Genomic DNA, 106,097 nt, shown 5'->3' with positions numbered 1-106,097 from the left:
GGTGCCGGGTAGCCGATGATGGTGCGCAGCGAGATGATGGACGGCTTGGACGTCTCGGCCTTTGCGTCCAGCAGTGCAGAGTACAGCTCCTGGACGTCTTCGACGTACTCGCCCGTCTCGGTCCAGTCCACGCGCTGGGTGTGCCAGCCGTACGCCTCGTAGCGCTTGAGGACATCCTCGGTAAAGGAGATGTCAGTGTCGTCCTCGATGGAGATATGGTTCTCGTCGTAGATCACCACGAGGTTGCCCAGTTCCTGGTGCCCGGCCAGCGAGGAAGCCTCGGACGTGACGCCTTCCTGCAGGTCCCCGTCGGAGGCGATGACCCAGATGGTGTGGTCAAACGGGGACGTGCCCTCGGCGGCGTCGGCGTCGAACAGGCCGCGCATCCGCCGCTGTGAGTAGGCGAAGCCCACCGAGGAGGCCAGGCCCTGGCCCAGCGGGCCCGTGGTGATTTCGACACCGGCGGTGTGCTTGTACTCCGGGTGGCCCGGAGTCAGCGAATCCCAGGTGCGAAGCGCCTCAAGGTCCTTCAGTTCCAGGCCGTAGCCGGACAGGAACAGCTGGATGTAAAGGGTGAGCGACGTGTGGCCGGGTGAGAGGATGAAACGGTCGCGTCCCAGCCAGTCCGGGTTGCGGGGGTCGTGGCGCATGAGCTTCTGGAAGAGAAGGTATGCGGCGGGCGCCAGGCTCATGGCCGTGCCGGGGTGGCCGTTGCCGACCTTCTCCACGGCATCCGCAGCCAGAACGCGGATGGTGTCCACCGCGCGCTGGTCCAAGCTGGTCCATGACAGTTCTTGCTCTTCCAAATGTGGCACGAAAACCGGGCCCCTCTCTGTGCTGATGGTGGGCGGTACACGGGATCCGTTCCGGGGCACGCTACGGTGCCCGCTGCGGTGTGTACCAGCCGTTCACCATCGAAACGTTGATCTATCATTCAGCAGGGCTATGGGAACGCGTTTTCCAACGCTTTTCTGCCGCGTGCTGATCTGGTGACAGCTTAGCTCCATTCCACTCTCCGGTCAGCGCAAATCTCACCTTTTGGACGCAATTTCCCCTTATGTGAATCGTCATTTCGTGAGGTTGAGTTAATCTGCTCGAATCACCCTGCGCGCAATCATCAGGGCCTAATCACGGGGCATCTGTTGCAAATGCGCGCGGTATGATATTTGGAGGCCGACGCCGGTAGCCGAGCCCTTCGAAGGGCGGCGGCAGACTCCGGGCGTTGCCGGGACCTTCTCGTGATGACCATTGGCGGGCTGCCCGGCGAACGGCCGTAAGACACAGCTGCACCGCCAGACAGAACTGCCAACCAGAACGGGTGACTGCCACCGTGAGCACAACAGATACGCCGCTTAATGCTTCCCGCGCCAGAGCGGGAGCCGGGTTCGCCCGTAAGGCCAAGGCGTATTTCGCCCTCACCAAGCCGCGTGTCATTGAGTTGCTGCTGGTCAGCACCCTCCCCACCATGATCTACGCCGAGCGCGGCTTCCCGCCGATCGGGCTGATCCTGGCCACCTTGGTAGGCGGCGCGTTTGCTGCCGGCAGCGCCGGTGCCTTCAACTGCTACCTGGACCGCGACATCGACAAACTGATGCACCGGACCGAGAACCGTCCCCTCGTCACCGGCGAGGTGACGCCCCGCGAGGCACTCGTTTTCTCCTGGCTGCTCGGCGCGGCGGCAATTGGAATTCTCTGGTTCGGGGCCAACCCGCTGGCCGCGTGGCTTGGGTTGGGCGCTATTTTCTTCTATGTGGTCATCTACACCATCATCCTCAAGCGCCGCACCGCACAGAATATTGTGTGGGGTGGGGCAGCTGGCTGCTTCCCGGTGCTGATTGCCTGGGCCGCCGTGACCAACACCGTCGAGTGGCCGGCTGTCATCCTGTTTATGGTCATCTTCCTCTGGACGCCGCCGCACTACTGGCCGCTTTCCATGCGCTACGGCGAGGACTACCGCAACGCCAACGTGCCCATGCTGGGGGCGATCGCCGGCGCCAAGGTGGTTTCCGTCCAGGTAGTCCTCTATGCCTGGGCCATGGTGGCCTGCTCGCTGCTGTTGGTCCCCGCCGGTGGCGCGGGCTGGGTCTATACGGCCACCGCAGTCCTGGCAGGTGCCTGGTTCCTGAACGAGTCGCACTCCCTGTACAACCGGGCGCAGCGCGAGGACATCTCGGACAAGCGGGCCATGAAGGTCTTCCACGGCTCCATCAGCTACCTGACACTGCTGTTCATCGCCCTGGCCGTGGATCCGTTTGTCGGATCAGCGATTATCGGCTAACAGCCCGCACCACCGGACGCTCTCTCACTTAAAGTGGATTTTTTACCGACCCTCTATCAGGTAATGCGGCTTTCTAAGCGACCCTCTCTCACCACCGTGAAGGAGGGTCGCTTCTTTATCTCCAGTTGGTCCGGGAGGATACGAAATACGGCAAGCAGTGGGAGAGGGCCTGCCCACTCCGCGCATTAAGTGAGAGAGGGTCCTTGAACGCGGAATGCCACGATTCCGTTGGTCACCGTGGTATTCCGTTGGGGTAAACAGCGGCGGCTACGAGAGCGGGCTTGAGCGGGCGAGGTCGGCGGTGTTTGTTGCCGCGCTTATCAGCAGTGCCGCGCCAAGCATGTGGGCGCCCACCAGCAACGCGGGGATGCCGTTGTAGTACTGGGTGAAGCCGATGACTGCCTGCAGCAGGGTCACAGCCAGGAGCAGCAGGACGGACGTGCGGAACGGTCCTTGGATCCGGCGGACGATCACCAGCACCACTGCGAACAGTGTTCCGGCCGTGATCACGTACGCCGGAACGGCATGGATGTGGGAAAAGAGGTCCCAGTCAAGGCCGTTGCGGGGCGCGTCGGCGTCACCGGCGTGGGGGCCGGAGCCGGTCACTACTACGCCGAGCATTACGGCAAGAGCGGAGAAAAGCGCGACGGCGGCCGCCACCGGACGCAGGACGCCCGGCAATGTTGGGAGCTGGATGGCCGCGTGGTGGCCCGTCCTTCCGTACGCCCGGTTGACGAGCAGTGTGGCGACCACCACGAGGGCCATGGAAACGAGGAAGTGCAGGCCCACCACCCACGGATTGAGGTTGGTCAGCACGGTGATGCCACCGATCACCGCCTGTGCCGGGATGCTGGCCAGCAGGCCAAGCGCCAGCAGGAAGAGGTCCCGGCGCTCCTTGCGAAGGTTCCACAAGTACACAAGCATGGCCACCGCAACCGCTGCCAGCGCAAACGTCAGGAGCCGGTTGCCGAACTCAATGAAGCCGTGAATCCCCATTTCGGCAGTGTTCACCAAAGAGGTGGCCGTGCAGCGTGGCCACGTGGGGCAGCCGAGGCCGGACGCGGTCAGCCGCACCGCGCCGCCGGTCACCACCAGCAGCGTCTGGCCAACCAGGGACGCCACCGCGAGGCGGCGGACGCTGGCGTCCACGGTACGGGGAAGCCTCGCGATGAGGCGGCCGGCGATCTGGGGGAGGCGTGAAGCCGTGCTCACGGATATCTCAATTCCACTTGAACCAACGGATGGCTGCTGCCCCGGCAAGAACTGTCCAGAGCAGCAGGATAAGCGCGGCGCCGCTGTTCAGCGAGCCGTGCAGGAAAGCTTCGCGCATGGCCTCGCCGAGTGCGCCGGAGGGCAGATAGTGGACCACTTGCTGAGCCAGCGCGGGCAGCCGTTCCGCGGGAATAACTATCCCGCCGAGGGCGCCCAGCAGGATCCATAGCAGGTTGGTGATGGCAAGGGTGGCCTCGGGCCGCACGGTGCCGGCCACCAGGAGTCCCAACGCGGTGAACGCCACGGCGCCCAGGACCAGCAGCGACAGGCCAGGGAGCCAGCCGGAGGCGGGCGGCTGCCAGCCCAGAGGAAGCGCCACCAGCGTCACAACTGCAACTTGGAGGCAGAGAACCGCCAGGACCGCGAGCACCTTACCCGCGATGAGGCCTTCGCGGCCCAGGGGTGTGGTGGATAGGAACCGGAGAACTCCGTACCGCCGATCGAAGCCGGTGGCGATGCCCTGACCGGTAAATGCCGTGGACATCGCGCACAAAGCCAGGATGCCGGGGACTGCCACATTGATGCGGCTGGCTCCGAAGCCGTCAAGGAATGGGGTGACAGTGAGCCCCACCAGCACAAGAAGCGGCAGGACCACGGCGAGGATCAGCTGCTCGCCGTTCCTGAGCATGGTCAGGGATTCATACCTGCCCTGCAGCAGGACGCGGCGCAGCAGCGTGGCCGGCGCTCCCTGGGCGGCGGTGGCTGCGGGAGCCGTCATCGGAGGTCCTTTCCCGAGATGTCGAGGAAGACATCTTCCAGGCTTCGAGCCGCCAGGCTCATTGAACCGGGCATAACATTGTGGGCAGCCCACCAGGCGGTCAGCGACGCGAGATCGTGGGGTGTCAGTGCACCCATGGCAACGTAGCTTCCGGCCCGCGTTTCAGAGACGGCGATGGCTTCGGGCAGCACGCCGGTGAAATCCAGCCCGGGGGGCGCCTCGAACACCAGGGTGCGGACATGGTCCGTGCCGGCCTCCACAGCCGGATCCCGCTGCAGCAGCTGGGGAACTGTTCCTTCGGCGACGTTCCTGCCGGCGTCAATGATGTACACGTAGTCGGCCAACCGTTGGGCGTCGTCCATCAGGTGCGTTGTGAGGATGATGCCCATCCCGGTTGCCCGCAGTTCCGAGATCAGCTCGAACACCAGCTGCCGGGACTGGGGATCCAGGCCGGCGCTGGGCTCGTCCAGGAATAGGACTTCCGGATTTCCGATCAGGGCTGCGGCGAGTGCCAGCCGTTGTTTCTGCCCACCGGAGAGCCGGCGGACGGTGGTCCTGGCGAAGGTGTCAATACCAAGCCGTTCCACCAGTTCGTCAACGGAGCGGGGCCTCGCGTACATTCCGGCGATGTGCCGCAGGAGCGGGATGGGACGGGCCGACGGCGGGAGGCCGCCGTCCTGAAGCATCACGCCTACGCGGGACCGCAGGTCAGCGCCCGCTCGGCCCGGATCCTGGCCGAGCAGCGAGATGCTGCCGCCGCTGCGCTTCTGCAGGCCTTGGGCGCATTCGATGGTGGTGGTTTTTCCAGCTCCATTGGCGCCCAGGAGGGCCGTGACCTGGCCGCGTTCGGCCATAAAAGATACGCCGTTGACTACCCGGAGCATTTTTCCGTCCAGACTGGCCAGCGGACCAACATCCTTAATTAACCCGCTGATGGACAGAACCGGGGATTCGGGGGATCGCACCCCAGCATTCTACGCGATGTAGTACTGGCGGGGCCGCAGGGCCCCAGCCGCAGGTCAGCCTGACCTTACTAGTACGGGGGAGTAAATTACGACATGATTGTGTTGTGTATTCCATGACCAATGCTGCTGCTGTGCCGTTTGCCGGGCACAGAGCGCCGCGTACCGCCGCTGACCGCGGCCACGTGGCCGCTGTGCCGGTAGCTGACTCCGACGAGCGTACCCGGGACCGGGTTCTTGGTGCCGTGCTTGAGCATGGCCCCATCAGCGCGGCGGAACTTGGTGACATGCTCGGTTTCACGCCAGCCGCTGTCCGTAGGCATCTTGATCATCTGGCCCGCAGCGGGGTTATTGAGGTCAAGCGTGCTGCCAAGGCCGGTGCAGGCGCGGGGCGACCCGCCCGCCGCTATGTCCTGAGCTCGCAGGGCCAGTCCACGCTTGGCAACGATTACCTCGACATCGCCGCCCTCGCGCTCAAGCAGCTCCAGGCAGTGGCGGGCGAACAGGCAGTCCGCGCGTTCGCCGTCGAACGTTTTGCCGACATGGAACGCCGTTACGCACCCGAGATCGAACTGGCCGGACCGGACATTACCGCCAGGGCCCAAGCATTGTCCACGGCGCTGAGCCGGGATGGTTTCGTGGCGTCGGCCGCCTCGATCGAAGCCAGGGCCCCGCTGCCGGCAGCACTGTCCAGCGTCCAGCTGTGCCAGGGGCATTGCCCCATCCAGCAGCTCGCCGCCCAGTTCCCCGTCTTCTGCGATGTGGAGACCGAAGTGTTCTCCCGTCTCGTCGGCGTTGACGTGCGCCGCCTGTCCACGCTGGCGCGCGGCGGACACGTCTGCACTACCCACATACCCACAGGCCGGCTGGCTGCCGGGGGACCACAGGTCCCGCAGGCAGCCCCCGCCAGCCTGGATGAAGTAACCAACCATCAGCAAGAAAGGCCGTGATGACGGACCAACTATCAGAGAAAGCGGTAGCCGAAGACACTGTGATCTCGGAGATTCTGGAAAAGAATCCCGAGCTCCACGGCATCGGCACGTACGAGTACGGCTGGTCTGACAAGAACGATGTCGGTGCCAACGCCCGCCGCGGTATCAATGAAGACGTCGTCCGCGACATCTCGGCCAAGAAGAGCGAGCCGAAATGGATGCTCGATCTTCGCCTCAAGGGCCTGAAGTACTTCGACCGCAAGCCCATGCCCACCTGGGGGGCAGACCTCTCGGGCATCGACTTCGACAACATCAAGTACTTTGTGCGTTCCACCGAGAAGCAGGCCACCAGCTGGGAGGACCTGCCCGAGGACATTAAGAACACGTACGACAAGCTCGGCATCCCCGAGGCCGAAAAGCAACGCCTGGTTTCCGGCGTCGCTGCCCAGTACGAGTCCGAGGTTGTCTACCACCAACTGCGTGAAGACCTCGAAAAGCAGGGCGTCATCTTCCTGGACACCGACACCGCGCTGCGCGAACACCCGGAGATCTTCCAGGAGTACTTCGGCACCATCATTCCCGTGGGCGACAACAAGTTCGCGTCGCTGAACACGGCCGTCTGGTCCGGCGGCTCCTTTGTGTACGTCCCCAAGGGCGTCCACGTGGACATTCCGTTGCAGGCATACTTCCGCATCAACACGGAAAACATGGGCCAGTTCGAGCGCACCCTGATCATTGCCGACGAGGACTCCTACGTCCACTACATCGAAGGCTGCACCGCGCCGATCTACACCTCGGACTCGCTGCACTCCGCCGTGGTGGAAATCATCGTGAAGAAGGGCGCCCGCGTCCGTTACACCACCATCCAGAACTGGTCCACCAACGTGTACAACCTGGTGACCAAGCGTGCCATCTGCGAAGAGGGCGCCACCATGGAATGGGTTGACGGCAACATCGGCTCCAAGGTCACCATGAAATACCCGGCCGTTTACCTCGTAGGCGAGCACGCCAAGGGCGAGACCCTGTCCATCGCCTTCGCCGGCGCCGGACAGCACCAGGACACCGGCTCGAAGATGGTGCACATTGCGCCGAACACCAAGAGCTCCATCATTTCCAAGTCCGTGGCCCGCGGCGGCGGGCGTGCTGCCTACCGTGGCCTGGTCCAGGTCCGTGAAGGTGCCAAGCACTCGGCGAACACCGTCCGTTGCGACGCGCTGCTGGTGGATACCATCAGCCGTTCGGACACCTACCCGTACATCGACATCCGCGAGGATGACGTGGTGATGGGCCATGAAGCAACTGTTTCCCGGGTCAGCGAAGAGCAGCTCTTCTACCTGATGTCCCGCGGCATGCGCGAAGACGAGGCCATGGCGATGATCGTCCGTGGCTTCATCGAGCCCATCGCCCGCGAACTCCCGATGGAGTACGCACTTGAGCTGAACCGCCTGATTGAACTGCAGATGGAAGGGTCCGTCGGATAACGATGACTGAAATCACTACTGAAAAGGCGCGCATCGGCGCGCCCTCGGCCCAGCCGTTTATCAACGGTTTCACGGAAGAGGGCGAAAGCCTGTCTCCGATCAACTCGAACGCTTCCAAGGCCCCGCTGGCCGGGGAAGCCGTCAAGCGCCACTCGCACGGCGGCGGCGTCGGCATTCCGGACAGCTCACGCGCTGGCCGTCTGACCTCGTACAACCTGGCGGACTTCAAGCCGCTCACCGGGCTTGAGGAAGACTGGCGCTTCACCCCGCTCAAGCGCCTGCGCGGCCTGCACAGTGAGGTCCTGGCGGGAGCGGCTCCGACCGTAACGGTCAGCGGCCCGGAGCAGATCACGGTTGAGACGGTGGCACGTGGCGACAAGCGCATCGGTTCCGCCGGCATCCCGGAGGACCGCGTGTCCGCGAACGCCTGGGAAAACTTCAGCGAAGCCACCGTCCTGACCATCCCGGCCGAGTTTGAAGCCGACACCGAGGTCACCGTCGCGATCGAGGGTACCTCGACGGCGGCAGCCGCCCAGCACCTGGTGATAGTAGCGGGGAAGTTCTCCAAGGCCATTGTGGTCCTGAACCACCAGGGTTCGGCCGTTGTGTCCGAAAACATCGAAATCGTTGTTGAAGACGGCGCCAACCTCACTGTTGTCTCGCTCCAGGAATGGAACGACGACGCCGTTCACGCCTCCTCCCAGCAGGCAAAGATCGGCCGCGACGCCAAGTTCAAGCACGTCGTGGTCAGCCTTGGCGGGGACCTGGTCCGCGTCACGCCCTCGGCCCGTTTCACCGCCCCCGGCGGCGAAGCGGAAATGTTCGGCCTGTACTTTGCCGACGCCGGCCAGCACCTGGAGCAGCGGCTCTTTGTTGACCACGCGGTGGCGAACTGCACCTCCAATGTGCTCTACAAGGGCGCGTTGCAGGGCCGCAACGCCCACGCTGTGTGGGTAGGTGACGTCCTGATCCGCAAGGAAGCCGAAGGCACGGACAGCTACGAGGCCAACCGCAACTTGCTGCTCACAGACGGCGCCCGCGCCGACTCCGTGCCGAACCTCGAGATCGAAACCGGCCTGATCAAGGGAGCCGGCCACGCCAGCGCCACCGGCCGGCTGGACGACGAGCACCTGTTCTACCTCATGGCCCGCGGCATCCCCGAAGATGTTGCCCGCCGCCTGGTGGTGCGTGGCTTCCTGCACGAGATCATCCAGCAGATCAAGGTACCGGCCCTAGAAGAGCGGCTTACCGAGGCTGTTGAGCGCGAACTCGCCGTGACGAACAACTAGACGGCGCGGAAAACAGATGACTGACCAGCCAAAGGGCGAATTTGTCTGCAAGACGGATGAAATCCAGCTCAAGCAGGCTCTTCGGATCCTGATCGATGACTACCCCGTAGCCATCGTGAAGGACTCCATGGGAGACATCCACGCCATCGGGGACACCTGCTCGCACGCGGACATCTCACTGTCCGAGGGCGAAGTGGAAGGGTGCATGATCGAATGCTGGGGCCACGGCTCCCAGTTCGACCTGCGCAGCGGTGAGCCGCTCCAACTGCCCGCCTACGATCCCGTCCCGGTGTTCGCCGTCGAGATCGTCGGCGACGAGGTCTACGTGGACTTTACGAACGTGCTCAACGGAGCGGAAGCCCCGAACTTCAGCTAGCAGCATCAGCCGCCCGCGGCAACACCAAGCAACAGAACCAAACTTCCAGATACAGACCGCACCACCGCCGGAGGGCGCGGTGCAGAGGAGAACAAGACCTATGTCTACTCTTGAGATCAAGGACCTGCACGTCAGCATTGACACGGAGCAGGGCACCAAGGAGATCCTGAAGGGCGTCAGCCTGACCATCAAGACCGGTCAGACCCACGCCATCATGGGCCCCAACGGTTCAGGCAAGTCCACCCTGGCCTCCACCATCGCCGGGCACCCGCGCTACAAGGTCACCAACGGAACCATCACGCTCGACGGCGAAGACGTCCTCGCCATGAGCGTTGACCAGCGTGCCCGCGCCGGCATCTTCCTGGCCATGCAGTACCCCGTGGAGGTCCCCGGTGTGAGCATGACCAACTTCCTGCGCACCGCTAAGACCGCCATCGACGGAGAAGCACCCAAGCTGCGCACCTGGACCAAGGACGTCAAGGCGGCCATGGCGCAGCTGCGCATCGACGCTGACTTCGCCGAGCGCAACGTCAACGAGGGCTTCTCCGGCGGCGAGAAGAAGCGCGTGGAGATCCTCCAGCTGGAACTCTTCAAGCCTAAGTTCGCCATCCTGGACGAGACTGACTCGGGCCTGGACGTTGACGCCCTGAAGGTTGTGTCCGAAGGCGTCAACCGTGCGCACGAGGCGGGCAACATGGGCACGCTGCTCATCACGCACTACACCCGCATCCTGCGTTACATCAAGCCTGACTTTGTCCACGTATTCGTGGACGGCCAGGTTGTCGAAGAGGGCGGCCCGGAGCTGGCAGACCGCCTGGAAGACGAAGGCTACGACCGTTACGCCACGGGCGCCGGCGCAGCCACCATCGCTGCTGCTCAGGCCTAGATAGGACTTGCCATGACCGAAATCAATGTGGCCCGCACGGGCCTCGAGGATGTCGAAGAGGCACTCAAGGACGTCATCGACCCTGAACTCGGTGTGAACATCGTGGACCTCGGGCTGCTGTACGGCCTGAAGTACTCCGACGAGGACGGCGCGCTGCTGATCGACATGACGCTCACCACGGCAGCTTGCCCGCTCACCGATGTCATCGAGGAGCAGGTAGGCAAGTCCCTGGACGGCGTGGTCGACGACTGGCGCCTGAACTGGGTGTGGATGCCGCCGTGGGGTCCGGAGCGGATCACCGATGACGGCAAGGACCAGATGCGGGCCCTCGGCTTCAACATCTGATCCGTCCCCACCGCCTCCCTTGTCTCGCTTCGCTCGGCCAGGGAACCCTCGGCGGCGGAGGTCCCTGAAAAGTACGACGACGGCCGGTCACCTTCCTTTCGAAGGTGTCCGGCCGTCGTCGTTCCTCTTCGTTAGAGCGTTGGCGCCGAGAACGTGTTGCACTGGTTGATGTCGCCGGTGGTGTAGCCCGTGTAGAACCATTTTTGACGCTGTTCGCTGGAGCCGTGCGTCCAAGCCTCGGGCGAGACCCGACCGGTGGCGGCTTCCTGGATCCGGTCATCGCCCACTGCCGAAGCAGCGGACAAGGCGTCGTTCAAATCCTGCTGGGTGATCGGTTCAAGGAACGGCTGCCCGTCGGGTCCAGGCTGGGTTGAGGCGTGCTTCACCCAGAGCCCGGCATAGCAGTCGGCCTGAAGCTCCGTTCTGACAGCACCGGACGCCGGCCCCTGCGGATCCTGCTGCGCACGGTCGAGGTACCCCAGCACGTTCTGGATATGGTGGCCGAATTCGTGAGCCACCACGTACTCCTGCGCCAAAGGACCTCCCGAGGATCCGAAGCGGCTCACCAACTCCTTGAAGAACCCGGGATCGAAGTACGCAGTTGTGTCGGCCGGGCAGTAGAACGGACCCACCGCGCTGGAAGCGGTCCCGCAACCGGTGCTGACACCAGCATCGAAGATCACTGTCTTAGGCTGGGGATACTGGACGTTGTAGTCCCGGAGATAGGCCGGCCAGAACGCGTTCAGGCTGTTGACCGTGCCGGTGATCCGGCAGTCCAGCCGGGCGTCAGCGTCGGCCCCCGTGGCGCAGGCCGGTGCCGTCCCTTGATTTTGGTCAGCCGTGCCAGTGCCGCCCGTCAGGCCTTCCAGCATGGCTGGATTGACGCCAAGGAGGACTGCAATGAGCAGGATGATCCCGCCCCCGATCCCGCCCCCGACTTTGGCACCGCGGCCCATGCCGCGCCGGTCCTGGACCTGGGAGGGGTCCAGCTGCACGTTGTCATTGAAGCTCATGAAGTCACAATAGCCTTTACCGGCAGCACCGAAGCCGAGTCGGCCCGGTAAAGTTGGTTCGATGCCTTTTCTCGACAAAATCCAGCGCTGGGCCGAAGAACGCCCCCATGACACCGCCGTTGTAGTGGCCGGCCAGCGCCTGCGCTGGGCTGAGCTGCGGGACGCCGCCGCAGCCGCTCTTCCAGGCTCGGCAGCCGTCACAGTCCTGGCGGAGGCGAACTCCGTGGACTTCGCTGTGAAGTTCACCGCAGCCGTTGCCGGCGAGCGCCAATGCGCAGTCCTGGATCCGGCCTGGCCGGCGTCCCTGCGCCTGGAAATCGTTCAACGGCTGGCGGAATCAGCCGAGCCGGGCGCAGTTTCCGCAGCGGATGCGTTGGCCGACGGGCCGCCGGACTCGACCTTCCTGATCGGACTCACCTCCGGCACCACCTCCGTGCCCAAGGCGTTCACCCGGTCGAGGCAGTCCTGGCGGCAGTCCTTCGACGCATCCATTGAGTTCTTCGGCCTCGCCCAGACCGACGTCACGCTCGCGCCCGGACCCCTGGCTGCCAGCCTTAACCTCTACGCCCTCGCCGAGTGCCTCTACGCGGGTTCGGAATTCCAGACGATGGACGGTTTCGACGTCGGTGATGTCCACTCCGCCATCACGCACGACGGCGTGACCCGGCTGATCCTCGTGCCCACGATGCTGCGGCTGCTGAGTGAGCGCGGTTTGACCGGCTGCGTCGATGCCGCCGGCATCCGGACCATCATTTGTGCTGGCTCGAAGCTGGACGCCCGCACCCTTGAAGCGGCACGGCGCTGGGCGCCGAACGCCACCATCTATGAGTACTACGGCGCCTCGGAACTGAGCTTTGTCTCCGGTGTGGGGCTGGCGGCCGGTACGCAGCTGGACGCCGGGGGAACAGGTATAGGGCTCCCGTTCCCGGGCGTGGACGTCAGGATCCTGGACGATGACGGTTCCGAACTTCAGGACGGCGCAGCTGGCAATATCTGTGTGCGAAGCGGCATGGTCAGCAACGGCTACCTGTGGGGTGACGACGGCCGGGCGCTGCGCTCCTTCGACGGCTGGTTCACGGTGGGGGACCAGGGCTACCTCGCTGGCGGCGAGCTGCACATCCTGGGCCGGCGTGCCGACATGATCCTGACATCCGGAAAGAACGTGTATCCGCACGAAGTGGAACTTGCCCTGGCGGCCGTGCCGGGCGTGGCTGCTGCGGTAGCCGCCGGAATACCCGATGACCTCCGCGGTCAACGGGTGATTGCAGGCGTCATTCCGTCCCACGGAGGAATCACGGCCTTGCAGCTCAAGGCAGGACTCGAAAACATCCTGCCGCGGGACAAACGGCCACACCAGTACTTCGCACTGTCCGAACTTCCCACCACCGACCGAGGCAAGATCAGTCGAAATATGCTGCTGGAATGGATCGGCTCCCACGACCCGAGGGCGCGGCATCTTGACCGCTGACCTGCAGCCCCATGGCTTGCCGCCTGGTGACTTTGTGCCCGCGGACCGGCAGCCCGTGATCATCGCGGCGCGGCGTACAGCGATCCGCCGCGCCAACGGTGCGCTGAAGGAATTGCGTGCCCACCAGCTTCTGGCGCCGGTCCTGGTCAACCTCCTGGCCGATGCCCAGGTGCCGGCCGAAACCGTCACGGATGTGATGATCGGCAACGCCGTGGGCGGCGGCGGCAACGTGGCCCGGCTGGCCCTTCTTCAGGCAGGGCTCCCTGTCAGCGTGCCAGGACTGACCGTCGACCGCCAGTGCGGGTCAGGCCTCGATGCGATCGTCCTGGCCGCCCGGCTGGTTGCCGCCGGCGGCAACCCCGTGTATCTCGCCGGGGGAGTGGAAAGCATCAGCACGGCTCCGCTGCGGGCCCACCGTAATGACGGCGGGGAGCCTGACTTTTTTGCCCGGGCCCAGTTCGTGCCGCACAGCTTCGGAGACCCGGATATGGGGGTCGCTGCCGAGAACGTAGCGGCCCGGTTCGCGGTCAGCCGGGAGCGGCAGGATGCCTCGGCGCTGCGCAGCCATCAGCGGGCGCTGGTGGCCGCTGGAGCAGGATATTTCGCCGCCGAAATCACCACGCTGGAAACGCAGGCCGGACCCATCTGTGCCGACGACGGCCCCCGGGCCGGACTGACTGCTGCCGTGCTGAAGCGCTTTCCGCCCGCTTTTGTGTCAGGGGGGACTGTCACCGCCGGGAACTCATGCTTCGACGCGGACGCCGCGTCCGCCGTCGTGGTTACTTCATTGCAGCGGGCCCGGGAACTCGGTGCCGTTGACGGGCTCCTGGTGCTGGGCTCGGACACTGCCGGCGTGGACCCCGACGTGCTGGGGATCGGCGCAGCGGTTGCCGCGGAGCGGCTCCTGAAGGCGAGGGGACTGTCCGCGGACGGTGTTGACCTGGTGGAGTTCAACGAAGCCTTCGCGTCCCAGACCCTGGCGTGCCTGGACCAGTTGGGCATCGATCCGGAGCGGGCCAACCTTGACGGCGGGGCGCTGGCATTGGGCCACGCCTATGGTGCGTCCGGGGCGGTACTGGTGGCCCGGCTTCTCGCCCAGGCCCGGCGCACCGGAAACCATGGCTCCCTGGCCCTGGCTCTGATCAGTATTGCCGGCGGCATGGGAACGGCGGCGCTGCTGCGCTACGAGTTGCTGGCCGGCGGGCGACAGGACCCCTGAGCCGAACAAAGCACGTCCAACGGCCCCTCAGTCTTCCGCGTCGCCCAGACCGCGTGCAGCCAGTGCTTCGCCGGTCTGGCGGGCGAAGGCCACGGTGGTTATGAAAACGGGCAGCACGAGGGCGCGCGGGTTGCGCTCAAGCCCTCGGGCCCGGGCGGAATCCCTGACGTCTGCGAAGGCGCCGGCGATATACGGGATGCTGCGGAGCATGATGGCGATGGTCAGCGCAAAACGCTCGGGGTCGGCGCCGAAGCGGCGGAACGGTGTGGCCAGCGATACAACGCCGTCCAGGATCCGCTGCATAGGGGTCGTGGCTGTCAGCAGGGACGCCGCCACCACGCAGACCAGGATGTTAAGGACAATCCGGGCGGCCGTGGGGCCACCCAGCTGCCACCACTGGAACAGGCCGATGACCACCAGCACAAGGCCAACCGGACGGACAGCACCGACCAACCGGCGGGCTCCGGCACCCGTCAGGAGAAACAGGACGCCGAGCGCCGCCAGCACCGCGGCAGATACCAACCAGTCGACCACCAGGAAAGACAACAGGCCGCAGCCCACCACCAGCAGAAATTTCAGTGCAAGCGGCGTCCGGTGGATGATCGAATTCCCCGGGACGTAGTTGGCCAGCAGAAAGCCGTGCCCTCTCATGGCGCGGCCAGGCCGTTGGTGACCAGGGCCCGGTACGCGTCTAGGGCCGCGGCAGGGCCGCCGTCGAACATCACGCGTCCCGCCTCAACCACCAGCACGCGGTCCATCTCCAGGGCGAGGTCGAGGTCGTGTGTGGACATCACAATCTGCTGGTCGAGGCCGGAAAGTGTGCGACGCAGGAGTTCGCGATTCCGGAGGTCCAGGAGGGTGGATGGTTCATCCAGCACCAGGACAGTGGGACTCACGGCCAATACAGCGGCCAGGGCCATCAGCTGGCGTTCACCGCCAGATAATTCATAGATGCTCTGGTCCGCGAGCGGCAGCAGGCCGAGGCGCTCAAGGGCCGCTTCGGCCAGCCTGCGCCGCTCCGCACCATGGCGGACCGGGCGGCGCAGCGAAAGTTCCACGTCCTCGCGCCCCGTGGGCATCACCAGCTGCGACAAGGGATCCGTAAAGACGAACCCCACCTGCCGGCGTACGGCCCGCACGGCCCGGACAGTATCGGCGCCGTCCACGGACACGCTGCCGGAACTTGGCTGCACCAGGCCGTTAATCAGCCGCAGCAGTGTGGACTTGCCGGACCCGTTGGCCCCGATCACACCGATGCGCTGTTCCGTCAGTTCAAGCGTGACGTCCTGGAGCAGGGACTTCGGTTCCGGGCGGTTGTCTACAGCAACGGCAACTGAGGCCTGCCGGAAAGAAATGGTTGCCATGTCGGGACTAGTTGTTGATCCGCTTCACCCGGCGGACCAGGACGTCGGGAAATGCCCGGTGCAGTGACACTGCGATCACCGCGGCGAGGATGTTCTTAATCACGTCGCCGGGGTAGAAGACCAGGTCTGCGAGGAAGGCGTCACCCAGTGAAGCTTTGGTGTTCAGGGCGATCCCGGCGACTCCGAGCATGTGCACGATCGCGATGCTGGTGACCATCGCCGACGCGAAGAACCACAGCGCCCGGGCACGTGTCGTCCGCCGGATCACCACGGTGGCCAGCCAGCCGACAACGGCTGCAGCGATGGGGAAAGCAATGATGTAACCGGCCGAGGGGCCGGCCAGAATGGCCAGTCCGCTGCGGCCCTGGCTGAAGATCGGGAGGCCGGCCAGGCCCAGGAGTGTGTACAGGCCGACGGCGGCGAAGCCTCGGCCGGGGCCCAACATCAGTCCGGTGAGCATCACCGCAAGGGTCTGGAAAGTGATGGGGATGCCGAACACGTTCGCCGCGATGCCAGGCACCATAGCGGAGCCGGCAACGAGCGCTGCGAAGACGGCGATCAGGCCCAGGTCGGTGGCATTCCACCGGCTCCGGAGGCGGGAAGCGGTGCCGGTGGCGGCGGTGTCTGTCTGGCTCATGGGGTTGTTCCTGTCGTGGTTGTACAAGCGAAGCATGGGGGTCATCCTGACGTTACCGGCCGCCGTCGGGCGCCATTTTGTAGGGGACCTACTAAACGGGATGCCCGGGGTTGACGGCCGGGCACAACCGTTGAGCCAACGCACGACGGCGGTGCAGCGGTTATGGGGCCAAGCTGAGGCCGGTAGACTTGGAAAGGCCGTTCTGTCGGCCATTCTGCCCGGCTGCTTCCAGACGTCATCCGATGAGCTGCGGCGTTTCCCTGTTGTGAAAGGCCTTACCTGCTGTGATTACTGTCCAGGATCTTGAACTGCGCGCCGGCGCCCGGCTCCTCATGGACCAGGTGAGCTTCCGCATCGACAAGGGCGACAAGATCGGCCTTGTAGGCCGCAACGGCGCAGGCAAGACTACCCTGACCCGGGTACTCGCGGGCGAAGGCCAGCCCGCCGGCGGCAAGGTTACCCGCAGCGGCGAGATCGGCTACCTGCCGCAGGATCCCCGCACTCCGGACATGGAACAGCTGGCCCGTGACCGCATCCTCTCCGCCCGAGGTCTGGACATAGCCGTCAACAAGCTCAAGCAGACGCATGAGGACATGGCCAGCGAGGACACCGAGGTCCAGCGCAAGGCGATGAACCGCTATGACCGGCTGGAATCCGAGTTCCTGGCCGCCGGCGGCTACGCGGCCGAGGCCGAGGCCGCCGCGATCTGCTCCAACCTGGCCCTCCCGGACCGGCTGCTGAACCAGCCGCTCAAGACCCTGTCCGGCGGCCAGCGCCGTCGTGTGGAACTCGCCCGGATCCTGTATTCGGACGCCGAAACGATGCTCCTCGATGAGCCCACCAACCACCTCGACGCTGACTCCATCACCTGGCTGCGCGAGTTTCTGAAGAACCACCAGGGCGGCCTGATCGTGATCAGCCACGATACCGAACTGCTCGAAGCCACCGTCAACAAAGTGTTCCTGTTGGATCCCAACCGTGCCAAGGTCGACTTCTACAATATGAACTGGAAGCGCTACCTGCTCCAGCGCGAAACGGATGAGCGCGCCCGCAAGCGTGAGCGCGCCAACGCGGAGAAGAAAGCCCAGGTCCTCATCGACCAGGCCAACAAAATGCGCGCCAAGGCCACCAAGGCCGTTGCAGCGCAGAACATGGCCAAGCGTGCCGAACGTCTGCTGGGCGGCCTCGAAGCCGTCCGCGCGACCGACCGCGTGGCAGCCCTGCGCTTCCCGGATCCGTCGCCCTGCGGCAAGACTCCGCTGACAGCGGACGGACTCAGCAAGTCCTACGGTTCGCTGGAGATCTTCACCGACGTGGACCTGGCCATCGACCGCGGTTCCAAGGTGGTCATCCTGGGCCTCAACGGAGCCGGCAAGACCACCCTCCTGCGGATGCTCGCCGGCGTCGACAAGCCGGACACCGGCGAGGTCGTGGCGGGCCACGGCCTGAAGGTGGGCTACTACGCCCAGGAGCATGAGACGCTCGACGTGGACCGCACCGTCCTGCAGAACATGCGCTCGTCCGCACCGGACATGAACGACGCGGAAGTCCGCAACATCCTGGGCTCGTTCCTTTTCTCCGGAGACGACGTCGATAAGCCCGCCGGTGTGCTCTCCGGCGGCGAGAAGACCCGGCTGGCCCTGGCCACCATCGTGGCCTCAAGCGCGAACGTGCTTCTCCTTGACGAGCCCACCAACAACCTCGACCCGGCCAGCCGCGCCGAAATCCTCGGGGCACTGAGCAACTACACCGGCGCCGTCGTCCTCGTGAGCCACGATGAGGGTGCCGTCGAAGCACTGAACCCCGAGCGCGTCGTACTGCTGCCTGACGGTATCGAGGACCACTGGAACGAAGACTACCTGGACCTGATTACGCTCGCTTAGTCTTCTCGGCGTCGCGAAGCGAACGCAACTGACGAAAGCGAACGCAACCACAGGGCACTTTTCACATTCGCCACCAGAGCGGCAACCTCCACACCATGCATGCGTCAGTAGCCCTGCGCGTCCAGCAGGGCGTCTTCCTCTTCTTCGGCGGTCGCCTTCTTGCGTTTGCGGGCAACAGGCGGACGACGGCGGGCTGCCGCAGCGGCGGAATGCACGGGGCTGCCGGAATCCCGCGACCTGTCTTCACCCTCAAGCTCATCCTCGGCGTCGATCGCAGCATTCCTGGCCTGCTGCCGTGCGGCGTACCCGAAGCCCACGAACATCAGTACGCCAAACGCAAACCACTGCAGGGAATAGGACAGGTGCGTGCCTTCTTTGGTGGCCGGCTTCGGGAACGGGACGGGCGTGTCAGCGGGGGCGGGAGATTCAGACGCGAGCTGTCCGTAGGCGCCAGTCAGGACCGGGTATCCCAGTTGGTCCGCATAGGTGGGGAGATCGATGGAAGCTAGCTGGCCCTCGGGGGCACCACGGTCCAGTTGGGGCTCCCCGTGCTTGAGGCGGACGACAGCGGTCACTGGGCCGGCGGGAGGCGCCGGAATGGAATCGGGACTGCCCGGGTTCCTGTTGCCGATGGGCAGCCAGCCGCGGTCAATCACCACAGTTTCGCCGGTCTCGAGCTTGAAGGGGACAACCACCTCATACCCGGGCTGCCCGTTCAGCGGACGGTTGCGGACAATGCGCTGACCGTCGGGAGCGTAGGTGCCTTGGAGTTCCACCTGGGTCCATTCCTTCGAGGGGTCCAGTGCGGCGAACTCGTCCCGTGCTGCGTCGAAGGAGATGGGTGTGGCGGAATAGTTGGTGACAACGCGGTCGATCTCTGCGAGGGTCTCTGCGCGGCGGTCCATCTGCCAGCGGCCAAGGAAGACGCAGGCAGCCGCGAAGATGGCGGCCAGCAGGAGGTATCCCAGCCACTTGCTGGAGAAGAGGAAGCGGTACATTCAGCCGTCCTGCCCTACCGGCGCCCGGCCGGCGTCATGCCCCGAATCCAGGACCAGGGTTTCCTTCCACAGGCCGCGGGTCTGGAGGTAGTCTTCGAGCCAGTCACGGTGGTCGTTGCAGGCAAGCCAGGTTTTGCGGCGTTCCGGCGTATGGATCTTGGGGTTGTTCCAGAGCAGTTGCCAGGACGCTTCCGTACGGCACGCCTTGCGGGAGCACATGGCAGCCATGGCCGGCGGGGGACCAGCAGTCCCTGCAGCCAGGTCAAAAATGTTCATGAGGCGCGCCGTTCCTGTCCTTGCGTGGGTTCGTCGTCGTCATCAATGAGTTCGCCCTGGATGACCGCGGACGTGGTGCCGTCCTGTTCCGGCGGCCCGGCTTGGCTTTCCAGCTCGGCCAGCGGGGCCGAGTCGAGCAGTGAGTCGCTGTGGATCTCCGCCTGGTCGCTGCCGTTCGCGATCACCACCGCAATCCACGGGAGGAAGACGGCGCCAGCGACCATAACGAGCTTGAACCAGCCGTCCACCACAAAAATGAGGATGAGGCAGACCATGCGGATTCCCATGGCCAGCGCGTACTTGATCATGCGCCGGCGCATGTCCTCCGAGTGGGCGTCCGCCGCATCCGTAATGCTGTGGACCCCGGAGTCCCCGGAGAACCTTTCGGGGTCTCCGGGCACGGACTGTCCAGCATGGTTTTCAAGGGTCACGGCTGATTGATCACGCTCCAAAGGCTTCCCTCAATTCTCTCACCATCGGCAGTGGCGCCCAAACGCGGGCTAAGATCGGAGGCAGCAAAATCACACCCCGTCCTACCCGCGGCTGCACATGCCGCAGAATCCCGGAGCGTTTAATGTCTGAAGCAGCTACAGCGGCCCGCAGTGTCCTGATCACCGGTGGAAACCGCGGCATCGGCCTGGCCATCGCGCAGGCTTTTGTAGCCAATGGCGACAAGGTGGCCGTGACTTACCGGAGCCCCTCGGAGCTGCCGGCCGGCATTCTGGGCGTCAAGGCCGATGTGACCGACGAGGCCTCCGTCGATGCGGCCTTCGCCGAGGTGGAAGCTGCCCACGGTCCCGTTGAGGTCTTGGTGGCAAACGCGGGAATCACCAAGGACACGCTCCTGATGCGGATGAGCGAAGACGACTTCACATCGGTGATCGACACCAACCTCACCGGAGCTTTCCGGGTCATCAAGCGCGCTTCGAAGGGCATGATTCGGATGCGCAAGGGCCGCGTGGTCCTCATTTCCTCGGTCTCGGGCCTCTACGGCGCGCCGGGCCAGATCAACTACTCCGCTTCCAAAGCCGGCTTGGTGGGCATCGCCCGCTCCCTGACGCGTGAGCTGGGCTCACGCGGGATCACAGCAAATGTGGTGGCCCCCGGATTCATCAACACGGATATGACGGCGGAACTGCCCGAGGCCACCCAGAAAAACTACCTTTCCGGCATACCTGCCGGCCGCTTTGCCGAGGCTTCGGAGGTGGCCAACGTGGTCCGCTGGATCTCCAGCGACGAGGCCGCCTACATTTCCGGTGCCGTCATCCCCGTGGACGGCGGACTCGGCATGGGCCACTGAAACGAGGGTGAACCGCCTTCTTTGTCGGGGTCACACAAGTGATTGTGGACTGGGCGCTGGCATGATTGACACCAGACCTCAACGGATTTAGACGTTTCGAACAAAGGAGCCCATATGGGACTGCTGGACAACAAAACCGCCATCGTGACCGGATCCTCACGGGGAATCGGCGCCGAAGTGGCCAAGAACCTCGCTGCCGAGGGCGCCGCCGTCGTCGTTAACTACCGCCAGAAGGCGCCGCGCGCCAACAAGGTGGTCGCAGGAATCGAAGCTGCCGGCGGCCGCGCCACCGCCGTGGGTGCGGACCTCACCACCCAGGAAGGCGTGCAAGCCCTGGCCAGTGCGGCCATGGAGAACTTCGGTTCGCTGGACGTTCTGGTGCTCAACGCGTCCGGCGGCATGGAGTCCGGCATGGCAGATGACTATGCCCTTAAGCTCAACCGCGATGCGCAGGTCAACATGCTCAACGCCGCCGTGCCCCTGATGAAGGAAGGCTCCCGTGTGGTCTTCGTGACCAGCCACCAGGCCCACTTCATCAACTCCGTGCCCACCATGCCCGAATACGAGCCTGTGGCCCGCAGCAAGCGTGCCGGCGAGGACGCCCTGCGTGAGCTCCTCCCGAACCTCGCTGAGAAGGGCATCTCGCTGGTGGTTGTGTCCGGCGACATGATCGAAGGCACCGTCACGGCCACGCTGCTGGACCGCTCAAACCCGGGCGCCATCGAAGCCCGCCGCGCCGAGGCCGGAAAGCTCTACTCCGTGGAGGAGTTCGCTGAAGTTGTGGCCGGCATGGCTACGGCCGACGTCGAATCCGGCCACACGGAGTACGCTGGCGGCTCCGACTACTTCGGCAAGGGCGTCGACTAGCGCTTCCGGGCATCCCGTAAAGGCCGTGTTTCCATCCGGCAAAATCCATCACCGCGGCGAGCCCCGGGCAGTACTCCTGCCCGGGGCTTCTTACATGGCTCAGCAACGAGAGGTTACGGGCCGTAGCTATCCGGCAGGTATTCCCTGACGGTGATCACTTCGAGGCAAGCGTCGACCCCAACATCAGGGTTCGCCAGTGGGGCAAGCTCCTGCCCCGCGGCTTCGAGGACGCCGTCGCCTGGCTTGCCTCCACGGCGCCCGGTGAGCGGCCGCAGTGGCACGTGACGTTTGCGGTCGCTGACCGGGACCGGACGGCCAAGGTTGCGGCGCTTCAGACCCCGGCGATGTGGCGCACCGCGTCGAGATACGGCATGTTGATCGCAGAATCCGCGACGGCCCGGACCGCAGGTTTTGCGTTAAACGCCACACCGATTCCGGCGGCCCCGAGCATATCCAGGTCGTTGGCGCCGTCGCCCACGGCAATGGTGTGTTCCATCGCGATACCTTCGGCGGCCGCCCACTCGCGCAGGTACTTTTCCTTCGCCGCGCGGTCGATGACGGCACCAATTACTTTGCCGGTCAGGGCGCCGTCCACAATTTCAAGCTCGTTAGCCAGCCAGTAGTCCAGGCCCAGATCCTCCGCGATGGGACGCAGGATCTGGTTGAACCCGCCGGACACCACGGCCACCACATGGCCCGCAGCTTTGAATGCCGCAACCAGCTCAGCAGCACCGTCGCTCAGCTTCACTTCCGCCCGGACAGAATCGACGACGGCGGCTGGCAGTCCTGCGAGCACGGCCACCCGTGCGTGGAGGCTCTGCGCAAAGTCCAGTTCACCGCGCATAGCGGCTTCGGTGACTGCCGCCACTTCCTCCCGCTTGCCCGCATAGGCCGCCAGGAGCTCAATGACTTCCTGCTGGATCAGCGTCGAATCAACGTCCATGATCAGCAGCTTCCGCGGAGCCGCACGCAAACCTGCGGGAACGATGGCGGTGTCCAGGCCAGCCTGCGCCGCCTCGGCCACCGCCCTGCGGAGTGCGGAAATACCGGCGTCCGTGCCGTCGGCGACAGTGAGCTCGGCAGTGTGGACCTCAAACCGGTTGTCGCCGCCCCTTGATTGGGATCGGACCGTGGCGCCACTGCCCGTCAGGGCGTCGTGCACGGTCTCGAGCCCGGAGGCGGTCAGTTTTGGGCCATAGCTGACCGCAGTCACGTTCGACGTCATGGCTGCAATCTTAGTCAGCGGGGAAGAGCCACCCGAATTGATTGCGCCAGGTTGATGGCGAACCCCCACGGGCGGGCCGGCCAGCGGGCGGGGCCGGCGACTGTGGCCCGTATCGCTGTCCAAGTATCAGTTATCAGTCCGCCCCTTTTTTGTCCTAGTGTCTACTCCTATGAGTGATGTTCTTGAATTGGCCGCCGTCAGCGTTGTCCGTGGGGCTAAAACGCTCCTGAACAAGGTGGACTGGCAGGTCAAAGAGGGCGAACGCTGGGTCATCCTGGGACCCAACGGTGCAGGCAAGACCACTCTCCTGCAGATTGCTGCAGCCCGTCTTCACCCCACGAGCGGCATGGCCGGCATCCTGGAGGAAATCCTCGGCTCCGTGGACGTGTTTGAACTCCGTCCCCGCATCGGCCTGTCCTCCGCCGCCCTGGCCAACCAGATTCCCGGGCACGAAACTGTCCTCAACGTTGTTGTCACCGCAGCGTACGGCGTCACGGGCCGCTGGCGTGAGGGCTATGAAAAGGCTGACGAACGCCGCGCCTTCAGGCTGCTGAATGACTGGGGCATGGGGCCGTTCCTGAACCGGGCGTTCGCCTCCCTGTCCGAGGGTGAGCGCAAGCGGGTACAGATTGCCCGTGCCCTCATGACTGATCCGGAACTCCTCCTGCTCGACGAACCCGCCGCCGGCCTGGACCTGGGTGGGCGCGAGGACCTGGTGCACCGCCTCAGCGAACTGGCCGGTGATGAGTCCGCTCCGGCCATTGTGTTGGTCACCCACCACCTCGAAGAAGTGCCGCCGGGCTTCACCCATGCCATGTTGCTCCGAGACTCCAACGTGGTGGCATCCGGACCCCTCGAGAGTGTGCTGACGGCGGAGCACCTCAGCAAGACCTTCGGCGTGGAACTCGACGTCACCGTCAACGCTGGCCGCTACACCGCCACCGCCCGCCGCTAGGCCGCGGCGCCGCCGACCGTGGATCTTCTCAGCAGCAGCTTTGTGTTTTTTGCCGGCCTGTGGGCCGGCACCATCAACGCCGTTGTAGGCTCCGGCACCCTGGTGACGTTCCCGGTCCTGATCGCCCTCGGGGTCACTCCCGTGGTGGCTTCCATGAGCAACGCGATGGGCCTTGTGGCCGGCGCCGCAGCGGGTGCGTGGGGGTACCGCCGCGAGCTCAAGGGCCGCGGCCTGCAGTTGTTGAAGCTCCTGCCGGCGTCGCTGCTGGGCGGTATCTCCGGGGCCTGGTTGCTGTTGCACCTGCCGGAGATGGTCTTCCACTACGTGGCCCCGGTTCTCCTGGTGCTTGCCCTGCTGATGGTGGTGTTCCAGCCGCGGCTGCAGGCCTGGGTCCGCAATCGCGAGGAAAACCCCGAGCACGCCATCAAGGACAAAGGGCACGGCATTCTCCTGATTGTCCTGGTGTACCTGGCCGGCGTCTATGGGGGATACTTCGTGGCCGCCCAGGGCATCCTCCTGGTGGGCGTCCTGGGCGTATTCCTCACCGGCACTATCCAGAACGCCAACGCCATGAAGAACATTCTGGTCCTCGGCGTCAACCTTGTGGCCGCCGTGTCGTACCTGCTCTTCGCCTTTGACCGGATCAACTGGCTGGTGGTGCTCCTGATCGCCGTGAGCTCCACAATCGGCGGCCTTCTGGGCTCCAAAGTTGGGCGGCGGCTGTCCCCGGCTCTGCTGCGGACCGTCATCTTTGCGCTCGGCCTGATGGCGCTGGGCTTTATGATCGCCAACCTGCTGAAATAATCAGCCGGTGACAATCCACTATCTTGAATCCGCCGGGGACCCCCGCGTCTCCGACTACACGCAGCTGACGGACGTGAACTTGCGGAAGCTCCGCGAACCGGCTGAAGGAATGTACATCGCCGAATCCTCGCGGGTCCTCCGCCGGGCGTTGGCGGCCGGCCACCGGCCAAGGTCGTTCTTCCTGGCGGAGAAATGGCTGGCTGACCTGCAGGATGTACTGACTGCCTACCCGGACGTTCCCGCCTTCATTGGCAGCGCCGCCCTGCTCGAAGAGATCACCGGATTCCACCTGCACCGCGGCGCCATGGCGGCCATGCAGCGGCCGGAGCCGGTGCCCCTCCACGAGCTGCTGGCTGGCGCGCACCGGGTCGCGGTCCTGGAGGACATAGTGGACCACACCAACGTGGGCGCCATCTTCCGGTCGGCCGCGGCACTGGACATCGACGCGGTCCTGATTTCACCGCGCTGCGGCGATCCGCTCTATCGCCGCAGTGTCCGGGTCAGCATGGGAACGGTTTTCCAGGTGCCCTGGGCGCGGCTTGAGTCCTGGCCGGGGGGCCTGTCGCTGCTCAAGGAAGCCGGCTTCACGGTGGCCGCGCTTGAACTCACCGAGGACGCCGTGGATGTGGACGGGCTCGCCGCGCGCAATCCGGACCGGCTGGCTCTGGTGCTCGGCACCGAAGGTGCCGGCATGAGCGCGGGGACGCTTGCTGCCGCCGACCTCGCCGTGAAGATCCCCATGCGCGCAGGAGTGGACTCCCTCAACGTGGCGGCGGCCTCCGCCGTGGCGTTCTGGGAACTCCGGCCCCGCGGTTCGCAGGGTTCGCGTTGATCAGCTATTATTAACAGCTGGCTGTCCTGCGCTTTCTGCCTTGCGGCAGTGAAGCAGACACCAGCCATCCCATTCATACCTGGCAGCTGGCAAAATCCAGTTGTGCGAACAAAGGCCCCATTATGAAGTCTGATATCCACCCGAAGTACGAAGCTGTTGTTTTCAACGACCTGGCTTCCGGCGTCAGTTTCCTGACCAAGTCCACCGTGTCTTCCAAGAAGACCATCGAGTGGGAAGACGGAAACACCTACCCGGTTATCGACGTCGAAATCTCCTCCGAGTCCCACCCGTTCTACACGGGCAAGCAGCGCATCATGGACTCTGCAGGCCGCGTCGAGCGCTTCAACGCTCGCTTCAAGGGCTTCGGCGGCGCGAAGTAGTTCACTTCACCCCCAAGGTTCTTTGGAAAGCCCGCACCGGCAACGGTGCGGGCTTTTTGCGTCCTGGGCTTTGCCGTTTCGGGGAGCCCTGATCGTGGGGCAGGATGGATGGCATGATTGCCCCGCCATTTGCCGCTGAAGACCACCCCCGCAGCCACCATGGCGAGTACAAAGTCCCCGGCGGAAAACTTGTGGTGGTGGACTTCGACGTTGTGGACGGTCTCCTCGCCGACGTCTCCCTCAGCGGCGACTTTTTCCTTGAACCCGATGAGGCGCTGCCCGCCATCAACCGGGCGCTGACAGGACTTCCGGAAAGTACGACGGCGGCGGAGCTGGCCGCGGCCGTCACCGCTTCGCTGCCTCCCGGCGCCGTCCTGTTCGGCTTTTCGGCCGACGCCGTGGCCGTCACGGTCCGCCGCGCCCTGTCGAAGGCAACAGCCTGGACAGACCACCACTGGAACATCATCGCCCCCACAGTACTGCCGACGCATATCAACGTCGCCCTGGATGAGGTGCTGACCGAAGAGGTGGGCGCCGGCCGTCGCAACCCCACCCTGCGGTTCTGGGACTGGGAGGAGCCATCCGTGGTGATCGGCAGTTTCCAGTCGTTTCGGAACGAGCTGGATCCGGACGGTGTAGCCCGGCACGGCATCAGTGTGGTCCGCCGGATCAGCGGCGGCGGAGCCATGTTCATGGAGGCCGGAAACTGCATCACCTACTCCCTGTACCTGCCGCAGACGCTGGTAGACGGGATCAGCTTCGCGGACTCCTACGCGTTTCTGGACGCCTGGGTGATGGCCGCCCTCGAAAAAATCGGGGTGACGGCCTTTTACGTGCCCCTGAACGATATCGCCACGGACCAGGGCAAGATCGGCGGTGCTGCCCAGAAGCGCCTCGCCAACGGGGGGATGCTGCACCACGTCACGATGAGCTACGACATCGACGCCGACAAGATGGTCGAGGTGCTGCGCATCGGCAAGGAGAAGCTCTCGGACAAGGGCACGCGCAGCGCCAAGAAACGGGTTGATCCGCTGCGCCGGCAGACCGGACTGGCCCGTACGGAGATCATCGCCGCCATGATGGAAGTGTTCAGCGAACGGTATGCTGCCACCCTGTCGGAACTCACTGCCGCCGAACTCAGTGCCGCCCGGGACCGGGTGGCCACCAAGTTCGGCGCCGAGGATTGGCTGCACCGGGTCCCGTAAGCCGGTGCCGGAGTGGCCTACTGCAGCTGTGCGGTGAGCCCCCGGAGCAGGTGGCTCCGCTGCTCCACAATGATCCGGCGCAGCGCCCGGGGCGCGTCAGTGTTGGCCCTCAGCCAGGCATCCGTGCGGACCACCACGGGGTGGTCCACTGGCAGCGTCCCCGCCGGCAGGTTCTGCGCCAGGGGGTACAGCCCCCGGACGATCCGGCTGGCGATTTCGATGCTCCGCTGGTCCCAGACGACGCGGAGGCACTCAAAGTAGGGCTCCACATAAGGGTCCAGCAGGGCAGCGGGAGCGGTCGCAAAGCCGGCGATGGTGGCGCTGAGGAGCTGGTTCGACAGCTCCGCCCTGTCCACCGCGTCCCGCCAGGCGGCAGCCTTTACGCCAGGCTCGGGCCGGGCGGCCATCGCCGTGGCATGGCCCGCCCGGCCCGAGGCAGTGGTGTCCCGTTTGAGTTCGGCGTCCAGCTCGTCGGGGGCGGCCTGCCCGTTGGCCGCCAGGGCATGCCAGAGGCTCCAGCGCAGCTCGGCGTCGACGGCCAGGCCGTCCACCACCACCGAGCCGTCCAGCAGGCCCCTGAGCCGGGGGAGGAGGGCAGCGTCGTGACGGCTGACGGCGGCCAGCGTCCGCGCCCAGGCCAGCTGGTGGTCTGAACCCGGCGCTGCCTTACCCAGCTGGGCGTCGGCCGCCGCCAGGAAGGAGCCACGCACCGCGTCGCGTTGGGCCACGGGGGTGTAGCGTTCGACGGCGGTGGAGGCGTTCTCAAGGGTGTTCAGCAGCACGCCGACTCCCGTTTCGGCCGGTCCGAACGACGTCACGGCCTCCACATAGCGCGAGGCGGGGCTTTCCCCGTCGCGGGCGGAGTTCCACAACGCGGTCCAGCAGAGGGCGCGGGCCATGGGGTCGGTAATCCGGTCCAGCGACGCCAGGACTGTCGCCTCGGACACCGGGTCCAGCCGTACTTTGGCGTAGGTGAGGTCATCATCGTTGACGAGCAGGAGGGCGGGCCGCGGTTGCCCGGCCAGTTCCGGGATCTCCGTCCGTGCTCCGGCAACGTCGGTTTCGACGCTCCCGGTGCGGACCAGGCCGCCGTCGGCGTCGAAGTTGTACGAGCCCACACGCAGCCGGTGCGGCCGCAGTTCCTCCCGTCCGGTAACGGTGTCCACCGTATCCTGGACGATCGTCACGGCGCCCAGGACGCCGTCGTGCGTTTTCGTCTCCAGCGACAGCGTGGAGATGCCGGAGGTCTGCAGCCAGGCGGCAGCCCAGCCGGCAAGGTCCCGGCCGGATGCTGCGCTGAGGGCCTTCAGCAGGTCCGCCAGGGTGGTGTTCCCGTAGGCGTGGTCGCGGAAGTACTGCCGTGAGCCGGCGATGAACGCGTCAAACCCCACGTACGCCACCAACTGCTTGAGCACGGACGCGCCCTTGGCGTAGGTGATGCCGTCGAAGTTCTGCTTCGCGGCCTCAAGGTCGGGGATGTCGGCCACGATCGGGTGTGTGGTGGGCAGCTGGTCCTGGACATAGGCCCAGGCCTTGCGTTTGTTGGCGAAGTTCACCCATGCGGTGTCCCAGACGGTGGCACGGTCCACGCCGAGGGTGCCCATGTAGTCCGCGAAGGACTCTTTCAGCCACAGGTCGTCCCACCACTGCATCGTGACGAGGTCCCCGAACCACATGTGCGCCATCTCGTGCATCAGCGTGTTCGCACGGGCCTGGTACTGAGCGTCGGTGGCGCGGGACGTGAACACATAGCTTTCGGTGAAGGTGACCAAGCCCGGGTTTTCCATCGCGCCCAGGTTGTATTCCGGGACAAAGGCCTGATCGTATTTCCCCCAGGGGTATGGGTAGTCGAACAGCCGGTTGAAGAAGTCCAGCCCGCTTTTGGTCAGGCGGAAGAGCTCCGCGGCATCGAAGGATTCCGCCATCGAAGCCCGGCAGTACAGCGCCAGGGGCACCGCCAGCAGCGTGCCGTCGTCGAGTGTGGCGCTCCAGTGGTCCCGGGCCTTGAAGTAGGGCCCGGCGAGGATTGTGGTGATGTAGGTGGACATGGGGCGGGTGGTGGCGAAGTCCCAGCAGCTGGTGTCCGGATCGCTCGTCAGCTGCGTGCGGGCCGCTTCCACACCGTTTGAGGCCACCTCCCAGCCGGACGGTGCCATGACGTGGAACGTGTACTCGGCCTTGAGGTCGGGCTGTTCAAAGTTGGCGAACACGCGCCGTGCGTCGGCGGGTTCGTATTGCGTGTAGAGGTAGCACCGGCCGTCGGCGGGATCCACAAAGCGGTGCATGCCCTCGCCGGACCGGCTGTACAGGGCGGTGCCGGTGACGGTGACCTGGTTCTCCGCCTGCAGGTTGTCCAGGCGGATCCGGGAACCATCCACAACGTCGGCCACCGGGAGTCCTTTGCCGTTGAGGAACACGCTGTGGACCTCGTCGGCGATGAAATCCAGAAATGTAGACCCCGACGCCGCCTGCCCCTGGCCCGGCACGGCTGCGGAGAAGTTGATAATGCTGCGGCTGGTGTAACCCGCCACCTCCGGGTCCGCTGCCTGCCGCACATCCAGGGAGACGTCGTAACTGTGGGTGCTGATCAGGGCTGACCGTTGAGCGGCTTCATTGCGCTGCAGATTCTCATGTGACACTCAGCCATCTAATCACGGGATCCGGGGCCGCGGCTCACCATCCGGCCGCCGGCCTAGGCGGTCATCAGCAGGGCCGCAGCCAGGCCCAGCAGCGCGATCAGCAGCCATGCCGCCAGCGCCGCGAGCAGTGCCCTCGCTCCGGTGTGCAGCAGTGTGCGGACCCGCACGGCGGAGCCAAGCCCGAACAGCGCCGCCCCCAGGAGAATGTCCTGCAGCCCGGCACCGGCGTCGAGCCAGCCGTCGGAGAGCCAGCCCGTGGACCGGAGCGCCACCATGGCCACGAAACCCACCACGAACAGGGGCACCAGCGGCGGCAGCGCGTGTTGGCCCGATGTGCTCCTGCGGTGGTGCAGGCCCGCCACGGCAACCACCGGTGCCAGCAGCAGCACGCGGGTGAGCTTAACGACGACGGCGATGCCCAGTGCCGCGGTGCCGGCAGTCTGCGCCGTGGCCACCACCTGGCCGACGTCGTGCACCGACGCACCCGTCCAGGCACCGAAAGCCAGGGGGCTCAAGTGCAGGGGATGCATCAGCAGCGGCAGGATGCCGATCGCCAAGGTGCCGCACAAGGTCACCAACGCCACCGGCAGAACGGTATCCGCATGCCGGATCCGGCGCACAGCCGCCATGGCTCCGATGGCCGACGCCCCGCAGATCGAAAAGCCGGTGGCCACCAGCAGCGCGGTCTCACGCGGAAGCCGGAACAGCCGCACCAGCAGGTACGTGCCGCCGAAGCTCAGAAGCACCACGCCAGTGATGAGGACCATGGCCAGCCAGCCCAGGCCCAGGATGTCCATGATGCTCACTTTGAGGCCCAGCAGCACTATGCCTCCGCGCATCAGGTGCTTGCCCGCAAAGTCGAGGCCCGGCCTTGCCCGGCCTGCGATCCACACTGCCGTGCCGGGCAGGTTGGCGGCGAGCAGGCCCAACGCAACCGCGATGGTCATGGCCGGCAGTGCCGGCACCATGGCATGTACGGCGAAGGCAACGGCAAGGGCGGGGGTGGCTGTCAGGAGGCCGGGCAGGAGCCTGCCGGAACGCATCGCCACACCACGGAGGCGTGCCCGCAGGGGGCCTCGGCGGCCGCTGTTCCCGCCGGCTCCGGAGCTCCCGGGATTACTTGTCTCTGGCACTCACTAACCTTGCCGGATAGAACACGGATTCAACGAACCGCCGTTGCCTGGCGGCAACACGCCACAATGGATGGCGGTAATGAATTCGAAACAAAAAGATGGTTGGCTAAAGGACATGTCAGACCTATTCCAGGATTACTCCGAGGCCGCCGGGCGCACGGCCGCCTACGACGAGATGTTCACTCCCGGCCAGGAAGCACGTGAGTCGTACGGCCAGGTGGCCGATGCCCTTAGCAAGCTCTCCCTGGCCGACGTCAGCGCCCGGGCGGACTCCATGGCACGGACCTTCCTGGATCGCGGCGTGACCTTCGACTTCGCGGGGGAGGAGCGGCCGTTTCCGCTCGACATCGTCCCCCGCGTTATCCCCGCTGATGAATGGACCGTGCTCGAAAAGGGCGTCGCACAGCGCGTCCGGGCACTGGAAGCCTTCCTCAACGATGTCTACGACAAAATGAATGTGGTAGCAGACGGCGTCATCCCGCGCCAGCTCGTCACCACCAGCGCCCACTTCCACCGCCAGGTGCATGGGTTCGAGCCGGCAGGCGGAGTCCGCGTCCACATCTCCGGCATCGATGTGGTCCGCGACGCAGCTGGCACCTTCCGCGTCCTGGAAGACAATGTGCGGGTGCCTTCCGGCGTCAGCTACGTCCTGGAAAACCGGCGGGCCATGGCCAAGGGCCTGCCCGAAGCATTCGGCCAGCAGCTCATCCGGCCCGTTGAAGAGTACCCCCGCCGGCTGCTGTCCGCCCTGCGCAAAACAGCGCCCGCCGGTGTCGACGATCCCACGGTAGTGGTGCTGACCCCCGGCGTCTTTAACAGCGCCTACTTTGAGCACACCCTGCTGGCCGGCCTGATGGGCGTGGAGCTCGTGGAAGGACGCGACCTCATCTGCCGCGGCAACCGCGTCTACATGCGCACCACGGCCGGTGAGCAGCGCGTGGACGTGATCTACAAACGCATCGACGACGAGTTCCTGGACCCCCTGCAGTTCCGCTCGGATTCCATGCTCGGCTGCCCGGGACTGGTCAACGCCGCCAGGGCCGGCGGCGTGACCATCGCCAACGCCGTGGGCAACGGCGTGGCCGACGACAAACTTGTCTACAGCTACGTTCCGGACCTCATCCGCTACTACCTCAGCGAGGAACCCGTCATCGCGAACGTGGACACATTCCGGCTGGAGGATAAGGAAGCCCGGGAATATGTCCTGGATAACCTGGCGGAGCTCGTGGTGAAGCCCGTGGACGGCTCCGGCGGCAAAGGCCTGGTCATCGGGCCGGACGCCTCCAACGACGAACTCGAGGCGCTGCGCAAACGGGTCATCGCTGACCCGCGGGGCTGGATCGCGCAGCCGGTCCTGCAGCTGTCCACAGTACCCACCCTCGGCGGGGACAAATTCGGTCCGCGGCACGTGGACCTGCGCCCCTTTGCCGTCAACGACGGCGACGATGTCTGGGTGCTTCCCGGCGGACTCACCAGGGTGGCGCTCAAGGAAGGCTCCCTCATAGTGAACTCCAGCCAGGGCGGCGGCTCCAAGGACACCTGGGTGCTGGCAAACTCCCCGCAGGTGCCGGTGGAAACTCTTCCGCGGCCCACCATTTCCATCCGCGAACGGGTATCCGTCTGGCCAGTGGAGAGCAACTGGCGCGACCGGCAGTCGGAGCAGCAGCAGTGACCCGGGCCATCGAACCGGCACAATTGTTCCCGGGGTCATCCCCACAGATTTCGGACGCGCAGGAGGTCACCGCGAATGCTTAGCCGTATTGCTGAGTCCCTATTTTGGATCGGACGCTATGTGGAGCGGGCCGACGGCACCGCCCGCATCCTGGACGTGCACCTGGAGCGCCTGAACCACCTCCCCATGGACGAACGCCGCAGGGTGGCCCAGGAACTGCTCGCAGTGATGGGTGCCCGGCCGCAGAGCGAAGACTTCGGCCTGCCGGAACTCCTCCATGCCCTGGCGTACGACAAAACCAGCGCAACCTCCATCGCCGGGTCGCTGGGAGCCGCGCGCGAGAATGCCCGCCGTGCCCGCGAGACCGTGTCCTCGGGCCTGTGGGAAAGCCTCAACACCACCTACTACGGGCTGAGCCAGCACCGTAAGGACGTCGTGGGGACGTACCGCTTCTGCAACTGGACGCTGGAACGGACGGCCATGGTCAGCGGCCTGGCCGACACCACAGTGAGCCATGACGAAAGCTGGCTGTTCCTGGTACTGGGCCGGTCCCTGGAGCGCGCGGACATGACGGCGCGGATGCTTTCCACCCGGGATGTCCTTTCTGCGGGTATGTCCTGGGTCAACATGCTGCGGTGCGCGGGGGCCTATGAGTCGTTCCTGCGGACGCGCCGGGCCGCATTCGGGGACCAGCATGCAGCCGAGTTCCTCCTCCTTGACCGGCTGTTCCCGCGGTCCATCGTCTACGCCCTGCGCGATGCTGATGAGTGCCTCGCCAAGCTTGACCCGTCGGCGCAGCGCGTGGGCTTCATCAACGATGCCCGCCGGATCGTGGGCCAGGCCCGTACGTTCCTCGAGTTCCACCGGACGGACGATCTGATGTCCGAACTGCCCGAGCACATGGAACGCGTGCAGAAGGCCGTCTCGCAGGCCTCGGACGCCATTTCCCGTAAATACTTCAATCAGGCAGACGAACTCGCCTGGGTGGGAGAAGTTTCATGACCCGGCTGAGCATCATCCACACCACGGCCTACAAGTACAACAAGCGCGTCACGCTCTCCTACAACGAAGCCCGCATGACCCCGCTGACCGACCCCCAGCAGGTGGTCCTTGAATCCGTGCTCAAGGTTTCGCCGACGCAGGCGGCCGTGGGCAACTACCGGGACTACTGGGGCACGCGGGTCACCGCCTTCGACATGCAGATGCCGCACGACCACCTGGAGGTCGTTTCCAACATCACTGTCGAAGTGCACCGGGCGGAAAAGATCCCGGCCGACGCTGACATCGCCGGCTGGGACATCCTGGCATCGAAGGAATCGCTGAATACGTTCAGTGACTGGCTGCCGCAGTCCCAGCTGAGCGGTCCCGGTGACGAGGTACTGGGCATCATTCCAGGTGTCGTGGAGGATAAGAACCCGCACGAGGCAGCCATGGCCATCTTCGAATGGATGCGCGGCGAGATGACATACATGTCCGGTTCCACTGCGGTCACCACCAATGCCGAGGAGGCCTGGGGACAGCGGCAGGGCGTCTGCCAGGACCTCGCGCACCTCGCCATCGGCGCGCTGCGCAGCTGCGGCATTCCCGCCCGGTACGTCTCCGGTTACCTGCACCCGAGGTCGACGGCGGCCATCGGCGAGACTGTCGCAGGCCAGTCACATGCGTGGCTTGAGTTCTGGGACGGCGACTGGCGCAGCTGGGATCCCACGAACCACAAGCCGGCAGGCGACTACCACGTCACTGTTGCCAGGGGACGTGACTACCGGGACGTACCGCCGCTGAAAGGCATCCTGTCCGGCGGTGGAGGCTCGGCGCTCAGTGTGAGCGTGGAAATCACCCGCCTGGCTTAGGCGGGAGACTTCACCTCGGCGTGGCCAGGTTTGCCCTGCGTTACTCGGGAGCTGCCTTGGCTGCTCCGCTGAGCTGGGTCCACCACGTCATGGGCGCGGCGACCTTGAACCGGCGCCCGGACACAGTGCCCGGGCTGACCCGGACAAACGTGTCCTTCTTCCCGGCCTGCCATGGGAAAAGATACAGGGCGGCGGAGTCCAGGATGCCCTCGGTTCCTGTAATGGCCTTAGCCGGTCCCTTCACCACCACGCTCCAGGCCAGGCCGCTATCGGCATCCACGCCGTCGGCCTCCAACGCCACAGCGGCACCTCCCGAGGCGGCGGCCAGCTTGGTTCCTGCGCCGGTGCGGAAGACCAACGTTCCGCCATCCACCGTGTAGTTGATGGGGAAAATATCAGGCTGGCCGTCCACCAGGACGGCCAGCCTGCCTACGGAGACCGTCCGCAACAGGGCCCAGCATTCGTGGTGCTCCAGGTTCTGGACCTGGGATGTTGACTCACTGGAGTTGGACTCGCTGGACGTTGGCCCGTTGGACGTTGCTTTGCTGTTCATGCCGCCGAGCCTACGCCCAACACCACGGCCATGACAGTGGCCCGCTACCAGGGGCTGGGCTTGTAGTCCTTGAGGAAGACCCCGTACTGGTCCTCGCCGTTTTCGCCCATCACGATCGGATCGTAGACGCGGGCTGCGCCGTCCACCAGGTCCAGGGGCGCGTGGAAGCCCTCCTCCATGAGCCGGACCTTGGTGAAGTGCGGGCGTTCATCGGTGATCCAGCCGGTGTCCACAGCCGTCATCAGGATCCCGTCCGCGTCCAGCATTTCCTGGGCGCTGGTCCGGGTCATCATGTTCAGGGCCGCTTTGGCCATGTTGGTGTGCGGATGCCCGGGGCCCTTGTAGGCCCGCGAGAACTGGCCTTCCATGGCGGAAACGTTGACGATGTACTTCCGGTGTGCGGTGGAGCGTTTCATGGCATCCCGGAGCCTGCTGACAAGCAGGAACGGGGCCGTGACGTTGCAGAGCTGCACTTCCAGCATTTCCAGCGGGTCAACCTCGTCCACCACCTGGGTCCAGCTGTTAATGCCGGCAAGGTCCGGGACGAGCCCGCCGGCGTCGATCGCTGTACCGGCGGCGATCCGCTCCAGCGAGGCCGAGCCGGTGGAGAGCGCCAATGACGTGATCGCGTCACCGGCGAGCACCGGGTGATCGGTGACACTGCTCGCGAGGGCGAGTGGATGTTTGTCGTGGGCGTGGCCGAACGTCACCAGTTCCGGTCCGCCGTTAGCCGGCTCCAATGCTGCGGGCAGCGGTTCGTCCTCGGCGTCAACCAGGGGCTTATAGGCGTTGCCGGACCGGCGCACGGTCTGGGCGGCGTTGTTGATGATGATGTCCAGGGGGCCCGCGGCGTTGAGCGAATCCGTCAGGGCCATCACCTGTGACGGGTCGCGCAGGTCGATGCCCACAATCCGGAGCCTGTGCAGCCAGTCGCCGCTGTCTTCCATGGCCGCGAAGCGGCGCGCCGCGTCTTTGGGGAACCGGGTGGTGATGGTGGTGTGGGCGCCGTCCCGGAGCAGGCGCAAGGCGATGTACATGCCGATTTTGGCGCGCCCTCCGGTGAGCAGCGCACGCCGGCCTGTCAGATCCGTGCGGGCATCCCGTTTGCTGTGGCTGAAGGCGGCGCATTCCGGGCAGAGCTGATGGTAAAAAGCGTCCACCTGCGTGTAGTGCCTCTTACAGATATAGCAGGGGCGGGAACGGATCAGGTGCCCGGCCACCTTGCCTGTCGCCGACGTCTCCAGCTTGTTGCCGCGGGTCTCGTCGTCGATCCTGTCCGGTGCTGCCGTAGCGGTCTGTGCAATGACGGCCCGGTCGGCTTCAGAGATCAGATCCCGCTTGGTCACGCGGCGGTGACGCTTCACGGCTTTGAACATCTTCCCGGTGGCGCGGCGCACCGTGACATAGTCAGGGTGTTCCTCGTCGTAAACGTGGATGGTGTTCAAAACCTTGAGGCAGGCCTGGATTTCTTCAGGCGTCAGATCTGGGGAGCTCATTGTACCGATTTTACAGCCTCATGAAGATCCGGCCCGACCGGATCCAGCGACAAGCGGTCCTGCCGGGCCTGCCCGTTGCGTCCTACGCGCGGTGGGCGCCCGGGGCGGTCTGCAATGCCGTCTCCGCATGAATGGCCGCAACCTGTTCCACTGATTCGCGGATCTCGGGATAGTTGGCCGTGGCCGCCTGGATGGCATTAGGAACCAGGTGGAGGTTCCGGGCGGCGAGCGCCCGTTCCGCGTCGCCAGGCTCAGGCACCTGCTGTCCCTTGGCGAGTACGGTGATACCGGTCTCGGTCACCTTGAAACCGCGGGCGCGGTCCAGTTCCGGATCCAGGCCGATCGCAGCGCCGGCCGGTACCTTCACGTTTTTGTCAAGGATGGCCCGGTTGACCACGGCACCTTCGCCGATGTTCACCTTGTCCATCAGGACCGAGTCGATGACTCTGCTGCCGTTACCCACAAAGACGTCATTGGAGAGGACGGACCCCTCCACCACGCCGCCGGAGATGACCACGCCACTGGAGACGATGGAGTCCAGGGCGGTGCCCACGGTGTCGTTCACTCCGCGGACAAACTTGGCGGGCGGGGAGATGCTTTGCCGAGTGTAGATGGGCCATTCAGAGTTGTAGAGGTTGAATACAGGCAACGGGGAGATGAGATCCATGTGCGCGTCGTAGAACGAATCGATAGTGCCCACGTCACGCCAGTACGTCCGGTCGCGTTCAGTGGAACCGGGGATGTCGTTGAGGGTGAAGTCGTAAACTCCAGCCTCACCCTGGCTGACGAAGTAGGGGATGATGTCCCCGCCCATGTCGTGCTTGGTATCCAGCCGTTCGGCGTCGACGTGGAGGGCATCCACCAAAGCGTCGGCGTCAAAAACGTAGTTGCCCATGGAAGCCAGGAACTGGGTGGGATCGGCGGCCAGCCCGGGAGTTGTGGCGGGTTTCTCCACAAATGCGGCGATCTTTTGCTGGTCCTCCTGGTCCACCTCAATCACGCCGAACTGGTTCGCCATGTGCAACGGTTGGCGCACGGCGGCCACAGTGGCCTTGGCCCCGCTGAGCACATGCTGTTCCACCATCTGGGCAAAGTCCATGCGGTAGACGTGGTCGGCGCCAACCACGACGACGATGTCGGGGTTGGCGTCATGGATCAGGTTCAGGGACTGGTAGATGGCGTTGGCGCTGCCCAGGAACCAGCTCTTGCCGACCCGCTGCTGCGCCGGCACGGACGCGACGTAGTTGCCCAACTGCGTCGACATCCGCCAGGTCTCGGAAATGTGGCGGTCAAGGCTGTGGGACTTGTACTGGGTCAGCACCACAATCTGCAAGTAGCGTGAATTCACCAGGTTGGACAGCGCAAAGTCAATCAGCCGGTAACTGCCGGCAAAAGGCACGGCAGGTTTGGCCCGGTCCGCCGTCAGTGGCATCAGCCGGTTTCCCTCGCCGCCTGCGAGGACAATGGCCAGGACTCTTTTGTTCAACGGCATGGTGGTCGCTCCTGTACGCCTTCGTAACTCCCCAAACAGTCCGGCGTGCCCGGACTCCTTCACACTAGAACAGATAGTGCGGAAGGACTACCTTGGGTAACGTGCGAATAGACATTGTGACTAAAGAGTTCCCGCCCGAGATCTACGGAGGCGCCGGAGTCCACGTGGCCGAATTGAGCAGGGTGCTGAGTAAGCGAGTTGACCTGCAGGTTCGAGCCTTTGGTGCTCCCCGCGACGCCGATTACCACGGTGCCGGGGTGACCTCCTATTCCGTTCCCGAAGACCTGGGTTCTGCCAACGCCGCCGTCCAGACGCTCGGCGTGGACCTGCGCATCGTGCCGGATGTGGCAGGGGCCGATCTGGTCCACTCGCACACCTGGTACGCGAACATGGCTGGCCACCTGGCGTCCCTGCTCCACGGCATCCCGCACGTATTGAGCGCCCACAGCCTGGAACCCTTGAGGCCGTGGAAGGCCGAACAGCTCGGCGGTGGCTACGCCTTGTCCTCGTGGGTTGAGAAAACCGCCTACGAGGCCGCAGCGGCGATCATCGCCGTGTCGGAAGGCATGCGGCAGGATATCCTGCGCAGCTACCCCGACGTCGACCCCGCCAAGGTCAGGGTGGTCCACAACGGTATCGACGTTGAACTGTGGCAGCGCGATGAAAACGACGACGCTATCCGTGCGCTGGGCATCGACCCGGATAAGCCGAGCGTGGTGTTTGTTGGGCGCAACACGCGCCAAAAGGGCGTGCCGTACCTGCTGCGTGCTGCCGCGAAGCTCCCGGCCAATGTACAACTTGTGCTGTGCCTCGGGGCGGCGGATACCCCCGAGCTCGCAGCAGAAACCGCCCGCCTGATCGAGGAGCTGCAGAGCCAGCGGACCGGTGTCATCCTGATCGAACGGATGCTGCCGCGGAACGAGCTCATCCAGGTCCTCAGCCATGCCACAGCGTTCGCTTGCCCTTCCATCTATGAACCGCTGGGCATCGTCAACCTCGAGGCGATGGCTTGCGGTGCAGCCGTTGTGGCTAGCGCTACGGGCGGTATTCCTGAGGTGGTCCAGCATGGCCGGACGGGCCTGTTGGTCGATCTGGAACAGGTCACCGACGGTACCGGCACACCGCTTGACCCGGAGAAGTTCGTGACGGAATTCGCAGCCGCCCTGACAGAGGTCGTCTCCGATCCAGAACGGGCACGTGCCATGGGCCAGGCCGGCCGCCGCCGGGCGGAGGAGCACTTCTCCTGGGAATCCATCACCGAGACCACCCTGGAGGTCTACCGCTCAGTGCTTCCTGGCGGACAGCAGTAACAACAGCAGTCCTGTCCAAACAGCGCACGACGGCGCCGCTTCCCACCGAGGGGAGCGGCGCCGTCGTGCGTTACCCGCCAGTGGAACGCGGAGCGGTCAGGTCCGCTGGATGCGGCCGCCGGCGGAGGTGCGCGCCAGCAGGGCTTTCTCGTCGACGGGGGCGTCGCCGCTGGCCCGCTGTGCCCTGACGTACGCACGGGCCTCGTCCTGCCGGACCTTCTCGGCACCCGTGGCGATGGCGGCGCGCACGTGCTCGTCGCCGTACCCGAAGGCGTCCACAAGGTCCAGGGCGTGCGGTCTGATCTTGACCAGGAGCCGGTTGATGTAATCACCAACGGTGCGTGCCCGTTGCATGGAGAGCCGGCCGTTCATGAGGTACCAGGACAGGTTCTTTTCGATCAACGACAGGCCAAACAGGTCACGCAGCCAGGTCAGGACCCGTCTGGTGCCGGGGTCCGTGACATCGTCCAGCGCCTCCGTGAACGCCTCCCATTGCAAGAGCTCGGCGTGGGCCTGGGCGGCGTCGATCAGCTCGTTCTGGTGCTGGTTGAAGAGGGCCGCCCCCTCTTCGACGGGCAGCTTGTTGGCGCCCTTCAGGGCCGCCCCGACGTCGGCCACCATGGTCTGGACGCGGTCTGTCAGGAGGGTGCGCTGGCCTTCCTCGTCCCTGAGCGCGATAGCAGCCTTTTGGACCGAGCCGGTATCGGCGACAAACTGCGCCACCCGCCGCAGGCCGGTGCGGTGGATCGCGACGCCCGTTGCCTGGGAAACCACGTAGCGTGCCAACACGCCGAAATCGACATTTCTGAACTCCTTGGCATAGTCGGCCAGGAGGCGCTTGGCCACAAGCTGCAGCAGGACAGTATTGTCGCCCTCAAACGTGACATAGACGTCCAGGTCCGCGCGAAGGGAGGCGAAGCGGTTTTCAATCAGGAAGCCCGCGCCGCCGCACGCCTCACGGCATTCCTGCAGCGTGTCCAGGGCATGCCAGGTGCTCAGCGGCTTCAGGGCCGCGGCGAGGGTCTCCAGGTCCTGCCGGTCCTCATCGGTATCGTGGGCGCCGGAAAAGACGTCGTCGAACTTCTGGAGGAGCTGCTCGTGCGCGAAGCCCGCGGCATACGTCGTGGCCAGCCGGGTAAACAAGCGCCGCTGGTGGCGCTGGTAGTCCAGCAGGACCTCTTCGTCAGTGTGGGACGACGCGTTGAACTGGCGGCGTTCGGTGGCGTAGCGGATGGCTGCTGTCAGGGCGACCTTCGACGCCGCCACAGCGGCGCCGTCCAGGGACACGCGGCCCTGGACGAGGGTTCCCAGCATGGTGAAAAAGCGGCGGCCGGGGCTGGCAATGGACGACGTGTAGGTCCCGTCCGGTGCCACATCGCCGTAGCGGTTCAGGAGGTTCGTCCGGGGGATGCGGACGTTGTTGAAATGCAGCCGGCCGTTGTCGATCCCGTTGAGGCCGCCCTTGACGCCGTCGTCCTCGCCACCGATCCCGGGTAGGAAGTCCATTGTGTCGGGGTCTCGGAGGTCAAGGTAAAAGGCGTGCACACCATGATTAACGCCCTTTGTCACCAGCTGGGCGAACACAACAGCTGCGAGGCCGTCGATGGCTGCGTTGCCGATGTAGTCCTTCCATGCGGCACGGAACGGTGTGTGGACCACAAATTCCTGGGTTTCGGCGTTGTAGGTCGCTGTCGTGGCGATGTTGGCCACATCGGAGCCGTGGCCGGTTTCCGTCATCGCGAAGCAGCCGGGGATCTCAAGGTTCATGATGCCCGGTAGCCATTTGTTGTGGTGCTCCTGCGTGCCGAGGTGCATAACCGCCGAGCCAAAGAGGCCCCACTGGACACCGGCCTTAATCTGCAGGGACGGGTCCGCGGTGACCAGTTCCTCGAACCTGGCCACGTTGCCGCCGTGATCATCGGAACCGCCCAGTGCCGTCGGGAAAGCCCGCTGCACGGCGTTGTGCTCCACAAGGTACTTCAATTGGCCGAAGGCCCTCGTCCGGTGGTCGGTGTGCGTCTGTCCTTCGATCTTGTGCAGTGCTGGGTCGCTGGCCAGTACGCGCGATTGCCGGCGGGATTCCGCCCATTTTCCTAGGAGCTGCTCGCCGAGGGCGGCAACGTCGACGGCGGGCTGCGCAGCCGTTCCGTTGCCGGCGGTGGTGCTGGTGGCGGCTCGGCCCGCAGCGGCTGCGTTCGTTACGGCGGCGTTCGTTACGGCTGCGTTCGGGCCGGTGGGGCGGTCCACTACTTCGGTCATGTCAATGTCCTTCGTTGGTTCTGACAGGAGGGTGTGAGGTTCTTTGGGCGGAATCATGGCGCGCTGGCAGGGTTAAGCTCGGGCGCGATTCCCACGCATAGCCAGGCAGTGATTTGGCGGGCCATGGCTTCCTGGTCCGGCTTCGCCGCCGAATCAGGTGTGCTCAGCCATTGCTCGCCGGCATTTCGGACCAGGCCGATGGCCGCCGTGGGCCAGTAGCCGATCACTGCTTCCTTGCCATCGCCGAGGTGGGTTCGCATCGGTGCGGCGATCATCTCCCCGATGGAATCGAAGAAGTGGCCCAAGGCTCCTGAAATGGCCGCCGATCCGTGGGGGCCGTCCGCGTCCACCGGCGCGTAGCGGGTGACGAAGCTGTAGACGTTGGGGCTGGTTTCCGCCATCTGGAGATAGGCCGAGATCATGGCCAGGAGCCCTTCCCGGGGGGTCTGGGCACCCTGGGCCGCTTCGCGGATCTTGCGTTGCATCTGGCTCAGGACAACTTCCCCGACGGCGTGCTGCAGGCCGGCTTTGTCGCCGAAATAGCGGTAGAAGACTGACTTCGATGTTCCGGCGGCCGCAGCAATCTCCTCCATGGAGGCGTCACTGCCCAGCGCGTGGACGGCCCGCCGTGCGGACTTGATGAGCTCCCGGCGTCGCTCCTCGCGGTGGGTCTGCCAGCGGGCCGAGCGGCCGTCGGCATTTCCGCCGGCAGCCGGCGTCGGGGCTTCTGAGTGGAGGTTGTTCACGATACTCAGCGTATCAGGTACGCTGGGTATCGGTAACTGTCGCAGATCAGAGGAGTCACCCATGTCCGTCAATGGACAGTCCGGCACCGGACCCCACGAATTCGCCAGCCCCACGACGTCCGGCGCGGCGCGCCCAGTCCGCCGGGCTGTGATTGTGGGTGGAAACCGGATCCCGTTTGCCCGGTCCGGCGGGGCTTACACGAAGTCGTCCAACCAGGACATGCTCACCGCCGCGCTGGACGGTCTTATTGCCAGGTTTGGCCTCCAGGATGAGCGGATCGGCGAGGTTGCGGCCGGCGCCGTGCTCAAGCACTCCAGGGACTTCAACCTCACCCGTGAGGCAGTTCTGGGTTCAGCATTGTCGGCGGAGACCCCGGCCTACGATCTGCAGCAGGCGTGCGCCACCGGTCTGGAAACGGTTTTGGGCCTGGCCAACAAGATCAAGCTGGGCCAGATCGATTCCGCGATCGCGGGTGGTGTGGACTCGGCGTCGGATGCGCCCATTGCTGTCAGTGAAGGCCTGCGCGAGGTGCTCCTGGACCTCAACCGCGCCAAGACCCTTCCCCAGCGCCTCCAGGTGCTCAGCCGGCTGCGGCCCAAGGACCTGGCCCCCGATGCTCCGAGCACGGGCGAGCCACGCACCGGCCTGTCTATGGGTGAACACCAGGCGCTGACGACCGCGCAGTGGAACATTTCGCGCGAGGCGCAGGATGAGCTGGCGTTCAACAGCCACCGCAACCTTTCCGCCGCGTACGTCGCGGGTTTCTTTGATGACCTCCTGACGCCGTACCGTGGCCTCGCCCAAGACTCCAACCTGCGGGCGGACACCACCCTGGAGAAGCTGGCTACCCTCAAGCCCGTCTTCGGGAAGAACTTGGGAGCGGAGGCCACCATGACGGCGGGAAACTCCACGCCGCTGACCGACGGGGCATCCACGGTCCTGCTCGCATCCGAAGACTGGGCCGATGCCCATGACCTGCCCAAGCTAGCCACCGTTGTTGATGGAGAGGCAGCTGCCGTGGACTTCGTCCACGGCAAGGACGGCTTGCTTATGGCCCCAGCGTTCGCGGTCCCGAGGCTGCTGGCCCGCAACGGCCTGACGCTGGACGACTTCGACTTCTTTGAGATCCATGAAGCCTTTGCCGGGACAGTCCTGAGCACACTGGCCGCCTGGGAAGATGAGGAGTTCGGCCGCACCCGACTGGGACTCGCGGGTGCCTTCGGCAGCATCGACCGCAGCAAGCTGAACGTCAACGGCTCCTCCCTGGCCGCAGGCCACCCATTCGCGGCCACCGGCGGACGCATCGTCGCGTCACTGGCGAAGATGCTGCAGGCCAAGGGCACCGTCGACGGAAGGCCGGCACGCGGTCTCATTTCCATCTGCGCCGCCGGTGGCCAGGGCGTCGTCGCAATTCTCGAAGCACTCTAGGGGCACCGGATGACGGACAAATACACCACCCTGGTCAACCAGGGGCTGGGCAGGAACATCGCCAAGCGGCTGGGCCTGCCCCAGCCTGCACTGCTGCGCCGCTACAAGCCGGGCCAGCCCTTGGTCACCGGCCCCGTCCTGGTCCAGGGCAACACCGCCGGAGCCGACGAACTGGCTGTCACGCTGCTTTCCTGGGACCTTGACGTCCGGCGCCACGCAGTGCCCCGCGAAAAGCTGGGCGCAATCATTCTGGTCCTGGATGAGCTGTCCCGGCCAGAAGACCTCGAAAAGCCCGTGCTGTCCGCAGCGTCCTCGCTGCGTGATCTCGGACCGAGCGCCCGCGTTATCACCATCTCCCGGCCTGCCGCGGAAACAAGGTCCCCTGCACAGTCGGCTGCCCGGCAAGGTGTGGATGGCTTCCTGCGGTCCCTGGCCAAGGAACTCCGGGCCGGCGCAACAGCAAACGGCATCGTCCTGGCCGGGGGAGTGCAGAGCACCAGCCCCAGTGCCCTTGCCGCGCTGCGGTTCTTCCTGTCCGGCCGGTCGGCATTTGTCGACGGCCAGTTCCTGACTGTCTCCTCCGGCGAAGGCCACCTGCCCGCTGACTTCGAAAAACCGCTCGCCGGCAAGGTTGCTGTGGTCACCGGTGCCGCCCGCGGCATCGGTGCGGCCATTGCCCGGACCCTTCACCGGGACGGGGCCACCCTAGTCCTCGTTGACATCCCCGCGGCCGGGGACCATCTGGCTGCTGTTGCCAACGACGTCCGCGGGACGGCGCTTCAACTGGATATCAGCCGTGAAGAAGCCGGCCAGCGGATCATCGACCACGCCGTGCAGCGTCATGGCCGATTGGACATCGTCATCCACAACGCCGGCATTACCCGGGACAAGCTGCTGGCAAACATGGACCACCCGCGCTGGAGCTCCGTGCTCAACATCAACATTGCCGCCCAGCTCAGAATCAACGAGACCCTCCTGGCCTCTGAGCACTTCCGTAATTCACCACGGATTGTTTCGGTGGCATCCACCAGCGGCATAGCGGGCAACCGTGGCCAAACCAACTACGCTGCCTCCAAAGGCGGTGTGATGGGTATGGTTCGCGCTTCTGCGCCCCTTCTGGCAGAGAACGGCGGGAGCATCAACGCGGTGGCGCCCGGCTTTATCGAAACAGACATGACAGCGCGGATCCCGTTTGCCGTCCGGGAAGTGGGCCGGCGGCTGAATTCGCTGCAGCAGGGAGGCCAGCCGTCCGACGTTGCGGAGGCCATTGCCTTCCTGGCGAGCGACGCCGCCGGAGGCATCAACGGCGACGTGCTGCGGGTCTGCGGACAGAACCTGGTGGGTGCATGAGCACAGTCCAGCCGGTCATCCTGGGGGAGATGCCGTCCCTGTCCAAGCTGTACGTCAATGCCGCCGCGCAGGCGGCGCGGCGCCGCGTCCTGGGCACTCACAACGGATCCAGCCTGCCGGTCACCGGCCACGAAGTGCGCGGGGTAACGGCCGACGTCGGCAACCTCACCGCGTACCAGCACCTCATCGGGCTGACTGCCAGGGACACCCTGCCAGCCGGCTACCTCCACGCACTGGCATTCCCGCTGGCCATGAGTGTGATGAACCGCGACGATTTCCCGCTGCCGCTCCTGGGCATGATCCACCTCAGCAACCATGTGGAACAGCGGTCGCCGGTGCTGTTCACCGAAGCCCTGGACATCCAGGCCAGGGTAGAGAACCTCCGGGGCCACCGGGCCGGCACGCAACTTGACGTGGTTGCCGAGATCCGTGGCGCCGGTACGCCGGACATCAAGTGGACGGGGCGTTCCTCCTATCTGGCCAAGGGTGTGTTCCTCCCCGGCATCGATAAGCCGACTCCACATAACGGCCAGACCGATTTCACGCCTCCGGACCCCACCGCGATTTGGCATTTGGGGGTCGACACGGGAAGGGCGTATGCCGCCGTTTCCGGCGATTTCAACCCGATCCACCTCAGCGTCCTTTCTGCCAAGGCCCTGGGCATGCGGCGCTCCATCGCGCACGGGATGTACCTTGCCTCGAGGGCCCTCGCGGATGTCGGGCCGGCCAAGGGCGAAACGTTCACGTGGGATGTCACGTTCGAGGCGCCGGTGTTCCTGCCGGCCCGCGTTGCCTTGGATATCACCGCCCTGGATATCGCCACGGCGCAGACGCCTGGCGAAGGCTGGCAGCGGGCCGAATTTGTGGCGTGGAACCCTCGCTCCGGCCGCCGCCACTTCAGCGGCTCCGTGGCACCGTTTTAGGACGCCGGCCGCACAGCCCGGAGGATACGGTGCAGGCTCAGGAGGATGGACTCGGACGCCGTCGCGGCCGAATCTGCCTGGGCCCGCTCCGCAACCGCTGCCATACCGGCCTCCACCGCTGACTTTGAAGCAGCCAACAGCCGCCGCTGGTCTGCTTCATCCCCGCCAGCGAACGAGGCAAGGAGTTCACCGGTGGCGGTCATGGCTGCGGCCAGGGGCGCACTGTCGCTGAATGGCACGGTGTAAGGTGCGTCGTCTGTCCAGATGACATCGGACAGGACTTCTGTCATGTCCTGGATGTGGAACGTCACCCGCTCCAGATCACGAAGGTTGCGGTAGTCGAGATCCACATCGCGGGGATGGAGCCGCCGGCGTGGATTGGCGCGGCGGCTCGCGTCAGCCTCCTGCACGAGATAGCGGACGTTGCTGGCTGCTTCGGCCAGCTCGCTTGACCGGCGGGACCAGTCCTCGTGCTCGGGAGGCCACTTTTCAGTCAGGGCAGCACCCATGTCAGTCAGCTGCCGCCCTAGGGCCAGCCGGAGTTTACCCAGGCTGGTGGCTGCCGCCTTGAAGTGCAGGGGAGGAAACACCAGGAAGTTGACGGCAATGCCCACCGCGACGCCGACGCCCATCTGAATGAGGTAGCCAAAGGAAAAGTCGTCCCGGTTGCTTCCGCCTACCAGCAGAACCAGCAGCGCCGCCGTCGGAATCCAATCGCTGCCGGAGCCGATTCGGGGAAGGCCACCGAGCAGCACGCCGATTCCCATAAACACCGCGACCGTCAGAGGCGACGGATCACCGATACTGACCAACGCAAAGGCGAGCCCGACGCCCAGGGCGAGGCCAACCAGCGCCTGGAGCCCCTGCCGGAAGGATCCGGCCACGTTGTGGTACATCGACACCAGCGCCCCAAGCGGCGCGTAGTACGGATACTCGGCAGCGGATCCTGGCATCAGGGGAGCAATGGCAAAAGCCAGGCCGGCGGCAAGAGCTGCCTTCGCCGCCAGCTGCAGGCGCTGTACCGTGAATGCGGACGAGAGACCGGCCAGCGAACTCTTCAGGAGGCGGGATCCAGCGGCGGGCCGGTGTTGCGCTTGAGTGTCACCCATCCGCCCCACATTAGGTGCAGTCGTTGGCTACGACAATCCCGACGCCGCCCGCCGGACCTCCGCAGCCAGCCGATGCGCCTTGCCCTGCGTGCGTCCGTCCTCTGCCCGCTGTGGGATGCAGCCAAAGCCAAGCCCATAGGCGGGGTCAGCGAACCCCAACGCAGCGCTTACCCCTTCGTGGCCAAAGGCCAGCCGAAGCAGTTGCCGGGACGCCTGGCCGGACTCTCCCGGGCCAGCCGAACGGGCTAGCAGGCGCCTTCCTAATGCTGGTCCGCTCCATGGCCGGGAGCGATCTCTTCGCCGGGGCGTACTGGCCCCGGTGGAGTGCCGTCGCCGAATGGGCGGCCTCCCAGTGCTTCCCTGGCGTGTGGCTCCAGCCAGCAGGACAGATCGGGGCCTTGCGGTACGATCCCGGTGGGGTTGATGTCCTCATGAACGACGTAATAGTGCTGCTTGATCTGGACGAAGTCGATTGTGTCGCCGAAGCCGGGAGTCTGGAAGAGGTCCCGCGCGTAGCCCCAGAGGGCCGGTAGTTCAGTTAACTTCTGCCGGTTGCACTTAAAATGCCCGTGGTACACGGCATCGAACCTGGCCAAGGTGGTGAAGAGCCGCACGTCGGCCTCGGTGATGGTATCGCCCACGAGGTACCGCTGTCCGGTGAGGTGTTCTTCGAGCCAGTCCAGTGCAGTCCACAGCCGGGAATGGGCCGAGTCGTAGGCCTCCTGCGAGCCTGCAAACCCGCAGCGGTAGACGCCGTTGTTGACCTCGGTGAAGACGCGCTTGTTGACGGCGTCAATTTCAGCGCGGAGGTGTTCGGGGTAAAGGTCCGGCGCGCCGACCCTGTGGAACCGGGTCCATTCGGTGGCGAAGTCCAGAGTGATCTGGGGGAAGTTGTTGGTGACCACCGCGCCACTGGCAACATCCACGATCGCCGGCACCGTAATGCCGCGAGGGTAGTCCGGGAAGCGCCGAAAATAGGCGCTCTGGATGCGCTCGATGCCTAGGACCGGGTCCACCCCACCCGGATCGAGGTCAAAGGTCCACGACCGTGCATCGTGGGTAGGGCCGGGCTGGCCAAGGGAGAGGGCGTCCTCCAACCCGAGGAGCCTCCGCACAATCACGGTCCGGTTCGCCCAAGGGCATGCCCTCGCCGCAATCAACCGGTACCGCCCGGCCTCGACAGGCCATCCCGGCTCGCCGTTGAGGCCGGGGCGGCCGTCGCGGGTGATCCGATCCTCGATGTAGTTCGTGTCGCGGTTGAACTCCGCACCGTCGGTCACATAAGCGCCCCGGGTGCTGTGGCTGGCTCCGGAGTCCGTACCGTCGGCCACAGCCGCGATCATGGCTGGTTGCGCTCTCGATGATTCCTGGCTCATGCGGACCAGCCTAGCTACCGGTGCTCAGGATTACCGAAATAGGCTGCCAGGCGACCAGCCAGGACCCTGCAATTACGGCTACAAACAGCGCGATCCAGACACCGGATGGGATGGACGTTGCCCGGTAAAGCAGATACGCATCGGAACTGGCCAGCCTGTCACGGCGTCGCAGGTGCACATTGGTCAGCTTTGCCAGGTCCCGAACGGCGGCCACCAGCAAAGCCATGCCAAGAACGATTGCAACGTGGCCGGTGAAGTTGCTTGGCACAACGGTAACCAGCAGCCCGCCCCCTGCGACGGCGAGGCCCGTAATCAGCAGCCCCGCGACGTTTCGGATGAACACGAGCGAGGCCAGGAGGATCAGGGTTCCTGTGGCCAGTGCCGCCGGACCCCAGCCGGCGAAACCGGAGATGACCAGGGCGGCGCCGGTCAGGGCAGGAACTGGATAGCCCCAGAATCCCGACCAGACGGCCGCGGCCCGGCCACGGCTGTAACTGGTAGTTGTGCCTGAGTGGTCCAAACGGAGCCGGATACCGCCCAGTCGTTGGCCGCTCATGACGGCGGCGAAGGCATGGCCCAGTTCGTGCGTAGCGGTGGCAAGGAGTCCAAAGTACTTCCAGGTGGCCCGGGGGATGGACAGTGCCGTTGCCAACACCAACACCACAGCCAGTTCGGCCACCGTGACCTGGGGGATGGCGGCACGGCTGAAGGCTTCAATGATCCGCTGCCACAATTGATCAGGAATCAAGGTCGTTCCCCGCAGGGCGGGGAGTAGTGATTGTCAGCCATAGCACTCTACGGTACTAGAGGGATGGTTCACCGCCGTCCTCCTGCCCTGCCGCTTGGGGCGCTCAATGAATCGAGGAATGCCGTGACCACTTTGAAGGAACGCCTGCGCGCCGATGTTGTAGTGCATATGAAGGAGCGGAACAAAACCGCACTGACAACGGTGCGCAACATCCTGGGCGAGATCGAAACACGGGAGAAGTCGGGAAAGGCGCCAATTACCCTGGACGACGCCCAGGTGACCTCGTTGTTACAGAAAGAGGCTGCAAAGAGACGTGACACAGCGAGGATCTACACAGACGCCGCCGAATCCGAGCGCGCGGCGGCTGAGATCGCCGAGGCGGAAGTTATTGAGGCCTACCTTCCCCAGCCACTGACGGCGGCGGAAGTCGAGGCGATTATTGATGAGATCATCGATGCGTTGCGCAATGAAGGCGTGGAGCCCGGGATGCGTCAGCTGGGCGCCGTGATGAAGCCTGTCACAGCCAAAGTCGCCGGGCGCTTCGACGGCAAGGCCGTCAGCGAGATCGTCCGCAGCCGTCTCACCTGAGCCATCAGACCGTCCTGGCAACGGGAAAGGCACGCCTACTGAACGTGGGCGTGCCTCAACTTCCTGCTGGCGGAACTCTACCGCCACGGAATAGTATCCTGTGTTCTTGAATCAGCCTTCGCAGTCAGTGCAATAGCTGTGTCCGTCTTTCTGCCGCGCAATCTGGGAGCGGTGCCGTACCAGGAAGCAGGAGTAGCACGTGAACTCGTCCTCAGCCTGCGGAATAACCTGCACGACCAATTCCTCGGCAACGAATTCGCCCCCGGGAACGCCGGCGCCATCCAGCCCGTCGGCCTCATCGAGCTCGAGGACGACACTGCGGGCGTCCGGTGCATTGGCGGACTGCAGTGCCTCGAGTGAGTTGTCCTGCGACTCCTTGACGTCGGAGCGAAGTTCGTCGTAATCGGTTGCCACTTAGGTGTATCTCTTTTCTTTGGTTCGTCTGTCGCGTATGCAACCTACAGCATCCGGAGGGTATTCCCCAATAGCCTGGCAAGAAAATTTCTCTGCGGAGCGTATATTTCCCAGCGGACACCAGCTGGGATCGGTGTCGGGTGACATTGGGCACCCTGGTGCACCGGATAGAAAAAATCAGCAGCCACGTCCAAGGCCCGGCAAGGATCACCCACCAGCAGACCGGCCCGGAGTGAAGGGCGACTCCAAAGGGCGCCAGCCGGCCGGGGTTGGCTGCACGGCTCCAACCCAGACCCTGGACCGAAACAGAAAAAAACCCCTGGAATCCTTGGATCCCAGGGGTTTTCCCTTGTGCGCGGAGGGGGACTTGAACCCCCACCCCCTTTCGAGGACTAGCACCTCAAGCTAGCGCGTCTGCCATTCCGCCACCCGCGCAGGTGGTAATTCGGACAACGTTCACGCCTTTCAGCGTTTCGCTTTTCTCCGAAGCAGCGAGAAAAACTCTAACACGAACTTTCCGGAAACATGGAATCGGGGCTGATGGGTAGGCTGAAGGCACACGAGAACGCAGGTTGTTTGCAGCCTTCCCACTGCCCTAGGAGTTTCTATGTCTGACATCCGTGCCGAGGATGAAGTTGTCCGGATCTGCCAAGAACTCATCCGGATTGATACCTCGAACTACGGTGATGGTTCGGGGCCGGGGGAGCGCGTAGCAGCAGAGTACACAGCCGGGCTGATCGAGGAAGTGGGCCTCGCTGCCGAGATCTTCGAGTCGGCGCCCGGCAGGGCAAGTGTTGTCACCCGGATGGCCGGTGCAGATCCGTCCGCCAGCGCGTTGGTGGTGCATGGGCACCTTGATGTGGTTCCCGCCCTGCGTGAACAGTGGTCGGTGGATCCCTTTGGTGCCGAACTCAAGGACGGACTCATCTGGGGCCGCGGAGCCGTGGACATGAAGGACATGGACGCCATGATCCTTGCCGTGATGCGGGACTTGGCCAGATCCGGGCGCAAGCCCAAGCGGGACATTATCTTTGCTTTCTTCGCCGACGAGGAAGCCGGCGGTGAGTATGGCGCCCGCTACGCTGTCGACAGGCGGCCCGAGCTCTTCGAAGGCGCCACCGAAGCCATCTCGGAAGTAGGCGGGTTCTCCGCAACTATCGGCGGGCAGCGCACTTATCTTCTACAGACGGCCGAGAAGGGCATCTCCTGGCTCCGACTGGTGGCGCACGGCCGGGCAGGCCACGGCTCCCAGATCAATACGGACAACGCCGTCACGCGTCTGGCTGCCGCGGTAACCCGGATCGGTGAGTACAAGTGGCCCATTGAGCTGACGCCCACCACACGGCAGTTCCTCGACGGCGTGACGGAACTCACGGGCGTGGAATTCGATCCGGACAATCCGGACCGCCTGCTGGACCAGCTCGGAACGGTGGCGCGCTTTGTGGGTGCAACCCTGCAGAACACCACCAACCCCACGCTGCTCAAGGGCGGCTACAAGCACAACGTCATCCCGGAATCGGCTGAGGCCCTGGTGGACTGCCGGACGCTCCCGGGCCAGCAGGACCACGTCCTGGAGATCGTGCGGGAGCTTGCCGGTTCCGGTGTTGACGTGAGCTACGTACACAGCGACGTCTCACTCGAGGTGCCATTCGCCGGAAACCTGGTGGATTCCATGATTGATGCCCTCCACACCGAGGATCCTGGGGCAAAAGTACTTCCCTACACGCTCTCAGGCGGCACGGACAACAAATCATTGAGCCGGCTTGGTATCACCGGCTATGGATTCGCTCCGCTTCAGCTGCCCGACGATCTCGATTTCACCGGGATGTTCCACGGTGTAGACGAGCGGGTCCCGGTGGATTCGCTGAAGTTCGGCGCCCGGGTGCTCAACACGCTCCTCACGAACTACTGAGCCGGACAGCAGATGACGCCCGAGGAAGTTCTCCCGGAGCCGCTCCTGGAGGCTGTCCGGGGCCGTGCCGCGGGCTATGACCGGGACAACACCTTCTTCGTTGAGGACCTCGCCGAGCTAACCGCCGCCGGATACCTCAAGCTCTTTGTACCTGCGTCCGACGGCGGCCTGGGGCTTGGGCTAGAGGCGGCAGCGCAGTGCCAGCGGCGGCTGGCTACGGCTGCCCCGGCCACCGCTTTGGCCATCAACATGCATCTGGTTTGGACCGGCGTCGCCCACGTCCTTGCCGCCAGGGGCGACCATTCCCTTGACTTCGTCCTGCAGGAGACTGCCCGCGGCGAGATCTATGCCTTCGGCAATTCCGAAGCCGGCAATGACTCAGTCCTCTTTGATTCAAAGACGGCAGCCTCGCCCTTGCCGGGCGGCGGGTACAGCTTCACGGGTACCAAAATCTTCACCAGCCTCTCGCCTGCCTGGACGCGGCTGGGAATCTTCGGCAAGGACACACTGGCCAGGGCAGGCGAAGGCGAACTGGTGCACGGATTCATCGAGCGCGGCGCTGCCGGCTACACCATCCTGGACGACTGGAACACGCTGGGCATGCGCGCCAGCCAGTCAAACACCACCGTCCTGGACGGGGTCGAGGTCCCGCGGGAGCGGATCTTCCGAAAACTCCCCGTGGGACCCAACGCCGATCCGCTGATTTTCGCCATCTTCGCCTGCTTCGAGTCATTGCTGGCCGCCGTTTACACCGGAATCGGCGAACGTGCGCTGAACGTTGGTGTTGAGGCTGTCAAGCGCCGGACGTCGTTGAAGAATGCCGGCCGAAGCTATGCGCAGGATCCGGACATCCGCTGGAAGGTCGCGGCGGGCGCCATGGCCATGGATATCCTCTACCCTCAGCTGCTGACCCTCACCCGCGATGTGGATGCCCTCGTTGAGCACGGGCCGCAGTGGTTTCCCAAACTTGTGGGGCTGAAGGTCAACGCAACGGAAACGTCGCGCCGCGTTGTGGACCTGGCCATCAGGGTGAGCGGCGGGTCCAGCTACTTTCGCGGGTCAGAACTTGAACGCCTGTACCGGGACGTGCTGGCGGGGATGTTCCACCCGTCAGACGACGAGTCGGCGCATCACACGGTGGCGAATGCCTGGCTGGGGCCGTTGGAGGCCTGAACGGGCCGGTAGGCCCCGGGCCCGCTGGCCAGTTAATTTCCTACACGGTCCGCTGAACCTGCATCACCCGGCGGCGGAGCCAGAAGCGCCTGCCACCGCCCAAATACAGCTTGCTGCGTTCCAGCTCCCACTTGCCGTACTCGGAATGCTCCACGAGCCGGCGCCTGGCGTCAGGCAGTGAATCGTCAGGGCTGACCGTCAGCACAAGGTACTCGTACTGCCTCAGAATGTCCCGTTCCCGCTGGACCGAGCTGGTGAGAAAATGTTCTTTCATTGCTCTCCATTTTCGTCCTTTTCCGGCTAACGTGATGTCATGAGCATCGATCCGCGTGTCGCGCTTCAGTCCTTGACAACCGCCTTGGAAGAACACCTTATAGCAGCATCCAACCGGCGTGGCGATGGCGATCCCGCGGTGGAGGCGGCTTTTTTTGCGGTCGCGGATGCGTTCGAAGTCTACGAAGACGCACTCTACGAGGCTTACAACGAAGTTACACCTCTTCAGGTCTTCGATGACGAAGAAGATGAGGACGATGTAGCCGGCATCGACGATGACGAGGACCTGGAAATTCTCGAGGACTGAGGACTCCACGCCGCCGCGGGAAGCGTCCTTACGCTGCCGGCATTGGTCGGAGTCTCAGCCCGGGGCTGGATACTCAGCCTGGCAGGGAAACGTCCTCAAGGGCGCGGGCGATTTCGGGCGGCAGCCGGGTCAGTTGCGCGGCCACGATTTCTTTTGCCTGCAGGGGAGTCCGGGGCCCGATGATGGCCGTGGCCACACCATGCTGGGACAACAGCCAGCTCAGCGAAACATCCAGCGGCGTCCGGCCGAGGCCCTTGGCCGCCATGGCCACGGCTTCCACCACGCTGGACGGCTGCGCCTCAAGATACGGCTCCACGTAGGGTGCTGAGTCTGTCCTGGCCGCCCGGGAATCGCCGGGGATGGCGCCACGGTACTTGCCAGTCAGGACGCCGCGTCCCAGCGGCGCCCAGGCCATCAGCCCCAGGCCGGCATCTTCGACGGCGGGAATCAGTTCCGCTTCCGGCTTTCGCTGCAGGAGTGAATATTCAGCCTGCGCGGCTACGAGCGGAAACCCGGCCACCGCCGCTGCCTTGGCGCTTTGCCAGCCGTTGAAGTTGGAGATTCCCGCGTAGCGGGCACGTCCGCTCCGGAGCGCGAATTCAAGCGCGGACAGGGTCTCCTCCAGCGGGACGTTGCCGTCCCATGCCTGGGCAAACCAAATATCCACGTAGTCAGTCCCAAGCCTCGCCAAGCTGGCGTCCAGGCCGGAGAGCATCGCGTTGCGCGACGCGTCCACCGTGCGACGGCCGTCCGACGTCGACATCCCCGCTTTAGTGGAAATGCAGACTTCGGTGCGGGAGACAACGTCGCCGAGAAGGGATCCGATCATCGCCTCTGCGCGGCCATCGGCGTATGACGCCGCTGTATCTATGAGTTTTCCGCCACCATCGATAAATGTCCGCAATATCTCCGCGGCGTCCTGTTCGTCAGTATCGCCGGACCAGGACATGGTGCCGAGCGAAAGGGCGGAGACTCGCAATCCACTGTTGCCGACGTAACGCTGCTGCATAGCTGCAAGCTTACGGGGAATCAACGGGGCCGATGACGTAGGGTCTTAGCGTGAACTGGTTTGAGGCGGCCCTGCTGGGCCTTGTGCAGGGACTGACCGAATTTCTACCGATTTCATCGAGCGCGCACCTGCGGATTGTGGGGCAGTTCCTGCCCAACGCATCTGATCCCGGGGCCGCGTTTACCGCCATCACCCAACTGGGTACTGAAACGGCGGTGGTTATCTATTTCTGGCGTGACATCGTGCGGATCGTCAGGGCGTGGGCGGGATCTCTGACCGGAAAGGTCTCACGCCAGGACCCGGACGCCCGCATGGGCTGGCTGGTGATTTTGGGCAGCCTCCCCATCATCGTGCTGGGTCTGCTGTTCCAGGATCAGATTGAGTCGGTACTGAGGAGCCTGTGGCTGGTTGCCACCATGCTGATCGTCTTTGGGCTCTTCCTGGCCGTGGCCGACGCCATCGGAAAGCAGGACCGCGACCTCACCCAGCTCACCTACAAGCACGGCATTTTGTACGGCTTCGCCCAGGCGCTGGCGCTTATTCCGGGCGTGTCGCGATCCGGCGGCACCATCACCGCGGGTCTCCTGATGGGCTACACACGCGAAGCCGCCGCGCGGTATTCGTTCCTCCTGGCGATCCCGGCGGTGTTCGGCAGCGGCCTGTACCAACTGTACAAAGTGGTCTCCAAGGATGGCATCACCGGCCCGTACGGCCTGCCGGAGACGGCGCTGGCCACCGTCATCGCCCTGGTGGTGGGATACGTGATCATCGGATGGTTCCTCAAGTTCATTTCCACCCGCAGCTACCGGCTCTTCGTCTGGTACCGGATCTTCCTGGGACTGGCCCTGTATCTTTTGCTCGGTTTCAATGTCATCAGTGCCTAGCCGTAGGCTTAGGCTGTGAAATCCTGGACCTCCCGCCCTGTCCCTGCGTTGCCCGGCGCCATGCCTGCCATCCGGCTGTTCGACACGGCAAAGGGGAGTGAAGTCACACTCCGGGCCGGGGGAGATCAATCCATGTACGTCTGCGGGATCACTCCCTATGACGCAACCCACATGGGCCATGCGGCCAGCTACGTGGCCTTTGACCTGCTGAACAGGGCATGGCGTGACGCCGGCCAGCAGGTTTCCTATGTCCAGAACGTCACCGACGTCGACGACCCCTTGCTGGAACGCGCGACTGCCACCGGAGTGGACTGGCGGGACCTGGCTGCGAGCCAGATTGAACTCTTCCGGACCGACATGGAAGCCCTGAATGTCCTCTCGCCCGACCACTACGTGGGTGCCGTTGAGTCAGTTGACATCATTGTTCCGGCCATCGAACGGCTGGTCCGCCTTGGGCTGGCCTACCGTGTGCCCGGAACCGCAGGGGAGCCCGACGGCGACGTGTACTACGACGTAGAAGCTGCCGGCAAACAGACGGTCGCACTCGACACCTGGACTCTGGGCTCGATCTCCCACCTCGACGAAGCCGAAATGCTTGAACTGTTCGCCGAACGCGGCGGCGACCCAGGCAGGGCCGGCAAGCGGCAGGCGCTGGACCCCCTGCTCTGGCGCGTTGCCCGCGACGGCGAGCCCAGCTGGCCCGGCGGCGAGCTGGGCCAGGGCAGGCCTGGCTGGCACATCGAGTGCACGGTCATCGCCCAGCGCTACCTGCCGGCTCCCTTCACTGTCCAGGGCGGCGGCTCGGACCTCATCTTCCCCCATCACGAGATGGGTGCCGGTCACGCATATTCCCTCGCCGAAGTGCCGCTGGCCCAACACTATGCCCACGCGGGCATGGTGGGCCTGGACGGCGAAAAGATGAGCAAGTCCAAGGGCAACCTGGTCCTGGTATCCAAACTTCGGGCCGCAGGAGAAGATCCGGCCGCCATCCGGTTGGCCATCCTGGCCCACCATTACCGTTCAGACTGGTCCTGGACCGCGGACGGCTTTAAGGCTGCGAAGGACCGGCTCGCCGCATGGCGCCGCGCACTTGCCACCGCGCCGGAAGCATCGGCGTCCGGCCTGATTGCTGACATGCGGTCCGCCCTTGCCGCCGACCTGAACGCACCGGCCGCCCTGGAAGCTGTCGACCGCTGGGCCGCCGCGGCGGACTCCGCCTCGGCAGCGGGCAGCCAGCATGATCAGGCGCTGGTCAGTGACGCGCTGGACGCCCTGCTCGGCGTCGTGCTTTAGGGCTTGTCCCGGCCACGCCGCTTGAGGTAACGCTCAAACTCGCGCGCGATGGATTCCCCGCTTGCCTCGGGAAGATCGGCAGTATCTTTTGCCTCTTCCAGCTGCCGGACGTAGGCGGCGATCTCCGGGTCCTCAGTAGCCAGCTCATCGACGCCACGTTCCCACGCAGCGGCCTCCTCGGCCAGTTCGTGGGTGTCCAGCGGGACCTGGATCAATTCCTCGACCCGGTGCAGGAGAGCCAGCTGCGCCTTGGGTGACGGCGCCTGTGCCACGTAATGCGGGACGGCTGCCCAGAGGGAAACGGTGGGAAGGCCGGCCAGCAGCGACACTTCGGACAGCACCCCGACGATGCCGACGGGACCCTCGTACTGGGAGGCTTCAAGGTTGAGGCGCTCCCGCAACACGGCATCGTCCGAGGATGTGCTGACAGGAATCGGCCTGCTGTGCGGAACGTCTGCCAGAAGGGCGCCCACCAAGACCACGTAGTCCACCTTCAGCGCCTCTGCGTGGACCAGCAGCTCGGCCGTGTACGCCCGCCACTTGTAGGACGGCTCGATGCCCTGCACGAAAATGACGTCCACATTCGAATCCGGCGCACTGGCCTTATAGATCCGCGTGGATGGCCACTTGATCTTGCGTTCCCCCGAAGCGTTCCGGCGGACCGTGGGACGGGTGAACTGAAAATCGTAGTATTCGTCGGCGTCAATGGACGCGATCTTCTTGCCGCCCCAGACCCGGTTCAGGTAGCGCAACGAGTCACTCGCGGCTTCCCCTGCATCGTTCCAGCCTTCAAATGCGGCCAGCATCACAGTAATGCGCTCCCCGTCCGCCACTGGCAGCAGGAACTGCTCCGGTTCAGGTGCGGCACCCGGTTCCGTGGTGTCTCCGTCGAGGCTATTCATCCCATCACCCTACGTCCAAGAACCGGCGGGATGCATCGAATGAAGGGCCAGAAAGTGCGCCAGGGCGCGCGTACGCCTGACGGAAATGCCAATATTCGCCGAGGGCGTATCCACCGGCTGGCGTTCAGGTGCGCCCCTTAGACTGGGATCATGCGACCCGTACCCCCCGTTTCCCCGCTCCGAGCCGTTCTTTGGGATATGGACGGCACCATAGTGGACACGGAGCGCTACTGGATTGCCGCCGAGCACGCCCTTGTGGAAGCCCACGGCGGCACCTGGTCGCATGAGCAGGCCATGCAGCTCGTGGGACAGTCACTGACGTTTTCGGCGGGAATCCTGCAGGCGGCCGGCGTCCGGCTGGAGCGCCGGGAGATTATCGACACGCTGACCGCAGAGGTCATCAGGAGCGTCCAGCGCGCGGTTCCCTGGCGTCCCGGGGCCAGGGAACTGCTGGATGACCTGCACCGCGCCGGTGTGCGGTGTGCGCTGGTGACCATGTCGGAGGAGCCGTTGGCCCGCGAAATTGTGGAAAGCCTGCCCAAGCCCTACTTCGAATTCCTGGTCACTGGGGACACGGTAACCCAGGGCAAACCGCACCCGGAAGCGTACCTGAAGGCAGTGGAGCTACTTCAGGAAGCGGACCCGGATCTGACCGTGGATCACTGCGTCGCACTGGAGGATTCGGCGCCGGGCGTGGCTGCTGCTGTGGCCTCCGGCGTCGCCACTGTGGCCATTCCGCACATCGTCCCGATCCCCGAGGATCCCAGGCACACCGTTTGGGGATCCTTGGCCGGCCGCACCGTTTCCGAGCTGGAGACCATCGCCGCGGACAGCCTGGCCGCAGCGGCCGGGTCCGCCGTTCCTGTGATGGGGAGCCCGTCATGAGTTCCACGCCCGCCCCCGCCCGCCGCGAAGGAATACCGCTCGGCAGGATCGCCGGAATCCCGGTCATTCTTGCCTACTCGTGGTTTGTGATCGCCGCCTTTACCGTCATTGTCTACGGGCCCCTGCTGCTGGAGCAGAATCCGGTGCTGGGCATCTCCGCCTACTACATGGCGTTCGCTTACGCCCTGCTGCTCCTGATCTCCGTCCTGGTCCACGAACTGGCGCACGCCCTCACGGCCAAGATCTACGGCTGGCCCACACAGAAGATCGTGTTGAATCTCTGGGGCGGCCACACCCAGTTTGAGAACTTCACGGCGACACCTGCGCGCTCGGTCATCGTGGCTCTGGCAGGGCCGGCAGCCAATCTGGTCCTCGCCGGCGGTGCCTGGGTGGTCCTCTCCACCACCAGCATGGGCACGGTGGCAGAGATCCTCACGAACATCTTTATGTGGGCCAACTTTGTCATCGGCATCTTCAATGTCCTGCCCGGACTCCCGCTGGACGGCGGCAGGATCGTGGAATCGGCGGTGTGGAAAGCAACCGGGAGCCAGGCTAAAGGCACCGTCGCCGCCGGCTGGGCCGGCCGCGTCATCGTGGTGGCGCTGGGTTTCTGGTTCGTGGCCCGGCCTCTGTTGGCCGGTGAGTCACCCGATTTCAGCCTCCTGATGATCACCGTCCTCGTCGGCGGCTTCCTGTGGATGGGTGCCAGCGCGTCCATCCAGCAGGGCACGCTGCGCGGAAGGATGCACCTGGTCAGCGCCGCTGCCCTGGCCGCGCCCGCCGTCGGGATTGCAACTACCGCAACCGTCGAGGACATCCGTAGGCTCTCACAGGACAGGTTTCGGGCCGTTGTGGTCTGCGGCCCGGATGGACGCCCGCAGGGTGTTGTGGACACCGGCGCCCTCGCCGCTGTTCCTGACGACGCGGCTGGCTCCACGCCTGCCACCGCAGTGTCCTATGCCCTCGCCGCGGGCGCCTACGTGCCTGAATCATCGCAGGGGCAGGAACTTATCCAATACCTTTCCCAGCTCGACGGACACGAATACGCAGTGGTGGACCATCATGGGACGGTCACCGGCCTTCTGGCGCAGAACGTGGTGGTGGCAGCCATCACCGGCAAGGCTGACCGGTCGAATAGGCATCCGCAGGGTCAAAGCCGGTAGAGTTACGTGCCGGCCGTGCATTGCCGCCGAGTGGCCGCCCGGAGGCCTGCGCCGCACCCGGGCGGAACTGTATCGATGCGCGGCCCCACAGTTTTACAGGAGCGAGGAAAATCCATGAGCAGCGAATCTGTCGCCGAAGCCGCAGCACCAACCACCACCGGTGTTGCCGCCAATGGCGTCCAGCCGGTGGGAGCTGCCCGCCGCCGCGGACCTTTCCGTGAAGGGGAACGGGTCCAGCTGACTGACGAGCGCGGCCGCATGAACACCATCACCCTTGAAAGCGGCGGCGCCTTCCACACGCACCGGGGCTTCCTGAACCACGACGAGATCATCGGAAAAGCTGATGGCTCAGTTGTCGTGAACAACGTGGGCCAGCAGTACCAGACCCTGCGCCCGCTCCTCTCGGATTTTGTCCTGTCCATGCCGCGTGGCGCCGCGGTGGTTTACCCGAAGGACGCCGGCCAGATCGTCACCATGGCCGATGTATTCCCGGGCGCCAGGGTTGTTGAAGCCGGCGTTGGCTCGGGCGCGCTGTCCATTTCGCTGCTCCGTGCCGTTGGCGACAACGGCTACCTGCACTCGTTCGAACGCCGCGAGGAATTTGCGGACATTGCCCGCGGGAACGTGGAAACGATCTTCGGCGGCCCGCATCCGGCCTGGAAGATTTCCCTCGGTGACTTCCAGGAGGAAGTAGTCCGCACTGAGGCGCCCGGCTCCGTGGACCGGGTAGTGCTGGACATGCTGGCACCCTGGGAATGCCTCGACGCCGTTGCCACTGTCCTCGCACCCGGCGGCGTCTGGATCAACTACGTGGCCACGGTCACCCAGCTGTCCCGGACCGCCGAGGCCATCAGGGCTGACGGCCGCTTCACCGAACCCGACGCCTGGGAGTCCATGGTTCGCGGCTGGCACCTTGAGGGCCTGGCCGTCCGTCCGGACCACCGCATGGTGGCTCACACCGGCTTCCTGCTGGTCACACGCAGGCTTGCCGACGGCGTCACCGGCATCTCCGTCAAGCGCCGCCCCTCGAAGACCGGGTTCAACGAAGAAGACGTCAACGCCTGGACACCCGGTGCCGTCGGCGAACGCCTGGTCTCCGACAAGAAGCTACGCCGCGCCGCGAGGGATGCCATTGCCGGCACCAACGTCAAGGACGAACCGGAGATCACGAACTAGTCCACATTTCGGGAGTCTCCAGCAGTACCCGCCAACTTGGGGCTAAGGTCTAAAGAAGACGAGCAGGAAGGGGCTGATGCACCATGGAGACGCCGAATCAGGACTCCGGACGTACACCGGCGGAGCAGTCGGCCGCCAACGAACTGTCGGCTGCGGAACGGCAGGCCAATGTCCTCCGCGACAAACTCAGGCACATTGATCGGCAGCTGGCGGCCGCCACGCAGAACAACGCCAAGCTGGTCAGCATGCTCGAAGCGGCCAAAGCCGAGATTCTGCGGCTGAAAAATGCCCTGGACCAGGAGGGCCAGCCCCCGTACAGCTTCGGTACAGTGCTCCATCTCAATCCCAGACGGCTGCCGTCACCGGGCAGCAGCGGCCAGGCTGCCACCGAGGAATCGGTGGATATTTTCAACGCCGGCCGGAAAATGCGGGTGGGCATCAGCCCCCTGGTCAACATCAACCAGCTGGCGGTGGGCCAGGAAGTCCTGCTCAACGAGGCACTGCTTATTGTTGCCGGCCTCGGCTACGAACGCGCCGGTGAACTCGCCACACTGAAGGAAATGCTCGGAACGGACCGCGCGCTGGTGGTGGGGCGGGCCGACGAGGAACGCGTCATCAGGCTCTCCGGAGCCCTGCTCACCGAAAAGCTCAGAGTGGGGGACGCACTGTCCATCGACTCCCGTACTGGCTACGCACTCGAAAAAGTCCCCCGCTCCGAAGTGGAAAACCTGGTCCTCGAAGAAGTCCCCGATATCACCTACGAAGACATCGGTGGCCTTGGTCCGCAGATCGAGCAGATCCGGGATGCCGTGGAACTGCCGTTCCTGCACCCTGACCTTTACCGGGAGCATGGGTTGAAAGCCCCGAAGGGCATTCTGTTGTACGGCCCGCCAGGGTGCGGCAAGACCCTGATCGCGAAGGCTGTAGCAAACTCGCTTGCCGCCCGTGCGGCGGAGCGGTCCGGCAATGTGGACCTGAAGAGCTATTTCCTCAACATCAAGGGTCCGGAGCTTCTGGACAAGTACGTGGGCGAGACGGAGCGTCACATCCGGCTGATCTTCGCGCGGGCCCGTGAAAAGGCCTCTGACGGCAGCCCAGTTGTGGTTTTCTTTGATGAAATGGATTCGCTGTTCCGTACGCGCGGAACCGGGATCTCCTCTGACGTCGAGACCACCATCGTCCCGCAGCTGTTGAGTGAGATCGACGGCGTGGAGCGGCTGGACAACGTCATAGTGATCGGTGCATCCAACCGCGAGGACATGATCGACCCCGCCATCCTCCGTCCCGGCCGGCTGGACGTGAAAGTGAAGATCCAGCGCCCCGATGCAGAGGCCGCGGCGGACATCTTCAACAAGTACATCACCACGGACCTGCCGTTCCACGAGTCCGACCTCGCCGAACACAGTGGCGACGTGCAGGCAACGGTGGACGCCATGGTCCAGCGCACGGTTGAAGCCATGTACTCCACGGAGAAATCCAACGAGTACCTGGAAGTCACCTACGCCAACGGCGATACCGAAATGCTCTACTTCAAGGACTTCAATTCAGGTGCCGTCGTCCAGAACGTCGTGGACCGGGCCAAGAAGTACGCTATCAAGGATCTTCTGACCTTGCACCAGAAGGGTCTTCGGATCGAGCACCTGCTGCGTGCCGTGGTGGACGAGTTCCGCGAACACGAGGACATGCCCAACACCACGAACCCGGACGACTGGGCGAGGATCTCAGGCAAGAAGGGCGAGCGGATCACCTACATCCGCACCATCGTGCAGGGTAAGGCCGGCCAGGAACCCGGCAAGTCCATCGAAACGATGCCAAACACGGGACAGTACCTGTGACGGCTTCCGCGGAACGCACCGGCGGGGGAGGGCTCCCGGCCGGCGGGGCCATGCGCGTCATGGGGGCTGAAACGGAATACGGCATCCACGCCCCGTCGGCGCCGGGAGCGAACGCCACTATGATGTCCGCCCGTGTTGTCCAGGCTTATGCGCAGGTGACGCGGCAAAGGGCGGCCGGAGGGGCAGAGACCCGATGGGATTACACGGACGAGGAGCCCCTCCACGACGCCCGCGGTTGGACCTTGGAACGGGCCTCGGCCCACCCCAGCCAGCTGACCGACCAGCCCCCGGTCCTCGATGCGGAAGCGGTGGCGCTTGCCTACGGCCGTGAGGAATTGGAACTGGACGGCGACGACGAGTCCGGCAGTCTCCTAATGAACATGGTCCTTGGCAACGGAGCCCGCCTCTACGTGGATCATGCCCATCCGGAGTATTCCAGTGCCGAGGTGACCAACCCGCGCGATGCGGTGATCTGGGATGCGGCCGGGGACCTCGTAGCGCTGGCTACCGTCCGTCGCCTGGCCGCGGATCCGGAGCTGCCCCCGGTCAACCTGTACAAAAACAACACGGACAACAAGTCCGTCTCCTACGGCTCCCACGAGAACTACCTCATGCCGCGCTCGGTGCCCTTCGGGGACATCGTGCGGGGGCTGACACCGTTCTTCGTCACACGACAGATCATGTGCGGCGCGGGGCGGGTGGGCCTGGGGCAGGACAGTTCCACGCCCGGTTACCAGATCAGCCAGCGGGCGGATTTCTTCGAGGCCGAAGTCGGCCTGGAAACCACCATCCGGCGTCCCATCATCAATACCCGGGATGAACCGCACGCCACCGCCGACAAATACCGGCGCCTGCATGTGATCATCGGCGACGCCAACCTTAGCCAATCCTCGAACTACCTCAAGTTCGGCACCACGGCCATGGTCCTGAGCCTGATCGAGGCCGGCTTGGCGCCCAAGGTGGAGGTCCACGAACCCGTCGCCGCCCTGCAGGCTATCAGCCACGATACGTCGCTGACAGCCAAACTCAGGCTGCTGGACGGGCGCCGCGTGACGGCCCTGGACATGCAGTGGATGTACCACGAGGCGGCGGCGAAACTGGCTCAGGACACCGGAGTTTCCGATGCCGTGGACGGGGACGGCCATACGCATGACGTGCTGGAACGCTGGGCTTCCACACTGACCCAGCTCGGTTCCGACAGGAACGCGGCGGCCACATCCGTGGAATGGCTGGCCAAACTGTCCCTCCTGGACGGCTACCGGAACCGCGACAACCTTGCCTGGGGCGACGCGAGGCTTGGCCTTGTGGACCTCCAGTGGGCAGACATCAGGCCGGAGAAGGGACTGTACTACCGGTTCCTGGCCAGGAACCGCATGCAGCGGGTCGTCGACGACGGTGCCATTGCCGCAGCGATGACCGAACCGCCGTCGGACACGCGTGCTTTCTTCCGCGGACGGTGCATCAGTAGCTTCGGCAAGGACGTGGTGGGGGCCAGCTGGGACTCGGTCATCTTCGATGTGCCGGGCTACGGCCGGCTCCAGCGCGTGCCAACCCGGGAACCCCTGCGCGGTACGAGGGCCCTCACGGGTGGGCTGTTTGCGCGCCACCGGACGGCAGGTCCGTTCCTCGCCGAACTTTTAGGGCAAAACACCGCTCCGCCTGCGGCGTAAACCGCGCCGTCGGGCGGACAGCGTGGCAATATGGGCGTATCAGCAGATCCACCCGGATCCGAGGATTTTTGGAGGAGAGATCACCATGGCAGGCCAGGAGCAGCAGAAGCCACAATCACACGACAGCCAGGTCGAGGACGAGATCCCCGAAGCACCTCCGGCGGCCCCGGAAGCCCAGGCATCGGCTGCCACGCAGGGCGTCGACGACCTCCTTGATGAGATCGACGGCGTGCTGGAGTCCAACGCCGAGGAATTCGTACGCGCCTTCGTCCAAAAGGGCGGCCAGTAACCCGGAACCGGATGTGTGGCGGAAGCCGCGTCCGGCCCGAATCTGTACCGACGTTGAGGGACTACGTACAAGGAGTGCATCAGTGCAGGAAACAACCGCCAACCAGGTAGCCGGCAACGCGACATCCTCATTCACCGAGCATCTGCAGCGCGACCGGCCGAACCTGCTTCCGTACAACCGGGCCATGCCTGTTGCAGCGGGGGCAGCTCCTTTGCAGGTGCCCCATGCCACCACGATCGTGGCGATGAGTTATGGCGGTGGCGTCCTGATGGCCGGTGACCGGCGGGCCACCATGGGCAACGTCATAGCCAGCCGGCACATCGAAAAAGTTTTCCCCGCCGACAGGTATTCGGTACTGGGGATCGCCGGTACAGCCGGCATCGCCATTGACCTCACGAGGCTCTTCCAGGTGGAGCTGGAGCACTACGAAAAGATCGAGGGGACACTGCTAAGCCTCGACGGCAAAGCCAACCGGCTCGGTGCCATGATCCGAGGGAACCTGCCGATGGCCCTGCAGGGACTCGCCGTGGTGCCGCTGTTCGCCGGCTTCGACACAACTGCCGGCGTGGGCCGGCTCTTCTCCTACGACGTAACCGGCGGCCGGTACGAGGAACGCGAGCATCACACTGTCGGCTCCGGCTCCGTGTTTGCGCGCGGTGCGCTGAAGAAACTCTGGCGGCCCAACCTGGCCGAAGCCGAGGCAGTCTTCGTGGCGGTCGAATCCCTTTACGACGCGGCCGACGACGACTCCGCCACTGGCGGTCCGGATCCGGTCCGCCAATTGTGGCCGGTGGTGTACACCGTGAACAGGGATGGCGCACGGCGTATCCCCGAATCCGAGCTCGCCGCAGTGGCGGGCAGGATTATCGAAGCCCGGTCCGCCGAGCGGCGGGAGGCCTGAGATGACGCAGCAGTTTTATGTCTCGCCTGAACAACTGATGAAGGACCGTGCGGACTTCGCACGGAAGGGCATCGCCCGCGGCAGGTCCGTGGTGGTCATCAGCTGCCAGGACGGCATCGCCCTGGTCGCCGAAAATCCTTCGCCCTCACTTCACAAAATCGGCGAGATTTACGACAAAATCGCCTTTGCCGCCGTCGGCAAGTACAACGAATTCGAAAGCCTCCGCCAGGCCGGGGTGCGCTACGCGGATGTCCGTGGTTACTCCTACGACCGCGAGGACGTCACAGCGCGGGGGCTCGCCAGCGTCTATGCGCAAAGCCTCGGCGCGGTTTTCACCGCCGAACAGAAACCCTTTGAAGTGGAACTGGCGGTCGCCGAAGTTGGCCCCACACCGGAACTTGACCACCTCTACCGGCTCACATTCGACGGGTCCATCGCAGACGAGCACGGCTTCATCGTCATGGGCGGCCAGGCGGAGCGTGTCTCTGCGGTCATCGCCGAGGGCTGGCAACCATCCCTGAGGTTCGCCGGTGCTGTCCGCCTTGCTACCGGCGGCCTGTCCAGCAGCGCTGACCAGGCTGCTGAGCAGGGCGAAGCGGCAGGAACCCTTCCTGCCAAGGCCGTGGAAGTTGCCGTCCTGGACAGGCAGTCGGAGACCTCCCGGGGTTTCCGCAGGGCCTTCCGGCGGCTCAACGATGCTGATATCACGGCGCTGCTTGCTGAGGAGGACTGAGATGGACAAGAGGATCTTCGGTATCGAGACCGAGTTCGGAATCTCGTATTCAAGCCCCGATTCGAGGCCGTTGGCCCCGGAAGAGGTGGCCCGCTACCTGTTCCGCAAGGTGGTCAGCTGGGGACGGTCATCCAACGTGTTCCTGACCAACGGTTCCCGGCTGTACCTCGACGTCGGCTCACACCCTGAGTACGCCACGGCCGAATGCGACGACCTGGCACAGCTCATCGCGCACGACCGCGCTGGCGAGCTGATCCTGGACGACCTCGTTGACGAGGCACAGGCAAGGCTGGCCGCGGAAGGTTTCAACGGAACGGTCTACCTGTTCAAGAACAACACCGATTCGGCTGGCAACTCCTATGGCAGCCATGAAAATTACCTGATCCCGCGTCGAGGCGAATTCTCCCGGCTAGCGGAGATCCTCATCCCCTTCCTGGTGACCCGCCAGCTGATCGCCGGGGCAGGAAAGATCCTGAAGACTCCGCACGGAGCCACGTATGCGTTTTCCCAACGGGCAGACCACATCTGGGAAGGCGTATCCTCGGCCACCACCCGCTCACGGCCCATCATCAACACCCGGGACGAACCCCACGCTGACGCCGAGTTCTTCCGCCGGCTCCATGTCATTGTGGGCGACTCCAACATGTCCGAAACCACAGCCTTGCTCAAGGTCGGAACCGTGGACCTCATCCTGCGCATGATCGAGGCGGGGGTGATCATGCGCGATATGAGGATGGAAAACCCCATCCGCAGCATCCGCGAGATTTCCCACGACCTCAGTGGAAGGGCACTGGTCCGCCTGGCCAACGGCCGCCAGCTCACAGCACTGGAGATCCAGCAGGAGTACCTCACCAAGGTCACCGCCTTTGTCCAGGAACACGGGGCCCACAATCCGCACGTTCCGTTCATCCTCGATCTTTGGCAACGGACCTTGAACGCGATCGAAAGTGGTGACACCAGCACCATTGACACGGAAATCGACTGGGCCATCAAGAAAAAACTGATGGACAACTACCGGCAGCGGCACGGCCTGGGGCTCGACGCACCCAGGATCGCCCAGCTGGATCTTACTTACCATGACATTTCCCGAAGCCGCGGCCTGTACTACATCCTGCAGTCCAGGGGTGCTGTTCGCCGGGTCGTGGACGATACTTTGATCAAAGACGCCGTGGACGTTCCGCCGCAATCCACCCGGGCCAAGCTGCGGGGCGATTTCGTCAGGCGCGCCCAGGAACTGGGCAGGGACTACACGGTTGACTGGGTGCACCTGAAACTGAACGACCGCGCGCACCAGACCATTCTGTGCAAGGATCCCTTCCGGAGCGTCGATGAGCGGGTGGATGCCCTTCTGGGCTCTATGGGCTGACGTTCAGGTTCACGGGCTATCCTTGATAGGGCCGTTCCTTGGCCTTGAAGCGGTGCCGAGCGCCTGATCCCGGCACCGCGTCCACCCTGCCCCGACGAAAGTTCTCTTACGTGCGCCGACTCCTAGCAATTCTGATCCCCGGCCTGTTGCTGCTTACCGCTTGTGGCGGTTCACCCGCAGCACCGGAACCCACCAGCCAGTCTGCCGGTGACACTGCCAAGTTCGACTCCCTGAAACTGACGGACAACGGGGACAAGAAGGCTCCCGGTGTCGAGTTCTCCAAGCCCCTCGAGGTCACCGAACCCACCATCAAGGTGGTCACAGAAGGCGAGGGCGACCGGGTCAAAGAGAACCAGGTCGCAAACATCTCCATCCTCGCGCTCAGCGGTGCTGATGGATCCACGCTGGAGGACACTTTCCCCGGAGAGCCCGAACCGCTGGAGCTGAACGAGGAACTGAAGACCGGAAGCCCTGTCATCTACAGCGCGTTTGTTGGCTCCAAGGTCGGCTCGAGCCTTGCCTTGGCCATTCCCGGCCAGGCCGTATCCGCAGAAGGCGGCGCCGCCCAGCCAACGCAGCTTCTCCTGATCAAAGTGCTCTCCACCAAGGATGTCGCGCCGTCTGTTCCTCCGCTCGCAAAGCCCGAAGGCGAGACTGTCACCCCGCCGGCCGGCCTGCCGACCGTAAAGGACAACGACCAGGGCGTCCCGGAGATCTCCGTTGACGGCATCGCTGCGCCTGCTGCACTCGTGTCCCAGGACCTGATCAAGGGCACCGGCGCTGCGGTTAAGGAAACAGACACCCTGACCGTCAACTACGTTGGCGTCAACCTCGTTGGCGGCACTAAATTTGATTCAAGCTTTGACCGCGGCGAACCGGCCAGCTTCCCGTTGACCGGCGTGATTCCGGGCTGGACCCAGGGACTGGCCGGAAAGACGGTGGGCTCCCGGGTCCTCCTGGTGGTCCCCAAGGACCTCGCCTACGGTGATGCCGGCCAGGGCGAAGCCAAGGGCGACCTTGTCTTCGTCGTGGACATCCTCGGCGTCAAGTAAACAGCAACACATCACCCACCCCATTAATCAAAGGAGCAACCATGTCATTTGGTCAGCGCGATTTCGACCGCCAGAAGCCGGAAATTGACTTCCCGCAAGGCGATGTCCCCACCGAACTGGTCATTACCGACCTCATCGACGGTGACGGTGCCGAGGCCAAAAAGGGCGACACCGTTTCGACCCACTACGTCGGCGTGGCCTGGTCCACCGGCGAAGAATTTGACGCTTCCTGGGGCCGCGGCGCCCCGCTGGACTTCCGCGTCGGCGTGGGCCAGGTCATCCAGGGCTGGGACCAGGGCCTGCTGGGCATGAAGGTGGGCGGCCGCCGTCGCCTGGAGATTCCTTCCGAACTGGCATACGGCTCCCGCGGCGCCGGCGGAGCCATCGGCCCCAACGAAGCGCTGATCTTCGTGGTGGACCTCGTGGGCGTCCGCTGACCGAAACATTGCAGGGCCGGAGGGCGCGGTAACAATCAGGGTTCTGTTTTCCTGTTGTTGCCGCGCTTTCTGCTTTCCACGGAGGAGTTTAGTAACGTAGCCAGCGTGTCCGTCTCCCGTACTGAACGCCTGCTGAATCTCCTGATCGCCCTCCTGAACACAAAATACGGCCTGCGCCGTGCAGAGTTGCGGGTGAAGGTCTACCATGACACGTCCGGCAACGACGTGGCCTTCGGCAGGATGTTTGAGCGGGACAAGAATGACCTCCGTCAGTTCGGCTTCGATGTGGAAACCGTGACGGACCACGGCTGGAGCGAAGATGACCCGGCCACCACCCGCTACCGCATCGGCAAGGAATCGAACCGGCTGCCCGATGTGCAGCTCAGCCCGGGGGAGTGGACCGTCCTGCTGCTGGCGTCCCAGCTGTGGGAGCGTGCCGCCCTGGGAACCGCCGCCGCCAACGCTCTCCGCAAGCTCCAGGCCTCCAGCACCCTGTCCGACGTTGAACTTCCCGTTGGCGTCCAGCCGCGGATCCGGCCGGCGGGCCAGGCTTTTGATGACGTGGTGGCGGCCATGCACGCCCAGCACCCCGTCAGCTTCCCCTACCTGGCAGGTTCCACCGGTAAGGAAGAGCAACGGATGGTGGAGCCGTGGGGCCTCGGCAGCCGCTTTGGCCAGTGGTATCTGACCGGCTACGACCGCTCACGCCAGGCACCGCGCCACTTCAGGCTTTCCCGGTTCACGGGCCCCGTCACGGTGTTGGAGAAGGAATCTTACTCGGCGCCGCCGAACTTCAATGTCCGTGCAGAACTGGACCGGCTTCCGGAACTCCCGCTCCGGAGCGCCGTCGTAGATGTCCGGGAGGGCCGCCTCCTTGGCCTGCGCCGGCGCACCATGACGGTTCCCGCCGGGGGTGCGGGAACGCCCGACGCCGGCTACGAACGTCTGGAGGTCAACTACAGGGACGTTGAGGTACTGGCCGAGGAGCTTGCCTCCTACGGCCCCGACGCTGTGGCACATGCTCCCAACAAGCTCGTGGCTGCTGTGCGGCACCGGCTGCGCAACGCGGCCGCCTTCTGTGCCGCTCCCAGCCCTGCCTATCTGTTTACCGATGCACCGCGGGGCCGCGCCACCCGAAAACGAACCTCTGAGGACCAGCTCAAACGCATGCTGCAGCTGGTTCCGTTCCTGGTCCACAACCAGGGCCTCCACATCAAGGATGTCGCGGCGCGCTTTGATGTAACGCCCGGGGAGCTGGAAAGCGACCTGCGGATCCTCATCTGCTCCGGACTTCCAGAGGGATACCCGGACGACCTCCTGGACATCCACTGGGAAGAGGGCCATGTTTACATCACCCAGGACCTGGATCTCAAGAAACCCGTCCGGTTTACTGTGGACGAGGCCTGTGCGCTGCTGACCGGGCTTGAGACGCTCAACGGGCTTCCCGAACTTGCCGAGGGCAGCGCACTGGAGTCCGTTACCCTGAAGCTGATGGCAGCGGCCGGCGAAGAAGGGCTCCGGGCAGGTTCGCTTGCCGGTCCGGAGGTTGGGCCCGCTGATTCGGCCCTCCTTGACGTTGTCCGTGGGGCCATCCAGGAACGGTCGCAGCTGCGGCTCGTGTACTTATCCGCCCAGCGCGACCAGGTTTCAGAACGTGACGTGGATCCGCTCCGCCTGTATTCCCTGGATAACACCTGGTACTTCGAGGCTTACTGCCATGCGGCCCAGGGGCTGCGGAACTTCAGGCTGGACAGGGTCCAGGCGGTCCACCCGAACGGACGCTCCGCATCCACGCAGGTCCGGGCCGGGGATAGCTTCCCGGCCAAGCTGTTCACCCCGAATGACGACGACACCACGGTCCTCGTTCAGCTCACCAGGCAGGGCGCCGGCCTGGCGGACGACTATTACGCCGAACGTGTGGCACCTCTTCCCGGCGGCGGCCTTGTTGCCGAGATACGGTTCGGCAGCACGGCCTGGCTGCCCATGTTCGTGGCCCAGCATGGTGGGGCCGCCAGGATTCTTGAACCTTCCGAGCTTGGGGCGGCGGCGCTGGAGTGGATCGAGGCGGCCCTGGCCCGGTACGGCAGCTAGACTCGTCAGCATGCCTTGGTGGTCCTGGATCCTGATCTGGATTGCGCTTATTGCGCTCTCCCTGCTCTTTTATGTCCTTCTGGGCATCCGGCTCTACCGCCAGTTCATGTTGGTCATGAAAGACCTGGGGGCCGCCGGAACCAAAGTGTCGCATCTGGCACCGGCAGCGACCACGGCGGATGACGGCTTAAGGCCGGCAGAATCGGTTCAGCCGGGTGCGGCTGTTTTTGCCTCACCGGCCCAGATGCGTCATGATTACGACGCGTCCAAGTCATCCCGCCGGGAGGACCGCCGCCAGAGGCGGATCCAGCGGAGGCGCGACCGGGGCCAGCCCCAGTCACTTCGCGATCTCAATCTCAGTTAGACGTAGGATGTTGTAAGAGGAAAGGATTTCCCGTGGGAAGACTCTTTGATGGCCCGTGGCCAATTGTCATTATCATCGTCGTTGCGCTGCTGCTTTTCGCCGCGCCCAAACTCCCTGCCATGGCGCGCAGCCTTGGCCAGTCAATGCGGATCATCAAGTCCGAGGTCAAGGAAATGAAGAACGACGGCAAAACCGATACTACCGACACGGCTTCCGGCCCGGTGGAAGGCAAAATCATCAACCATCCGCCGGCGAAGCCCGGTGAGCCGACCGACGGCACTGACGTTCCGCCGTCGACCCGCGCTTAACCCGAAGTGGCAGTGACGCGGGGCCGTAAGTCCAACCCCGAGGGGCGGATGGCTCTTTGGGACCACCTCAAGGAGCTCAAGAACCGGCTGATCAAATCGGCAATCGCCGTGCTGCTCGCCGGCGTGGGCGGCTGGTTCCTTTACGACCCTGTTGTCGCCAGCCTGTCGGACCCGCTGGTTTCCATTGCCCGGGATACGGGGCGGACCGCGGTCCTGAACTTTGCGACCATCGCAGATCCTTTTGCGTTCAAGATCCAGATTGCCATCCAGATAGGGCTGGTTATCTCCAGTCCTGTCTGGATCTATCAGGTGTGGGCTTTTATCACGCCGGGTCTGACCAAGAAGGAACGCGGCTACACGCTCGGCTTTATGACGGCCGCTGTGCCCCTGTTCCTGGCTGGTGTGTTTGTCGCCTGGCTCGTGTTCCCCACCGTGGTCAGGGCGCTGCTGCAGTTCACACCCGCGACCGGTGCCAACAACATCTCGGCCACCGACTACCTGACGTTTGCCACGCAGATGTTGCTCATCCTCGGGATCTCTTTCCTGGTCCCCGTGATCCTGGTCGGCATCAACATGGCTGGCGTGGTCAGGGGCAGGACCATCCTCAAAGCCTGGCGGATTATCGTCTTCCTGGTTTTTGTCCTTGCTGCACTGGCCGCACCCGGCACGGACGCGCTGTCCATGTTCCTGCTTGCTGCGCCGCTGTTGATTCTGTTTTTCGCGGCGATCGGGCTCTGCATCTTTAACGACAAGCGCCGTGACAAGCGCGTGGCGAAACAGGCTGCTGAGACGGACGCGACAGCCGACATCGCTACGCCCGGCAACGACCTGAAGAACCTGTAGCGCGCGGCGCACTAGGCTTGAGGCATGTCCTCTATCTCCGGGCCACTCTCGCCCTCTGAAAGCTACCGGGCCAGCGCGGAACGCACGGCCGAAGCGGGCACCTACCTCGGCGGGTTTGTCCGTACCCTCGATTTTGAACTTGACGAATTCCAGCGCCTCGCCTGCCGCTCCCTGCAGGAGGGCAAGGGAGTGCTGGTGGCTGCCCCCACCGGTGCCGGGAAGACCATAGTGGGCGAATTTGCCATCTACCTGGCGTTGGAACGAAACCTCAAGGCTTTCTATACAACGCCCATCAAGGCACTAAGCAATCAGAAGTTCACGGAACTTTCCGAAAAGTACGGTGCGGAAAACGTCGGCCTCCTGACAGGGGACACGAGCATCAATGGCGACGCCCCCGTTGTGGTTATGACCACGGAAGTCCTCCGGAACATGCTCTATGCAGACTCCGAAACCCTGGATGACCTCGGCTTTGTAGTGATGGACGAAGTTCACTACCTCGCGGACCGCTTCCGTGGTGCCGTATGGGAGGAAGTCATCATCCACCTTCCCAGTGAAGTCCAGGTAGCTTCCCTCAGCGCCACAGTGTCCAACGCGGAAGAATTCGGCGCGTGGCTGGATACTGTGCGCGGCGACACCGACATCATCGTTTCCGAGCACCGGCCGGTTCCCCTCTGGCAGCACGTCATGGTGGGCCGCGACATCGTGGACCTGTTCGCTGGCGAAACCACGTTCGACGAGATCGCCCCGCCCGCGGACGCTGAGACCGGAGCTCCGATACCGGTCCAGGATCGGCTCACCGCGGCCACCAAAGACGCCGACGGCCAGGGGTTCGAGGTCAATCCTGACCTGCTCAGGATGGCCCGCAGCGAGGGCCAGCAAAGCTTCACCGGACGCTTCGGCCACGGCGGCCGGAGCCAGCGCCGGCAGCACCGTCAACGGACAGAGGAGCGCGCCCGGCAAGGCGCCCAGCCCGGCGCTGTCCGGAGGGCCAGCCGGCCCCAGGTCATCGCGAGCCTGGACCGGCAGGACCTCCTGCCTGCCATCACGTTCATCTTCTCGCGGGCAGGCTGCGATGCCGCAGTTGCCCAGTGTGTCTCTTCCGGACTCTGGCTGACCACGGAGAAAGAGCAGCAGATCATTGCCCGGCGCGTTGACGAGGCCGGGCAGGACATCCCGTCCGATGACCTGGACGTCCTCGGCTTCTGGACGTGGCGGGACGGCCTCCTCCGTGGTTTCGCGGCACATCATGCCGGCATGCTTCCCACCTTCAAGGAAGTGGTGGAGAAGCTTTTCGTTGAGGGCCTGGTCAAGGCTGTGTTTGCGACCGAAACGCTGGCACTGGGCGTCAACATGCCCGCCCGCTCCGTGGTCCTGGAAAAACTCGACAAGTTCAATGGCGAGGCCCATGTGGACATCACCGCGGGGGAGTACACGCAGCTGACCGGCCGCGCGGGCCGCCGCGGCATCGATGTCGAAGGCCATGCGGTTGTCCTCTGGCAGCCGGGCACGGACCCTGCCGCCGTTGCCGGCCTCGCCTCTAGGCGTACCTATCCGCTGAACTCAAGTTTCCGGCCGACGTACAACATGAGCATCAACCTGTTGGCACAGTTTGGCCGCGCCCGTGCGCGGGAAATCCTTGAATCCTCCTTCGCGCAGTTCCAGGCGGACCGGTCCGTTGTTGGACTTGCCAAGCAGGTGCGCAGCCGCGAAGAGTCACTCGCCGGATACGCGAAGTCCATGACTTGCCACCTCGGAGACTTCACCGAGTATGCCCGGTTGCGCCGGGAACTGTCTGACGCCGAAAATATCACCTCCCGCAGCAAGACCCGCGCCCACAAGTCCCTAAACGAAGACTCGCTGGCGCGGCTGATGCCCGGCGACGTGGTGGACGTCCCGGGAGGGCGGGCCCCCGGGCCAGCGATTGTGCTGAGCTCGGACCACAGCGGCAGGGAACCACGGCCGGCCATCCTCACGCTCGACAACCAGCTCAGGCGAATCGGCACGGAGGACCTTGAAGGCCCCATCGCGCCCCTGACACGGATCCGGATCCCGAAGTCGTTCAACGCGAAGGTCCCCAAGGCGCGGCGTGACCTCGCATCGTCGGCCCGGAATGCCCTTCGCGAGAACCGCCCGCCGGCACCCGGCCGCAGCACCGACTTTGGCTTGGGATCCGTACTGCCGCATCAGGAAAAACGGATCACGGAACTTCGCAGGGCACTCCGCGCCCACCCCTGCCACGGCTGCAGCGAGCGTGAAGACCACGCACGCTGGTCCGAGCGGTGGTGGAAGCTGCGCCGGGAGACGGATGCCCTGGCCCGGCAGATCCAAGGCCGGACCAACACCATTGCCAAAACGTTCGATCGTGTCTGCGACGTCCTTTCCGCCTATGGCTACCTGGAAGCAGGAGCTGACGGTCGGCTGGCCATCAGCCCGGACGGCCAGCGGCTCCGCCGGATCTATGGCGAGAAAGACCTGCTGATTTCGCAAGCACTGCGGCTGGGCGCACTCAACGACCTCGACGCCGTCGAAGTAGCAGCCCTGGCCAGCGTCCTGGTCTACCAGGCCAAACGCGAGGACAGGGGCCTCCGCCCGCGGATGCCCAGCATCTCGCTTGAATCGTCCGTGGACGTGGTGATCAGGGAATGGTCGGCCCTGGAGGACGTGGAAGAGGCAAATAAGCTGCCGCTCACCGCTGAACCCGAGCTGGGTCTGGTCTGGCCCATGTACAAATGGGCCAAGGGAAAGCACCTCCAGGAAGTACTGAACGGCACAGACCTGGCGGCGGGCGATTTTGTCCGCTGGGTCAAACAGGTCATCGACCTTCTCGACCAGCTCGCCAAGATTCCCGGCTTGGATCCGCGGGTGTCCAGGCTTTGTGCAGAAGCGATTTCGCTCATCCGCCGCGGCGTCGTGGCCTACTCTTCCGTACTTTGATGAACCCGCCCTGATCTACTGGCACTCCGACTTCTTCCCCCTAGCCTCAGGAGCTTTCGCCCGCATGACCACTGAACGTTCCACCACGCCCGCACCGCACGAGCGAAAGGTGGTCCTCTACCGCAACGGCTCGGTCTACACGGCAGCGGACCCCTTTGCCACCGCCATGCTGGTTGATGGCGACACCGTTGCCTGGGTTGGCTCAGAGCAGGCGGCCTCCTCCATTGCCGACAGCTCCATGGAAATCATCGACCTCCATGGAGCCCTCGTCGCGCCGGGGTTTGTCGACTCCCACGTCCACCTCACCGAAACCGGCATCGCGCTGGGTTCCCTCCAGCTGGGCGGGATGCGGTCCGCCCGGCAATTGCTCGATGCTGTGGCCGCAGCCAAGGGTGACGGCCCCCTGCTGGGTCACGGCTGGGATGAATCCACGTGGGAGGACCCTGCCCTGCCGGCGGCCGAGGAACTTGAGCTGGCGGCGGGCGGCAGGTCGGTGTTCCTGGCCAGGGTAGATGCGCATTCGGCGTTGGTTTCATCCTCGCTGGCTGCCGCCGCCGGGCTCGGCGGTCTCGACGGCTACACCACAGGTTCACAGGTGAAGCGGGCCGCCCATACGGCGGCCCGCCAGGAAGCACGGCGGCTCCCGGAAGCCAGCCTGCTGGCTTACCAGCGACGCGCTCTGACCGAAGCGGCTGAAAACGGTTACGTGGCACTGGCGGAGATGGCCGCACCGCATATCGGCGGAGTTTCCGACCTCCGTCTGGCCGCCACATGGAACACAGCCTCCGGCGAGGCCATGCCGGAGATCCTGCCGTATTGGGGCGAACTGGCCACCTCAGAGGAGCAGGCCCGGGCGCTGCTGGACGACCTGGGGGTATCCGTGCGCGGCCTGGCAGGCGACCTCAACATTGACGGTTCCATCGGCTCCAGGACAGCGGCCCTGAGGGCAGGCTACAGCGATGCCACGGGGGAGCGGGGCAACCTGTACGTCTCGGCAGAGCAGGCCGGCGCCCACCTGGCGGCCTGTTCGCTGCTGGGCATTCAGGGCGGCTTCCACGTCATCGGCGACGCGGGACTTGATGCCGCGCTGGAGGCTCTGGAAATCGCGGCTGCCGACGTAGGGGAGCAGCGGATCCGTGCCGCCGGCCACCGTTTCGAGCATGTGGAACTGGCAGACGCCGACGCAGTTCAGCAACTGGCCCGCTACGCCGTCACCGTCAGCGCCCAGCCAGGCTTCGACGCTGCCTGGGGGAGCGACGGCGGAATGTATGCGCAGCGTCTGGGGAGCCGAAGCCGGTCCATGAACCCGTATGCCTCGTTCTACGCTGCCGGAGTCCCGATCAGCTTCGGCAGCGACAGCCCGGTGACACCGCTCCGCCCGTGGTCCAGCGTCCGCGCCTGTCTGGAACACCACAACCACGCTGAACGGATCTCGGCCCGGGCAGCATTCCTCGGCCACACCCGCGCGGGGTGGCGGGCAGCCAAGTACCACAATCCCATGGCCGGGCAACTGGTTCCCGGCGCACCAGCAAGTTTTGCCGTCTGGGAAGTTGAGGAGCTCATGGTCCAGGTGGCGGACGGACGGGTCCAGTCCTGGAGCACGGATCCGCGGGCCCGAACGCCTCTCCTCCCGGCACTGGATACCGGCGCGGACCCGGTGTGCCTGCAGACGATGAGGGACGGCATCGAACTGTATTCCAGTACCGCACTGCGGTCCTGACCGCAGACACCGGCCAGCGCCCCAACAAAGCGCCCTATAATAGGTAGTTGCGCCTGACCGCCAGCTATTACCCTGCAGTTCAGCCGCTCCGACCGCTCCCGTCCAGGAAGGCCCTTTGTGCGCGTCCTCACCATCATTCCTACTTACAACGAGCTGGAATCGCTGCCCAAGACCCTGCAACGCCTGCGTGCAGCCGTGCCGGCTTCCGACGTTCTGGTGGTGGATGACAACAGCCCGGACGGCACCGGGCAGCTTGCTGACGGCCTTGCCGCCGAGGATACACAAGTCCACGTCCTGCACCGCAAAGGCAAGGCCGGGCTGGGAGCCGCTTACATCGCCGGGTTCAAGTGGGGGCTCGAGGCAGGCTATGACGTGCTGGTGGAAATGGATGCGGACGGCTCACACCAGCCCGAACAGCTCCCCCAGCTGCTGGAAGCCGTTGAACAGGGCGCAGACCTTGCCATGGGATCCCGCTGGGTGCCCGGCGGCAGCGTGGTCAACTGGCCGCTGTACCGGCAGGCGATTTCACGCGTTGGCAGCACCTACGCCCGGCTGATGCTGGGCCTGAAGATCAAGGACGTCACCGGCGGCTACCGCGCGTTCCGGCGGACCACACTGGAAAAATTGAACCTTGACCTGGTCGATTCAGTGGGCTACGGCTTCCAGGTTGACTTGGCGTGGCGTGTAGCCAAGCTGGGCCTCCGAATCGAGGAACGCCCCATTACGTTCGTTGAGCGCGAACTCGGAGCGTCAAAGATGAGCGGCAACATTGTTGTTGAGGCCATGGTCAACGTCACCCGGTGGGGCCTGCAGGCGCGCTGGAACAAGCTCACAGGCAAGAAAGATCCGGCACAGGGCTGACCTGCAACAGCAGCTGGGACAAAAGATAAGGGCCGGCCCGGTAACGTGATCACGTTGCCGGGCCGGCCCTTTCTCAATCATTCAGCTCGCGTCAGTCCATGACGCTGTGACCTCTGCCGAGGGCTGTGACCGCCGCTTGGGGTCAGGCCGTGCGCCGTTCGCCACGGCGTTCGCGCAGGATGGTCAGCCGGTCCTCGAGGATCTGCTCCAGTTCCGGAAGGGAACGGCGCTCCAGGAGCATGTCCCAGTGGGTTCGGACAGCCTTTTCGTTGCTGGTGTCCGGGCGTTCGCCGTCAACGAGGAGCGCGTCCTTGCCGGTCTTGGAAACCCACACAGGAGGAATTTCAGCCTCTGAAGAGAACGTCACGAAGACCTGCTCGCCGTCCTCGCACCGGTATTCGACACGCTGGCGCGGAGCCGGCTCAACGCCGGACTCGGTCTCCATGCTCTGCGCGCCAAGGCGCATACCCCGCAGGCTGCGATCGCTCATGTTTTCTCCCTCTGGTCGGTTCGCGGAGCAGGACTCCACGCAAGCCGGACCGGCATAACCGCCCCGGACTACTGTGTGCACTGTGCTGCATCATATGATTCAACGCATTGCGAAGCATTCTTGTTCCAGCGGATCTGGTCCGACCGGACAAATACTCAATTATACCGGCGTGGGGCCAAGCCGCAAAACGGGAGGGGACCCGCGGCGAATCGCGGATCCCCTCCCGGCCCGTCTGAGGCAGATCCCGGTCAGGACCCAGGCTGTTTGGCAGGTTCCTCGTCGAACAGCCCGGTGCCGTCGGCGCCCGGATCAGGATTGGTGCCGCCCAGTGCCTGGCCGATGCCCTTGAGTGCCTCACCAATTTCGCTGGGAATGATCCAGAGCTTGTTCGATGAGCCCTCTGCGATCTTCGGAAGCGTCTGGAGGTACTGGTAGGCCAACAGCTTCTGGTCGGGGTTGCCCTTGTGGATGGCATCGAAGACCTTCTGGATGGCCTGTGCCTCACCGTCTGCACGAAGGATGGCTGCCTTGGCGTCGCCCTCGGCTGCAAGGATCGATGCTTGCCGCTGACCTTCGGCCGTAAGGATGGCAGACTGCTTGGTGCCTTCGGCGGTGAGGATCGCAGCGCGGCGGTCTCGCTCGGCCCGCATCTGCTTCTCCATAGAGTCCTGGATGGAGTGGGGCGGGTCAATGGCCTTGAGCTCCACGCGCGAGACGCGGATGCCCCATCGGCCGGTTGCCTCGTCCAATACACCGCGCAGCTGGCCGTTGATCTGGTCGCGGGATGTAAGCGCCTCTTCCAGATTCAGGCCGCCCACAACGTTACGCAGGGTGGTAGTGGTGAGCTGCTCCACGGCCTGGATGTAGTTGGCAATTTCATACGTGGCGGCGCGCGGGTCAGTGACCTGGAAATACACCACGGTGTCGATGGACACCACCAGGTTGTCTTCGGTGATGACCGGCTGCGGTGGAAAGGACACAACCTGCTCCCTCAGGTCCAGGAGCGGCAAGAGCCGGTCCACAAACGGGATCAGGATGGTGAGTCCCGGGTTGAGGGTCCGCTGGTATTTGCCGAGCCGTTCAACGACGCCGGCCCTCGCCTGCGGGATGATCCGCACTGAGCGGACCAATACAATAATCACGAACACGATCAGGACCACCAACACAATGGCCAAGGCGGCTCCTCCTGCGTTATCCATACGTCTCCTATTCCCCAATTGTTAGGCTGTACTTAGGACTGTGTGGACTGCTCCGGCGGGGCGGAGACCACTGCCGTGGCGCCGTCTATGGCGGAGACCACTGCTTTCTGACCGGCAGGCAGGACGCCGCCGGAGGACCTGGCACTCCAGACATCGCCCCCGATCTTGACGAGGCCGCCGGTGGAGCTGACCGCTTCCATCACAAGGGCCTGTTCGCCAATGAGCCGGTCTATGTTGGTGCGCTGGTCGGCGGGTCCTTTTTTCAGGTGGCTTAGTGCGACCGGGCGGACGAAAGCGATCATCAGCAGTGAGACGACGCAGAACAGCACGATCTGCAGCCACAAGTCAGTGCCGGCGAAATCCGCGACGAGCGCAGCAAGTGTTCCGCCGCCGAGCATGATGAAGAACAGGTCAAGGGTGATCATTTCGATCACCGCGAACGCGAGGAAGGCTGTGAGCCACAGGGCCCACCAGTTTTCGCCGAGCCATTCAAACATTCCGTCCCCCTTGACCTTCCGGTAGCTGTCTATCTATCCTAGTCCGCCGGGATGCAGGACGGCAGGTTGCGTGCAAAGCGGCTGTTGAACGTGTTCAAGTCGTTACTGTGCGGACGGCGCCAGGCCGAAGACGGTGAGCCGGAATCGCGCCTCCACCTGGGGGGACACGTCGCCGCTGCCGATTTTGGCGGCAATGGTCAGGCGGTCCAGATGGTGCCCGGCCGGACCCATAAAGGCCAGGTCAGCAAGCTCGCTGGGCGTAAGCACCATCTGGATATCCAGGTCCCGGGTGTACTCGGCGACAAAGTGCGGCGAGAGGGATTCTGCCAGCCGTGCGTCCTTATCGTCCTCGATGGACAGCATCCCTGCCTGCACGGCGATGGCAGCCAGGTGCCCGGCGCGCGGCGTCACCACCACCAGTCTCCCGCCGGGGCGGAGGACTCTGGCGAATTCGGCGGCATTGCGGGGAGCGAAGATCACCGTAATGGCGTCGATGGCGGCGTCGGCCACGGGAAGAGGCTGCCACACATCGCAGACGAGGCTGATGGCCTCGGGGTTGAGGCGCGCGGCGCGCCGGAGCGCGAACTTGGAGATGTCGAGCGCGACGGCGGTGCAACTGTTCGTAGTCCGCTGCAGCGCATCCAGCACCACCCTGAGGTAGTGGCCGGTCCCCGTGCCCGAATCGAGGACTGTGAAGGCTTCGCCAGAGGTTATCCCGGACACAACGGCGGCCGCGAGGGCGTCTGCCAGGGGACGGTAGTGCCCGCCGTCGAGGAAAGCGTAGCGGGCCGCCACCATCTCGGCGGTGTCGGATTCGAAGACTGTCCCCTTGCCCACCAGCAGGTTGTAGTAGCCCTGCTTCGCCGCATCGAAGCTGTGTCCGGATCCGCAGACCAGGGCCTCGCGGGCTGCATCAGCTGTGCCGCCCATGGGCTTCAGTGCGGCGCCGCACAACGGGCAGCGCAGCGGAGGGCGGGGGCTTGATGGCATACGGACTATCATAGGGCGGGGCGCGCTCCCGGGCGGCTGCCGCGCCAGCTTTCAGGCCGGTGCTCGCTTGGGGGAAAGCCGCACGTTAGGCTCACGTGGGTGAAGCCAGAACACCTTCCGCTGCTCAATTCCGTCTCCGCGCCGGCCGTCCACCCGGACGGCAGCCGTGCCGTTGTGTCGGTGACCAGGCCCGATTTCAATGCTGATTCCTACGTGGGCCAGCTGTGGAACATCCCGTTGAACCAGGAACAGCTGCCGCGGCGAATTACCAGGGGCTTTCGGGATACCGCCCCAGCCTTCTCTCCTGACGGGCTGGTCCTTGCCTTCCTCCGGACGGGCGGACCGTCGTCGAAAACGCAGCTCGTTGTGGTGGAGGCCGGCGGCGGCGAACCCCAGGTCATAACCTGGAGGTTGCTCGGAGTGGAGTCCTTCGCGTGGTCTCCAGATTCGCACCGGATAGTTTTCAGCTCCCGAGAACCCGACGCCGGGCGTTACGGCAGCGGCGAGGCCATCACCGCGGAGGCGGAGGAACCACGGTTGATCTCCTCATACCAGTACAGGCTGAACGGCGTTGGCTACACACGCGACAAGCCGCAGCAGCTGTTCATCGTGGACGTCCCGGAACTTGGCGGTGAGCCGCAGACAGCCCCGGCCGCTCCGCCCCTGCCGGCAGCCCGTCAGCTGACATCGCTCGCCTCGGACACCGGCTCCGGGATTTTCAGTGCAGACGGATCAGCCGTCTACTTTGTGGCAGCACCGCCGGAAAACCATGACGACTTGGCCACCCTGATCTACAGGGTGCCGGTCAACGGCGGCGACCCCGTACCGGTGGATCAGGGAGCAGCCGCACCTCAGAGCGTCACGGAGGTCCGGCAGTCCCGGGACAGCAAATGGCTGTTCTATATTGCCCGGGACTTGGGGAGCTCGGGCCGGGATTTTGTCGCACGTAACGCCGTTTTGTACTGTGTCGCGGCCGACGGCGGCGTGCCGGTTGCGTTGACCGACCCTGATCTGATGGACGTGGCAGCCCCGGGTGCCCGGATTGAGCTCCGCGGCCCGGACCGGGCGCTGGTACTGAACGTTGCGCAGGGCACTGTCGAGCTCCTCGAGCTGGGGGCGACGGGCGGGCATGCCCTGCTGGTGCACGGTGACAAGGTGGTGTCGGGGGCTGCCTGGGCGGGTGGTTCGCTGCTCGTGGTGTTCAGCGATGCGTCCACCCATGGGGACGTTGCAGTGCTCGACGACGGGCAGTTGCGGCTGCTGACAGACTTTTCGGCCGTTCTGCGGACGCAGTCGGACATTGTGGTTCCGCAGGAACTGACGTTTGAGGCGTCCGATGGGTATCCCGTCCATGGTTGGCTGGTCAGGCCTGCAGGCAAGGGTCCGCACCCGGTCCTGTTGAACATCCATGGCGGGCCCTTCGCCCAGTTCACCGTCGGGCTGTTCGACGAAGCCCAGGTCTACGCGGCTGCCGGGTACGCCGTACTGATGTGCAACCCACGCGGCTCCGCAGGCTACGGCCGGGAACACGGGCTGACCATCAAGGGCCGCTTTGGCACCGATGACATGGAGGATGTCCTCGCGTTCCTGGACGGCGCCCTGGCCAAATTTCCGGCGCTGGACGCCGGACGGTTGGGCATCATGGGCGGCTCGTACGGCGGATACCTGACCGCCTGGACCATAGCTCACCACCACAGGTTCAAGGGTGCCATTGTGGAGCGCGGATTCCTGGACCCGGTCAGCTTCGAGGGCTCTGCCGACATTGGCTGGTACTTCGGCGGCGAATATCTCGGCAGCTCGGCTGTGGACGTCGCCGCCCAAAGCCCGATCGCACACGTAGGCAACGTGCAAACTCCGACGCTGGTTATCCACAGCGAAAACGATCTGAGGTGTCCGCTGGAGCAGGGCCAGAGGTATTTCACGGCACTGAAGCGGCACGGCGTTGAAGCCCAGCTATTGGTATTCCCGGGTGAGGATCACGAACTATCCCGGTCAGGCAGGCCACAGCACCGGCGGCAGCGGTTCGAGCAGATCCTGCGCTGGTGGGCCAGGATCCTCCCGACCGGCGCGAATCCGGCAGCTGCACCTGCCGAGTGAACGCGTGGGCGTTTCAGGGATTCCCGGGCAGGAATCCCAAGGCCGCACGGGCCTTTCCGATCCCCGGCTCGGCCCAGTTGGCGGCGTACTCGGCGTTGGAACTCAAGGACCTCAACTCGGCCCGGTCAACGTACAAGGAGCCATGAAGGTGATCGGTTTCGTGCTGCACAATCCGCGCCTGCCACCCCTCGAATTCCCGTTCCGACGCCAAGCCGGCGGGGCTGTCGAATCGGAGCAACACCCGTTCAGGCCTGACCACCACTGCCTGCAGGCCGCTCAGCGAGAGGCACCCCTCGAAGAACGCTGCGGTTTCCGTTCCTACGGCCGTATAGCGCGGGTTGATGATGGTGAGGAACTCCAGCGGGCTACGGTGCCGCAGTACAGCGGCCGCCGGGTCGACGTCGTACTGGTCCTCAAGGACTGCCAGCTGCAGCGGGATTCCGAGTTGCGGGGCGGCCAGCCCCACGCCAGGGGCATCGTGCATCACTTCGCGCATGAGGGCTATCAACTGGTCCAGCTCGTTCCCGCTGATCTGGCCGTCGAAGGCCGCGGCCCGCTGGCGGAGTACGGGATTCCCGGCCTGGACGATGGGCGGCAGCGATCCCGCGGACAGGATTTCCTGCACCCGTTCCCTCAGGTGCGCAGGAGTGAATGAAGTGGGCGGTGATACGGCTGTCATGCGGAAAGCCTAGCGGCGGACGCCGCACGGCGTCGGCGGCGTCGGCTAATGTCGATGCCATGGCTGAACCGATTGCGCCCCAAACCAACGCACTGGAACTTGTCCTGGAATTTATCCGGGTCCTGGAAGCTGGCGGTGATAGCGGGGCCATAGGGCTTTTCCTCGCTGCGGACTTCGTGCTGGTCGAGGCGCCGCATCTGCTCGCGGCTGAAGGCTCCACCCGGACGCGGGACCAGGCGATGGCCGGGCTCGACCAAAGCGGCGAAGTAGTGGCGGACCAGAAGTTTAAGATCCGCCGCACCACCTGCGAAGGCGGTCGCGTGGTGGTGGAGGCAGACTGGTCGGCGAGGACGCTGATGGACCTGCGGTACTGGGATGCCGGCGAAACCATTCGGGCCCGAACGTCTTCGGTCTTTGAAGTCCGGGACGGCCTGATCATCAGCCAGGACAGTTACGACTGCTACTTCGTGAACTCCTGAACCGGCGGGGCATTGTCTGGGGGCCTCTTCCGGCGCGGGCTCACTGCATGGTGAAACGGCGGGCCACCAGCCTGTTGACTGGCGGCATCCCTGACACGGCGCTGACTGCGGCGTTCCTCAACGCCAGGAACGGTGGCGCCAGCGGTCGCCCCAGCGTCATATTCACTTCGGCCTGCCACCGAGCCACCAAGGCAGCCTTCCGACGCCGGGTGGAATAGGCGCGCAGGCGCTGACCCACCGGTTTCCCCGCCAGGGAAGCACAGATGATCGGCGCCAGTTCCGCCGCGTCCAGCCAGCCAAGGTTCATACCTTGGCCGCCGATGGGGCTTAGTTCATGGGCCGCATCACCGATCAGAACCGCCCGGCCCGCGACTGACCGGCATGCCACCGTGGACCGGGGGCTGAAGCTGCTGAGCATGCTGTTGGTGGCCGGGTCCGGCCGGATCCCCGTACGCTGGTGGACCACCCGCGCCAGTTTGACCGCGTCCAGGAACGGTGCAGGACGGGGAATCCTGACGACCCAGCGGCGCAGACCGCCCGGCAGGGGGAAAGATTCCACTATCCCTTCGCCTTCGAGGTACAGGACGGCTTCGTGCAGATTTACACCTGAATCTGCGTAGTCACCCATCACGTAGTGGTCGGGATAACTTCGGGACGTGGCCTGGATGCCCAGCAGGCCACGCATCCGGGACCGTGAGCCGTCGGCGGCGACCACAAGGCGAGAGGTGATCCGGACGTCGGCACCGCCCGCCTTGGTGGCCTCAGCGTGGACGGTTACCAGCCCGCCGTCGTCCGCTATTTCCATCACCCTGGCACCCCTGACCAACGCGGCGCTATCCAGTTCGTGTACGCGCTGCTCCAGCAGGTCTTCCGTTGTGAACTGGGGGAGGGACAGGACAAACGGGAAGCGCTCCGATACGGATGCGAAGGACATTGACCCCACGGTCTTTCCCCCGCTGACCGCAATACCGCCGCGGATTTGCACGCCGGCACCGATCATGGTGCTGGCCACGTCCACTCTGTCGAGGGCCGCGAGGGCGGGGGGATGGATGCCGATGGCCCGCGAGTGGGATTCCCTGTGAACCCGCTGATCAAGGACACGCACCGCGACGCCATCCTGCAGCAGCAGGGCGGCGAGATAGAGGCCCACGGGTCCGCCGCCGACGATCACCACGTCAACCATCTGGATGGTCCGGGCGGTGGATGAGGACCTGGTGGAAAGGGGAGCGGCGAGCCACGTGCCAGCCCGGGGGAGCGGCGGCGGTGAGTTCTTGCGGGGTGTAGCTGCGCCTGATTGACGTCAGGCCATCCTTACGGATGAACGATCCGCGGAACGGGAGGCCCGCCAGGGAGAAAAGTGCATAGGCCGCGATGCTCCGGCGCAGGTCGTTGTGCAGGGAAAGCCGCCGCGCCAGGGCTTGCGAATCTGTCAGGAGCTGCGCCAGGCCCGCTGGTTGGAGGTGGTGGACAACGTGGTTCGAGATCACGACGTCGAACCGGCGGCCTTCGCGGACCAGGTCGGTGCTGTCGGCCTGGCGGAACCTGACTGAGAAATGGTGGGGGAAGCGTGACGAGTAGGTGTGTGCCCTGGCGTCCGGGTCAATGCCGGTGACGTCGAGCAGCAGTTTGTCCCGGGCGGCCCAGAGTGCGAGCTGCCGTACCAGGTCGCCGCCGCCGCATCCTATGTCGAGGAGGGTCGTGGCAGAGTCGTGGGAGAGCAGAGGGCGAATCTCATTGCAGTACAGCCGCCGCCAGCCCGAGAAGAGCAGGTTTACCAGTCCGAATTGCCGGTACGTGCGCTCGAGTTTGGCGGGGTCACAGTCAGGCAAATCCATCATTTCCACGGCGTCCACAGCCCGTTGCCGCATCAGGGACACAGTTCAGGCCAGTGACGAAGCCGCCTCGGGCAGCACCGCCCGCTTCCCGGTGGCGGCCTGGCGGAGTTTTGTGAAGAGCCCGGTTTCCACCGTGAGGCCAGGGCCGAATGCCATGGAGCAGATGCGTTCCTCACCCGCCACTGGTGGCTGCTCCAGGATGTGCCGGAGGACAAACAGCACGGTGGCGCTGCTCATGTTGCCGTAGTCCCGCAGCGTATCCCGTGCCGGAACGAGTTGCTGGTCCGTGAGGTCGAGGCGCGTCTGGACCTTATCCAGGATGCTCCGGCCGCCGGGATGGATGGCCCAATGGCGGATGTCCCGGTAGGGGAGTCCACACAGCGAGGGATCCCGGGTCAGCAGCGGGGTAAGGGCGCCGATGATGTGGTCGTCGATGATGTGGGGTACGTAGTTGCCCAGCACCATCTCAAAGCCATGGTCACCGATGTTCCATGCCATGGATTCTTCGCCCACAGGCGTGAGGACGGTTTCGAAGTGGTCCAGTTGCATCAGTGCTGGAGCGTCCGGACTATTCCGGGCCGTAATGATGGCTGCCGCCGCCCCGTCGGCGAAAAGCGCCGAACCCATGATGGTGTCAGGATCGTTGGACGTCCGGACGTGCAGGGAGCACAGCTCGGCACAGACCACCAGGACAACGGCCTGCGGATCTGCTTCGCAGAAGGACTTGGCGGCCCGCAGCGCCGGAAAAGCTGCGTAGCAGCCCATGAATCCGAGGTGATAACGCTGGACAGCCGGGTCCAGCCCCAACGCGCGGACGATCTTATAGTCAGGGCCGGGGTTGAAGAACCCTGTGCAGGAAACGGTAACGACGTGGGTTATGTCAAGTAAGGACAGGTCCGGGCAGGCGTCCACGGCAGCTCGGGCGGACTCGATGAAGAGTTTAGTGACCTCCCGGGCGAAGATCTCGTTGCGAACCTTGGTGGTGGGGTTCAGGAGCAGGCCCGTGGCGGGATCAAAGAACTGCGGATCGTCCGAGCGGAAAGCCATGGTCATTTCGTCGACCGCGGTATGGCGGGTGTCGATGGCGGCTGAATCAAAACAGGTGTTCACCAGCCGGGAACCCAACCTGGTCAGGCCCGGCTGGGCCGCGAAAACTTCACGGGCTTCGGCCTGGACCAGCACAGTCGGCGGAACAGCAGTTTCAAGTGAACGCAGGTAGACCGTCATTGGTTCATTCTTGGCGAGCACGCGGGATTAGACAATGGCCGGGCCGCCCGGGACCGGTTTTTGTGCCGCACGGTGTTTCGGACACAAAAGCGGGCCGGCGAATATTCGCCCGCATGCCTCCGGTGCAGTACGGGGCCAATTCCTTTCAACGTGGGCCGCTCTCCACTCTCCAAAAACGCCGATAATCAACATTATGTCAAGTAGAAGTGATCCGATTGCAGATTTTGCAGAATAGGACCCGCTGATACGCACTCCCCGGTTTCGGCTGCCTGGACGTAGAAGTCCGCGCCGTTACAGGGATCCGGGACCGTCCGGAGGCGCGTTGGGCAACAGCCGGGGCGTGGAAGGGTCGACGGGTCTGAGGTGCCCACTAGGCGAATAATTCCGCGGATTTTCGGGGTTTCCTTGACATGGGTTCGCATTTTATGCACTCTGGGAGCATTATTTGCAGACGCATCGGAGGCCGTGATGGACCCCGTGGAGGGCCAGCTGATCAGGCTTCCGCTGCGTCAGGGAGCGCTCTCCGCGGACGCCGTATTCGAAGACATGCTCACCGGATGGAAACAGCAGCAGCTGGCACGGAACTTCACGGCCGGCACGATCCGGGGACGTGAGAGCCTGGTCCGCCGGTTCGTGGATCACACCGGGCATTTTCCCTGGGACTGGACCGTCGGTGACGCCGATGAGTTCTTTGCCCATGAGCGCTCCATCCTGAATCTGGCGTTCGCCACTATCCGTGCCTACCAGACCCATCTGAAGGTGTTCTGCGACTTCCTGACCGATCCGGTCTATGAATGGGACCGTGTCTGCCTTCAGGGGTTCGGCCGCTCTCCCGCCCAGATCATCACCGAATTCAACCGGGCCCGGCACGCCCAGAACAACGAACAGGCACCCACTAAACGGCCCTTCACCCGGGCCGAGCTGCAGGGCTTCTTCGATCTGGCCGACCTCGAGGTCGAACGGGTTCTGGCTTCCGGGCGTAAGGGCGCCGTCGCCGCCTACCGGGACGCCACAGTGTTCAAAACCGCCTACGCGTGGGGTCTGCGGGCCAACGAGGTCACGCACCTGCAGACCGTGGACTTTTCCCGGAACCGCCGGGCCCCGCAGTTCGGCGAGTTCGGTGTCCTGCAGGTCCGATACGGCAAGGCACAGCGCGGCTCACCGCCCAAGAGACGCTCCGTGCTGACGGTCTTTGACTGGTCCCCCGCCGTCCTGGACACCTGGATCCGGAACGGACTCCCCTGGCTCGCCCCGGCGGTATCGGAAATTTTCCCCACCGCCAACGGACTGCCGGTGCCCAAGTCCAACCTGCACCGCCGCTTCCGCGACTACATCGACGAACTCGGCTATCCGCCGGGCCTGGACATCCATTCCCTGCGCCGGTCCTACGTCACCCACCTCTTCGAGCACTTCGGCTTCGACCACACCTTCGTCCAAAGGCAGGTCGGCCACGAACACGCCTCTACCACCTCCCTCTACACATCAGTCTCCAGCGACTACCAAACCAGCGAGCTCAACCGCGTGCTCGAAGACATGATCGAGAAGGCCGTCAGGCCGAAGGAGGAACGAGAATGAAACGGGACATCGAATACCGGTGGCGGGCCCGGGAACTCATGGCACGGAACGGCATGCGCAACACCCGCGAACTCGTCGAACCCCTACGGGAACGCGGCATCACCCTCTCCGAGTCACAGATCTACCGCATGGTCAGCCAGAATCCCGAACGGATCTCCTTCCAGCTCCTGGCCGCTCTCTGCGATATTTTCGGCGTCGAAGCGAACGAACTCTTCACCTTCACCGCCGCCGACGCCAGGTCCAAACGCCAAAAGCAGGCCGCCGCCTCCGGGGAGAACGTTGTCCGGTTCGCTGACGCCTACAAACCCGTCAGGGCCAGGATCCTTGACGACGAATAAGGCCCGGACCCGCGGCCGGCCCCGGTCCGAAGGCGACCACCGGTGCGACCGATGCGGGCGGATGGCCGCGAAGATCCGCGTGACCTGGCCCGACGGGGCCATCTGCGGGATCTGCTTCACCACAGCACTGCGCACCCGCGGATCCTGCCCCGGCTGCGGGAAAGAAAGGCTGCTCCCAGGCAGGACCACCGACGGCACCAGCATCTGCCGGGACTGCGCGGGCATCACCACCAACATGACCTGCGAGGGCTGCGGCACCGAAACCGAACGTTTCCGCGCCGGCCACTGCATCCGCTGCGTCCTCGGGACCGACCTGGAGGGACTGCTCCACCCCCACACTCCCCCGGACCTGAGCCTCAAACGCCTCATCGGAGTGCTCGCCGCCGCGGGCAGGCCCGAGAGCGTCTACACCTGGATGCGCGGGGCCAACACCAAGGAACTCCTCACCGGGCTCGGCACCCGCACCATCGCGCTCACCCATGAGTCCTTTGACGCTCTTCCTGCGTCACGATCAGTGGAATACCTCCGGGAAATGCTCATCCATCACGGCATGCTCCCGGACCGGGACCGTCAACTCGCCGCCTTCGAACAATGGCTGGCCGTCCGCATCCATGACCTCGCCGAAACACCTCACATCCAGACGCCCATCGAACGGTTCGCCCGCTGGCACCACCTCAAACGCCTCCGCCAAATGGCCGGCCCGGGAAAGTCGCTGAACACGGCCGTCCGCTCGGCCAAACAGGAAATCACCGAGTCCGGGAAGTTCCTTGCTTGGCTCGGCGCCGACCATGGACTCGCCGTCGCCGCTACGAGGCAGGCCCATGTGAACGAGTACCTAGCGGCCGGACCGTCGACCCGATACGCCATCCGCACCTTCATCGTCTGGCTGATCAAGAACAAGGAGATCGGCAGGCTCGAGATGCCGCGCCGCTACGCCGCCACGAAGCCGCTCATCACCCAACAACAACGCGTCGCCCTGATCCGGCATTGCATCGACTCCACGGCATCGCCCTTGGGATTCCGGGTCGCTGCCCTGATCCTGCTGCTCTTTGGCCAGCCGGTCGGCAAGATTGCCGCCTTGAAATGCGCGGACCTGCAGGCTCTGCCCGAGGGGCTGCACCTGGGCCTCGGGAACATACCCGTCCTGGTTCCTGCCCAGATCGCCCCGATGTTCTGGGACTACCTGCACGACCGGCCCAACCAGCAGACCGGAAACGGCGGGAGCCAGTGGCTCTTCCCCGGCACCCTGCCGGGCCAGCACATCCACGCCGACGCGATGATGGGCCAACTCCGGGCGCTTGGGATCGATCTCGGCGGCGCAAGGAACACCGCCCTGCGCAGCCTCGTTCAGGAACTGCCGCCAACCCTGGTCGCGAACGCCCTCGGCTACAGCTACCAGGTCATCCACAAACACGCCGCCGACGCCGGCGTCCCCATGGCAGGCTACGCAGGGAAAGCCATGCACCCCCGGCTGAAACCGCTCAGAATACGGCCCCCGAACCAACCGCCGGAACCGGAACGGCCGGAATAGGACTCCGAGCGATAAGTGCAGTTCCCGCTTGAACCGCTATTTCGCACCTGATCCTAGTAGGCCAAGTGGAACTAAGCGTCTGTCCTGTCGCAATTTAGTTGGCCATTTTCGCAACTTACCTGGCCACCTACGGATTTCTGGGGTTTGTCTCAGTTAATCTGGCCACCATGGATGCTGTTAAGCCGCTGAGGGCGCTGCCTTCGAACATGACGGACGGGACCCGTGTGCTGGCGCGCCTGGACGGGCGTATGGTGAATACGCCGCTTTCTGGGGCTCTTGCATCGCTCGGGCTTGAGTCGGCGCTTCCCGTGCGGGCGTTCTTCTCGTGGACGGGCAAGCGGAACTACGAGGGCAGATGGTGGTCCAGTACGGTCCGGTCCCATGTTGGGTTCGAGAGCCTGCTGGAGCGCGACTTCCTGCTTTCGGCGGACCATGACCGGGGTGTCGTTGGGGTCGCTTCCCAGCCGTTCGCGTTCCTGTGGCCGCGCGGGACCGAGGGTTCCCGGGGCCACGTGCCCGACTTCTTCGTCCGGCTGCGGGATGGCACGGGCAGGGTCGTCGACGTTAAGCCTGCAGGCCGTGTCCGGTCCGCGGAGCGCCAGTTCGGCCTGACCCGCGAAGCCTGCGCGGCGGCCGGATGGGAGTACGAGGTCTTCACCGGTCTGGCCGAGCCGCTGGCGTCGAATCTGCGGTGGCTCGCTGGCTACCGCCAGGACCGCTTCGCCCCCGACGGCACCGCAGCGGCCGTGCTGGTCGACTCGTTCAACCCGGAGGCCTCTTTGACCGGGGGCGTGCGGCGGGCAGCCAAGGCGCTGGGCGCCGACGAGGGCATCGTCCGCGCGCAGGCGCTCCACCTGCTGTTCACGGGGGTGCTGGTCGTCGACCTCGACGCCCTGCTCACGCAAAACACGCGGGTGTCCCTGGGTGTCGCACCGAAGGCGGGCTCCGCCTGGGACGCCAGGTCGCGGGAGGCCGCGTCGTGAAGTCTGTGCGCCTGTTCGACTTCATCCAGTTCGACGGCGCCTCCTGGCAAGTGGCGGCCCACGACGGCGCCGAGCTGGCTTTGAAGAATCTCTCCACCGGCCGCATCCGCCGGTTGCCGGTCGCCGAGCTTGCCGACGACTCGTACCTGCCTGACGCGCCCGCTCCCCTGCCGTCCCTGGCCGGTGTCGCGCTGCTCGAAACGCTCGAGCCCGGTGCCCGGGCGCAGGCTGAGCTGCTGCACCGTCACGTCTACGAGCTCGTCAACGGGACCCCGCCGGACGCCGCCCCCGGGACGGCGCCCAAGCCGGAGTACGACCTGGCCAACCCGCTGCTGCGCCGCATCGAGGCCAAGGCGGCCGAGCTCGCCGCCGCGGGCACGCCGATCGCGGCCCGTACGTTGCGCCGCCACGTCGCCGCCTACCGCAAGCAGGGCATCGCCGGACTTGCCGACGGGCGCAACACACGTCAGAGCACCCTGGCTGGCTGGGCCGACCCGGAGCTCGTGGCGCTGCTTGAGGCCGAGATCTCTGGGCAGACCAACACGTCCACCGGGACACGGTCCCGCGCCGTGACCCGAGTCCGTGCCCTCGCCGAGCGGCAGGGCCTGACGGTCCCGTCCCCCGCCACTCTCTACAGGATCCTGGCCAAACTGGAGAAGTCCCGGCACCCGTTCGGCAACGCCACGACCCGCAGGACCCAGGCCAGCCGGCCCGACCGGACATGGGGCCGGCAGGCGCCCGCGCGGCCTGGGGAACTCGTGGAGATCGACTCCAGCCCTTTGGACCTGATGCTCATCTACCCCGACGGGTCCACGGGCAAGGCCGACCTGACCGTGGCGTTGGACATCGCGACCCGGACGCCGCTGGCGGCGGTCCTGCGCCCCGAGGCGACCAAGGCAGTCGACGCCGCGGTCTTGCTGGCCAGGGCCATGACCCCCTTGCCGCTGCAGCCCGGCTGGGACGCAGCCCTGGGCTACTCCCGATCGGTCCTGCCCCAGGGCATGATCCCTGGCGGCGCGGACGTCCGCTCCGCGATCGCTGCCAAGCCCGTCATCGTGCCCGAGTCGATCACCGTGGACCGGGGCAAGGTCTACATCGGCGCCACGTTCACCAGCGCGTGCGAACGCCTCCAGATCAGCCTGACCAAGGCCGCACCGCGGACCGGGACCGACAAGCCCCACATCGAGCGTTTCTTCGCCGGGGTCAACTCGGGCTTCACGCAATACCTCGCCGGTTACACCGGCCCGAACGTCGTCCGCCGCGGCAAGGACCCCGCCGCCGAGGCACGATTCAGCCTCGCCGATATCCAGAACCTGCTTGACTGGTGGCTCGTCGCCGTCTGGCAGAACCGCCCGCACCCGGGCCTGCGCCACCCGGCCATGCCAAAGAAGGACCTGACCCCGAACGAGGCCTTCGCCGCGCTCTCCGGCGTCGCCCCGCAGATCCCGGTCACGCTCACCCGCGAGGACTACATCGCCCTGCTGCCCTTGGACTGGCGCACCATCCAGCCGTACGGGATCAACTTCCACAACCTCCACTACGACAATCCCGCCCTGCACGAATACCGGGGCGTGCACTCGGGGCTGCCCGCCCCCGCGAACGGACGCTGGGAGATCCGCTACGATCCCTACCGGCTGCAGTCCATCCATGTCCGCGACCACCGCGGGGGTGTCTGGATCGAAGCCGAATGGACCATGGCACGCCAACTCGCCGGCCCGTTCTCCCTCGATGTCCTCGCCGCCGCGAAAAAGGCCCTGGACAGGCGCTCCGGCAGCATCCCCGGCGCCGACCTGCTCGCAGAGGTCAATCGCATCATGACCGCCCCGGCAGGTCGGGCCGAGGCCCGGGCCGCCAGGCGAGCCAGCGCCTCGCCGTCGAGCGTTCCGGATCCGGCTCCGCTTCGGCTTCTGACCCCTGTTTCTGAAGAAGAACCCAAGCCCGAACCGGGCGCCGCTGCCCCGTCCGCGGCGGCTGCGACCGCACCTGCGGGTCCGCGTCCGCGTCGTCATGCCCGCCGTATCGACCTTCTGGAGGACTGAGCCATCGCGACCCCCGACTCCCTGACCGCCTGGCGCCAGTTCGTCGACCACGCCCCGATCGAGCCGGAGCGGCTCTCCCGCAAGGAGCTCAAAGCACTCTCCCCCGAGGAGAAGGACGCCTACGACCGGGAACGTTTCGGCTGGCTGGCGGCCGACACCGTGCTGGAGACCACGGACACGCATGCCCTTACCCGGCAGACCAGAATCATCCTCGCGCGCAACGCGGCCACCACCGCCACGGCGCGGCGAGGGCTTGCGGTCTCCGGGGCGGCCGGGATGGGCAAGTCCACCGCCGCGCTGCTGATCGGCAAGCGCCCTGAGAAAGCCGAGCGCAGGCGCCTCGATCGTATCGATGACGTGTCTTTCGCCCCGGTGGTCTACGCTGTGGTCCCCCCATCGACCACACCGAGGATGCTCATGCAGGCCTTCGCCAGCTGGCTCGGCCTACCGGTGCCCCAGCGGTCCACCGCGCAGTTGGTCACCGAGCACGTCGTGGGTGTGCTGCGCACCTTGGGGACATCGCTGGTGGTCGTCGACGAAGTTCACAACCTGACGACGAACAGGCAGGCCGGCGCCGAGGCGGCCAGCACCCTCAAACAGTTCGCCGACCGGCTGGACGCGACCTTCCTCTACGCCGGCATCGACCTGCCCACCACGGACCTGTTCGCCGGGGACATGGGGAGGCAGATCAAGGCCAGGATGATCATGCATCAGATGCGTCCCTACGGAAACGGATCCAAGGCAGACCGCGAGGCCTGGACCGAACTCGTCCTCGGCGTCGAGGACCTCCTCCCGCTTGCCGAGCACGAACCCGAGTCCCTCGCCGAGGAAGCCGCATACCTGTGGGACCGCACCGGCGGGAGCATCGGCGGCCTCCGCGCCCTCCTGTCGGACGCGGCCATCGGAGCGATCATCGACGGCACCGAAAAGATCGACCGTCGCCGCCTCCAGGCCACAGCCACGGACTACGCCGCCGAAGAACACCACCACACACGTGCAGCCATGTCCGCCGGCAGCCACAAACGCGGGCTGCAGCGGGCCCAATGACGATCCAGCCGATCCCCGTCCCCACCAGGATCTTCGGCGGCGAGGGCTTGATCAGCTACGCCTCCCGCCACGCCGCCCGCAACGGCACGACCGTCGAGAAGATCGAACGCTCGCTCTCCGAAGCGGGATCCATCCCCAAGCCCAGCCACCGCCGGACCCCGGAAAGGCTGCAGGCCTGGCGCAGCCTCGGCGCGCTTCACGAGAACGCCTTCGCAACGCCCGCCGTGATCGACGGCGCCGACGTCATCGACCGCATGCTCTGCCTGCGCTGCACCCAAGGATCAGGCGGAACCGGGCGGCTGCCGCGCATCGGGTGGGTCTGCGCCGGACACCGGCGCTGGCTCGGCACCCCACAGCACGACATCCGGGCCCTGCCCGAACTCGTCGCCGCCGAACGCCACTACCGCCGGGTCCTTGCCCCACGCGGCGTCCTCGTCCGATCCCCCATCATGCAATGGGCGCGCGAATGCGCGATCACCGGGATCGCTCAATCCGAGATGGCTGAGCGGAATCGTCGGGTCGCCACCTCCAACCCCAACCTGCTCACGTACCCCGAAACCGTCAGAATCGCCCGACTTGTCACGGACCCAGGATTCAACACAGGGATGCTCCAACCCGGGTTCCGTGCCCGTGAACGCCACGCCGTGAGCGTCAAAGCCAGTACGGGGATGTTCCCCCAGGCCGAGGACAACGAATCATGGCGCGTAGCCCACCGGATCACCGCCATGTTCAACGCAATCGCCGGAGAGATCGAGAGGAATCCCTCCCGTATGGCAGGCACTACGCCATACAGCACGACACTGGCTCAAGCCTGGAGAATCTGGGGAAGATAGCCCACCGGCCTCGGCACTCCACTCAGCGACACCGGGCATCAGCCCGCTTCCCCTGAACTCACCCCGTGGGACAAGGACGCCGAGCGTTCCATACGGAATGGCCAACTAAATTGAGACGGTTCCTACCCCCTTCGTCTCAATTTATCTGGCCTTTTCCCACGTCAAGGTGGCCAACTAAATTGAGAAAGGACATAAGCGTCTGTCGCTGGATCCGCCACGCTATTGCGCCTTCTGCCGCAGGCGGGTCAAAAGTTCAGGTAACGCCAACCGGCTGGAGCGCAGAATGCTCCCGCCCCGGCGTACTCTGGTGCTGACATCCCTGAGGTCATTCTGCACTTGTGGAATCGATCACCAGCGGGTTCACCACGGCAACTATGGACGTCCGGAGGGAATGGCCAGCTTCCGGGAGCAAAAGCCGGCCGTCCATCCGGGCAAGTAGCCAGCCCGAAAAAATCAACTGTGTTCCGTTCCGAGTCGCGATGAAGGCCATCCACTCATCGGTTCCTGCCGGGCCCAGGGCAGCGTCGCCATGGTGAAAGGTCACATGCGGCAGCGCAATTACCTCCTACTCCCCTGCCCTGCAGGACGCTGATGCTCAACCGGACGTCCTCCACCTCCAAATAGAGAACCGACGACGGCGCGCCGCGCTCCAGCAAGAGCCGAACGCCTTCCAGATCGAAAAAAACAGCAGTTCCGGCGGGCCGTAGATCGCCGCTGGTTGCGCCCCCAGCAGTTGTGAATAGAACTCAGCGGGCCGCTGCAGGTCATGTGCCTGCTGGGCCACCTGGATCAGACGCACTGTGCCTCCCTGGTGATGAGCGCCGCCGTCCCAGCCATCTTCCATAATCCCCCGCACCCCGGCAAGCATCAGGACCGGGCCGCCGCCCTCGCCGGGCTAGGCTCGAAGCCATGAATTCCGAGACCAAACAGTCCATGCCAGCTCCCCGGCAGGCCATTATTGCCGCCGCCCTGTCAGATGCCTTCCTGATTTTGGTTTTCGCGGCGATCGGCAGGGATGCCCACCAGCGCGGCGAGATCGTCACCGGAGTTTTCCTCACGGCATGGCCGTTCCTGGCTGGGGCCGCCATCGCCTGGTTTGCGGGACGGGCCCGGCGGCGTCCGCTGTCCATGGCAACCGGCGTTATGGTCTGGCTTGGCGCCGTAGCCGGCGGCATGATCCTGAGGGCGCTGACGGGACAAAGCGTAGTAGTGGCCTTCGTGGTTGTTGCGCTCTTGAGCCTGGGGCTTTTCCTGGTGGGTTACCGGGCACTTCTTGCACTGGCGCGCAGGCTTCGAAAGTCGTGACACCGCTTCCGGCCCTGCGCCCGCACCGCAACTGATGGACACCGCCTATGTAATAGGCTGGCATCACCATAGAGTCCTGCCGGGCACAGCTACGGCCAACAGATCCGGAAGGATTGAATAGTGATCACCGCATTCGTTCTGATCAAGACCGACGCCGCCCGCATCCCGGAGACCGCCGAGGAAATTTCCGCGATCCCGGGCATCAGCGAGGTCTATTCCGTAACCGGCGAATGGGACCTTATCGCCGTTGCCCGCGTGGCCCGGCACGAGGATCTGGCTGACGTCATTGCCGACAAGCTGTCGAAGGTACCCGCGGTGGTTCACACCACCACGCACATTGCGTTCCGGGCCTACTCCCAGCACGACCTCGACGCAGCATTCGCGCTCGGCTTCGAACAGTAGGAGCACTTCCCCGCAAAAGAAGCGGGCCCGGCATCACAGCCGGCCCGCGCCTTTTATGTAGACGGGTCAAGGCCGCGTCAGTGCAACCCACTTATCGAGGACCGCGGCTGCGGCACCAGTATCAATCGATTCGGCGGCCCGGGCAAGCGCCGAACGCATACGCCCCAAGAACGGGCCATCCCATGATTCATCAAAGGCCACCAGTCCGGCGGCCGCGTTAAGCAGCACGGCATCCCGGGCTGCGCCGGCGTTGCCGGCAAGGACATCGCGTACGACGGCGGCGTTCGCCTGGGCGTCCCCGCCACGGAGTTCCGCCACAGTCGCGGGACGGATGCCCAGCTCGGCCGGCTCGAAATTCAGCTCAGCGACAGCGCCATCGCGAATTTCCCAGACCGTGGAGGGGCCCGTTGTGGTCAGTTCGTCCAGGCCGTCATTGCCACGGAAAACCAGGCCGCGGCTGCCCCGTTTCGCCAGGACGCCTGCCACGAGCGGAGCCATCCGGGCATTCGCCACTCCCACGGCTGAAGCCTGTACCCGGGCAGGGTTGGTCAGCGGGCCCAGGAAATTGAAGGCGGTGGGGATCGCGAGCTCCCGGCGGGGCACGGCGGTGTGGCGGAACGACGGGTGGAATACCTGCGCGAAGCAGAAAGTGATGCCAGCCTCCCCCGCGTTGCGTGCCACCTGGGCCACCGGGAGGTCGAGCCTGACGCCCAGCGCTTCAAGCACGTCGGCCGATCCGGAGGACGAAGACGCTGCCCGGTTGCCGTGCTTTACGACCTTCGCTCCAGCGCCTGCAGCGACGAGGGCAGCCATGGTGGAAATGTTGACGGTATTGAGCTGGTCCCCGCCGGTACCAACGATGTCCAGCTTCTCACCGGGGATATCGATGGGTGTTGCATGGCGCAGCATGGCGTCCACGAGGCCTGTTATTTCGTCCACGGTTTCACCCTTGGCCCTGAGGGCAACCAGGAATCCGGCGATCTGGGACGGCGTCGCCTCCCCGGACATGATTCTGTCCATCGCCCAAGCGGTATTGCCCGCCGTGAGGTCAGCACCGTTGATAAGAGCCGTTATGAGCCGCGGCCAGGTGTTGCTGTCCGCCGGCGCGGTTGCCTGAGAAGTCACCTTCTGATGCTAGCGAGCCACCCCGTACCTGACCAATATGAACGCCGCCGGGAACTTTTCGCAGTGATTTCGCGTCTTTGTAGAAAAAGTCCCCCGAAAAGGCGGTTCGCGTTGGGAACTACGGACTTTTATAGACATAATGTCTATGTGACATCTGCGACCCATGCCCCCAGTACCCCGGCGCACCCCACGCTGAACCGCCCCAATATGGTTTCTGTCGGAACCGTAGTCTGGCTGTCCAGTGAGTTGATGTTCTTCGCCGGTCTCTTTGCCATGTACTTCACACTGCGCTCCACGAGCGGACAGATGTGGGCGGAAGAGACAGCAAAGCTCAACTTCCCCTTTGCGCTCGCCAACACGATTGTCCTCGTGGCCAGTTCCTTTACTTGCCAGATGGGCGTCTTCGCCGCCGAACGGCTGCAGCCTCGCAAAACAGGCGGCCCGTTCCAGCTCTCCCGCTGGGGCATGAACGAATGGTTCACGCTGACCTTCATCATGGGTGCATTCTTCGTCGCTGGCCAGGCAACTGAATACGCGATGCTTGTTTCAGAGCACGTTTCGCTCTCATCCAACGCCTACGGCTCAGCGTTCTATATGACCACCGGCTTCCACGGCCTGCACGTCATCGGCGGCCTCATAGCCTTCCTCTTCATCATCGGACGCTCGTTCGCAGCAAAGAAGTTCGGCCACTTCGAAGCAACCTCCGCGATCGTGACGTCTTATTACTGGCACTTTGTGGACGTCGTCTGGATCGGCCTCTTCCTGGTCATCTACGTACTGAAGTAGTCAAGCTTTGATTCCTTTTCTACAAGAGGCAGAATTTCAAGAAGCGGCTCAAGGAGCCGGCGCACGATCGAATAAAGGAACCACCACGTGAAGGCTCTCTCGCAAAAGCGGCGTCACCCACTTGCAGTAATCGCGCTGCTACTGATGGGACTCCTCGTCACTGGTGGGCTATATGCCGTTGCCACCACCGTTAACGAGGCCAAGGCATCCACCACCAGCTTCAGCGCCAATGACACCGCCGAGGGCGAAAAGCTCTTTGAGGCCAACTGCGCCACCTGCCACGGCATGGGTGCGAGTGGCAGCCAGGATGGCCCCGCGCTCGTCGGCGTCGGTGCTGCGGCCGTTGATTTCCAGGTCGGTACCGGCCGGATGCCCATGCAGATGAACGGTCCCCAGGCGTACAAGAAGCCAGCCCAGTTCAACGATGACCAGACCCACCAGCTTTCAGCCTACGTAGCTTCTCTGGGAGCCGGCCCGGCAATTCCTGAAGAACACCTGCTTGATGAGCAGGGCGACGCCGCCAAGGGTGGCGAGCTCTTCCGCGTTAACTGCGCGATGTGCCACAACGCGGCAGCCGCCGGCGGCGCACTCACCCGTGGCAAGTTCGCTCCCGCCCTTGCCGATGTCTCCGGCAAGCACATCTACGAAGCGATGGTCACCGGACCGCAGAACATGCCCGTATTCAGTGACACAAACGTCACCCCTGAAGGCAAGCGCGACATCGTCACCTTCCTGAAGCAGATCGAGGCCAACGGCTCACCCGGTGGCGCTGACCTCGGCGCCCTCGGTCCCGTCTCTGAAGGCCTCTTCGCCTGGATTGCAGGCCTGGGTGTCATCATCGCCTTCACCATCTGGCTTACTTCCCGGACGTCTTAGGCGCAACGGGAATCTTAAGAACTTCTGCTGCCCAGTCAGCAGTTTGAAATTGAAAACTAACCCGGCAGACGCCGGGACGAGAGAAGGATGAGGCGAATTATGGGCAACCATAGTGACGGCAGTCCGAACCACTCGGGCACCGTAGCTACGGCTGGTCAGAATGAGGTGGAGAAGTTCCAGGATCCTGGAATTCCCCCGCACCGTTTGCGCCTGGCCGACACGGACCCGAAGGCCGCAAAGCGTGCAGAACGGCAGGTCGCCGTACTTTTCGGCGCGTCAGTTGTCGGCACCCTGATCTTCCTGGTGGCGTACTTCGCCATCGATTTGGGGGGCGAAGACTCAACCATTGGCAACATCCGGCTCCAGAACATGCTGCTGGGCCTCGGCACCGCATTCGCCATGCTTGGCATCGGTACCGGCATCGTGCACTGGGCCAAGGCCCTCATGCCGGACCATGAAGTTTCCGAGGAGCGCCATGGGATCCGCTACGAAGAGGACCGCCAGGCGGCAGTCCGAATCGTTGATGACATCGTGGAAGAGACGGGCATCAAGCGTCGTCCGCTGATCCGGAACACTCTCTTGGGTGCCCTTGCCCTTGCTCCGCTGCCGGCGGTTGCCATCTTCGGCGACCTTGGGCCGCGTCCGGACAACAAGCTGGCCCACACCATGTGGGCGCCCCAGGAGGGCAAGCTCAAGCGCCTGGCCCGTGACCCTGACGGAACGCCGATCAAGGCCTCTGACGTGACCATCGGTTCGGCCTTCCACGTGATTCCTGAGGGCCTGAACGAACTGCATGAAGGCAAGCTCAATGAAAAGGCTAAGGCAGTTGTCCTGCTGATGCGTCTGGACCCGGCGTCGCTGAACCCCTCCGAGGGCCGCGAAGACTGGGGTTACAACGGCATTGTTGCCTACTCCAAGATCTGCACCCACGTCGGCTGCCCCGTTGCTCTGTACGAGCAGCAGACGCACCACCTGCTGTGCCCGTGCCACCAGTCCACCTTCGACCTCACTCAAGAGTGCAAGGTGATCTTCGGCCCCGCCAGCCGACCTCTCCCTCAGCTGCCTATTGCGGTTGATGACGAGGGCTACCTGGTCGCGACCAGCGACTTCAATGAACCTGTAGGACCAAGTTACTGGGAGCGTGATATGCATGAGCGCAGCATCAACAGCTGAGCCCGCTTTCGTCGCCAAAACCAAGACAGGCCGGTTCACCGACTTCGTCGATGCACGTGTTGGCGGATCCGGAATCCTCCGCGAATTCGGTCGCAAGGTCTTCCCCGACCACTGGTCCTTCATGTTCGGTGAAGTGGCACTGTACTCCTTTGTCATCCTGCTGCTCTCCGGCACGTTCCTGACTTTTTTCTTTGATCCCTCAATGGCCGAGACGCACTACGACGGCTCCTACGTCCCTCTGAAGGGCGTCGAGATGTCGGTGGCGTACAGCTCGTCACTGGATATTTCCTTCGACATCCGCGGCGGTCTGTTTATGCGCCAGGTGCACCACTGGGCGGCTCTGCTGTTCGTAGCGTCCATCGCCGTGCACATGCTGCGTGTTTTCTTCACGGGTGCCTTCCGCAAACCGCGTGAAATGAACTGGGTTGTCGGCAGCGTCCTGCTGATCCTCGCCATGGCAGCCGGCTTCACCGGATACTCCCTCCCCGATGACCTGCTCTCCGGCAACGGCCTGCGGATCATCGACGGCGTTATGAAGGCAATCCCGGTTGTCGGAACCTACATTTCCTTCTTCTTTTTCGGTGGCGAGTTCCCGGGGACGGCTGTTATTGGCCGCCTTTACATGCTGCACATCCTGCTCGTACCCGCGCTCATCCTGTTGATGATCGTCCTGCACCTGTTCATGGTGGTTGTGCACAAGCACACCCAGTACCCCGGCCCGGGCCGCAACGACGGCAACGTTGTTGGCTATCCGCTCGGACCTGTGTACGCAGCCAAGGCCGGAGGCTTCTTCTTCATCGTCTTCGGTGTAATTGCCCTGATGGCAGGCTTCTTCACGATCAACCCGATCTGGAATTACGGCCCCTACGATCCCTCACCGGTATCTGCCGGTACCCAGCCTGACTGGTACATCGGGTTCGTTGACGGTGCCCTGAGGCTTATGCCCGGTGTCATCGGTGATTTCCACTTCGAGTACGTTGTCTTCGGCTACGTGCTGACGCTGAACGTCCTGTTGCCAGCCTTGATACCGGCAGGCATCCTGTTCACGGTGATGTTTATGTACCCGTGGATCGAAAGCTGGATCACCAAGGACACCCGCGAACATCACGTCCTGGACCGTCCGAGGAATGCCCCCACCCGCACCGCCATTGGCGTCGCCGGCTTCGTCTGGTACTGCGTGATGTGGGCAGCCGCTGGTTCGGACCTCATCGCCACACACTTCCACGTGTCCCTGAACGATGTGACGTACTGGCTTCGCGCCCTGTTCTTCATCGGGCCGGTCATCGCGTTTATGGTTGCCAAGCGAGTAGCCCTCGCCCTCCAGCGCAAGGACCGCGAAATCGCGCTCCACGGCCGGGAAACCGGACGCATAGTCCGTCTTCCGCATGGCGAATTCATCGAGGTGCACGCGCCCCTGGATGAATACAAGCGCTACAAGCTCGTCGGCTTCGAATCGCCGTCACCGCTGCCGGCGGTCCCCAACGACCACGGCATTGTGACGCGCAAGGAAAAGCAGCGTGCGTTCCTGTCCAGGTGGTTCTTTGAGGACCGCGTGGCACCTGCCACTCCTGCTGAGCTGGAAGCCGCACACGGCCACCACGCCCCAGCAGTTGAGGCCGGCGAGGAAAGCAAGAGCCTCAGCCACTAACACTGATAGCAGTAGCGGGAAAGGCCCGGTCCATTTGGACCGGGCCTTTCCCGTTAGTGGCGGCCGGCCGCTGTTTGCTACTGCCGGCCCGCTGCTAGTGGTTCCGGTAGCCCAGCGATTGGTTGCGGGCCGGCCTGGCACCTGGCCGCTGGAGCGGTACCCATAGCTTGTAGCGGTCGGCACGGTAATACGAAACCGAGTAGTCAACCATCGCCCGGGCAACAAAGGCGTGCCTCTGGATTTTCAGCAAGGGAGCGCCGACGTCGACATTGAGCAAGCGTGCCGTCGAAGGCGATGCAGCTGTCGCCTCGATCATGTCTTCCCCCCACTCCATGACGAGCCCGAACTGCTCACTGAGCACGTTGTAGAGCGAGGTTGGGGGCTCGCCGTCGAGGAGTCCCGGGACCCGCTGCGCCGGGATGAAGTTCTCGTCCACGCTCATGGGCTCTCCGTCCGCCAGCAGCAGCCGACGGAAACGGACAAGTGGCGTCCCCTCCTCGACCTGCAGTTCACGGGCCAGGAAGGCACTGGCGCCTATCTGTTCAAAGCTCAGGACTTTAGCGGCCGGGATCATGCCGCGGCGTTGCATCTCCTCGCTGTACGAGGTGAGTTTTACCTGAAGGTCGAGTTTGGGCTTCCGTACGAACGTGCCAAGGCCGACAACCCGTTCGAGGACTTCCTCGCCGACAAGGGCATCGATGGCCTGCCGGACTGTCATCCGGGCCAGACCGAACCGCAGGGCAAGGTCACGTTCCGAGGGCAGAGCGGATCCGGGCGGACAGGAATCGCCGATGTAGGCCCGGAGGATCTCTCTGAGTTGGATGTAGATGGCAATCCCGCTGCCGCGGTCTATCTCACCGGCAACGCCGCGGGCATCAGCCACGGAGGTAAGCCATTGCTTCGATTTTCACTATCCAAGCTTAGGGCAAGCCACACCGCTGGACTAGACCACTTCCATCGCCGAATCATCAGGCTTCATCGGTTTGGTCGCCCGGCCATCCGGCCGGATATATTTGGACAGGAAATTCAGCGATGAAGGTTTGGGGGCCGTCAGGAAATGGGAGACCCCTTGCCAGTGCATAAGGCCATTGTGTCAGCGTCAGTCGGTTTGCATGCCCGTCCCGCTGCGGTGTTCGTTAGGGCAGTGACCGAAACGGGACTTCCTGTCAGCATCCGCAAGGCCGGTATCCAGGGCGTCGACGCACGTTCCCTGCTGGAAGTGATGACTGCCGATTTCCCGTTCGGCTGCGAAGTAGAACTTTCAGTTCCCGACAGCGCCCTCAGCGGCCCTGTCACTCACCGCGACGCGGAGGCGGCCCTCCGTATGCTGGCTGAGCTTCTGGAGTCACAGGGAGCCAGGTAGTCGCTCCCAGGGGGCATCGGACTGTGACTCCCGGCGTCAAAAGCTTAGGAACAAGGACGACGTCGGGCCCCACCAGAAGGTGGGGCCCGACGTCGTAAGTTTTGCAAATATCTGCTGAAGTCCAGCGGCTTCTAGTGGGCGTGGTCCCCACGGCTGTACTCGAAGACCCAACCCACAAGGGCTACGACTGCGAGGCCGGCCGCGATGAACAGGATCCACCAACCGACGGCCAGGCCCAGGAATCCGCCCGCACACGCGAGACCCAGAACCAGCGGCCACCAGCTCCAGGGGCTGAAGTGCCCCTGTTCGCCGGCGCCCTCGTGGATCTCGGCGTCGTTGCGGTCCTCAGGACGCATCCCGATGCGCTTGCCGGTGAAGCCAAGGTAGCCGCCGATCATTCCGGAGAGGCCGCCAACCAGGAGAATTCCGAGGGTTCCGACCCACTCATGCCAGTCGGTCAGGAAACCGTAAACCAGGGAAACCGGTACGAAAAAGAAGACTCCGGCTCCAAATATCCATGATTCGATTTTCACTTGGCGGTGTCCTTCTGGTCGGCGTTACCGAGCACCGCTGCTGCGGGTGCAGGCGATTCAACGGTATGTACCTGCGAGAGCTCGGGGTGGTGGAGGTCCAGGGCGGGACGTTCCGAACGGATCCTGGGCAGCGAGGTGAAGTTATGGCGCGGCGGCGGGCAGGAGGTAGCCCACTCGAGCGAGGCGCCGAAGCCCCACGGGTCATCAACTTCAACGCGTTCGGAGCTCCGTGACGTGATGTAAACGTTCCAGAAGAACGGAATCATGGAGGCGCCGAGCAGGAAGGAGCCGATGGTGGAGAACTGGTTCATCCAGGCGAAGTTGTCCTCCACCAGGTAGTCGGCGTAGCGGCGGGGCATGCCCATGACCCCTAGCCAGTGCTGGATCAGGAACGTGCCGTGGAAGCCAAGGAACAGCATCCAGAAGTGGATCTTTCCGAGGCGCTCGTTGAGCATCTTGCCGGTGAATTTTGGCCACCAGAAGTAGAAGCCTGCGAACATCGCGAACACCACCGTGCCGAAGACCACGTAGTGGAAGTGCGCCACCACAAAGTAGGAGTCAGACACGTGGAAGTCCAGCGGCGGCGACGCCAGGATGATGCCGGTCAGGCCACC

The 106,097-nt window shown here is 64.6% G+C and carries 102 protein-coding genes, 1 tRNA gene and 1 pseudogene; 64 read left to right on the top strand and 40 right to left on the bottom strand.

Annotation, left to right across the window (positions count from 1 at the left end; genetic code table 11):
* Window positions 1-806: pseudogene (locus DAD99_RS19530) on the bottom strand (transketolase); the annotation flags it as partial.
* Between the two features lie 512 nt (window positions 807-1,318).
* On the opposite strand from DAD99_RS19530, the gene DAD99_RS19525 reads away from it, so the two are divergent.
* Complete coding sequence (locus DAD99_RS19525) at window positions 1,319-2,278, top strand: heme o synthase (protein WP_193342859.1); 960 nt, start codon at window positions 1,319-1,321, stop codon at window positions 2,276-2,278.
* 267 nt (window positions 2,279-2,545) lie between these two features.
* On the opposite strand, the gene DAD99_RS19520 is transcribed toward DAD99_RS19525, so the two are convergent.
* Genes DAD99_RS19520 through DAD99_RS19510 form a run of 3 tightly spaced genes read right to left on the bottom strand, consistent with a single transcriptional unit; the run spans window position 2,546 to window position 5,233 of the window.
* On the bottom strand, window positions 2,546-3,490 hold the full coding sequence (locus DAD99_RS19520; protein ID WP_193342858.1) for a heme A synthase: 945 nt from the start codon (window positions 3,488-3,490) through the stop codon (window positions 2,546-2,548).
* Between the two features lie 7 nt (window positions 3,491-3,497).
* Complete coding sequence (locus DAD99_RS19515) at window positions 3,498-4,268, bottom strand: ABC transporter permease (protein ID WP_193342857.1); 771 nt, start codon at window positions 4,266-4,268, stop codon at window positions 3,498-3,500.
* On the bottom strand, window positions 4,265-5,233 hold the full coding sequence (locus DAD99_RS19510) for an ABC transporter ATP-binding protein (RefSeq protein ID WP_193342856.1): 969 nt from the start codon (window positions 5,231-5,233) through the stop codon (window positions 4,265-4,267). Before DAD99_RS19510 ends, DAD99_RS19515 begins: the two co-directional genes overlap by 4 nt.
* A 104-nt stretch (window positions 5,234-5,337) precedes the next feature.
* Between DAD99_RS19510 and DAD99_RS19505 the strand changes: the two genes are divergently transcribed.
* From DAD99_RS19505 to DAD99_RS19480, 6 genes are all read left to right on the top strand, one after another.
* Window positions 5,338-6,180: a MarR family transcriptional regulator gene (locus DAD99_RS19505; RefSeq protein WP_309233421.1), complete on the top strand. Its 843-nt coding sequence runs from the start codon at window positions 5,338-5,340 to the stop codon at window positions 6,178-6,180.
* Window positions 6,180-7,643, top strand: coding sequence for a Fe-S cluster assembly protein SufB (gene sufB / locus DAD99_RS19500; RefSeq protein WP_185260505.1), 1,464 nt, complete (start codon window positions 6,180-6,182; stop codon window positions 7,641-7,643). The genes DAD99_RS19505 and sufB overlap by 1 nt, the downstream gene beginning before the upstream one ends.
* Window positions 7,644-7,645: 2 nt before the next feature.
* Window positions 7,646-8,932 carry a Fe-S cluster assembly protein SufD gene (gene sufD, locus DAD99_RS19495; RefSeq protein ID WP_185260506.1) on the top strand — a complete coding sequence of 429 codons (1,287 nt, stop codon included), beginning with the start codon at window positions 7,646-7,648 and terminating at the stop codon, window positions 8,930-8,932.
* Window positions 8,933-8,948: 16 nt separating this feature from the next.
* Window positions 8,949-9,308 carry a non-heme iron oxygenase ferredoxin subunit gene (locus DAD99_RS19490; protein WP_056339825.1) on the top strand — a complete coding sequence of 120 codons (360 nt, stop codon included), beginning with the start codon at window positions 8,949-8,951 and terminating at the stop codon, window positions 9,306-9,308.
* A gap of 100 nt (window positions 9,309-9,408) precedes the next feature.
* Window positions 9,409-10,194, top strand: coding sequence for a Fe-S cluster assembly ATPase SufC (gene sufC, locus DAD99_RS19485; protein WP_185260508.1), 786 nt, complete (start codon window positions 9,409-9,411; stop codon window positions 10,192-10,194).
* Window positions 10,195-10,206: 12 nt separating this feature from the next.
* Window positions 10,207-10,539: a metal-sulfur cluster assembly factor gene (locus DAD99_RS19480; RefSeq protein WP_185260509.1), complete on the top strand. Its 333-nt coding sequence runs from the start codon at window positions 10,207-10,209 to the stop codon at window positions 10,537-10,539.
* A gap of 131 nt (window positions 10,540-10,670) precedes the next feature.
* Here DAD99_RS19480 and DAD99_RS19475 read toward each other — a convergent pair whose 3' ends face one another.
* Window positions 10,671-11,552, bottom strand: a complete 882-nt coding sequence (locus DAD99_RS19475) for a neutral zinc metallopeptidase (protein WP_193342854.1) — start codon at window positions 11,550-11,552, stop codon at window positions 10,671-10,673.
* A 61-nt stretch (window positions 11,553-11,613) separates the two neighbouring features.
* Between DAD99_RS19475 and DAD99_RS19470 the strand changes: the two genes are divergently transcribed.
* Together DAD99_RS19470 and DAD99_RS19465 are read left to right on the top strand one after the other, a co-directional pair.
* Window positions 11,614-13,020: a class I adenylate-forming enzyme family protein gene (locus tag DAD99_RS19470; RefSeq protein ID WP_193342853.1), complete on the top strand. Its 1,407-nt coding sequence runs from the start codon at window positions 11,614-11,616 to the stop codon at window positions 13,018-13,020.
* Window positions 13,010-14,239 carry a thiolase family protein gene (locus tag DAD99_RS19465; protein WP_227008272.1) on the top strand — a complete coding sequence of 410 codons (1,230 nt, stop codon included), beginning with the start codon at window positions 13,010-13,012 and terminating at the stop codon, window positions 14,237-14,239. Before DAD99_RS19470 ends, DAD99_RS19465 begins: the two co-directional genes overlap by 11 nt.
* Window positions 14,240-14,266: 27 nt before the next feature.
* Here the strand turns inward: DAD99_RS19465 and DAD99_RS19460 are convergent, their stop codons facing one another.
* From DAD99_RS19460 to DAD99_RS19450, 3 genes are read right to left on the bottom strand one after another with little or no spacing between them, the layout of a single operon-like run.
* Window positions 14,267-14,890, bottom strand: coding sequence for an energy-coupling factor transporter transmembrane protein EcfT (locus DAD99_RS19460; RefSeq protein WP_193342852.1), 624 nt, complete (start codon window positions 14,888-14,890; stop codon window positions 14,267-14,269).
* Window positions 14,887-15,603: an energy-coupling factor ABC transporter ATP-binding protein gene (locus tag DAD99_RS19455; protein WP_193342851.1), complete on the bottom strand. Its 717-nt coding sequence runs from the start codon at window positions 15,601-15,603 to the stop codon at window positions 14,887-14,889. The genes DAD99_RS19460 and DAD99_RS19455 overlap by 4 nt, the downstream gene beginning before the upstream one ends.
* A 7-nt stretch (window positions 15,604-15,610) precedes the next feature.
* Window positions 15,611-16,240 carry a biotin transporter BioY gene (locus DAD99_RS19450; protein ID WP_193342850.1) on the bottom strand — a complete coding sequence of 210 codons (630 nt, stop codon included), beginning with the start codon at window positions 16,238-16,240 and terminating at the stop codon, window positions 15,611-15,613.
* Between the two features lie 284 nt (window positions 16,241-16,524).
* On the opposite strand from DAD99_RS19450, the gene DAD99_RS19445 reads away from it, so the two are divergent.
* On the top strand, window positions 16,525-18,123 hold the full coding sequence (locus DAD99_RS19445; RefSeq protein WP_193342849.1) for an ABC-F family ATP-binding cassette domain-containing protein: 1,599 nt from the start codon (window positions 16,525-16,527) through the stop codon (window positions 18,121-18,123).
* A 104-nt stretch (window positions 18,124-18,227) separates the two neighbouring features.
* On the opposite strand, the gene DAD99_RS19440 is transcribed toward DAD99_RS19445, so the two are convergent.
* The 3 genes from DAD99_RS19440 to DAD99_RS19430 are packed head-to-tail and all read right to left on the bottom strand — an operon-like array spanning window position 18,228 to window position 19,828.
* Window positions 18,228-19,121, bottom strand: a complete 894-nt coding sequence (locus DAD99_RS19440; protein WP_193342848.1) for an SURF1 family protein — start codon at window positions 19,119-19,121, stop codon at window positions 18,228-18,230.
* Window positions 19,122-19,397 carry a hypothetical protein gene (locus DAD99_RS19435; protein ID WP_193342847.1) on the bottom strand — a complete coding sequence of 92 codons (276 nt, stop codon included), beginning with the start codon at window positions 19,395-19,397 and terminating at the stop codon, window positions 19,122-19,124.
* Window positions 19,394-19,828: a DUF3099 domain-containing protein gene (locus tag DAD99_RS19430; RefSeq protein WP_185260518.1), complete on the bottom strand. Its 435-nt coding sequence runs from the start codon at window positions 19,826-19,828 to the stop codon at window positions 19,394-19,396. The genes DAD99_RS19435 and DAD99_RS19430 overlap by 4 nt, the downstream gene beginning before the upstream one ends.
* Window positions 19,829-19,971: 143 nt before the next feature.
* On the opposite strand from DAD99_RS19430, the gene fabG reads away from it, so the two are divergent.
* Together fabG and DAD99_RS19420 are read left to right on the top strand one after the other, a co-directional pair.
* Window positions 19,972-20,697 (top strand): 3-oxoacyl-ACP reductase FabG, encoded by a 726-nt coding sequence (gene fabG / locus DAD99_RS19425; RefSeq protein WP_193342846.1) that lies wholly within the window; start codon window positions 19,972-19,974, stop codon window positions 20,695-20,697.
* A 114-nt stretch (window positions 20,698-20,811) separates the two neighbouring features.
* Complete coding sequence (locus DAD99_RS19420; protein WP_193342845.1) at window positions 20,812-21,564, top strand: SDR family oxidoreductase; 753 nt, start codon at window positions 20,812-20,814, stop codon at window positions 21,562-21,564.
* A gap of 113 nt (window positions 21,565-21,677) precedes the next feature.
* Here DAD99_RS19420 and DAD99_RS19415 read toward each other — a convergent pair whose 3' ends face one another.
* On the bottom strand, window positions 21,678-21,845 hold the full coding sequence (locus tag DAD99_RS19415) for a hypothetical protein (protein ID WP_193342844.1): 168 nt from the start codon (window positions 21,843-21,845) through the stop codon (window positions 21,678-21,680).
* A gap of 50 nt (window positions 21,846-21,895) precedes the next feature.
* Window positions 21,896-22,789, bottom strand: a complete 894-nt coding sequence (serB, locus tag DAD99_RS19410; RefSeq protein WP_193342843.1) for a phosphoserine phosphatase SerB — start codon at window positions 22,787-22,789, stop codon at window positions 21,896-21,898.
* A 169-nt stretch (window positions 22,790-22,958) separates the two neighbouring features.
* Between serB and DAD99_RS19405 the strand changes: the two genes are divergently transcribed.
* The 5 genes from DAD99_RS19405 to DAD99_RS19385 all read left to right on the top strand — a co-directional run bounded on the left by DAD99_RS19405 (window position 22,959) and on the right by DAD99_RS19385 (window position 26,965).
* On the top strand, window positions 22,959-23,744 hold the full coding sequence (locus tag DAD99_RS19405; RefSeq protein ID WP_193342842.1) for an ABC transporter ATP-binding protein: 786 nt from the start codon (window positions 22,959-22,961) through the stop codon (window positions 23,742-23,744).
* An 18-nt stretch (window positions 23,745-23,762) separates the two neighbouring features.
* On the top strand, window positions 23,763-24,548 hold the full coding sequence (locus tag DAD99_RS19400) for a sulfite exporter TauE/SafE family protein (RefSeq protein ID WP_193342841.1): 786 nt from the start codon (window positions 23,763-23,765) through the stop codon (window positions 24,546-24,548).
* Between the two features lie 7 nt (window positions 24,549-24,555).
* Window positions 24,556-25,380: an RNA methyltransferase gene (locus DAD99_RS19395; protein WP_193342840.1), complete on the top strand. Its 825-nt coding sequence runs from the start codon at window positions 24,556-24,558 to the stop codon at window positions 25,378-25,380.
* Between the two features lie 122 nt (window positions 25,381-25,502).
* Complete coding sequence (locus DAD99_RS19390) at window positions 25,503-25,760, top strand: type B 50S ribosomal protein L31 (RefSeq protein WP_111909496.1); 258 nt, start codon at window positions 25,503-25,505, stop codon at window positions 25,758-25,760.
* A gap of 104 nt (window positions 25,761-25,864) precedes the next feature.
* On the top strand, window positions 25,865-26,965 hold the full coding sequence (locus DAD99_RS19385) for a biotin/lipoate A/B protein ligase family protein (protein ID WP_375372277.1): 1,101 nt from the start codon (window positions 25,865-25,867) through the stop codon (window positions 26,963-26,965).
* 17 nt (window positions 26,966-26,982) lie between these two features.
* Here the strand turns inward: DAD99_RS19385 and pepN are convergent, their stop codons facing one another.
* On the bottom strand, window positions 26,983-29,604 hold the full coding sequence (pepN, locus tag DAD99_RS19380) for an aminopeptidase N (protein ID WP_193342838.1): 2,622 nt from the start codon (window positions 29,602-29,604) through the stop codon (window positions 26,983-26,985).
* A gap of 53 nt (window positions 29,605-29,657) precedes the next feature.
* Window positions 29,658-30,647 carry a YeiH family protein gene (locus DAD99_RS19375; RefSeq protein ID WP_193342866.1) on the bottom strand — a complete coding sequence of 330 codons (990 nt, stop codon included), beginning with the start codon at window positions 30,645-30,647 and terminating at the stop codon, window positions 29,658-29,660.
* A gap of 205 nt (window positions 30,648-30,852) precedes the next feature.
* On the opposite strand from DAD99_RS19375, the gene DAD99_RS19370 reads away from it, so the two are divergent.
* The 3 genes from DAD99_RS19370 to DAD99_RS19360 all read left to right on the top strand — a co-directional run bounded on the left by DAD99_RS19370 (window position 30,853) and on the right by DAD99_RS19360 (window position 34,259).
* On the top strand, window positions 30,853-32,409 hold the full coding sequence (locus DAD99_RS19370; protein WP_193342837.1) for a circularly permuted type 2 ATP-grasp protein: 1,557 nt from the start codon (window positions 30,853-30,855) through the stop codon (window positions 32,407-32,409).
* 75 nt (window positions 32,410-32,484) lie between these two features.
* Window positions 32,485-33,411, top strand: coding sequence for an alpha-E domain-containing protein (locus tag DAD99_RS19365; RefSeq protein WP_056339904.1), 927 nt, complete (start codon window positions 32,485-32,487; stop codon window positions 33,409-33,411).
* Window positions 33,408-34,259, top strand: a complete 852-nt coding sequence (locus DAD99_RS19360; protein ID WP_193342836.1) for a transglutaminase family protein — start codon at window positions 33,408-33,410, stop codon at window positions 34,257-34,259. Before DAD99_RS19365 ends, DAD99_RS19360 begins: the two co-directional genes overlap by 4 nt.
* A gap of 40 nt (window positions 34,260-34,299) precedes the next feature.
* Here the strand turns inward: DAD99_RS19360 and DAD99_RS19355 are convergent, their stop codons facing one another.
* The 3 genes from DAD99_RS19355 to glgC all read right to left on the bottom strand — a co-directional run bounded on the left by DAD99_RS19355 (window position 34,300) and on the right by glgC (window position 37,800).
* Window positions 34,300-34,812, bottom strand: coding sequence for a pyridoxamine 5'-phosphate oxidase family protein (locus DAD99_RS19355; RefSeq protein ID WP_193342835.1), 513 nt, complete (start codon window positions 34,810-34,812; stop codon window positions 34,300-34,302).
* A gap of 44 nt (window positions 34,813-34,856) precedes the next feature.
* Window positions 34,857-36,308 carry an SDR family NAD(P)-dependent oxidoreductase gene (locus DAD99_RS19350; RefSeq protein ID WP_193342834.1) on the bottom strand — a complete coding sequence of 484 codons (1,452 nt, stop codon included), beginning with the start codon at window positions 36,306-36,308 and terminating at the stop codon, window positions 34,857-34,859.
* An 82-nt stretch (window positions 36,309-36,390) separates the two neighbouring features.
* On the bottom strand, window positions 36,391-37,800 hold the full coding sequence (gene glgC / locus DAD99_RS19345) for a glucose-1-phosphate adenylyltransferase (protein WP_193342833.1): 1,410 nt from the start codon (window positions 37,798-37,800) through the stop codon (window positions 36,391-36,393).
* 101 nt (window positions 37,801-37,901) lie between these two features.
* Between glgC and glgA the strand changes: the two genes are divergently transcribed.
* Window positions 37,902-39,110: a glycogen synthase gene (gene glgA / locus DAD99_RS19340; RefSeq protein WP_309233419.1), complete on the top strand. Its 1,209-nt coding sequence runs from the start codon at window positions 37,902-37,904 to the stop codon at window positions 39,108-39,110.
* Between the two features lie 96 nt (window positions 39,111-39,206).
* Here the strand turns inward: glgA and DAD99_RS19335 are convergent, their stop codons facing one another.
* Window positions 39,207-41,369 carry an acyl-CoA dehydrogenase gene (locus DAD99_RS19335; RefSeq protein ID WP_193342832.1) on the bottom strand — a complete coding sequence of 721 codons (2,163 nt, stop codon included), beginning with the start codon at window positions 41,367-41,369 and terminating at the stop codon, window positions 39,207-39,209.
* Window positions 41,370-41,422: 53 nt separating this feature from the next.
* The gene (locus tag DAD99_RS19330; RefSeq protein WP_375372276.1) at window positions 41,423-42,115 is read right to left on the bottom strand and encodes a TetR/AcrR family transcriptional regulator; all 693 of its coding nucleotides are present in this window, start codon (window positions 42,113-42,115) and stop codon (window positions 41,423-41,425) included.
* Between the two features lie 61 nt (window positions 42,116-42,176).
* On the opposite strand from DAD99_RS19330, the gene DAD99_RS19325 reads away from it, so the two are divergent.
* Genes DAD99_RS19325 through DAD99_RS19315 form a run of 3 tightly spaced genes read left to right on the top strand, consistent with a single transcriptional unit; the run spans window position 42,177 to window position 45,817 of the window.
* Entirely contained in the window at window positions 42,177-43,544 is a 1,368-nt protein-coding gene (locus DAD99_RS19325) for an acetyl-CoA C-acetyltransferase (RefSeq protein WP_193342830.1), read from the top strand.
* Window positions 43,545-43,553: 9 nt separating this feature from the next.
* Window positions 43,554-44,894 carry a 3-oxoacyl-ACP reductase gene (locus DAD99_RS19320; RefSeq protein ID WP_193342829.1) on the top strand — a complete coding sequence of 447 codons (1,341 nt, stop codon included), beginning with the start codon at window positions 43,554-43,556 and terminating at the stop codon, window positions 44,892-44,894.
* Window positions 44,891-45,817, top strand: a complete 927-nt coding sequence (locus tag DAD99_RS19315; protein WP_193342828.1) for a MaoC/PaaZ C-terminal domain-containing protein — start codon at window positions 44,891-44,893, stop codon at window positions 45,815-45,817. Before DAD99_RS19320 ends, DAD99_RS19315 begins: the two co-directional genes overlap by 4 nt.
* On the opposite strand, the gene DAD99_RS19310 is transcribed toward DAD99_RS19315, so the two are convergent.
* The 3 genes from DAD99_RS19310 to DAD99_RS19300 all read right to left on the bottom strand — a co-directional run bounded on the left by DAD99_RS19310 (window position 45,814) and on the right by DAD99_RS19300 (window position 49,050).
* Window positions 45,814-46,926: an aromatic acid exporter family protein gene (locus DAD99_RS19310; protein WP_193342827.1), complete on the bottom strand. Its 1,113-nt coding sequence runs from the start codon at window positions 46,924-46,926 to the stop codon at window positions 45,814-45,816. The genes DAD99_RS19315 and DAD99_RS19310 overlap by 4 nt on opposite strands.
* A gap of 260 nt (window positions 46,927-47,186) precedes the next feature.
* Window positions 47,187-48,269: a glutathione S-transferase family protein gene (locus DAD99_RS19305; RefSeq protein ID WP_193342864.1), complete on the bottom strand. Its 1,083-nt coding sequence runs from the start codon at window positions 48,267-48,269 to the stop codon at window positions 47,187-47,189.
* 43 nt (window positions 48,270-48,312) lie between these two features.
* Window positions 48,313-49,050 (bottom strand): M50 family metallopeptidase, encoded by a 738-nt coding sequence (locus tag DAD99_RS19300; RefSeq protein ID WP_227008269.1) that lies wholly within the window; start codon window positions 49,048-49,050, stop codon window positions 48,313-48,315.
* Between the two features lie 123 nt (window positions 49,051-49,173).
* On the opposite strand from DAD99_RS19300, the gene DAD99_RS19295 reads away from it, so the two are divergent.
* Window positions 49,174-49,638, top strand: a complete 465-nt coding sequence (locus DAD99_RS19295; RefSeq protein ID WP_193342826.1) for a GatB/YqeY domain-containing protein — start codon at window positions 49,174-49,176, stop codon at window positions 49,636-49,638.
* Between the two features lie 111 nt (window positions 49,639-49,749).
* Here DAD99_RS19295 and DAD99_RS19290 read toward each other — a convergent pair whose 3' ends face one another.
* Window positions 49,750-50,052, bottom strand: a complete 303-nt coding sequence (locus DAD99_RS19290; RefSeq protein ID WP_056339942.1) for a DUF4193 domain-containing protein — start codon at window positions 50,050-50,052, stop codon at window positions 49,750-49,752.
* Between the two features lie 352 nt (window positions 50,053-50,404).
* Window positions 50,405-50,487, bottom strand: a tRNA-Leu gene (locus DAD99_RS19285).
* 172 nt (window positions 50,488-50,659) lie between these two features.
* Here DAD99_RS19285 and DAD99_RS19280 point away from each other — a divergent pair.
* Both DAD99_RS19280 and DAD99_RS19275 read left to right on the top strand, forming a co-directional pair.
* The gene (locus DAD99_RS19280; protein ID WP_193342825.1) at window positions 50,660-51,964 is read left to right on the top strand and encodes a M20/M25/M40 family metallo-hydrolase; all 1,305 of its coding nucleotides are present in this window, start codon (window positions 50,660-50,662) and stop codon (window positions 51,962-51,964) included.
* A gap of 12 nt (window positions 51,965-51,976) precedes the next feature.
* On the top strand, window positions 51,977-53,137 hold the full coding sequence (locus tag DAD99_RS19275) for an acyl-CoA dehydrogenase family protein (protein ID WP_193342824.1): 1,161 nt from the start codon (window positions 51,977-51,979) through the stop codon (window positions 53,135-53,137).
* Between the two features lie 40 nt (window positions 53,138-53,177).
* Here DAD99_RS19275 and DAD99_RS19270 read toward each other — a convergent pair whose 3' ends face one another.
* The gene (locus DAD99_RS19270; RefSeq protein ID WP_056339951.1) at window positions 53,178-53,411 is read right to left on the bottom strand and encodes a DUF5703 family protein; all 234 of its coding nucleotides are present in this window, start codon (window positions 53,409-53,411) and stop codon (window positions 53,178-53,180) included.
* 39 nt (window positions 53,412-53,450) lie between these two features.
* Between DAD99_RS19270 and DAD99_RS19265 the strand changes: the two genes are divergently transcribed.
* On the top strand, window positions 53,451-53,717 hold the full coding sequence (locus DAD99_RS19265; protein WP_185260544.1) for a hypothetical protein: 267 nt from the start codon (window positions 53,451-53,453) through the stop codon (window positions 53,715-53,717).
* Between the two features lie 73 nt (window positions 53,718-53,790).
* Here DAD99_RS19265 and DAD99_RS19260 read toward each other — a convergent pair whose 3' ends face one another.
* Complete coding sequence (locus DAD99_RS19260) at window positions 53,791-54,726, bottom strand: aldo/keto reductase (protein ID WP_193342823.1); 936 nt, start codon at window positions 54,724-54,726, stop codon at window positions 53,791-53,793.
* 50 nt (window positions 54,727-54,776) lie between these two features.
* Between DAD99_RS19260 and DAD99_RS19255 the strand changes: the two genes are divergently transcribed.
* Window positions 54,777-55,610, top strand: coding sequence for an undecaprenyl-diphosphate phosphatase (locus DAD99_RS19255; RefSeq protein ID WP_185260546.1), 834 nt, complete (start codon window positions 54,777-54,779; stop codon window positions 55,608-55,610).
* 15 nt (window positions 55,611-55,625) lie between these two features.
* Window positions 55,626-56,903, top strand: a complete 1,278-nt coding sequence (gene mshC / locus DAD99_RS19250; RefSeq protein WP_193342822.1) for a cysteine--1-D-myo-inosityl 2-amino-2-deoxy-alpha-D-glucopyranoside ligase — start codon at window positions 55,626-55,628, stop codon at window positions 56,901-56,903.
* Here mshC and DAD99_RS19245 read toward each other — a convergent pair.
* On the bottom strand, window positions 56,900-57,805 hold the full coding sequence (locus DAD99_RS19245; RefSeq protein ID WP_193342821.1) for a PAC2 family protein: 906 nt from the start codon (window positions 57,803-57,805) through the stop codon (window positions 56,900-56,902). The genes mshC and DAD99_RS19245 overlap by 4 nt on opposite strands.
* A gap of 198 nt (window positions 57,806-58,003) precedes the next feature.
* Between DAD99_RS19245 and DAD99_RS19240 the strand changes: the two genes are divergently transcribed.
* The 18 genes from DAD99_RS19240 to DAD99_RS19155 all read left to right on the top strand — a co-directional run bounded on the left by DAD99_RS19240 (window position 58,004) and on the right by DAD99_RS19155 (window position 78,433).
* Window positions 58,004-58,690: an HAD family hydrolase gene (locus DAD99_RS19240; protein ID WP_375372278.1), complete on the top strand. Its 687-nt coding sequence runs from the start codon at window positions 58,004-58,006 to the stop codon at window positions 58,688-58,690.
* Window positions 58,687-59,853, top strand: a complete 1,167-nt coding sequence (locus DAD99_RS19235) for a site-2 protease family protein (RefSeq protein ID WP_193342819.1) — start codon at window positions 58,687-58,689, stop codon at window positions 59,851-59,853. The genes DAD99_RS19240 and DAD99_RS19235 overlap by 4 nt, the downstream gene beginning before the upstream one ends.
* A gap of 114 nt (window positions 59,854-59,967) precedes the next feature.
* Complete coding sequence (locus tag DAD99_RS19230) at window positions 59,968-61,029, top strand: tRNA (adenine-N1)-methyltransferase (RefSeq protein ID WP_227008268.1); 1,062 nt, start codon at window positions 59,968-59,970, stop codon at window positions 61,027-61,029.
* Window positions 61,030-61,112: 83 nt separating this feature from the next.
* Window positions 61,113-62,864 (top strand): proteasome ATPase, encoded by a 1,752-nt coding sequence (arc, locus tag DAD99_RS19225; protein WP_193342818.1) that lies wholly within the window; start codon window positions 61,113-61,115, stop codon window positions 62,862-62,864.
* A 50-nt stretch (window positions 62,865-62,914) separates the two neighbouring features.
* Window positions 62,915-64,534 carry a depupylase/deamidase Dop gene (dop, locus tag DAD99_RS19220; RefSeq protein ID WP_193342861.1) on the top strand — a complete coding sequence of 540 codons (1,620 nt, stop codon included), beginning with the start codon at window positions 62,915-62,917 and terminating at the stop codon, window positions 64,532-64,534.
* An 85-nt stretch (window positions 64,535-64,619) separates the two neighbouring features.
* Complete coding sequence (locus DAD99_RS19215; protein WP_056339984.1) at window positions 64,620-64,823, top strand: ubiquitin-like protein Pup; 204 nt, start codon at window positions 64,620-64,622, stop codon at window positions 64,821-64,823.
* A gap of 82 nt (window positions 64,824-64,905) precedes the next feature.
* Window positions 64,906-65,724 carry a proteasome subunit beta gene (prcB, locus tag DAD99_RS19210; protein WP_193342817.1) on the top strand — a complete coding sequence of 273 codons (819 nt, stop codon included), beginning with the start codon at window positions 64,906-64,908 and terminating at the stop codon, window positions 65,722-65,724.
* Between the two features lies 1 nt (window position 65,725).
* On the top strand, window positions 65,726-66,457 hold the full coding sequence (gene prcA / locus DAD99_RS19205) for a proteasome subunit alpha (protein ID WP_193342816.1): 732 nt from the start codon (window positions 65,726-65,728) through the stop codon (window positions 66,455-66,457).
* 1 nt (window position 66,458) lies between these two features.
* Window positions 66,459-67,823 carry a Pup--protein ligase gene (gene pafA, locus DAD99_RS19200; protein ID WP_185260554.1) on the top strand — a complete coding sequence of 455 codons (1,365 nt, stop codon included), beginning with the start codon at window positions 66,459-66,461 and terminating at the stop codon, window positions 67,821-67,823.
* Between the two features lie 110 nt (window positions 67,824-67,933).
* Window positions 67,934-68,875: an FKBP-type peptidyl-prolyl cis-trans isomerase gene (locus tag DAD99_RS19195; protein ID WP_193342815.1), complete on the top strand. Its 942-nt coding sequence runs from the start codon at window positions 67,934-67,936 to the stop codon at window positions 68,873-68,875.
* A gap of 41 nt (window positions 68,876-68,916) precedes the next feature.
* Window positions 68,917-69,312: an FKBP-type peptidyl-prolyl cis-trans isomerase gene (locus DAD99_RS19190; protein WP_193342814.1), complete on the top strand. Its 396-nt coding sequence runs from the start codon at window positions 68,917-68,919 to the stop codon at window positions 69,310-69,312.
* A gap of 105 nt (window positions 69,313-69,417) precedes the next feature.
* Entirely contained in the window at window positions 69,418-71,403 is a 1,986-nt protein-coding gene (locus DAD99_RS19185) for a YafY family protein (RefSeq protein WP_193342813.1), read from the top strand.
* Window positions 71,404-71,413: 10 nt separating this feature from the next.
* Window positions 71,414-71,767: a hypothetical protein gene (locus DAD99_RS19180; protein WP_193342812.1), complete on the top strand. Its 354-nt coding sequence runs from the start codon at window positions 71,414-71,416 to the stop codon at window positions 71,765-71,767.
* Window positions 71,768-71,799: 32 nt separating this feature from the next.
* Window positions 71,800-72,075, top strand: coding sequence for a Sec-independent protein translocase subunit TatA (tatA, locus tag DAD99_RS19175; RefSeq protein ID WP_193342811.1), 276 nt, complete (start codon window positions 71,800-71,802; stop codon window positions 72,073-72,075).
* A 48-nt stretch (window positions 72,076-72,123) separates the two neighbouring features.
* Window positions 72,124-72,918, top strand: coding sequence for a twin-arginine translocase subunit TatC (tatC, locus tag DAD99_RS19170; protein ID WP_193342810.1), 795 nt, complete (start codon window positions 72,124-72,126; stop codon window positions 72,916-72,918).
* A 24-nt stretch (window positions 72,919-72,942) separates the two neighbouring features.
* Window positions 72,943-75,852, top strand: coding sequence for an RNA helicase (locus tag DAD99_RS19165; protein ID WP_193342809.1), 2,910 nt, complete (start codon window positions 72,943-72,945; stop codon window positions 75,850-75,852).
* A 64-nt stretch (window positions 75,853-75,916) separates the two neighbouring features.
* Window positions 75,917-77,572, top strand: a complete 1,656-nt coding sequence (locus tag DAD99_RS19160; RefSeq protein ID WP_193342808.1) for an amidohydrolase — start codon at window positions 75,917-75,919, stop codon at window positions 77,570-77,572.
* A gap of 117 nt (window positions 77,573-77,689) precedes the next feature.
* A complete protein-coding gene (locus DAD99_RS19155) occupies window positions 77,690-78,433 on the top strand; it encodes a polyprenol monophosphomannose synthase (RefSeq protein WP_185260563.1) in 744 nt (247 codons plus the stop codon).
* 142 nt (window positions 78,434-78,575) lie between these two features.
* Here the strand turns inward: DAD99_RS19155 and DAD99_RS19150 are convergent, their stop codons facing one another.
* The 4 genes from DAD99_RS19150 to DAD99_RS19135 all read right to left on the bottom strand — a co-directional run bounded on the left by DAD99_RS19150 (window position 78,576) and on the right by DAD99_RS19135 (window position 81,609).
* Window positions 78,576-78,923 carry an RNA polymerase-binding protein RbpA gene (locus DAD99_RS19150; protein ID WP_185260564.1) on the bottom strand — a complete coding sequence of 116 codons (348 nt, stop codon included), beginning with the start codon at window positions 78,921-78,923 and terminating at the stop codon, window positions 78,576-78,578.
* A gap of 248 nt (window positions 78,924-79,171) precedes the next feature.
* A complete protein-coding gene (locus tag DAD99_RS19145) occupies window positions 79,172-80,122 on the bottom strand; it encodes an SPFH domain-containing protein (protein ID WP_193342807.1) in 951 nt (316 codons plus the stop codon).
* Between the two features lie 32 nt (window positions 80,123-80,154).
* Window positions 80,155-80,619, bottom strand: coding sequence for an NfeD family protein (locus DAD99_RS19140; protein WP_193342806.1), 465 nt, complete (start codon window positions 80,617-80,619; stop codon window positions 80,155-80,157).
* A 102-nt stretch (window positions 80,620-80,721) separates the two neighbouring features.
* Window positions 80,722-81,609: a methyltransferase domain-containing protein gene (locus DAD99_RS19135; RefSeq protein ID WP_193342805.1), complete on the bottom strand. Its 888-nt coding sequence runs from the start codon at window positions 81,607-81,609 to the stop codon at window positions 80,722-80,724.
* Between the two features lie 99 nt (window positions 81,610-81,708).
* Between DAD99_RS19135 and DAD99_RS19130 the strand changes: the two genes are divergently transcribed.
* Complete coding sequence (locus DAD99_RS19130) at window positions 81,709-83,706, top strand: S9 family peptidase (RefSeq protein WP_193342804.1); 1,998 nt, start codon at window positions 81,709-81,711, stop codon at window positions 83,704-83,706.
* Between the two features lie 13 nt (window positions 83,707-83,719).
* Here the strand turns inward: DAD99_RS19130 and DAD99_RS19125 are convergent, their stop codons facing one another.
* Window positions 83,720-84,385, bottom strand: coding sequence for a peptide deformylase (locus DAD99_RS19125; protein ID WP_193342803.1), 666 nt, complete (start codon window positions 84,383-84,385; stop codon window positions 83,720-83,722).
* A 59-nt stretch (window positions 84,386-84,444) separates the two neighbouring features.
* On the opposite strand from DAD99_RS19125, the gene DAD99_RS19120 reads away from it, so the two are divergent.
* Window positions 84,445-84,864 (top strand): nuclear transport factor 2 family protein, encoded by a 420-nt coding sequence (locus DAD99_RS19120; RefSeq protein WP_193342802.1) that lies wholly within the window; start codon window positions 84,445-84,447, stop codon window positions 84,862-84,864.
* A gap of 40 nt (window positions 84,865-84,904) precedes the next feature.
* On the opposite strand, the gene DAD99_RS19115 is transcribed toward DAD99_RS19120, so the two are convergent.
* The 3 genes from DAD99_RS19115 to DAD99_RS19105 are packed head-to-tail and all read right to left on the bottom strand — an operon-like array spanning window position 84,905 to window position 87,926.
* Entirely contained in the window at window positions 84,905-86,047 is a 1,143-nt protein-coding gene (locus tag DAD99_RS19115; RefSeq protein ID WP_193342801.1) for an NAD(P)/FAD-dependent oxidoreductase, read from the bottom strand.
* Window positions 86,040-86,732 (bottom strand): class I SAM-dependent methyltransferase, encoded by a 693-nt coding sequence (locus tag DAD99_RS19110; protein WP_193342800.1) that lies wholly within the window; start codon window positions 86,730-86,732, stop codon window positions 86,040-86,042. The genes DAD99_RS19115 and DAD99_RS19110 overlap by 8 nt, the downstream gene beginning before the upstream one ends.
* Before the next feature lie 12 nt (window positions 86,733-86,744).
* Window positions 86,745-87,926 carry a type III polyketide synthase gene (locus tag DAD99_RS19105; RefSeq protein ID WP_193342799.1) on the bottom strand — a complete coding sequence of 394 codons (1,182 nt, stop codon included), beginning with the start codon at window positions 87,924-87,926 and terminating at the stop codon, window positions 86,745-86,747.
* A gap of 468 nt (window positions 87,927-88,394) precedes the next feature.
* Here DAD99_RS19105 and DAD99_RS19100 point away from each other — a divergent pair, with 468 nt between their 5' ends.
* From DAD99_RS19100 to DAD99_RS19060, 9 genes are all read left to right on the top strand, one after another.
* Window positions 88,395-89,501: a site-specific integrase gene (locus tag DAD99_RS19100; RefSeq protein ID WP_185260578.1), complete on the top strand. Its 1,107-nt coding sequence runs from the start codon at window positions 88,395-88,397 to the stop codon at window positions 89,499-89,501.
* On the top strand, window positions 89,498-89,839 hold the full coding sequence (locus DAD99_RS19095; RefSeq protein WP_185260579.1) for a helix-turn-helix transcriptional regulator: 342 nt from the start codon (window positions 89,498-89,500) through the stop codon (window positions 89,837-89,839). The genes DAD99_RS19100 and DAD99_RS19095 overlap by 4 nt, the downstream gene beginning before the upstream one ends.
* Window positions 89,826-91,370, top strand: a complete 1,545-nt coding sequence (locus DAD99_RS19090; RefSeq protein ID WP_227008266.1) for a site-specific recombinase — start codon at window positions 89,826-89,828, stop codon at window positions 91,368-91,370. Before DAD99_RS19095 ends, DAD99_RS19090 begins: the two co-directional genes overlap by 14 nt.
* Window positions 91,371-91,537: 167 nt before the next feature.
* On the top strand, window positions 91,538-92,353 hold the full coding sequence (locus tag DAD99_RS19085) for a TnsA-like heteromeric transposase endonuclease subunit (RefSeq protein WP_193342798.1): 816 nt from the start codon (window positions 91,538-91,540) through the stop codon (window positions 92,351-92,353).
* Window positions 92,350-94,392 carry a Mu transposase C-terminal domain-containing protein gene (locus tag DAD99_RS22205; protein ID WP_193342797.1) on the top strand — a complete coding sequence of 681 codons (2,043 nt, stop codon included), beginning with the start codon at window positions 92,350-92,352 and terminating at the stop codon, window positions 94,390-94,392. The genes DAD99_RS19085 and DAD99_RS22205 overlap by 4 nt, the downstream gene beginning before the upstream one ends.
* A 159-nt stretch (window positions 94,393-94,551) precedes the next feature.
* Window positions 94,552-95,439 carry an ATP-binding protein gene (locus DAD99_RS19075; protein ID WP_309233411.1) on the top strand — a complete coding sequence of 296 codons (888 nt, stop codon included), beginning with the start codon at window positions 94,552-94,554 and terminating at the stop codon, window positions 95,437-95,439.
* Window positions 95,436-96,272, top strand: coding sequence for a hypothetical protein (locus DAD99_RS19070; protein ID WP_193342796.1), 837 nt, complete (start codon window positions 95,436-95,438; stop codon window positions 96,270-96,272). Before DAD99_RS19075 ends, DAD99_RS19070 begins: the two co-directional genes overlap by 4 nt.
* A 909-nt stretch (window positions 96,273-97,181) precedes the next feature.
* Window positions 97,182-97,577: a DUF3054 domain-containing protein gene (locus tag DAD99_RS19065; protein ID WP_193342795.1), complete on the top strand. Its 396-nt coding sequence runs from the start codon at window positions 97,182-97,184 to the stop codon at window positions 97,575-97,577.
* A 120-nt stretch (window positions 97,578-97,697) separates the two neighbouring features.
* A complete protein-coding gene (locus DAD99_RS19060; protein WP_056340053.1) occupies window positions 97,698-97,979 on the top strand; it encodes an Lrp/AsnC family transcriptional regulator in 282 nt (93 codons plus the stop codon).
* Window positions 97,980-98,045: 66 nt separating this feature from the next.
* Here DAD99_RS19060 and trpD read toward each other — a convergent pair whose 3' ends face one another.
* A complete protein-coding gene (gene trpD / locus DAD99_RS19055; RefSeq protein WP_193342794.1) occupies window positions 98,046-99,104 on the bottom strand; it encodes an anthranilate phosphoribosyltransferase in 1,059 nt (352 codons plus the stop codon).
* Between the two features lie 111 nt (window positions 99,105-99,215).
* On the opposite strand from trpD, the gene DAD99_RS19050 reads away from it, so the two are divergent.
* From DAD99_RS19050 to DAD99_RS19035, 4 genes are all read left to right on the top strand, one after another.
* Window positions 99,216-99,890 carry a heme-copper oxidase subunit III gene (locus tag DAD99_RS19050; protein WP_227008265.1) on the top strand — a complete coding sequence of 225 codons (675 nt, stop codon included), beginning with the start codon at window positions 99,216-99,218 and terminating at the stop codon, window positions 99,888-99,890.
* Window positions 99,891-99,977: 87 nt separating this feature from the next.
* Entirely contained in the window at window positions 99,978-100,766 is a 789-nt protein-coding gene (locus DAD99_RS19045; protein ID WP_193342792.1) for a cytochrome c, read from the top strand.
* Window positions 100,767-100,865: 99 nt separating this feature from the next.
* Window positions 100,866-101,939, top strand: a complete 1,074-nt coding sequence (locus DAD99_RS19040) for a ubiquinol-cytochrome c reductase iron-sulfur subunit (RefSeq protein ID WP_193342791.1) — start codon at window positions 100,866-100,868, stop codon at window positions 101,937-101,939.
* Window positions 101,917-103,587: a cytochrome bc complex cytochrome b subunit gene (locus tag DAD99_RS19035; RefSeq protein ID WP_193342790.1), complete on the top strand. Its 1,671-nt coding sequence runs from the start codon at window positions 101,917-101,919 to the stop codon at window positions 103,585-103,587. Before DAD99_RS19040 ends, DAD99_RS19035 begins: the two co-directional genes overlap by 23 nt.
* 94 nt (window positions 103,588-103,681) lie before the next feature.
* On the opposite strand, the gene DAD99_RS19030 is transcribed toward DAD99_RS19035, so the two are convergent.
* Complete coding sequence (locus DAD99_RS19030) at window positions 103,682-104,470, bottom strand: GntR family transcriptional regulator (protein ID WP_193342789.1); 789 nt, start codon at window positions 104,468-104,470, stop codon at window positions 103,682-103,684.
* Window positions 104,471-104,656: 186 nt separating this feature from the next.
* Between DAD99_RS19030 and DAD99_RS19025 the strand changes: the two genes are divergently transcribed.
* On the top strand, window positions 104,657-104,950 hold the full coding sequence (locus tag DAD99_RS19025; RefSeq protein ID WP_185260589.1) for an HPr family phosphocarrier protein: 294 nt from the start codon (window positions 104,657-104,659) through the stop codon (window positions 104,948-104,950).
* A 131-nt stretch (window positions 104,951-105,081) separates the two neighbouring features.
* Here the strand turns inward: DAD99_RS19025 and DAD99_RS19020 are convergent, their stop codons facing one another.
* Both DAD99_RS19020 and DAD99_RS19015 read right to left on the bottom strand, forming a co-directional pair.
* On the bottom strand, window positions 105,082-105,483 hold the full coding sequence (locus DAD99_RS19020) for a cytochrome c oxidase subunit 4 (protein ID WP_193342788.1): 402 nt from the start codon (window positions 105,481-105,483) through the stop codon (window positions 105,082-105,084).
* A partial coding sequence (locus DAD99_RS19015; RefSeq protein WP_193342787.1) for a cbb3-type cytochrome c oxidase subunit I occupies window positions 105,480-106,097 on the bottom strand: 618 nt, incomplete at its 5' end. The genes DAD99_RS19020 and DAD99_RS19015, both read right to left, overlap by 4 nt.

The sequence above is a fragment of the Pseudarthrobacter sp. AB1 genome (genome assembly GCF_014926485.1).
Lineage (GTDB): Bacteria > Actinomycetota > Actinomycetes > Actinomycetales > Micrococcaceae > Arthrobacter.
The sequence above is the reverse complement of the archived record's forward strand: the minus strand, read 5'-3'. Positions and strand labels throughout refer to the sequence as shown.

What these genes read in the sequence shown, in the direction of transcription:
- DAD99_RS19515 (WP_193342857.1), bottom strand. Translation starts at nt 4,268, where the DNA reads ATGACGGCTCCCGCAGCCACCGCCGCCCAGGGAGCGCCGGCCACGCTG.
- sufB (WP_185260505.1), top strand. Translation starts at nt 6,180, where the DNA reads ATGACGGACCAACTATCAGAGAAAGCGGTAGCCGAAGACACTGTGATC.
- sufD (WP_185260506.1), top strand. Translation starts at nt 7,646, where the DNA reads ATGACTGAAATCACTACTGAAAAGGCGCGCATCGGCGCGCCCTCGGCC.
- DAD99_RS19490 (WP_056339825.1), top strand. Translation starts at nt 8,949, where the DNA reads ATGACTGACCAGCCAAAGGGCGAATTTGTCTGCAAGACGGATGAAATC.
- sufC (WP_185260508.1), top strand. Translation starts at nt 9,409, where the DNA reads ATGTCTACTCTTGAGATCAAGGACCTGCACGTCAGCATTGACACGGAG.
- DAD99_RS19480 (WP_185260509.1), top strand. Translation starts at nt 10,207, where the DNA reads ATGACCGAAATCAATGTGGCCCGCACGGGCCTCGAGGATGTCGAAGAG.
- DAD99_RS19475 (WP_193342854.1), bottom strand. Translation starts at nt 11,552, where the DNA reads ATGAGCTTCAATGACAACGTGCAGCTGGACCCCTCCCAGGTCCAGGAC.
- DAD99_RS19470 (WP_193342853.1), top strand. Translation starts at nt 11,614, where the DNA reads ATGCCTTTTCTCGACAAAATCCAGCGCTGGGCCGAAGAACGCCCCCAT.
- DAD99_RS19460 (WP_193342852.1), bottom strand. Translation starts at nt 14,890, where the DNA reads ATGAGAGGGCACGGCTTTCTGCTGGCCAACTACGTCCCGGGGAATTCG.
- DAD99_RS19455 (WP_193342851.1), bottom strand. Translation starts at nt 15,603, where the DNA reads ATGGCAACCATTTCTTTCCGGCAGGCCTCAGTTGCCGTTGCTGTAGAC.
- DAD99_RS19450 (WP_193342850.1), bottom strand. Translation starts at nt 16,240, where the DNA reads ATGAGCCAGACAGACACCGCCGCCACCGGCACCGCTTCCCGCCTCCGG.
- DAD99_RS19440 (WP_193342848.1), bottom strand. Translation starts at nt 19,121, where the DNA reads ATGTACCGCTTCCTCTTCTCCAGCAAGTGGCTGGGATACCTCCTGCTG.
- DAD99_RS19435 (WP_193342847.1), bottom strand. Translation starts at nt 19,397, where the DNA reads ATGAACATTTTTGACCTGGCTGCAGGGACTGCTGGTCCCCCGCCGGCC.
- fabG (WP_193342846.1), top strand. Translation starts at nt 19,972, where the DNA reads ATGTCTGAAGCAGCTACAGCGGCCCGCAGTGTCCTGATCACCGGTGGA.
- DAD99_RS19420 (WP_193342845.1), top strand. Translation starts at nt 20,812, where the DNA reads ATGGGACTGCTGGACAACAAAACCGCCATCGTGACCGGATCCTCACGG.
- serB (WP_193342843.1), bottom strand. Translation starts at nt 22,789, where the DNA reads ATGACGTCGAACGTGACTGCGGTCAGCTATGGCCCAAAACTGACCGCC.
- DAD99_RS19405 (WP_193342842.1), top strand. Translation starts at nt 22,959, where the DNA reads ATGAGTGATGTTCTTGAATTGGCCGCCGTCAGCGTTGTCCGTGGGGCT.
- DAD99_RS19390 (WP_111909496.1), top strand. Translation starts at nt 25,503, where the DNA reads ATGAAGTCTGATATCCACCCGAAGTACGAAGCTGTTGTTTTCAACGAC.
- DAD99_RS19385 (WP_375372277.1), top strand. Translation starts at nt 25,865, where the DNA reads ATGGATGGCATGATTGCCCCGCCATTTGCCGCTGAAGACCACCCCCGC.
- DAD99_RS19375 (WP_193342866.1), bottom strand. Translation starts at nt 30,647, where the DNA reads ATGCGTTCCGGCAGGCTCCTGCCCGGCCTCCTGACAGCCACCCCCGCC.
- DAD99_RS19370 (WP_193342837.1), top strand. Translation starts at nt 30,853, where the DNA reads ATGTCAGACCTATTCCAGGATTACTCCGAGGCCGCCGGGCGCACGGCC.
- DAD99_RS19365 (WP_056339904.1), top strand. Translation starts at nt 32,485, where the DNA reads ATGCTTAGCCGTATTGCTGAGTCCCTATTTTGGATCGGACGCTATGTG.
- DAD99_RS19360 (WP_193342836.1), top strand. Translation starts at nt 33,408, where the DNA reads ATGACCCGGCTGAGCATCATCCACACCACGGCCTACAAGTACAACAAG.
- DAD99_RS19355 (WP_193342835.1), bottom strand. Translation starts at nt 34,812, where the DNA reads ATGAACAGCAAAGCAACGTCCAACGGGCCAACGTCCAGCGAGTCCAAC.
- DAD99_RS19350 (WP_193342834.1), bottom strand. Translation starts at nt 36,308, where the DNA reads ATGAGCTCCCCAGATCTGACGCCTGAAGAAATCCAGGCCTGCCTCAAG.
- glgC (WP_193342833.1), bottom strand. Translation starts at nt 37,800, where the DNA reads ATGCCGTTGAACAAAAGAGTCCTGGCCATTGTCCTCGCAGGCGGCGAG.
- DAD99_RS19335 (WP_193342832.1), bottom strand. Translation starts at nt 41,369, where the DNA reads ATGACCGAAGTAGTGGACCGCCCCACCGGCCCGAACGCAGCCGTAACG.
- DAD99_RS19325 (WP_193342830.1), top strand. Translation starts at nt 42,177, where the DNA reads ATGTCCGTCAATGGACAGTCCGGCACCGGACCCCACGAATTCGCCAGC.
- DAD99_RS19320 (WP_193342829.1), top strand. Translation starts at nt 43,554, where the DNA reads ATGACGGACAAATACACCACCCTGGTCAACCAGGGGCTGGGCAGGAAC.
- DAD99_RS19315 (WP_193342828.1), top strand. Translation starts at nt 44,891, where the DNA reads ATGAGCACAGTCCAGCCGGTCATCCTGGGGGAGATGCCGTCCCTGTCC.
- DAD99_RS19310 (WP_193342827.1), bottom strand. Translation starts at nt 46,926, where the DNA reads ATGGGTGACACTCAAGCGCAACACCGGCCCGCCGCTGGATCCCGCCTC.
- DAD99_RS19305 (WP_193342864.1), bottom strand. Translation starts at nt 48,269, where the DNA reads ATGATCGCGGCTGTGGCCGACGGTACGGACTCCGGAGCCAGCCACAGC.
- DAD99_RS19280 (WP_193342825.1), top strand. Translation starts at nt 50,660, where the DNA reads ATGTCTGACATCCGTGCCGAGGATGAAGTTGTCCGGATCTGCCAAGAA.
- DAD99_RS19275 (WP_193342824.1), top strand. Translation starts at nt 51,977, where the DNA reads ATGACGCCCGAGGAAGTTCTCCCGGAGCCGCTCCTGGAGGCTGTCCGG.
- DAD99_RS19270 (WP_056339951.1), bottom strand. Translation starts at nt 53,411, where the DNA reads ATGAAAGAACATTTTCTCACCAGCTCGGTCCAGCGGGAACGGGACATT.
- DAD99_RS19265 (WP_185260544.1), top strand. Translation starts at nt 53,451, where the DNA reads ATGAGCATCGATCCGCGTGTCGCGCTTCAGTCCTTGACAACCGCCTTG.
- DAD99_RS19260 (WP_193342823.1), bottom strand. Translation starts at nt 54,726, where the DNA reads ATGCAGCAGCGTTACGTCGGCAACAGTGGATTGCGAGTCTCCGCCCTT.
- DAD99_RS19245 (WP_193342821.1), bottom strand. Translation starts at nt 57,805, where the DNA reads ATGAATAGCCTCGACGGAGACACCACGGAACCGGGTGCCGCACCTGAA.
- DAD99_RS19240 (WP_375372278.1), top strand. Translation starts at nt 58,004, where the DNA reads ATGGACGGCACCATAGTGGACACGGAGCGCTACTGGATTGCCGCCGAG.
- DAD99_RS19235 (WP_193342819.1), top strand. Translation starts at nt 58,687, where the DNA reads ATGAGTTCCACGCCCGCCCCCGCCCGCCGCGAAGGAATACCGCTCGGC.
- DAD99_RS19230 (WP_227008268.1), top strand. Translation starts at nt 59,968, where the DNA reads ATGAGCAGCGAATCTGTCGCCGAAGCCGCAGCACCAACCACCACCGGT.
- arc (WP_193342818.1), top strand. Translation starts at nt 61,113, where the DNA reads ATGGAGACGCCGAATCAGGACTCCGGACGTACACCGGCGGAGCAGTCG.
- dop (WP_193342861.1), top strand. Translation starts at nt 62,915, where the DNA reads ATGCGCGTCATGGGGGCTGAAACGGAATACGGCATCCACGCCCCGTCG.
- DAD99_RS19215 (WP_056339984.1), top strand. Translation starts at nt 64,620, where the DNA reads ATGGCAGGCCAGGAGCAGCAGAAGCCACAATCACACGACAGCCAGGTC.
- prcA (WP_193342816.1), top strand. Translation starts at nt 65,726, where the DNA reads ATGACGCAGCAGTTTTATGTCTCGCCTGAACAACTGATGAAGGACCGT.
- pafA (WP_185260554.1), top strand. Translation starts at nt 66,459, where the DNA reads ATGGACAAGAGGATCTTCGGTATCGAGACCGAGTTCGGAATCTCGTAT.
- DAD99_RS19190 (WP_193342814.1), top strand. Translation starts at nt 68,917, where the DNA reads ATGTCATTTGGTCAGCGCGATTTCGACCGCCAGAAGCCGGAAATTGAC.
- DAD99_RS19180 (WP_193342812.1), top strand. Translation starts at nt 71,414, where the DNA reads ATGCCTTGGTGGTCCTGGATCCTGATCTGGATTGCGCTTATTGCGCTC.
- tatC (WP_193342810.1), top strand. Translation starts at nt 72,124, where the DNA reads ATGGCTCTTTGGGACCACCTCAAGGAGCTCAAGAACCGGCTGATCAAA.
- DAD99_RS19165 (WP_193342809.1), top strand. Translation starts at nt 72,943, where the DNA reads ATGTCCTCTATCTCCGGGCCACTCTCGCCCTCTGAAAGCTACCGGGCC.
- DAD99_RS19160 (WP_193342808.1), top strand. Translation starts at nt 75,917, where the DNA reads ATGACCACTGAACGTTCCACCACGCCCGCACCGCACGAGCGAAAGGTG.
- DAD99_RS19150 (WP_185260564.1), bottom strand. Translation starts at nt 78,923, where the DNA reads ATGAGCGATCGCAGCCTGCGGGGTATGCGCCTTGGCGCGCAGAGCATG.
- DAD99_RS19145 (WP_193342807.1), bottom strand. Translation starts at nt 80,122, where the DNA reads ATGGATAACGCAGGAGGAGCCGCCTTGGCCATTGTGTTGGTGGTCCTG.
- DAD99_RS19140 (WP_193342806.1), bottom strand. Translation starts at nt 80,619, where the DNA reads ATGTTTGAATGGCTCGGCGAAAACTGGTGGGCCCTGTGGCTCACAGCC.
- DAD99_RS19135 (WP_193342805.1), bottom strand. Translation starts at nt 81,609, where the DNA reads ATGCCATCAAGCCCCCGCCCTCCGCTGCGCTGCCCGTTGTGCGGCGCC.
- DAD99_RS19125 (WP_193342803.1), bottom strand. Translation starts at nt 84,385, where the DNA reads ATGACAGCCGTATCACCGCCCACTTCATTCACTCCTGCGCACCTGAGG.
- DAD99_RS19120 (WP_193342802.1), top strand. Translation starts at nt 84,445, where the DNA reads ATGGCTGAACCGATTGCGCCCCAAACCAACGCACTGGAACTTGTCCTG.
- DAD99_RS19115 (WP_193342801.1), bottom strand. Translation starts at nt 86,047, where the DNA reads ATGGTTGACGTGGTGATCGTCGGCGGCGGACCCGTGGGCCTCTATCTC.
- DAD99_RS19110 (WP_193342800.1), bottom strand. Translation starts at nt 86,732, where the DNA reads ATGCGGCAACGGGCTGTGGACGCCGTGGAAATGATGGATTTGCCTGAC.
- DAD99_RS19105 (WP_193342799.1), bottom strand. Translation starts at nt 87,926, where the DNA reads ATGACGGTCTACCTGCGTTCACTTGAAACTGCTGTTCCGCCGACTGTG.
- DAD99_RS19100 (WP_185260578.1), top strand. Translation starts at nt 88,395, where the DNA reads ATGGACCCCGTGGAGGGCCAGCTGATCAGGCTTCCGCTGCGTCAGGGA.
- DAD99_RS19095 (WP_185260579.1), top strand. Translation starts at nt 89,498, where the DNA reads ATGAAACGGGACATCGAATACCGGTGGCGGGCCCGGGAACTCATGGCA.
- DAD99_RS19085 (WP_193342798.1), top strand. Translation starts at nt 91,538, where the DNA reads ATGGATGCTGTTAAGCCGCTGAGGGCGCTGCCTTCGAACATGACGGAC.
- DAD99_RS19070 (WP_193342796.1), top strand. Translation starts at nt 95,436, where the DNA reads ATGACGATCCAGCCGATCCCCGTCCCCACCAGGATCTTCGGCGGCGAG.
- DAD99_RS19065 (WP_193342795.1), top strand. Translation starts at nt 97,182, where the DNA reads ATGAATTCCGAGACCAAACAGTCCATGCCAGCTCCCCGGCAGGCCATT.
- DAD99_RS19040 (WP_193342791.1), top strand. Translation starts at nt 100,866, where the DNA reads ATGGGCAACCATAGTGACGGCAGTCCGAACCACTCGGGCACCGTAGCT.
- DAD99_RS19035 (WP_193342790.1), top strand. Translation starts at nt 101,917, where the DNA reads ATGAGCGCAGCATCAACAGCTGAGCCCGCTTTCGTCGCCAAAACCAAG.